Raw genomic sequence first — 115343 nt, forward strand, 5'->3', positions numbered from 1 at the left:
CCAGATGTGGAAGCCCGGTAACGGGTGAAGCTGACTGGTACTAATAGGCCGAGGGCTTGTCCTCAGTTGCTCGCGTCCACTGTGTTAGTTCTGAAATAACGAACAGCTGTGTCCATGCCAGCGTTCAAATTTCATAGTGTTTCGGTGGTCATAGCGTTAGGGAAACGCCCGGTTACATTCCGAACCCGGAAGCTAAGCCTTTCAGCGCCGATGGTACTGCAGGGGGGACCCTGTGGGAGAGTAGGACGCCGCCGAACAACCCGCCCTTTTAGCTCAGTCGGTAGAGCGTCTCCATGGTAAGGAGAAGGTCAACGGTTCGATTCCGTTAAAGGGCTCCACTGAAAAAGGCCCCCGCCAATTGGCGGGGGCCTTTTTTGTTTTCCGGCACGGACGACGTGCTCCTGCCGTACGGCCGGCAGGGCCTCCGATGGCAGGAGGGGCGGGTTCGCAGCAGAGCTGCCTACCATGGACGTGAAGCGTAGATAAGGTACGTCCGGCGGCTTCGAGGTGCCCCCACGGGCCGCTCGGCTGGCCCAGGAGGCGTGATGACCGTACCCCCCGACGCAGCGGCACCACAGCACACGCAGGGCGACCCCGAGGACGTCCTCAAGCACATCGGAAGCACGTGGCACTGGGCGCTCGGCTTCGCCCTCGCGACCCTGATCCCCGGCATCCTGGTGCTCGTCTGGCCCGACGAGACACTGCACATCCTGGCCGTCATCATCGGTCTGCAGCTCCTGGTGGCGGGCGCCTTCCGGTTCGTCACCGCCTTTTCGCACAGCAGTGAGGGCGGCAGCAGGCTGGCGGGTGTCCTGATCGCCATGCTTGCGTTCCTCGCGGGCGTCCTGGTGCTGCGTCATCCGATGCAGACGATCGGCGCGCTGTCCTTGATCATCGGAGTGTTCTGGTTGCTGTCCGGAGTACTCGCGGCGTTCACCGCGATCGCCGACCACACGCTCGTGCACCGGGGCCTGCAGTTCGGCCTGGGTGCTCTCGGCGCCGTCGCCGGAGTCGTCGTACTCTGCTTCCCGGTGGACTCCGCCGTGGCCCTGACCCGGCTGCTGGGGCTCTGGCTCGTCCTGCTGGGCGTGTTCGAGCTGGTGATGGCCTTCGCGCTGCGTTCCTCCACCCGCCGGATCACGCCGGCCCGTCCGGGGTGACCGCCGGGCGTCGATGTACGCGTACTCCTGAAACCGACCTGAACCTGGGCCCGGCGCACGCCGGGCCCAGGTTTCTTGCCGAAATACGCGCCGGCTCTTCGCCTATTCGCCCGTGCGCTGTTCCGGGACGCGGAAGGCGAGGATCGCCATGTCGTCCGACGCGGGTTCTGCGGCGAAGCGTTCCACCGCGCGCAGAACGCGGGAGGCGACCGCGCCCGCGGTGAGGCCCGTACAGGTGGTGAGGACCTCGGCGAGGCCGTCGTCGCCCAGCATGCGGGTGCCCTCGCGGCGTTCGGTCACGCCGTCGGTGACGCAGAGCAGCACATCGCCGGGGTCGAGGGTGAGGGTCTGTTCGTAGAGGTCCAGGTCCTCGATCACGCCCAGCAGCGGCTGCGGGTCCGCGGCCGCGTCGACCTGGCCGTTCGGGCGGAGGCGCAGCGGGAGCGGGTGGCCCGCGCAGACCACCTTCATCAGGGCGCCGCCGTCGGGCTGGGGGTGGAGCTCGCCGTAGAGGAGGGTGAGGAAGCGGCTGCGGGCGCCCTCGTCGAGGATGGCCGCGTTGAGGCGTTCGAGGACCGCCGGGCCGCCGAGGCCCTCGCGGGCCAGCAGGCGCAGCGCGTGCCGGGCGAGGCCCGTGACGGCGGCAGCCTCCGGGCCCGTTCCGCAGACGTCGCCGATGGCGAAGCCGTACGCGCCGTCGCGGATCGGGAAGACGTCGTAGAAGTCGCCGCCGACCTCGTTGCCCTCGCCGGCCGCGCGGTAGATCACCTCGACCTCCATGCCGGGGATCGCGGGGGAGCCGGGCGGCAGCAGGCTGCGCTGGAGGGAGCGGCTGATCGCGGTGCGCTCCGAGTACAGACGGGCGTTGTCGAGGGCCAGGGCGGCGCGGCGGGAGAGGTCCTCGGCGAGTTCGAGGATCTCCTGGCGGAAGTGTTCCTCGCGCGGCTTGCCGAGGGTCAGCATGCCGATCACGCGGTTGCGGGCCAGGAGGGGGAGGACCACGGTCTCGCCGCCGACCGCGAGGGTCGCCTCGGCCCAGGGGCGGGCGCCGGCCTCGCGGACCGGTTCGGGCGGACTGACCCGGGAGAGCAGGTCCTTGAGGCCGTCGATGCGTTCCTCGTCCTCGTGGAGGACGTAGGAGAGGTACGGGTCGGAGGACTGGTCGGCGATCGTGTAGACGGCGCACCAGGTGGCCAGGGTCGGGACGGTCATCTGGGCCATCAGGGCCAGGGTCTGGTCCCGGTCGAGGGTGCCGGCCAGCAGGTCGGAGGCCTCGACGAGGAAGGAGAGGGAGCCGCGGCGCAGGCGTTCCAGTTCGCCGAGGCGGGCGGATTCGACGGCGAGGGCGATGCGGTCGGCGGCGAACTGGAGGTGCAGGGCCTCTTCGTTGGAGTAGCGGCCGGGGGTTTCGGCGGCGACGCCGAGTGAGCCGGTGAGGCGGCCTTCCACCTTGAGGGGGACGGTGACGGCGGAGCGCATGCCGGTTGCCTCCAGGAGCGGCACGGCTCCGGGGGAGGCGATGAGGTCGTCGTGGACGGCGGGCATGCGGGCGGAGCCGTAGCGGTTGGTGCCGGCCTCGACGGGGACGCGGGCGAAGCGCTGGCGGGTGGAGGGCAGACCGGTGGTGGCGCGGACCTCCAGCTCGGTCTCGTCGTCGGTGGCGAGCAGCAGGAAGGCGGCGTCGGCGTCGAGGAGGTCGCGGGCGCGCTCCACGGTGCGCTGGAGGAGCCCGTCGAGGTCGTCGGGGGCGGGGGAGCCGATGAAGACCTCGAACGGGTCCGTGGGGCGGGGGTCGGTGAAGTGGCCGCTGTCGGAGGTGGGTACCCGCACCGGGGTCTGGAGCAGGGCGCGCTCGTCGTCGTGGACGAGGAGGCAGACGATGGACGGTTCGCCGTGGGCGTCGCGGACCCGCAGGTGTGAGGCGAAGACCGGGATGACGCGGCCGTCGGCGCCGCGGACGCCGTAGCTGCCCTCCCAGCGGGACAGGCGCAGGGCCTCGGCGATGCCGGTTCCGGTGCCGGGGGTCTGGGGCCAGGCGGCGAGCTCGGCGAGCGGGCGGCCGAGCGCCTTCTCGGCGGGGTGGCCGAAGATGTGCTCCGCGTCCTCGTTCCAGGCGGAGATGGAGTCGGCCGAGTCGATCTGGAGGACGGCGACGCGGACCCGGCTGTCGGCCAGGGGCAGCAGCTGGTCGGGGACGACGGGGCCCGCGGAGCGGGTACCGACCGGCCGGTCTGGCAGGTCCAGGCGGAACCACACGTGCTTGTGGGTGGCGGTGTACTCGACGCCCCAGCGGGTGGCGAGGGCGGCGCACAGCATCAGGCCGCGGCCGTTCTCGCGGTCGGGGTCGGCGTAGGGGCGCTCGCCGGGGTGCTGGAGCGGGAGCTCGCGCTCCGGATACCGGTCGGCGACCTCGACCCGTACGCCGCCTTCGGCGCGCAGGCACAGGACCTCGGCCCGGGTGCCGGCGTGGACCACGGCATTGGTGACGAGCTCGCTGGTGAGGACCACCGCGTCGTCGACGATGTCCGCGAAGCCCCAGCCGTGCAGGGTGTCGCGGACGAACCCGCGGGCGGCGGCGACCGAGCGCCCGAGGGGATCGAAGCTGGCAGCCGCCCGTGCCGTGATCACGAGTCTCCTTCGACGCGGTTGGACATCGGGTGCCAGGTTACTTACCTTCGCGGTCGGCATGGTGCCGTCGTCGGGGATTCCACCCGCAGGGTACGGCGGGTGTGCGATGGTGCCGAAGTGTTATGGCCGGGTTCGGCCAGGGTGAAACACTGGGCAGGCTTGCAGAGCCGGCTTGTGACGAGTCAGGCGTCCGGTGGAAAAGTGGTCGACCCTTTCGGGAGGGACACGGTGGAGTCTGGCGCAGCGGTACGGCGTACGGGAACGCGGCCGAAGGGCGGACGTTCCCGGCGCAGTGGTACGACGGAGGTCGATACCGCCGCACTGAACCGGCTGCTCACGGCCCTGGTGTCGATGCGGGACGGGAATTTCCGCAAGCGGCTGACGGTGTCCGGCGAGGGCGTGATGGCGGAGATCGCCGCCGTCTACAACGAGGTCGCCGACCGTAATCTCCACCTGACCGGGGAGCTGTCCCGGGTGCGGCGGATGGTGGGCCGCGAGGGCAAGCTGAGCGAACGGCTGGAAACGGGTGCCTGTGAGGGCTCCTGGGCGGCCGCGATCGACGCCTCGAACCAGCTGGTGGACGATCTGGCCCGGCCGGTGTCCGAGGTGGGCCGGGTGCTGTCGGCGGTGGCCGAGGGCGATCTGGACCAGCGGATGGATCTGCGGACCCAGGCGGCCGAGGGGGCCGGGCATCCGCTGCGCGGGGAGTTCCTGAAGGTCGGGCGCACGGTCAACAACCTGGTCGACCAGCTGTCCGCGTTCACCGACGAGGTGACGCGTGTCGCGCTGGAGGTGGGTACCGAGGGCAAGCTCGGTGGTCAGGCCCAGGTGCGCGGGATGTCGGGTTCCTGGAAGGATCTGACCGACTCCGTCAACACGATGGCGTACCGGCTCACCGCTCAGGTGCGTGACATCGCTCTCGTCACGACGGCGGTCGCCAAGGGCGATCTGTCGCGCAAGGTCACGGTGCACGTGGCCGGCGAGATGCTCCAGCTGAAGAACACCGTGAACACGATGGTGGACCAGCTGTCGTCCTTCTCCTCCGAGGTGACCCGCGTCGCCCGCGAGGTGGGTACGGAGGGCGAGCTGGGCGGCCAGGCGAAGGTGCCCGGGGTCGCAGGTGTGTGGAAGGACCTGACCGACTCGGTCAACACCATGGCCGGGAACCTGACGGCCCAGGTGCGCGGGATCGCGCAGGTGACCACGGCGGTCGCGAACGGCGACCTGTCTCAGAAGGTACGGGTCAGCGCGCGCGGCGAGGTGGCGCAGCTGGCCGAAACGATCAATCAGATGACCGAGACGCTACGGACCTTCGCGGACGAGGTCACGCGTGTGGCCAGCGAGGTCGGGGCCAAGGGTCTGCTCGGCGGCCAGGCGCAGGTGCCGGGGGCGGCGGGGACGTGGAAGGACCTCACCGACTCGGTGAACACGGTCTTCCGCAACCTCACGACGCAGGTGCGGGACATCGCGCAGGTGACGACGGCGGTGGCGAACGGCGACCTGTCGCAGAAGGTCACGGTCGACGTGGCCGGCGAGATGCTGGAGTTGAAGAACACCGTCAACACGATGGTGGACCAGCTGTCTTCCTTCGGCGCGGAAGTGACGCGTGTGGCCCGTGAGGTCGGCGTCGAGGGTGAACTGGGCGGCCAGGCGCAGGTGCCGGGGGCGGCGGGGACGTGGAAGGACCTCACCGACTCGGTGAACACCGCCTTCCGCAACCTCACCGGGCAGGTGCGCAACATCGCGCAGGTGACGACGGCGGTGGCCAACGGTGACCTGTCGCAGAAGGTCACCGTGGACGTCTCCGGCGAGATGCTCCAGCTGAAGAACACCGTGAACACGATGGTGGACCAGCTGTCCTCCTTCGCCGACCAGGTCACGCGGATGGCGCGGGACGTGGGTACGGAGGGCCGGCTCGGCGGCCAGGCCCGGGTGGAGGGGGTGTCCGGCACCTGGAAGGAGCTCACCGACTCCGTCAACTTCATGGCCGGGAACCTGACCTCGCAGGTGCGCCAGATCGCCCAGGTGACGACGGCGGTGGCGCGGGGCGACCTGTCGCAGAAGATCGATGTGGACGCCCGGGGTGAGATCCTGGAGCTGAAGAACACCATCAACACGATGGTCGACCAGCTCTCGGCCTTCGCCGAGCAGGTGACCCGGGTGGCCCGCGACGTGGGTACCGAGGGCCGGCTGGGCGGTCAGGCGCAGGTGCCCGGGGTGGCCGGCGTATGGCGTGACCTGACGGACTCCGTGAACGGCATGGCCGGGAACCTGACCTCGCAGGTGCGCAACATCGCCCAGGTCGCGACGGCGGTGGCCCGCGGTGACCTGTCGCAGAAGATCGATGTGGACGCCCGGGGTGAGATCCTGGAACTGAAGAACACCCTCAACACGATGGTCGACCAGCTCTCGAACTTCGCGGAGCAGGTGACGCGCGTGGCGCGCGAGGTGGGCACCGAGGGCATCCTCGGCGGCCAGGCGGAGGTGAAGGGGGTCTCCGGTACCTGGAAGGACCTCACCCAGTCCGTCAACTTCATGGCGAACAACCTGACGTCCCAGGTGCGCAACATCGCCGAGGTGACCACGGCCGTGGCCATGGGCGATCTCTCCAAGAAGATCACCGTCGATGCCAAGGGCGAGATCCTCGAACTGGTCACCACCGTCAACACGATGGTGGACCAGCTGTCATCCTTCGCGGAGCAGGTGACGCGGGTGGCGCGTGAGGTGGGCTCCGAGGGCATCCTGGGCGGCCAGGCCCGGGTGCGCGGGGTGACGGGCATCTGGAAGGACCTGACCGACAACGTCAACCTGATGGCCAACAACCTGACCTCGCAGGTGCGCAACATCTCGCAGGTCTCGGCGGCGGTCGCCAACGGCGATCTGACGAAGAAGGTCACGGTCGAGGCGCGCGGCGAGGTCGCGCAGCTCGCCGACACCGTCAACACGATGGTGAAGACCCTGTCCTCGTTCGCGGACGAGGTGACCCGGGTGGCCCGCGAGGTGGGTACGGAGGGCCGCCTGGGCGGCCAGGCGCACGTGCCGGGCGTCTCGGGGACGTGGAAGGACCTCACCGACTCGGTGAACTTCATGGCCTCCAACCTCACCGGTCAGGTGCGGCAGATCGCCATGGTCACGACCGCCATCGCCAAGGGCGACATGACCAAGAAGATCGACATCGATGCGCGCGGCGAGATCCTGGAGCTCAAGACCACCATCAACACGATGGTCGACCAGCTGTCCTCCTTCGCCGACCAGGTGACGCGGGTGGCCCGTGAGGTGGGCACCGAGGGCATCCTGGGCGGTCAGGCCCGGGTCCGGGACGTCGACGGCACCTGGCGGGACCTGACCGAGTCCGTGAACGAGATGGCCGGGAACCTCACCAGGCAGGTGCGCGCGATCGCGGCCGTGGCCACCGCGGTGACCCGCGGCGATCTCAACCTGAAGATCGACGTGGACGCGGCGGGCGAGATCCAGGTCCTCCAGGACAACATCAACACGATGATCGCGAACCTGCGCGACACCACCTTGGCCAACAAGGAGCAGGACTGGCTCAAGGGCAACCTCGCCCGGATCTCCGCCCTGATGCAGGGCCGCCGGGAGCTCGACGACGTGGCCTCGCTGATCATGAGCGAGCTGACCCCGGTGGTCTCCGCGCAGCACGGCGCCTTCTTCCTGGCGCTGCCCGCCGGCGGTACCACCGAGATCGGGACGGAGGGGGGCGCGGACGGCTCGTACGAGCTGCGGATGCGCGGGAGTTACGCGTACGCGGGCGGTCAGATGCCCATCTCCTTCCGGCCGGGGGAGGGGCTGATCGGGGCGGTCGCCGAGGAGAAGCGGATGATCCTCGTCGAGAACACCCCGCCCGGCTACCTGAAGATCTCCTCGGGCCTGGGCGAGGCGCCGCCGGCGCACGTGATCGTGCTGCCGGTGCTCTTCGAGGGGAAGGTGCTCGGCGTCATCGAACTGGCCTCCTTCACGCCCTTCACCCAGATCCAGAAGGACTTCCTCAGCCAGATCGCCGAGATGATCGGTACGAGCGTCAACACCATCAGCGTCAACTCCAAGACGGAGATGCTGCTGAAGCAGTCGCAGGAGATGACCGAGCAGCTGCGCGAGCGCTCCGACGAGCTGGAGAACCGGCAGAAGGCCCTGCAGGCCGCCAACGCGGAGCTGGAGGAGAAGGCCGAGCTGCTGGCCCAGCAGAACCGGGACATCGAGGTGAAGAACACCGAGATCGAGGAGGCCCGGCAGGTCCTGGAGGAGCGTGCCGAGCAGCTCGCGGTCTCGATGCGCTACAAGTCCGAGTTCCTGGCGAACATGTCGCACGAGCTGCGGACCCCGCTCAACTCGCTGCTGATCCTGGCCAAGCTGCTCGCCGACAACGCGGAGGGGAACCTCTCGCCGAAGCAGGTGGAGTTCGCCGAGACCATCCACGGCGCGGGTTCGGACCTGCTGCAGCTGATCAACGACATCCTCGACCTGTCGAAGGTCGAGGCCGGGAAGATGGACGTCTCGCCGACCCGGATCGCGCTGGTCCAGCTCGTGGACTACGTGGAGGCGACCTTCCGGCCGCTGACGGCGGAGAAGGGCCTGGACTTCTCGGTACGGGTCTCCCCGGAGCTGCCCGCCACGCTGCACACCGACGAGCAGCGGCTGCTCCAGGTGCTGCGCAACCTGCTGTCCAACGCGGTGAAGTTCACCGACACCGGGGCGGTGGAGCTGGTGATCCGGCCGGCCGGCGCCGATGTGCCCAGCGCGATCCGCGAGCAGCTGCTGGAGGCCGGTTCGCTGCGGGAGGCGGACGCGGACCTGATCGCCTTCTCGGTCACCGACACCGGGATCGGGATCGCCGCGAGCAAGATGCTGGTGATCTTCGAGGCGTTCAAGCAGGCGGACGGGACGACGAGCCGCAAGTACGGCGGCACCGGGCTGGGGCTGTCCATCAGCCGGGAGATCGCCCGGCTGCTGGGCGGGGAGATCCACGCGGCCAGCGAGCCCGGCCGCGGGTCCACCTTCACGCTGTACCTGCCGCTGCACCCGAGCGAGCTGCCTCCGCAGGGGTACGCGCCGCCGACCCCCGGTGGCGCCCGTGGCGAGCTGTACCGCAGGTCGCCGGCCGCGGGCCGGCCGGTGCTGCCGGGCGCCCAGGCAGGGCCGGCGGCCATGCCGTCGGTGCAGGCGCAGCCGGTGCGGCCGGCGCTGTCGGCGGCCGAGCCGGCCGGGCAGGGGCAGGGCGGCGGGGCCGCGCTGTTCCGGCGGCGGCGCAAGGCGGCGAGCGATCTGGAGCCGCGTACGGCGGTGCCGGGCCAGCCGAACGTGGTGGGGGCCGAGGACGGCTGGGGCAGCGCGGACGAGGAACTTCCGGTGGTGCCCCGGACGTACGACTTCCACGGCGAGAAGGTGCTCATCGTCGACGACGACGTACGCAACGTCTTCGCGCTCACCAGCGTGCTGGAGCAGCACGGACTGGCCGTGCTGTACGCGGAGAACGGGCGGGAGGGCATCGAAGTCCTGGAGCAGCACGACGATGTGACAGTCGTACTGATGGACATCATGATGCCCGAGATGGACGGGTACGCGACGACCTCGGCGATCCGGCGGATGCCGCAGTTCGCCGGGCTGCCGATCATCGCGCTGACGGCGAAGGCGATGAAGGGGGACCGGGAGAAGGCGATCGACTCCGGTGCTTCCGACTACGTCACGAAGCCGGTCGATCCCGACTACCTGCTGTCGGTGATGGAGCAGTGGATGCGCGGCAAGTGATCGCCGGGAGAGCGGAAGGACACAGATCTCCGATCCACTGCGCCCGGGGCGGTGTGAGAGGGCCGTGAACGGGGAACCTTCTGCTCTCCCACCGCGTTTCCGCTTCGTGCACAGTGACATCTCGGTGACAGGGTGTGGCGATCTCGGGACTGGGGCTACGATGACCGGCACAAGGACGGACGGCGCAAGGATGCCGTCCTCTGGGGCGGGGCCCGGCGCACAGGCCGGAGCCCGGAGCCGGGGAGGCCCCATGCCGGGGCGAGGAGGACAGGGCATGGTGCAGAAGGCCAAGATCCTCCTGGTCGACGACCGGCCGGAGAATCTGCTGGCGCTGGAGGCCATCCTCTCCGCGCTCGATCAGACACTGGTCCGGGCGTCGTCGGGGGAGGAAGCGCTCAAAGCGCTGCTGACGGACGATTTCGCGGTCATCCTGCTGGATGTCCAGATGCCGGGCATGGACGGATTCGAAACGGCCGCGCACATCAAGCGGCGGGAACGGACCCGGGACATCCCGATCATCTTCCTCACCGCGATCAACCATGGTCCGCACCACACGTTCCGCGGCTACGCGGCGGGTGCGGTCGACTACATCTCCAAGCCTTTCGACCCGTGGGTGCTGCGGGCCAAGGTCTCGGTCTTCGTGGAGCTGTACACGAAGAACTGCCAACTGCGGGAGCAGGCGGCCCTGCTGCGGCTCCAGCTGGAGGGCGGCAGCTCCAACGGCGTGGACGCGGGCAAGGAGACGGCCGGACTGCTGGCCGAGCTCTCCGCCCGGCTCGCGGCGGTCGAGGAGCAGGCCGAGGCGCTGACCAAGCAGCTCGGCGAGGACTCGGCCGACGCCGGCGTGGTGGCGACCGCGGCCCACCTGGAGCGCAAACTCACCGGGCTGCGGAGGGCACTCGACGCGCTGGAGCCCGGGACCGCCGGAGGGGCTTCGGTCCTGCCCGCGCAGAACTGACCGTGCGCGGGTCGGTACTGGCGGTGTGTCAAAGCGGCTACGGAGCTGACGACACGAACGGGTGAAGGGGTGGGCACGCGTGTCCACCGGCGCGCGCACCGGTAACCTCGGGCCCATGGCCTCACGTACGTCCGGTAAGGGTTCCCAGAGCACTGCGGGCACCGCGAAGGGCCGCACCGGCCGTACGACGGCGCCGGCGAAGAAGGCCGCGCCCGCGCGCAAGCCCCCGGCCAAGAAGGCCGCTGCCGCCAAGCGCGCCCCGGTCAAGAAGGTCGCGGCCAAGCCCGCGCCCTCCCCGACCGGGGGTGTGGTGCGGCTGGTGCGCGCCGTCTGGCTGGGCTGCGCGCACGCGGTCGGCGCTGTCTTCCGCGGGATCGGCCAGGGGGCCAAGAACCTCGACCCCGCGCACCGCAAGGACGGCGTGGCGCTGCTGCTGCTCGCCCTCGCGCTGATCGTCGCCGCCGGTACCTGGTCGAATCTGAGCGGTCCCGTCGGGGATCTGGTCACGATGCTGATCACCGGTCTCTTCGGACGGCTGGATCTGCTCGTGCCGATCCTGCTCGGCGTCATGGCGGTGCGTTTCATCCGCCATCCCGAGCAGCCCGATGCCAACGGCCGCATCGGCATCGGGCTGTCCGCCCTCGTCATCGGCGTCCTGGGCCTGGTCCACATCGCCTGCGGGGCGCCCGGCCGGGACGAGGGCACCACCGCGATGCAGAACGCGGGCGGGCTCATCGGCTGGGGCGCCTCCAAGCCGCTGATCTTCACCATGGGCGCGCCGCTGGCCGTGCCCATGCTGGTGCTGCTCACGATCTTCGGGCTGCTCGTGGTCACGGCGACCCCGGTCAACGCGATCCCGCAGCGGCTGCGCAGGCTGGGCATCCGGCTCGGGATCATCGCCCCGAACGAGTACGACGAGGGCTACGGCGAGGCCGGGGGCGCCGCCGGCGAGCGGCACGACCCGGAGCAGTGGCGGGCCCGTGGCGGAGCCGGTGAGGGCTCCGGCGACCCCGCGGACGAGGCCGAGGAGGAGGCGCTCGCCCGGCGGCGCAGGCCCCGCAGGACCGCGGCCCGGCCCGCCATGGAGCGGGGGATGGACGCCGTCGACGTGGCCGCGGCGGCCGCCGCCGCGCTGGACGGGGTGGTCTACGGCGGAATGCCGCCCTCCCCGCTCGTCGCCGACCTCACGCAGGGGATCACCGCCGAGCGGGAGGGTGCGGAGCCCACCGCTCCGGTGCCGACCGCCCGCGCGGAGCGTCCCGTACCGGACACCACCCCCGCGGGCGCCCCCGAGCGCGCCTCCGAACCCGCCGCCGGGCAGCCGCACGCCACCACCGCCGCGGCCTCCGGGACGCTGTCGGTGCCCGACCTGACCAAGGCCCCGCCGCAGACCCAGGCGCTGCCGCCGCGCGCCGAGCAGCTCCAGCTGCGCGGGGACATCACGTACGCGCTGCCCTCGCTCGACCTGCTGGAGAAGGGCGGGCCGGGCAAGACCCGCAGCGCCGCCAACGACGCGGTGGTCGCCTCGCTGCGCAACGTGTTCACCGAGTTCAAGGTCGACGCGGACGTCACCGGCTTCACCCGGGGCCCGACCGTCACCCGGTACGAGGTCACCCTGGGCGCCGCGGTCAAGGTCGAGCGGATCACCGCGCTGACCAAGAACATCGCGTATGCCGTGGCCTCGCCGGACGTCCGGATCATCAGCCCGATCCCGGGCAAGTCCGCGGTCGGTATCGAGATCCCGAACACCGACCGCGAGATGGTCAACCTCGGTGACGTGCTGCGCCTCGCGGACGCGGCCGAGGACGACCACCCGATGCTGGTCGCGCTCGGCAAGGACGTCGAGGGCGGCTACGTCATGGCCAACCTCGCCAAGATGCCGCACGTGCTGGTCGCCGGGGCCACCGGTTCCGGCAAGTCCTCCTGCATCAACTGCCTGATCACCTCGGTCATGGTCCGGGCCACCCCGGAGGAGGTCCGGATGGTCCTCGTGGACCCCAAGCGGGTCGAGCTGACGGCGTACGAGGGCATCCCGCACCTGATCACGCCGATCATCACCAACCCCAAGCGGGCCGCCGAGGCGCTCCAGTGGGTCGTGCGCGAGATGGACCTGCGCTACGACGACCTGGCCGCCTTCGGCTACCGGCACATCGACGACTTCAACCAGGCCATCCGGGACGGCAAGATCAAACTGCCGCCGGGCAGCGAGCGGGAGCTCAGCCCGTACCCGTACCTGCTGGTGATCGTCGACGAGCTCGCCGACCTGATGATGGTGGCCCCGCGTGACGTCGAGGACTCGATCGTCCGCATCACCCAGCTGGCCCGCGCCGCCGGCATCCACCTGGTGCTCGCCACCCAGCGGCCCTCGGTGGACGTGGTCACCGGCCTGATCAAGGCGAACGTGCCCTCGCGGCTGGCCTTCGCCACCTCCTCGCTCGCCGACAGCCGGGTCATCCTCGACCAGCCGGGCGCCGAGAAGCTGATCGGCAAGGGCGACGGGCTGTTCCTGCCGATGGGCGCGAACAAGCCGGTCCGCCTGCAGGGCGCCTTCGTCACCGAGGACGAGATCGCCGGGATCGTCCAGCACTGCAAGGACCAGATGGCGCCCGTCTTCCGGGACGACGTCACCGTCGGGCAGAAGCAGAAGAAGGAGATCGACGAGGACATCGGTGACGACCTGGACCTGCTGTGCCAGGCGGCGGAGCTGGTGGTCTCCACGCAGTTCGGGTCCACCTCGATGCTCCAGCGCAAACTGCGGGTGGGTTTCGCGAAGGCCGGGCGGCTCATGGACCTCATGGAGTCGCGGGGAATCGTCGGCCCGAGCGAGGGTTCGAAGGCGCGCGACGTCCTGCTGAAGGCCGATGACCTGGACGGAGTGCTCGCCGTCATCCGCGGTGAGGCCCATCCGTAATCAAATCCCGGGCAACCGTTTCCCTTGGGCCCGCGTCAAGTTGAAGAGAGGTGGCGGTAGGCGCACGAGATCGCTCACAGCGCCGGGCCGCCGCACCCGAGCATGACCTCCCTTCGCCATTCGGATGGCGTAGGGAGTGCACCCTCCGGTTGCTCCACCCTTTCGTCACCCCCCTAGACTGGACTTCCAGCAGGTGGCTACACGCTCGAAAGGCGCCCACGTGTCCATCGGCAACTCCAACTCCCCCGAAGAAGAGCGGCCTTCGACCGACGACCGGTCCGAGGACCGCATCGTCGAACGTCCCGTCGAAGGACCGTCCATCGGGACGGCCCTCAAGAAGGCCCGGATCGCCGCCGGGCTCACAGTCGACGAGGTCAGTTCCACCACCCGCGTGCGCATCCCGATCGTGCACGCGATCGAAGAGGACGACTTCACGCGGTGCGGCGGCGACGTCTACGCCCGCGGTCACATCCGTACGCTCGCCCGCGCCGTCAACCTCGATCCGGCACCCCTGGTCGAGAGCTACGACGCGGCCCACGGCGGCCGGCCGGCACCCACGCCCGCCGCGCCGATGTTCGAAGCCGAGCGGATCCGCCCCGAGCGGCAGCGGCCCAACTGGACCGCGGCCATGGTCGCCGCCATCGTCGCCGTGATCGGCTTCGTGGGCTTCACCGCCTTCAGCGGTGGCGACGAGAAGGACAAGCGCCCCGTGGCGGAAGGTTCCGCCTCCCCCAAGCCCGCACCCAAGCAGACCGGCGCCAAGCCGGCCGCCCAGCCCCCGCAGACCCCGGCGGCGCCCAAGCCGGAGCCCTCGGACAGTGCGATCGCCGCCGCGCCCAAGGACCTCGTCACCGTGGTCCTGACGGCCGACACGGGCGAGAGCTGGATCTCCGCGAAGGACTCCACCGGCCGGCTGCTCTTCGACGGCACCCTCGCGCAGGGTGAGTCCAAGACCTTCACGGACAAGGAGTCCGTCGACCTCGTGCTCGGCGACGCCGGGGCCGTGAAGCTCTTCGTGAACGGCAAGGAGATCAAGGACGACTTCCAGCCGGGTCAGGTGGAGCGTCTGAAATACACGAAGGCCGACCCTGCCCAGGACCAGCCCCAGGCGGGCTGACGCGGGACCGCCCTAGGGCGGAAGGCTTGAATCCGGATCCCCGGGGTGCTGCGCCGCACCCCGGGGATCTTGCTGTACGGGGACTTGCGGCAGGGGCCGACGCCGGGACGAAGTAGTCTTGAGTCCATGCCCGAACGCCGTACCGTCGCCCTTGTCACTCTTGGCTGCGCCCGTAACGAGGTGGACTCGGAGGAGCTCGCAGGCCGCTTGGCGGCGGATGGCTGGGAGCTCGTCGAGGACGCCGCCGATGCGGACGTAGCCGTCGTCAACACCTGCGGCTTCGTCGAAGCCGCCAAAAAGGACTCCGTAGACGCCCTGCTGGAAGCCAACGATCTCAAGGATCACGGCAAGACCCAGGCCGTCGTCGCCGTCGGCTGTATGGCCGAGCGCTACGGCAAGGAACTCGCCGAAGCGCTCCCCGAGGCCGACGGAGTCCTCGGTTTCGACGACTACGCCGACATCTCCGACCGCCTCCAGACCATCCTCAACGGCGGCATCCACGCCTCCCACACCCCGCGCGACCGGCGCAAGCTGCTGCCGATCAGCCCGGCCGAGCGCCAGGCCGCCGAGGTCTCCCTCCCGGGACACGCCCAGGAGCCCGCCGAGGCCCCCGCCGACCTGCCGGACGGGCTCGCGCCCGCCTCGGGTCCGCGCGCGCCCCTGCGCCGCCGCCTGGACAAGAGCCCGGTCGCCTCGGTCAAGCTGGCCTCCGGCTGCGACCGGCGCTGCTCCTTCTGCGCCATCCCGTCCTTCCGCGGCTCCTTCATCTCCCGCCGCCCCAGCGATGTGCTGGGCGAGACCCGCTGGCTCGCCGAGCAGGGCGTCAAGGAGATCATGCTGGTCTCCGAGAACAACACCTCGTACGGCAAGGACCTCGGCGACATCCGGCTGCTGGAGACCCTGCTGCCGGAGCTGGCCGAGGTGGACGGCATCGAGCGCGTGCGCGTCAGCTACCTCCAGCCCGCCGAGATGCGGCCCGGCCTGATCGACGTACTCACCTCGACCCCCAAGGTCGTGCCGTACTTCGACCTGTCCTTCCAGCACTCGGCCCCCGACGTGCTGCGCGCCATGCGCCGCTTCGGTGACACCGACCGCTTCCTGGAGCTGCTGGACACCATCCGCTCCAAGGCCCCGACGGCCGGCGTCCGCTCCAACTTCATCGTCGGCTTCCCCGGCGAGAGGGAATCGGACTTCGCCGAGCTGGAGCGTTTCCTCACCCACGCGCGCCTCGACGCCATCGGCGTCTTCGGCTACTCCGACGAGGACGGCACCGAGGCCGTCACCTACGAGAACAAGCTGGACGAGGACACGATCGCCGAGCGGCTCGCGCACATGCAGCGGCTCGCCGAGGAGCTCACCTCGCAGCGTGCCGAGGAGCGCATCGGGGAGACCCTCGAAGTGCTCGTCGAGACCGTGGAAGCGGTCGACGAGGACGGCGAGGGCGCCTACGGGCGCGCCGCGCACCAGGCGCCCGAAACGGACGGCCAGGTGGTCTTCACCGACAGCACGGGCCTGGTCCCCGGGCGTATCGTCACGGCAAAGGTGGTCGGCACCCTGGGCGTGGACCTGGTGGCCGAGCCCCTCGGCATGGATCTTGAGGAGGCGGCCGGATGACCGGAGTCCCGGCATCTGCGGCGGGCGGGACCGGCCGCCGGCCCGTACCCGGCGCGAAGCTGGGGGCCGCGGCGGTCAATCAGGCCAGCCTGTGGAACATCGCCAACATCCTGACGATGATCCGGCTCGTGCTCGTGCCGGGCTTCGTCCTCCTGCTGCTCGCCGACGGCGGCTACGACCCGGCCTGGCGGGCCTGGGCCTGGGCGGCGTTCGCCGTGGCCATGATCACGGACATCTTCGACGGGCACCTGGCCCGGACGTACAACCTGGTCACGGACTTCGGCAAGATCGCCGACCCCATCGCCGACAAGGCGATCATGGGGTCGGCGCTGATCTGTCTCTCCTGGCTCGGTGACCTCCCCTGGTGGGTGACCGGGGTGATCCTCGGACGCGAGCTCGGGATCACCCTGCTCCGCTTCTGGGTCATCCGCTACGGAGTGATTCCGGCCAGCCGGGGCGGAAAGCTGAAGACCCTGGCCCAGGGAACGGCCGTGGGCATGTACGTACTCGCGTTGACCGGGGCGCTGGCGACCATGCGCTTCTGGGTGATGGCGATCGCCGTCGTGCTGACCGTCGTCACCGGTTTGGACTACATCCGGGAGGCGGTCGTGCTGCGCCGCCAGGGTCTCGCCGAGGAGCGGGCTGCGGAGCGGGCCGCGCGGTGACCCACGCGGCGGGGGATTTTCCGGCGGCGGAAGCCGCTTCGGGAGCGGTGGGTGCGGCCGGAGTGGCAGCGGATGCGCTGCACCTGCTTGCGGAGAGTGACCAGACCCTTGCTGTGGCGGAATCGCTGACCGGCGGCATGGTGGCCGCCGAGCTCACGGCCGTCCCCGGAGCCTCCCGGTCCTTCCGCGGCTCGGTCACGGCGTACGCGACGGAGATCAAGCACCTGGTCCTCGGGGTGGACGCGGGACTGCTCGAAGCCGAAGGCGCGGTGAACGCGCAGGTCGCGGCGGAGATGGCGGCGGGCGTGCGGCGCGTGATGGGCGCTTCGTGGGGGATCTCGACCACCGGAGTGGCCGGCCCGGAGCCGCAGGACGGGCAGCCGGTGGGCACCGTTTTCGTCGCGGTGGACGGTCCAGGGGGCAGGAAAACGGTCCGTCTGAGGTTGAAAGGCTCCCGCGCGGAAATCCGTAGGGAGAGTGCACGCACAGTGCTCAGGCTTCTCTCGGACCAACTCCGCGAGAATGCGCGGAGGCAGGATACGGAACAGAACGGGGGGATTTGATGTTTGCAGCCCTGAGTGAACACGACATCGCTCCCCGCACGGCCGCGGCGCGAGGCGGTACGGTGGGGCGTGAAGGATGCGGCTACACGGTCAGAGGAGGGAGCCACCGATGATTCTGCTCCGTCGCCTGCTGGGTGACGTGCTGCGTCGGCAGCGCCAGCGCCAGGGCCGTACTCTGCGCGAAGTCTCCTCGTCGGCCCGAGTTTCTCTCGGCTATCTCTCCGAGGTGGAGCGGGGGCAGAAGGAGGCATCCTCCGAGCTGCTCTCCGCGATCTGCGACGCGTTGGACGTACGGATGTCCGAGCTGATGCGCGAAGTCAGTGATGAACTGTCGCTGGCCGAGCTGGCACAGTCGGCCGCGGCAAGCGAACCGGTGAGTGTGCCGGTCCGCCCGATGCTCAATTCGGTCTCCATGGCTTCGGTCACGGGTGGGCCGGAGCGGGTGACCATCAAGGCGCCTGCGGAAGCGGTGAATGTCGTAGCCGCGTGAGCGAGCACGTGCGTGTTTGAGCGTGGCCGGAGCCCCGGCCGGTGCCTGGTGCACCGGCCGGGGCTCCCGGCCGTTCTGGGTGCGGGGGCGCGGGGGGTGCGGGAGGATGGGGCCGTCCGGGTTCCGGCCCCTGGGAGGCAGTCGTGCGGCGGTTGCTGCGCATACCCGCGGTGTCGGTCCTCGCGTTGACGGTGGGGGCGCTGTGGTGGTGGGCCGTGCTGCGGCTGGTCCTGGCGCCCGCCGAGTCCGGGGCCGTGGAGGGCGCGGTGGCGGTGGGCGGCTGGGGGCTGGGCCTGCTGCCGGTGCACTGTGTGCCGGGCCCGGTGCGGAAGGCGCGGCGGAAGGCGCTGCGGGCGGCCGACGGGGCTACCAGGGCATGGACACCCCACCGTTCGGGCGAAGGATCTGACCCGTCATGAAGGACGAGGCGTCCGAGGCCAGGTAGAGCACCGCCCGGGCGATGTCCTCGGGCTCGCCGACCCGGCGCAGCGGGGACATGCGGACCATCGCCGCCTCGGTCTGCTGCTGGACCTCGGGGCTGTGGCGGCCGGTCATGGGGGTGCGGATCCAGCCCGGGGCGACGGCGTTGACCCGTATGCCGTGGGGGCCGGCCTCGGTGGCGAGGGTCTTGGTCAGCTGGACGACGGCGGCCTTGGCGGCGCTGTAGCAGAGCAGGCCGGGCTGGGCGGCGTCCACGGCTCCGGAGGCCATGGTGATGAGGGAGCCGGGGCGGCCCGACGCGATCATGGAACGGGCGGCCTCCTGGCAGGTGCGCAGGACCCCCTTGAAATTGATGTCCAGGATCCGGTCGAGGTCCTCGTCGGTCGTCTCCAGGACGCTGCTCGTGTGCATGACTCCGGCGATGGCGGCCGTGACGTCGAGCGGGCCCGCCGCGGTGACGGCCGCCCGGAGCGCGGCCCGGTCGGTGACGTCGAGGGGGTGGACGGTGGCGGCGCCGCCGGCTTTGGCTACGAGGGCGGCCGTCTCGGCGAGGCCCTGCTCGTCGCGGTCCGCGCAGTGCACGTGCGCGCCCGCCTCGGCGAGCAGGACGGCGGTGGCGCGGCCGATGCCGCTGGCGGCGCCGGTGACCAGGGCGGTGCGGCCGGTGAGGCCGTACGGGGCTGTGGGTGTGGGCATGACCGGACCGTACGACCGTATCTGACGGACCGTCAATCGGTGTGCTCCGTCGGGTCCGGGACTTCGGAGACAGGGCCTGCGGGAGCGCCCTCAGGGTGTCGGGCCCTGCTGGCAGCGGGGGCACCAGTAGGTGGGGCGGCCGTCCTGGGGGGCCTCGCGGACGGGGGTGCCGCAGCGCAGACAGGGGCGGTGCGTGCGGCCGTAGACGAAGAGGTCCTGGCCGGGGCGGCGGCTGCCGGTCGTGTTGCGCGGGCCCGGCCGCTCGCCGGTGTTCGCGGACAGCAGCCGGTGGGCGGCGGCGGCCAGCCGGGGGAGAACGGACTCGGGGAGCTCGCCGACCGGGGTCCACGGGGTGACCTGGGCCAGGAAGCAGAGCTCGGCCTTGTAGATGTTGCCGATCCCGGCGAGGTTGCGCTGATCGAGCAGGGCCTCGCCGAGGGCGCGCTCGGGGGCGCCGAGGAGGTGGGCGGCGGCGAGGGCCGGATCCCAGTCGGGGCCGAGGAGGTCGGGGCCGAGGTGGCCCACGGCCCGGTCCTCCTCGGCGGTGCGGATCAGCTCCAGGACGGGGAGGCGGTAGCCGACGGCGGTGTGGTCGGCCGTGCCGAGGACGGCCCGGATCTCGTGGGCGGGGCCACCGCGCCACTTCTCGCCGGAGGCGAAGACGTGCCAGGCGCCGTCCATCCGGAGGTGACTGTGCAGGGTGAGGCCGCCCTCGAAGCGGGCGAGGAGGTGCTTGCCGCGGGGGGTGACGTCGAGGGTGACGCGACCGGTGAGGTCGGCGGTGGCGAGGCGGGGGACGCGCAGGTCGCTGCGGGTGAGTGCGCGGCCTGCGAGGGCGGTGTGGAGCCGGGTCGCCACGCGCCGGATGCTGTCGCCTTCGGGCATGGATTCATTGTGCCGCCGCCCGCCCCCTGCGGCGGCGCTCCGCGCGGGGTCGGCAGGGGCCCGGCCCCGGACCGGGCGCCCGGGGCCGGGTGCGGCACTGCCGCGGTCCGCCGGGGTCGCTCCGCACCGGGTGAAGCTGCCGACCCGGGTCCGGGCGGGGACGTGGTTCCGCCCCTAGGGGGTGTCTGTGCGGATCCGTGGGCCGGTTGCGGCGGCCGCTCCCCGCCGGGCGCGCTCCGCACCGGGTGAAGCTGCCAGCCCGGGTCCGGGCGTGGACGTGGCCCCGGCTCTCGGTGGGCGCCTGTGGTCGGCTGCGGCGGCCCCGTCCCCGGATCGGGTGCCCGGGGACGGGTGTGGCGGAGTGCGTGGACTGTTCTCCGGGCGCCATGGGCCCGGGGCTGGCGTTCGTGCCGGGGCCTGCCGGCCGGGCGGAGCCCGGCGGTGGGGCTACTTCCAGGTGATGCCCTTGCCGTTGCTCATGGCGTTGTACGGGTTGCCCCAGTACTCGGCGCCGGCGACCTTCACCTGGGCCGACGGGGCCAGGGCTATCGCGCAACTGGTCTGGGTCTGGCCGTTGGCGAAGCCCTTCGGCATGGACTCTTCCCTGCACTTCTCGAACTTGCCGATGACCGCGAGGCTCTGGGCCTCGGTGCCGTCCCCGAGCAGGCCCCTGACGTGGCCGACCGAGGCGTACGACATGTCCGTGGTGCCGATGTTCTTGACCGTGTAGCGGATGTAGTACGGGACCTTGCCGTTCGCCTTGTCGCCGAGGTTCAGTCCCTCCAGGTCGGCGGGCGTGCCCTGCTCGATCGCGGTGACGGTGAGGGCGAGCCGGCTGCCCTTGAAGTCTCCGTAGTCGTAGGGGATCTCCGCGGCCTCGCCGATCTTGAAGACCTGGCCCGGCTTCGCCGTGCCCGGGGCGCCGGCGGGGGCCGCGCTCCCGCCGGCGGAAGGGCTGGCCGAGGCGCCGGGCGTGGGCGAGGTGCCGCCGGGGCTGGACGTGGCCGGCTGTGCCGGGAGCTCTTCGTCGCCGTTCTTGCAGCCGGTCAGGACCAGGCTGCCGACGACGGCCAGACCGACCGCGCCGAGGGCGGTGTTGCGCATGCTGATGGTGCTCACTCTTCTCGTCCCCCATGACTGTGCATTGCCAGTGCAACGCCTGTGATCATCTTGATAAAGGATCAATAAGCAGATCGGCCAGCCGGGAAGCCGCCAGCGACGGCTTTGTGACATGTTCAGGACGTGAGTGGCACAGTCGGGACCGTTTGCGGCTGTCAGGAGCGCAGGCGCAACCCCCTCGGCGTGGCGTGGAACCCGGCCGCCTCCAGGGCCGGGCCCAGAGGAGAGGTCAGGGCCGCCGCTGCGTTGATCCGTTCCACCGTGAGGGCCGGGAGCGTGCCCGCGCGGGAGGCGCCCGCCAGGGCGGCCGTGGCCGCCGTGAGCCGGGGGTCCTCCGGGGCGGGCCAGGCCAGCAGGGTCTTGCCGCCGCGCTCCAGGTACAGGATGAGCTCCCCGTCCACCAGGACCACCAGGGAGCCCGCCTTGCGGCCCGGCTTGTGGGTGGCCCCGGCCGGGGGCTCGGGCCAGGGCAGGGCCGCGCCGTACGCGTTCGCCGGATCGGCGGCCGCCAGCACCACCGCCGCCAGCGGGGGCGGGGTCCGCTCGGCGGCCCGGAGCCGGTCCACCGCGCCGTCCATCGCGAACTGGGCCGCGCCCAGCCCCTCGACCACATAGCCCCGGCGTGCCTGGCCGCTGTCCTCGAAGGCCGACAGGACGCGGTAGACCGCGCTGAAGCCGCCCTCCACCCCTTCCGCGGCGACCGCCCCGCGGGTCACCACGCCGTGCCGGTCCAGCAGGGTGCGGGCCAGGGCATGGGCCCGGTGCGTCGGGTCGGGGGCCACGGCCGGCAGCAGGGACCAGCGCCCGGAGACCGTGGGCGGGCCGGTACGGGACACGGTCGCGCTGAGCGTGCCGTACCGGCCGCGGGGGACGGTGCGCCGGGCCCGGTGGGCCGTCGAGCCGGCCGTGCGGCCCGAACCGAGCAGCGAGCGCAACGGGGCCAGGGTGTCGTTGGTGAGTCGGCCCGACCAGGCCAGATCCCATACGGCCTCGGAGAGGGCGACGTCGGACACCTCGGGGAACTCGGCGCGGATCGACTGCGCGATCTGCCGGAAGAACAGGCCGTACCCGCCCGCCAGCGACGCCAGGACCGCCTGGTGGAGGGGGCTCTGCTCCAGCGGGTGCGGCGGGGGCAGCAGCATCGGGGCCGCCTCGGCCAGATAGAGCGAGACCCAGCCGTCCTTGCCCGGGAGGGCGCCGGCGCCCGCCCAGACCACCTCGCCCGCGGTGGTCAGTTCGTCCAGCAGGCCCGGGGAGTACCCGCTCACCCGCGACGGGAGGATCAGGCGTTCCAGCGCGGAGGCCGGGACCGGGGCGCCCTGGAGCTGTTCCACCGCCCGGGCCAGCCCGTCGAGGCCGCGCAGGGCTCCGCCCAGGTGCTGCCACTGGGGGAGGAAGGTGGCCAGCGAGGTCGGCGGCACCGGCTCCAGCTCCTGGCGGAGCGCGGCGAGGGAGCGGCGGCGGAGCCTGCGCAGCACCGTCGCGTCGCACCACTCCTGGCCGATGCCCGCCGGGTGGAACTCGCCCTGCACCACCCGGCTGGCCGCGGCCAGCCGGTGCAGGGCGCCCTCGGTCACCGCCGCGCCCAGGCCGAAGCGGGCGGCGACGGTGGCCGTGGTGAAGGGCCCGTGGGTGCGGGCGTACCGGGCCAGCAGGTCCCCGAGCGGGTCCTTGACCGGCTCGGTGAACGCCTCCGGGACACCGACGGGCAGTGCCGTGCCCAGCGCGTCCCGCAGCCGGCCCGCGTCCTCGATCGCCGCCCAGTGGTCCGCGCCCCCGATCCTGACCGGGATGGCGCGGCGGGCCGCGGCGAGCTCGCGGGCCCAGTCCGGATCCGCCCCGCGCTCGGTCAACTGGTCCTGCGTCAGCGGGCCCAGCAGGCGCAGCAGGTCGGCCACCGACTCGGGATCCTTGGCCCGCCGGTCCTCCGTGAGCCACTGGAGCTCCCGCTCCAGTTCCTCCAGCACCTGCGCGTCGAGCAGTTCGCGCAGCTCCGCCTGGCCGAGCAGCTCGGCCAGCAGCCGGGAGTCCAGCGACAGGGCGGCCGCCCGGCGCTCGGCCAGCGGCGAGTCCCCCTCGTAGAGGAACTGGGCCACGTACCCGAAGAGGAGGGAACGGGCGAACGGGGAGGGCTCCGGGGTGGTGACCTCGACCAGCCGGACGCGGCGCGCCTCGATGTCCCCCATCAGCTCGGTCAGGCCGGGCACGTCGAAGACGTCCTGGAGGCACTCCCGTACGGCTTCCAGCACGATCGGGAAGGAGCCGAACTCCGAGGCCACCTGGAGCAGCTGGGAGGCGCGCTGGCGCTGCTGCCACAGCGGGGTGCGCCGGCCGGGGCTCCGGCGCGGCAGCAGCAGGGCGCGGGCCGCGCACTCGCGGAAGCGGGAGGCGAACAGCGCGGAGCCGCCGACCTGGTCGGTGACGATCTGGTTGATGTCACCGTGGTCGAAGGCGACATCGGCCGCGCCCAGCGGGGCCTTCTCGTCGTCGAACTCGAACCCGTGCGCGGCGGCCGGGTCGTGGTCCAGGAGGTCCACGGACAGCAGGTCCGCGTCCGGCAGCCGGAGCACGATTCCGTCGTCCGCGTGCATCACCTGTGCGTCCATGCCGTACTTCTCGGCGAGGCGGGCGCCCAGCGCCAGTGCCCACGGGGCGTGCACCTGCGCGCCGAACGGGGAGTGGACCACGACCCGCCAGTCGCCCAGTTCGTCGCGGAACCGCTCGACCACGATCGTCCGGTCGTCGGGGACGTGACCGCAGGCCTCGCGCTGTTCGGCGAGGTACGCCAGCACGTTCTCGGCGGCCCAGGCGTCCAGGCCGGCGGCCAGCAGCCGCAGCCGGGCGTCCTCGTCGCTCAGGCCGCCGAGCTCCCGGAGGAACGCGCCGACCGCGCGGCCCAGTTCGAGGGGCCGGCCGAGCTGGTCGCCCTTCCAGAACGGCAGCCGGCCCGGCACCCCGGGGGCCGGGGTGACCAGGACTCGGTCGCGGGTGATGTCCTCGATCCGCCACGAGGTGGTGCCCAGGGTGAAGACGTCCCCGATGCGGGACTCGTAGACCATCTCCTCGTCGAGCTCCCCGACCCGGCCGCCGCCCTTCTTGGGGTCGGAGCCCGCGAGGAAGACACCGAAGAGACCGCGGTCGGGGATCGTGCCGCCCGAGGTGACCGCGAGGCGCTGGGCACCCGGCCGGCCCGTGACCGTCCCGGCCACCCGGTCCCAGACCACACGCGGCCGGAGCTCGGCGAACGCGTCCGACGGATAGCGCCCGGCCAGCATGTCCAGCACCGCCGTGAACGCCGACTCCGGCAGCGCCGCGAAGGGCGCCGCCCGCCGCACCAGGGCGAGCAGGTCGTCCAGTTGCCAGGTGTCCATCGCGACCATCGCGACCAGCTGCTGCGCCAGTACGTCGAGGGGGTTGGAGGGCACCCGCAGCGACTCGATCGCCCCTGTGCGCATCCGCTCGGTGACCACCGCCGCCTGCACCAGGTCGCCGCGGTACTTGGGGAAGACCACCCCGGTGGAGACCGCGCCCACCTGGTGCCCGGCCCGGCCCACCCGCTGCAGCCCGGAGGCCACCGAGGGCGGCGACTCCACCTGCACCACCAGGTCCACCGCGCCCATGTCGATGCCCAGCTCCAGGCTGGAGGTGGCGACCACGGCGGGCAGCCGGCCCGCCTTCAGGTCCTCCTCCACCAGCGCCCGCTGCTCCTTGGACACCGATCCGTGGTGCGCGCGGGCCAGCAGCGGCGGTGCGCCCAGGGCGCCGCCCGACTGGGCCATGATCTCGGCCGGCGGCTTGCCCTCCGGCAGCTTCTCGCCCAGGGCGCGTTCGTACGCGATCTCGTTGAGTCGGTTGCACAACCGCTCGGCGAGCCGACGGGAGTTGGCGAACACGATCGTCGAGCGGTGCGCCTGCACCAGGTCGGCGATCCGCTCCTCCACATGCGGCCAGATCGACGGCTTGTCCCCGCCCTCCTTGCCCTCGGTCGCGGGGGAGCCGCCCAACTCGCCCATGTCCTGCACCGGGACGACCACCGACAGGTCGAACTCCTTGGCCGACGGCGGCTGGACGATCTCCACCTTGCCGCGCGGCGCCAGGTACCGGGCCACCTCGTCCACCGGCCGGACCGTCGCCGACAGTCCGATCCGGCGCGCCGGGCGCGGCAGCAGCTCGTCCAGCCGCTCCAGGGAGAGGGCGAGATGGGCGCCGCGCTTGGTCCCCGCGACCGCGTGCACCTCGTCCAGGATCACCGTCTCGATCCCGGCCAGGGCCTCCCGGGCCGCCGAGGTCAGCATCAGGAACAGCGACTCGGGCGTGGTGATGAGGATGTCCGGCGGGCGGGTGGCCAGCGCCCGCCGTTCGGCGGGCGGGGTGTCGCCGGAGCGGATCCCGACCCGGATGTCCGGCTCGGGCAGGCCCAGGCGGACCGACTCCTGGCGGATCCCGGTCAGCGGGCTGCGCAGATTGCGCTCCACGTCGACGGCCAGCGCCTTCAGGGGCGACACGTACAGCACGCGGCAGCGCTTCTTCGACTCGGCGGGCGGCGGGGTCGACGCGAGCCGGTCGAGGGCGGCGAGGAACGCGGCCAGGGTCTTGCCGGAGCCGGTGGGAGCCACCACCAGTACGTCGGAACCCTTCCCGATGGCCCGCCACGCGCCCTCCTGCGCGTCGGTGGGCGTGACGAAGGCCCCCGTGAACCACGAGCGGGTCGCGGGGGAGAACGAGTCGAGCGCAGCGCCTGCCATGCCCCCATCGTGCACCCGGCCACTGACAACGTGTCCGGACCTGGGGAAACGTGAGTCGGCGCGGGGGCGCAGAATGGGGGGATGGGGACGGACGAGGGCGCCGGGGGCCGCCGGGAGTGGGCACGGCACTGGCAGTACGCGGAACTGCCGGGGCTGGACCTGCTGCGCGCCCACTACGTACGCCACACCTTCCCGCGCCACGCCCACGACGGGTACGTCCTCGCGGCGGTCACCGGCGGCGTCGAGGAGGTGGGGCTGCCCGGCCACGTCGTGCACGCCGGACCGGGCAGTGTGGTCCTGATCAACCCCGAGGTACCGCACACCGCGCGCGCCGGGGTGCCCGAGGGCTGGGCCTACGCCACCCTCTACCCCTCGCGCGGCCTGATCGTCGAGGTCGCCGACGAGATCGGCATCCTGCGCGGCACCCCGGGCTTCACCACCGACATGGTCACCGACCCGCAGGGAGCCCGGACGATCACCGAGATCCACCGGGCCGCCGAGACGGGGAACGCGCTGGCCGCCGACACGCTGCTGCGGGGCCTGGTGGCACGGATGCTGACCCGGCACGCCGGACCGATGCCCGCCCGTACGGTCCGTGGCGCGGGCGGCGCCGACGCGGAGGCCGCCCGGGCCGTCCTGCAGGAGCGGATGGCCGCCCCGCCGTCGTTGGAGCAGCTCGCCGCGGAGCTGGGCACGAGCCCCTTCGCCCTGCTGCGGGCCTTCCGCGAGCGGTACGGGATGCCGCCGCACACCTGGCTGACCGACGCCCGCGTCCGGCGGGCGCGCCGGCTTCTCGACGCGGGCACGGCCCCCGCGGAGGCGGCTGTCACCGTGGGCTTCACCGACCAGCCGCACCTGAACCGGCACTTCACCCGGATCGTGGGGGTGCCGCCCGGCGCGTACCGGCGGGAGCGGGCCGTCTAGGGTGCCGGTCATGGTGTCGGCCGCCGTCGAGGGGGAGCTGACCGCGCTGCTCGGGGAACCCGTGCGGCGGCGCGACTGACGCCGGGCGCGCGCAAGAACGTACAAGACCCACCCGGCGGGCACCCCGTAGCTTCGGAGCGTGCGAGAGAACCAGCTGGTCACAGAACCAGAGATATGTGAGACACCGGCGCCCGACGAGCGGCCGCGCGCCGCCGTCGTACGCGACGCGCTCGGGGTCGGCGTGGCCGTCGGACTGTCCGGGTTCGCCTTCGGCGTGACCGCCGCGGGGGCCGGCATCAGCACCCTCCAAGCCTGTGTGCTCAGCCTGCTCGTCTTCACCGGCGCCTCGCAGTTCGCCCTGGTCGGGGCGCTCGCGGCGGGCGGGAACCCGTTCACCGCCGCCGCCGGGGCCTTCTTCCTCGGGACCCGGAACGCCTTCTACGGACTGCGCCTGTCGCAGCTGCTCAAGCTGCCCCGCCCCGTGCGGCCCCTCGCCGCGCACTGGGTGATCGACGAGACCACCGCCGTCGCGCTGGCCCAGCCCGACCGGAAGTCGGCCCGGCTCGGCTTCACCGTCACCGGGCTCACCCTCTACGTGCTGTGGAACCTCACCACCCTGCTCGGCGCGCTCGGCGCCGAGGCGATCGGGGACACGAGGGCGTGGGGCCTGGACGCCGCCGGACCCGCCGTGTTCCTGGCGCTGCTGGCACCGATGCTGAAGACCTCCACCGAGCGGGCCGTCGCCGCCCTCGCGCTCGTCCTCGGGCTCGGCTTCCTGCCCGTACTGCCCGCCGGGGTGCCCGTGCTGATCGCGGCCCTGGCCGCCCCCGTCGTGCTGTGGATGAAGGGGCGCCGCTCGTGAACGTCTGGATCGCCATCGGCCTCACCGTCGTCGGCTGCTACGCCGTCAAGCTCGCCGGGCTGCTCGTCCCCGCCGGGGCCCTGGAACGGCCGCTCGTGCGCCGCCTGGCGGCCCTGCTGCCGGTCGCCCTGCTCGCCGCGCTCACCGCCCAGCAGACCTTCAGCACCGGGTCCGCCCTCGTCGTCGACGCCCGCGCCGCCGGACTCGCGGCCGCCGGGCTGGCGCTGCTGCTGCGCGCCCCGTTCCTGGTCGTGGTCGCGGCCGCCGTCGTCGTCACCGCGGGGGTACGGGCCCTGGGGGGCTGACCTCGGCGGGCAGGCGCCCGTACGCCCGCAGGGTGAGCAGGGCCTCCAGGGTGGCGATCGGCCGCCGCTCCAGCGAACTCCCCGGCGCCCAGGCCCGCCGGCGCACCGGCCAGCCGCCGTCCGGCTGCTGCTCGGAGGCCAGGAAGTCCAGTGAGCGGCGCAGCTCCGCGTCGGTGAACCAGCCGCGGGCCAGCGACTCCGGCCGCCGGGCGAAGTCGTGCGGGTACAGCCGCTCGCCCGGCGCGTAGCCGGGCGCCTCCGGGTACTCCGCCCGCCGCACCGGATCGAGCACCACGAGCTTCTGCTCGCGCACCAGCCGGCCCAGCCGGTCCGCGGCCGCCGCCGCGCGTGCCCGGTCGGGGATGCCGTCGAGGAAGGCCACCGCGCTCTGGACCTCGTACGGGTGCGAGTGGCGCAGGTTCTCGACCCGGTCCCAGCAGAAGTCCGTGGCCCGGAAGAGCCAGGCGTGCCAGACCCGGTTGCGGTGCAGTACGCCGACGACCGGGCCCGTGGTCAGCAGCTCGCCCGGCGGGTCGTCGTGCATCGGGTGGTAGGGGGCCGCGGGATAGTCGCGGGGGGCCGGGAAGACCACCGGAAGCGCGCCGTCCGCGGTGGAGACCCCGGTCAGGTGGCGGCAGAGCCGCTCGATGCGCTGCCCGGCGCAGCGGCCCAGGCTGTCGAGCACGCGCAGCGCCTGCGCGGTGTGCAGGGGCTGGCTGAGCGGACCGCGAAGATCCGGATCGAGTGCGTGACCGTAGCCTCCGTCGGCGTTGAGATACGAACCGAGGGCCGTGTCCACCGGGTCGGCGTCCCCGCCGAGGAAGTGGAACGCGAACCGCCGCTGCTCCAGCACGCGGGCCGTGAGCCAGATGAACCCCTCGGCGCGGGCCAGCGGGGTCTGCGGGGGCTGGGGGGACGGCTGGGTCTGCGAGGGGTGTGGGGTCTGCGGGGAAGCTTCGTCTCCGGGCATGCGTGCAACCTAGGACGCGGTGGTGCGGCGGGGAGGCCCGAACGCGGGCGGTGCACTCTCCCGGGGCGGGATACTGGGGGCATGCGGTTGACGATTTTCTGGGAACGGATGGCGGAGCACTTCGGTGCGGGCTATGCCGACTCCTTCGCGCGGGACCACGTCATGACGGAGCTGGGCGGACGGACCGTCCACCAGGCGCTGGACGCGGGCTGGGAGACCAAGGACGTGTGGCGCGCGGTGTGTTCGGCGATGGACGTGCCCGCGTCGCTGCGCTGACCCGGTGCGCTGTTTCGCGGTGGCGGGCGCGGGTGGGACAGACTTGGCGCCGTGGCAGCCAGCGAAGAGACGACCGACCAGTCCGCCGACGCGCGGGGAGTGACACCGCCGGTGCAGGCGGAGGAGCCGGAATCGCCGGGTCAGCCGGGTCAGCCGGGCCGGCCGGGTCCGCCCGCGCCGCCGGCTCCACCGCCGTCCGGTGCGGCCCCCGCCGCGGACGACGCGCGCATGCCGCGCTGGCTACCGCGCGCCGTGATCCTCGTACTGGCCCTCGTGGCCTGTTTCCAGCTCGGCAGCTGGGCCTTCCACCAGCTGATAGGCCTCCTCGTCAACGTCCTGATCGCGTTCTTCCTCGCGCTCGCGATCGAACCGGCGGTGGCCAGGATGGCGGCCGGCGGCATGCGCCGCGGGGTCGCCACCTTCGTGATGTTCCTCGCGGTGCTCGTCGTGACCGCCGGCTTCCTCGCGCTGCTCGGCTCGCTGCTCGCCGGGCAGATCGTCGCCATGGTCGAGGGCTTCCCGGGCTATCTCGACTCGGTGATCAAAGCGATCAACTCCACCTTCCACACCGAACTGTCCCGGCTGGAGATCCAGGAGAGCGTGCTGCGCTCCGACTGGCTGCGCAAGTACGTGCAGAACAGCGCGTCCGGCGTGCTCGACGTCTCCGCCACGGTGCTCGGCGGACTCTTCAAGCTCCTGACGATCGGACTGTTCTCCTTCTACTTCGCCGCCGACGGACCGCGGCTGCGGCGCGCGCTGTGCTCCGTACTGCCGCCCGCGAAGCAGGCCGAGGTGCTGCGCGCCTGGGAGATCGCCGTCGCCAAGACGGGCGGCTACCTCTACTCGCGCGGGCTGATGGCTCTGATCTCCGGTGTCGCGACGTACATCGTGCTGGCGGTCCTCGGGGTGCCGTACGCGCCCGCGCTCGCCGTGTGGGTGGGGCTGGTCTCGCAGTTCGTCCCCACCATCGGCACCTATCTCGCGGGCGCGCTGCCGGTCCTGCTCGCCTTCACCGTGGACCCCTGGTACGCGCTGTACGTACTGGGCTTCGTGGTGATCTACCAGCAGTTCGAGAACTACGTCCTCCAGCCGAAGCTGACCTCGAAGACCGTGGACATCCATCCGGCGGTGGCCTTCGGATCGGTCATCGCGGGCACCGCCCTGCTGGGCGCGGTCGGGGCGCTCATCGCGATCCCGGCCGTCGCCACGCTGCAGGCCTTCCTGGGTGCGTACGTCAAGCGCTACGAACTGACCCAGGACGCGGATTCCTCTACTTCTCGTCCGCGACGACGCGTACGGCTGCCAAGGCTTCGCTGACGGTCGTCTCGACGGCGGCCTTGTCCAGACCGAGGCCGCTCAGCGGGCCCTCGCCGTTCTCCAGCTCCAGGAGCGCGAGCAGGACGTGCTCCGTGCCGACGAAGTCGTGGCCCAGGCGAAGGGCCTCGCGGAAGGTGAGCTCGAGGGCCTTCTTCGCGGACGCGTCGAAGGGGATCAGGTCGGGGACCTCCGGCTGGGCCGGGGGCAGCAGGGCGGTCACGGCGGCGCGTACGTCGTCCGCCGCGACCCCTTGGGCGCGCAGGGCGTACCCGGCGAGGCCCTCGGGTTCGGCGAGCAGGCCCAGGACCAGGTGCTCGGTGCGGATCTCGGTGTTGCCGGCGGCGCGGGCCTCGTTCTGGGCGGTCATGACGATGTTGCGGGCGCGGGGGGTGAAGCGGCCGAAGCCCGCGTTCGGGTCGAGGCCGCCGGCGCCCTCCTTGTCCGCCTTGGGGACGAAGCGCTTCTGGGCCGCCTGGCGGGTGACGCCCATGCTGCGGCCGATGTCGGTCCAGGAGGCGCCGGAGCGGCGGGCCTGGTCGACGAAGTGGCCGATGAGGTGGTCCGCGACGTCCCCGAGAGCCTCTGCCGCGACGACGGCGCCGCTGAGCTGCTCCAGGGGCTCGGTGTGGACCTTGTTGATGGCCTCGATCAGGTCGTCGAGGCGTACCGGATTGGTCATGCGAACGGGTTCCACCGAAGGGTTCGTCATAAGTGCAACCGTAGGTTGACACTTCGGCGAGTGTCAACCCTGGGTTGTCACTCGGGTGGGGCGTTCGTGGGCGCGGGGCCGCGGTGCCATCCTGAGGAGGAGGGGCGAGACGCGGAGGCCGCCATGGGATTCTACGCCGAGCAGGCAGTGCCGCGGATCCTCAACGTCGCCTGCGGGGCCAGGATGGCCCGGCCGCTGCGCCGCAGGGTCTGCGCGGGGCTGGCGGGCGAGGTCGTCGAGATCGGCTTCGGCGCGGGGCACAACGCCCCCTTCTACCCGCAGGCCGTCACAGGCGTGTCGGCGGTGGAGCCGTCCGACGTCGCGTGGCGGCTGGCCGCGGAGCGCGTGCGCGGCGCCCGCGTCCCCGTCCGGCGGGCCGGCCTGGACGGCCAGTCGCTCCCCTTCGAGGACGGCGGTTTCGACTCCGCGCTGTCCACCTGGACGCTGTGCACCATCCCGGACGCCGTGGCCGCCCTGCGCGAGCTGCGCCGCGTACTCAAGCCCGGCGGGACCCTGCACTTCGTCGAACACGGGCTCGCCCCGGAAGGCGACTGGCGCGTGCGCCGCCTGCAGCGACGGCTCGAACCGCTGAACATGCGGCTCCTGGGCGGCTGCCACCTCACCCGCTCCGCCCCGGACCTGGTGGCGGCGGCGGGATTCACGATCACCGCCCTCGACGTCTTCTACGAGGAGGGCGCGCCCAAGTTCCTGTGCGCCGAATCCCTCGGGACGGCGATCTCCCTCTGACCGACGACCCGTCACGAAACCATCACGAGGTGCACGGGCCCGGAGCGTCCCTGGCAGCATCGGTCGGACCGATCCAGGGGGGTTCCAGGTTCCATGAGATTCCGTGTGCGTGTCCCCGCAGCGACCCGCGTCACCGCCGTCGTCTCCGCCGCAGCCGTCACGCTGTTGCTCGGAGGCTGTTCCCAGACCCCGGCCGAGCGGCTGGAGGAGTGGTACAGCTCGGGAGGCGAGGCCCAGATCAGGAAGCTGAACGAGGACGCCGGCCGGGTCAACGAGGTGAGCATGCGCACGATCGACGTCCAAGGGCCCGCCTGCCAGGACCTGCTGGCCCAGACCGCCAAGGCCGAGAAGCTCGACCCGATCCCGGACGAAGCCGCCCAGCGGTACTGGAAGGAGGCCCTCGGCGGATTCAGGCGGGGGGCGGGCGAATGCGCCGACGGGGCCGCGAAGAAGGACGGGGGCCAGGTCTCCCGGGGCATCACGGGGGTCCAGACGGAAGGCCTCCCCAAGCTGGTGAGCACCGTCACGATGATCAAGGCGGCCCTGGCGCACAAGTGACGGAGCCGGCGTAGCCGACAGAGCCCTTGTCGGTGGCTGCTGCTGGCTTCCGCCGGAGTGTCGGTACCGGATGCGGAGGCGGGGCTGTCGTGGGTGCGTCGGGGTGGGAGTACTGCGTTCCTTGCCAGGAGGATCTCGGAGCGGCGCTGGATGCCCTGAGACAGAGAGTCTTCGAGGAGCACGACTACCACTGGGATCCCTGGGACGAGGACGAGGACGAGGCAGGGGAGGCCAGAGGCCGGCCGTCCACGATCGGCCTGCTGGTGGGAGGACGAGCAGGTCCAGGAGGAGGGACGCACTCGATCCTGGACATGCACAGGATGGTGCGGCCGGGTGAGTCTCCCGGCCACGGCACCGTGCAGCCCGTCCAGCCTGCCGAGGCGTACCGGCTGACCGGGACCGACCGCCTCACGCGCGCACACGTGCAGCTCATGGAACCGCTTGCCGACCGGCGGTGGGTCGGCAGATGCGCGGTCCTGCACGATGCTCACGGCAGGCCGGAGGAGATCCGGTTCTGGGGCTTCTCCGGCGACTGAGGCCCCCTGCGCCGGTCCACCGCGACGTCCGGGGCCCCGGGGCCCCGGTAATCGTGTCGATCCCGGCGCGGGATGCTGCCTACCCTGCCGGCGTGGCTCATGCGAAGACCTCCTACGTCTGCCTGCCCTGCCGGGCCTCGTACAAGCAGCCCTACGACAGGGACCGGGAGCGGATCTGCCCGCGGTGTGCGGGAACCCTGGTCCATGCGGGCTCGGCCTTCGCCGTGCCCCGGCGCCGGGAGGCCGCGGCATGGCGGACGCTCGGCGTACTGCTGAACGCGGGTGTGCGTTTCCACAAGAGCTGCTGCGGCGGACCGGGTTACCGGCCGCGCACCCTGCACGAGGTGCGGGAGCGGATGGCGTACGCGAAGCGGACCGGCAGGCCCTTCGCGGAGGCGCTCGTACTGCGCGACCTGCCGTGACCGGGCAGGCCGGACAGGCCGGGCAGGCCGGGTACGGCGACACCCTGGCGCGGCTCGTGACGCCGCCGACCGTGCCCGTCGACGCCCGTGGCGACTGGAACGCCGCCGAGACGGCGGTCGGGGTACGGCTGCCCGACGACTACAAGCGGCTGGTCGCCACCTACGGATGGGGGGAGTTCTGCGACTTCCTCTACCTGCAGACACCGTTCGGCACGAGCGAGTACAACGGCATCGAGTGGCAGCGCACTCACCCGCCGGGATCGCCCGAACCGGACCGGGAGCGCTACCCGTACCCGCTGCACCCGGCGCCGGGAGGGCTGCTGATCTGGGGTACCACCATGGACGCCGATCGGCTGTGCTGGCTCACCGGCGGGGCGCCCGAGGAGTGGCCCGTCGTCGTGTGGAGCAGCGAGGGCTGGTACGAGACGCACCGCACGGGCGCGGCCGGGTTCATCGAGGGCTGGGCCGCCGGCCGCGTCCGCTCCGGCCTGCTCGGCACCATGGAGCCGGACCTGGCGCCCTGGTTCAACGCCTTCCGGCCCCGCGTCGACCGGTGCCTGCGCCTGTCCGAGGGGCCCTTGCCCCACGAAGAGCGGCTGAGGCTCCTCCGCGCGGCACTGGCCCCCACCACGGACCGGGGCACGTGGCGATCGGAGCACGACGAGACGGGGCAGGACCATTTCGCGACCGTCGACACCGACTGGCTGCTCACCTACGACGCGTCCCGCCCCCACCAGATCCGGATCGGCTTCCCGCCCGAAGACTCGGAGCACGTCCGCCGGCGGCTCTTCGCCGCTGCCGAGCTCATGGAATGCCGGGTGCTGGAGGTCCTGACCGCAGCGGGGACCCCGCTGGCGGCCTGGGACACGGTCACGGACGAGGACGAGTAGCCCGGCGCCCGTGGTGGCGGACGGTGCGGGTCACCTCACCGAGGAGGGTGCCGAGGCCGGCGGGGCGGCCCGGTGAGAGTGGCGCGCTTGACAGGAAAATCGAACATCCATTCTGATGAGTTATCCACAGCCGAAACGCTCGTGGAGGCGCATTGTCAGTGGCAGGCATTAGCGTCAGTGACGTGAAGCGATCGACTCAAGCAAACCGGGTGGAACCCATGGCAGGCACCGACCGCGAGAAGGCTCTCGACGCCGCTCTCGCACAGATTGAACGGCAATTCGGCAAGGGTGCGGTCATGCGCCTCGGCGACAAGCCGAACGACCCCATCGAGGTCATCCCCACCGGGTCGACCGCGCTGGACATCGCCCTCGGCGTCGGCGGGCTGCCCCGCGGCCGTGTGATCGAGGTGTACGGCCCGGAGTCCTCCGGTAAGACGACCCTGACCCTGCACGCCGTGGCCAACGCGCAGAAGGCCGGCGGCACCGTCGCCTTCGTGGACGCCGAGCACGCGCTCGACCCCGAGTACGCGAAGGCCCTCGGCGTCGACACCGACAACCTCATCCTGTCGCAGCCGGACACCGGCGAGCAGGCGCTGGAGATCGTGGACATGCTGGTCCGCTCCGGTGCCCTCGACCTGATCGTCATCGACTCCGTGGCGGCCCTCGTGCCGCGCGCGGAGATCGAGGGTGAGATGGGCGACTCGCACGTCGGTCTCCAGGCCCGGCTGATGAGCCAGGCACTCCGGAAGATCACCGGTGCGCTCAACCAGTCCAAGACCACCGCGATCTTCATCAACCAGCTCCGCGAGAAGATCGGTGTGATGTTCGGCTCGCCCGAGACCACCACCGGTGGTCGCGCGCTGAAGTTCTACGCCTCCGTGCGCCTCGACATCCGCCGCATCGAGACCCTCAAGGACGGCACGGACGCGGTCGGTAACCGCACCCGCGTCAAGGTCGTCAAGAACAAGGTCGCGCCCCCGTTCAAGCAGGCCGAGTTCGACATCCTCTACGGCCAGGGCATCAGCCGCGAGGGCGGCCTGATCGACATGGGCGTGGAGCACGGCTTCGTGCGCAAGGCCGGCGCCTGGTACACGTACGAGGGCGACCAGCTCGGCCAGGGCAAGGAGAACGCCCGCAACTTCCTGAAGGACAACCCCGACCTCGCCAACGAGATCGAGCGGAAGATCAAGGAGAAGCTGGGCGTGGGTGTCCGCAAGGACGCCGCCGCCGAAGCCGGTACGGACGCGGCCGACGCCGCGGCCACCGCCGTGCCCGCCCCGGCATCGAAGGCCAAGACGACGGCCAAGGCCGCCGTGGCCAAGAGCTGACCCGTGCGGGAGCAGGAAGGGGGCGGCGAGCGCCGAGGCGGCCGTGAGGGCCGTTCGGAGCTGCCGCCCCAGAGCCCCGAGGAGCAGGCGCGGGCGATCTGTCTGCGCCTGCTCACCGGGAGCCCGCGTACCCGGCGCCAGCTCGCGGACGCCCTGCACAAGCGGGGCATTCCCGAGGAGGTGTCGCAGCAGGTCCTCTCCCGGTACGAGGAGGTGGGCCTGATCGACGACGCGGCCTTCGCCGGTGCCTGGGTCGAGTCCCGGCACCGCGGCAGGGGCCTGGCCCGCCGGGCGCTGGCCCAGGAGCTCCGGACCAAGGGGGTGCACGCCACCCTCGTGGAGGAGGCCCTGGAGCTGCTGGACTCCGACCAGGAGGAGCAGACCGCCCGGGAACTCGTGGAGCGCAAGCTCCGTTCCACCCGGGGCCTGGAGCGGGACAAGCGGATCCGGCGCCTCGCCGGGATGCTCGCCCGCAAGGGATACCCGGAGGGCATGGCCCTGCGGGTGGTGCGCCGCGCCCTGGAGACGGAGGGCGAGGACGCCGACGACCTCGGGTACCCGGGGGAGTGAGCCGGTGGGCCCGGGGTGGGGGTAGCCCCCGGGACCGGACGCCTGGGTACGCCAGTGTCAGGCGCCGGGCACGGCGGCAGAGTTGGCCGCATGATGCTGCGTTACGCCCTTCAGACCGTCAGGGACCGCAAGGCCGGCTTCCTCGGCGCCTTCGTCGCACTGCTGTGCGCGGCCGCCCTCGTCACCGCCTGCGGGACGCTCCTGGAAACGGGACTCCGCGGAAAGATCGGCACCGAGCGCTACGCGGCCACGCCGATCCTCGTCTCCGCCGACCAGAACGTCCACGAGACCACGGTCAAGGAGAAGAAGGGCGGACGCACCAAGACCAAGCACAAGGCCAAGCCCGTCGCCGAGCGGGCCTGGCTCCCCGCCGCCACCGTGGACACGGTCCGCGCCGTGCCCGGCGTCGAACGGGCCGTCCCCGAGCTCACCTTCCAGGCCGTCCCCCTGGTCAAGGCCCCCGGCGGGCCGGTGCCCTCGTACGGGCACGCCTGGAGCTCCGCCGCACTGACCCCCTTCACCCTCACCGAGGGCCGTGCCCCGCAGAGCGGCGGCGAGGTCGTCGTCGACCGTGCGCTGGCCGCCCGCGCCGGGCTGAAGCCCGGCTCCGAGCTCGCCGTGCAGTCCACCGGCGAACCCAGGACGTACCGGGTCAGCGGGGTCGCGACGACGGACCGGGGCGACCTCGCCCAGCAGAGCGCGCTCTTCTTCGGCGACGACGAGGCCCAGCGGCTCGCCGCCCGCGACGGCCAGGTCAGCGCCATCGGGGTACTGCCCGCACCCGGTGTCGCCGCCACCGAGCTCGCCGCCCGGGTCGAGCGGGCGCTGCAGGGCACCACCGCACGGGTCGCCACGGGCGGCGAGCGCGGCCCCGTCGAATTCCCGGGCGCCGCCGGCGCCCGCATCACACTGGTCTCCATGGGCGGCGCGATGGGCGGCACCTCGCTGCTCGTCGCGATCCTCGTGGTCGTCGGCACCTTCGCGCTCTCCGTCCGGCAGCGCTACCGCGAACTCGCCCTGCTGCGGGCCATCGCCGCCACCCCGGGGCAGCTACGGCGCATGATCGGCCGGGAAGCGCTGCTCGTCGGCCTGGCCGCAGGCGTCGCCGGAGCGCTCGCCGGGGTGCCGCTCGCCGCCTGGCTGCACGGCCGGTTCGTCGACAGCGGGGTCGTCCCCGTCACCCTGGAGCGCACCGCCGGCATCGTCCCGATGTTCGCGGCCGTCGCCGCCGGCCTGCTCGGAGCCTGGGCCGCCGCCCGGATCACCGGCCGCCGGATTGCCCGGATCCGCCCGGCCGAGGCGCTCGCCGAAGCCGCCGTCGAGCGGGGGCGGCCCGGCTGGATCCGCAGCGTGCTCGGGGTGCTGCTGCTGGCGGGCGGGGCGGTGCTGGTCGTCGTACTCGGCTCGCTGCGCACCGAACCGGCCTCCACCCCGGTCACCTTCCTCGCCGTGGTGGTGCTGGCCGGGGCGGTCTCGCTGCTCGGCCCGCTGCTCGTACGGGGCGCCACCGGGCTGCTCGCCGGACCGCTGCGGCTGGCCGGCCCGGGCGGCCACCTGGCCACCGCCAACCTGCGCGGGAACGCCACGCGCATGGCCTCCGCCGTCACCCCGCTCGCGCTGCTGATCGGCATGACCTGCACCGTGCTCTTCATCACCCCGACGCTCGGGGACGCCGCCCGGGCCCAGGCCCGCGACGGGATCCGGGCCCAGTGGCTACTGGCCGCGCAGGGTCCCGGGTCACGCGGGAGGCCGCCGAGCGGATCCGGCGTACCCCGGGGGTCGCGGCGGCCACCGAGATCGTGCACACGTCGGTACGGGTGGGGCTGACGAAGTACGCCGCGCAGGGCGTGACCCCGGCCGGGCTGGCCCGGACCTGGGACCCCGAGGTCACCGGCGGCAGCCTGGACGGCTTCGGCGAGGCGAGCGCGGCGGTGAGCGAACTCGCCGCCGACCAGCTGGGGCTGAAGCCGGGGAGCCCGCTGAAGCTGACACTGGGGGACGGAACCCCGGTCACGCTGACGGTCTCGGCCGTGTACGCGCGGGGGCTCGGCTTCGGCGATCTGACGCTGCCGCACGGGCTGGTGGCCGCGCACGCGGACAATCCGCTGGCCGGCGGCGTGCTGGTGGCGGCGGAACCGGGTTCGGGGACCGGACGGGATCAACTGGCCGCGGCGGTGCGGTCGTTCCCGGGCGTACAGGTGCTGTCCGCGGCGGACGCCGACGAGGCACGGGCGGAGCGGCAGGACGCCGGTGCAGAGATCAACCTGCTGGCGATGGGGCTGGTGTTGGCCTTCACCGCGATCGCGGTGGTGAACACGCTCGCGATGTCGACCGCCGAGCGGTTCCGGGAGTTCGCGATGCTGCGGCTGGCCGGGGCGAAGCGCCGGCAGGTGCTGCGGATGCTGCGGACGGAGTCGCTGGCGGTGGTTCTGATCGGGACGGCGCTGGGTTCGGGGATCGCGCTGGCGGTACTGACCGCGTTCAGCGTGGGCATGACGGGGGCGGCGGCGCCCGCGGTGCTGCCGGTGGCTTACGCGGCGGTGGTGGGGGTGGCCGGGGTGCTGGCACTGGCGGCCACTGCCCTCCCGGGCCGGGTGGCGTTGCGGGTACCTCCGGTGGATGTCGCCACGGGGAGGGGGTAGCCCCCTCCCCCCGAAGCACTGCCTGTGCGGCGCCGTTGCCGGGGGCGCTGCCCCCGGACCCCCGCGCCTCAAACGCCGGCGAGGCTGAAAGAGCGCCTCGAATGCCGGCGGGGCTCGAGGCGCGGGGGGAGTGTCAGGCGGGTGTGACCGGGAGGCCGGACGACTTCCAGGCCTGGAAGCCGCCGGTCAGGTCCGTCGCGCGGCGCAGGCCCAGCGCGTGGAGCGAGGCCGCGGCGAGGCTGGACGCGTAGCCCTCGTTGCAGATCACCACCACCTGGAGGTCGTGGCTCGTGGCTTCGGGGAGGCGGTGGCTGCCCCGTGGGTCCAGGCGCCACTCCAGCTCGTTGCGCTCGACCACCAGCGCGCCCGGGATCAGCCCGTCCCGCTCGCGCAGGGCCTGGTAGCGGATGTCCACCAGGAGGGCCCCGGCGCGGGAGGCGGCGTACGCCTCCCGCGCATCCACGCGGGTGTAGCCCGCGCGGACCCGCTCCAGCAGCTCGTCGATGCCGACCGGGGCGCTCACTGCCAGTCCGCCGGACGCTCGACGTGCTCCAGGCTGAGCACCGGGCCGCTGCGGCTGTAGCGGCGGATCAGCGGGAGCGGCGGGTAGTAGGCGTGCACGGAGATGGCGTGCTCGGCCTGCGACTCGTTGAGGACCTCGTGCACGTGATGTTCCCGGAAGGCGCGCCCCGAACCCGCGGCCAGGGTGCGGCGGCGGTCGACGTCCGGGGCCAGTTCCAGGGACTTCCAGCCTTCCGAGGGCAGGCGCACGGTCAGCGAGTGCTCGACGAGGCGGCCCCGGGCGGTGGCGAACGCGCCCCGCGATTCGGCGTGGTCGTGCCAGCCGGTGCCGGTGCCCGGCGGCCAGCCGATCAGCCATGCCTCACTGCCGCCCGGCCCGTCCAGCCGGATCCAGGTGCGGCCCTCGGGATCGAGCGGCAGCGAGGCCACGACCGTGGGGTCGGCCGCCGTGCGGAGGGCGAAGTCGAGGAGCTCGGCGGCCGTGGGGCCCCCGGCCGCCGGGCCGGACTCCGGGGCGTACGCGGGTGCGGATACGGGTGCAGGCATGAAAGGGGACCGTTCCTGGGTTCGCGGAGGTGCGCGCAGGCCGGTGGACGGCACGGGGCGCGCGGAGGGAAGGGCGAATCAGCAGGAAGGGCGACACACGCAGCCCGCGTAGCGGAGCAGGTCCATATGGACCCTCCGCCACAGGCGTACGTCGTTGCCGGTCATTCCGCGAGTGAACCACGGAGTCCCGGAGACGGTCAATCGATCACCACGGTCGGTGTCGGTGTCGGTGTCGGTGTCGGTGTCGGCGTGGGTGTGGGCGCCGGTGTCGTCGTGGAGGGCGCCGGCACCCGGGACGCGGGCACCCCCGCCCGTACCGTGTCCGCCGCCTCGTACAGCTCCGCCGGGCGGACCCCCGCGAAGGTCGCCGCCAGGTGTCCGTCCGGCCGCACCAGCAGCACGGTGTGCGCCGGGGCGCCCGGGTAGCTGTCCGCGACCAGCAGGTCGGTGCGGACCGGGAGGGCGCTCACCGCCGCCGCGAGGCGGGGCATCAGCCCGGCGCCGAGCCAGTGCCGCCGGTCCCACACCCCGGTGCCGGGAGCCACCAGGACCACCAGCAGCCGGCCCTGCCCGAGCAGGTCCCGCAGGGGCACGGTCGCCCCGTCGGGCGCGGTCACCGGGACGTTCGCCACCGGACCGCCCGGCTCCGTGGCCGTCGGCACCTCACGGACGGCGACCGGCGGGGCGTACGTGGGTTCCGCGCCCAGCGGCCCGCGCCCCAGGTGGCCGTCGGTGAGCAGGGATTGGGCGGAGCGCGCGGCGCCGGGGAGGTAGGTGCGCAGGCCGCCCCCGGCCCGCAGCGACGGAATCGCCTGGTCGGCCGCGCGCAGCCGGGAGGCGACCGCGGTGCGCCGCTCGCCCTCGTAGCTGTCGAGCAGGGCCTCGGAGGCCCCCTGGTGCCAGGCCAGGGAGAGCTTCCACGCCAGGTTCTCGGCGTCCCGGAGCCCCTCCTCGACACCCTGGGTGCCGAGCGCGCCCAGCAGGTGCGCGGCGTCTCCGGCGAGGAAGGCGCGGCCGTCGCGCCAGCGGCGGGCGAGGCGGTGGTGCAGGGTGTGGACCCCGGTGTCGATGAGGTCGTACGGGGGTGTCGTGCCGCCGCACCACTCCGCGAGGGTGTCGCGGATCAGAGTCACCAGCGCGTCGGGAGTCACGAGTTCCCCGCGGGGCGGGAGCAACCAGTCCAGCCGCCACACCCCGTCGGGCAGCGGCCGCGACGTGACCTCCTGCGGCGGGCTGCGGTGCAGCAAGGCCTCGCCGGGCCACGGTAGTTCGGTGCGCAGCGCGGCCACGGCGTGCCGCTCCACGGCGGTGCGGCCCGGGAAGCGGATGCCGAGCAGCTTGCGCACGGTGGATCGGGCGCCGTCGCAGCCGACCAGGTAACTCCCGCGCCACCAGGTGGTCTCGGCGCCCCGGGTGTGCGCGGTGACGCCCCGTCCGTCCTGCTCCAGGGAGTCCACCTTGCTGTCGGTGACCAGCTGGACGAGCGGGTGGGCCACGGCGGCGTCGCGCAGTCCGCGCGCCAGCGCGTGCTGCGGCACGTGCAGCGGGGCCGGGTGGTCCTCGAAGGTGATCCGCCGGTCGGGCCGGCGCCGGTGCATCGTGCGCCAGGCGGCGAAGTGCGCCCCCTCGTCGCGCAGCGTCGTACAGCCCAGCCGGTGCGCCATGGCCGCCGTTTCGGCGTGCAGGACGACGGTACGGGCCGGGCGGACCTCTTCCTTGCCGGGCCCTTCGTCGAGCACGACGGAGGGCACGCCCGCACCCGCCAGGGCGAGCGACAGGGACAGCCCGACGGGTCCCGCGCCGACGACGATCACCGGGTCCATGGCGCGGCTCCCGATGTCCGGTATGTGATCACAGAACGTATGCAACCCACTGTAGGTGCCTGCGTCAAGTGACACCGGTCGGCAGAGCGGTAACTGGAAGCGCAAATTCCGAAGTGGCCGCCCGTTCCACCGGGACCGGCACCGCCGCGGACCGCCCGGCCGCGGAACGGCCCGGCTGTTCCGCGGGGTCGGATCGTGCCTTCATCGCGGGCGTCGCCGCCCGAAAGCCCGATTATCGACACCGCGCGGCCTGAATTCACCCCTTCGTGATTCGGCCAGTTTTTCGGAATTCCTCCCCCTGTTTTTCTTCAGGGTGGGCTGATCAGCATTTTTCCCCGCTCCTTTCCGTGGCCGGGAAATGTGATGCTCAAGTAACCCTCAGGAGTTCCCTTTTCCGGTTGCCCGGTTCCGGCGGGCGTGGAACCGTCAAGGCCGTGCGGGGGAGCGGAGGAGTCATTCATGCGCAGCCGGGGGAGCGCGTCGCTCGAATCGAATGCGGCGGACTCCTCGCGGCGGCTGCCTCCCGCCCCTGGGAATATCCGGATCGACCGAGAAAAGGATGGGCGACAATGAAGAAGCGGTACACGGCACTGCTCGCCGGTGCGGCGATGGCACTCCTCGGACTTCAAGGCGCGGCGACCGCGGCCCCTACGGGCTGGCCGACCGGGTGCACCAACCACAAGTCCTGGACCGGTGGGGGCTGGTTAGCCACATGCAGTCACAGCAATGGCGGACACTACAAGGCGGCCGTCATCTGCACGCGTGACGATGGCGGCCCCGACGTCACCGTCCATTCGGTGACGTGGAAGGACGACGGTGATTTTTCCTTCATCGCCTGCCCGCCGCTCACTTCGGTAAAGGGCGGCGGCATCATCACAAGGTCCTACTGACGGACCGGATCGCTCGGCACTCCTCAGGCCCGGTCACCGCCGAAGCCGGAAGCCGTATCGGTCGGTACAACGCAGTGTGGTGCGGCGGATGAGTTCCGCCGCACCACACGGGCTACGCACTATGACTGACCGTACATCGGCCCTCGAAGGGCCTGAACCCGAACCGGGAGGGCGGTCAGATTCCGCCCGAGTTCGCCCCGGTGGCCATGTCGTTGACATCGTTGACGCCGACCACCGCGCCGGTGCTCTTCTTCGACTTCCGCAGTCGTCCCTCCAGCACGGAGGCACACGTGGTGAGGCCGAAGTTCACGACGATGTAGATCAGCGCGATCACGAAGAGGGTCGGAATGGTGTTGCTGTAGTTGGCCGAGATCTGCCGGTTCGTGGAGAGCAGTTCCGCGAAGCCCAGCAGGGCGCCGCCGATCGCGGTGTCCTTGAGGATCACCACGAGCTGGCTGACCAGGGCCGGCAGCATCGCCGTCACGGCCTGCGGGATCAGCACGTAGAACATCGTCTGGCCCTTGCGCATGCCGATCGCCTTGGCGGCGTCGCTCTGGCCGTGGGGCAGGGAGAGCACGCCCGCCCGGACGATCTCGGCGATGACGGCCGAGTTGTAGAGGACCAGGCCCGTGACCACGGCCCAGAAGGGCCGGGTGTCGGAGGGCACGTCCAAGAACTGCGGCGCCATCAGCGCGTTGCCGAACAGCATCAGCATCAGCACCGGGATGGCACGGAAGAACTCGACCCACGTGCCGACCGCACTCCGCACCCACGCGTGGTCCGACAGCCGGCCGATGCCCAGCAGCGCGCCGAACGGGAGGGCGATCACCATGGCGAGCGCGCCCGCCTTGAGGGTCTCCAGCAGGCCGGGGATCAGATACGTGGTCCAGACCCGGCTGTCGGTGACGAAGGGGGACCACTTGTCGGCGTCGAGCTGGCCCTTCTCGCCCATGAGGGACAGCGCCCACCACAGGACGAGGCCGAACAGCACGACGAAGATCCCGCTGTAGATCCAGTTGCGCGCCTTGGCCTTGGGGCCAGGGGTGTCGTACAGCACGGAACTCATCGCTTCACCGCCACTCGCTTGGCGACCCAGCCCAGGAGAAGACCGGTGGGCAGGGTCAGCAGGACGAAACCGAGGGCGAAGACCGCGAAGACCGCGAAGACCGCCTGCGCCTCGTTCTCGAGCATTTCCTTCATCAGCAGGGCCGCCTCGGCCACGCCGATGGTCGCCGCCACCGTGGTGTTCTTGGTGAGTGCGATCAGTACGTTGGCGAGCGGTGCGACGACCGCCCGGAAAGCCTGGGGGAGCACGATCAGGGTGAGCACCTGGAAGAAGCTCAGCCCCAGCGCGCGGGCCGCCTCGGCCTGGCCGACGGGCACGGTGTTGATGCCGGAGCGCAGGGCCTCGCAGACGAAGGTTCCCGTGTAGGCGATCAGTCCGAGGACCGCGAGCCGGAAGCCGGTCTCCTTGAACGTGTCGCCGCCCAGAGCGATGCCGAGGGTCTGGTTGAGTCCCAGCGAGCAGCCGATGATCAGCAAGGTCAGCGGGGTGTTGCGGACCAGGTTGACGTAAGCGGTGCCGAAGCCCCGCAGCAGCGGGACCGGGCTGACCCGCATCCCGGCCAGGGCGGTGCCCCAGATCAGGGATCCGGCCGCCGAGTAGAGGGTGAGCTGAACCGTCACCCAGAAGGCTCCGAGCACGTCGTACTGCCCGGAATCAAGAAAATCGAACACGATGCCCTGCGCTCTCCCCAGGATGGCCGGTGAGGCGCGCCGCCGCCCGCGGCAGGCGGGCGGCGACGCTCCTCACCGATGAATCAGCTGCCTTCGGTGATCTGCGGGGCAGGCTCGCTCTTGAAGTTGGCCGGACCGAGGTTCTTGTCCACGGCCTTCTGCCAGCTGCCGTCCTCGACCATCTTCTTGAGCGCGGCGTTGATCTTGGTCTGGAGCTCCTTGTCGCCCTTCTTCAGACCGATGCCGTAGTTCTCGTTGCTCAGGCTCAGCCCGACCAGCTTGAACTTGCCCTTGTTCTTCTCCTGCGCCGCGTAGCCCGCCAGGATCGAGTTGTCCGTGGTCAGGGCGTCGACGGCCTTGTTCTCCAGGCCGGTGAGGCACTCGGAGTAGCCACCCTGCTCCAGCAGGTCGGCCTCGGGGGCCAGCTTGGTCTTGACGTTCTGCGCCGAGGTGGAGCCGGTGACCGAGCAGAGCTTCTTCTTGTTCAGGTCCTCGGCCTTGGTGATGCTCGTGTCGTCGGCGCGGACCAGCAGGTCCTGGTGCGCGAGGAAGTACGGGCCGGCGAAGTCGACCTTCTCCTTGCGCTTGTCGTTGATCGAGTAGGTCGCGACGACGAACTTGACGTCGCCGTTCGCGATCAGGTTCTCGCGCTCGGCGCTGACGGCCTGCTTGAACTCGATCTGGTCCGGCTGGTAGCCGAGCTCCTTGGCGACGTAGGTCGCGACGTCGACGTCGAAGCCCGTGAACTTGCCGTCCGGGGTCTTCAGGCCCAGGCCGGGCTGGTCGTACTTGATGCCGACGACGACCTTGTCCTTCTTGGCGCCACCGGAGGCACCGCCGTCACTGGCGGCATCCTGCTTGCTGCCGCCACACGCGGTCGCGGTCAGGGCAAGGGCGACGGCGACGGCCGCGGCCGCAGCGGCCTTGGAGATCTTCATGGTGAACTTCCCTCGGATGAGACGTTGTTGAACGACGGGCGACGCATACGGCGCACGCACGGCCGACAGGAACGATCCGGCGGTGATCCGCATACGGATGACTACCAGACGGAAACCTCAGTGGTGCAGGATCTTCGACAGGAAGTCCTTCGCCCGATCGCTGCGCGGGTTGCTGAAGAACTGCTCGGGAGTCGCCTCTTCGACGATCTTTCCGTCGGCCATGAAGACGACACGGTTGGCGGCGGAGCGCGCGAATCCCATCTCGTGCGTCACGACCACCATGGTCATGCCCTCCCGGGCAAGCTGCTGCATGACCTCCAGCACCTCGTTGATCATCTCCGGGTCCAGGGCCGAGGTCGGCTCGTCGAAGAGCATCACCTTCGGCTCCATGGCCAGCGCCCGGGCGATCGCCACGCGCTGCTGCTGGCCACCGGAGAGCTGCGCCGGGTACTTGTCGGCCTGCGAGCCGACACCCACCCGCTCCAGCAGGGACAGCGCCTTCGCGTGGGCCGCGGCCTGGTCGGTCTTGCGGACCTTGAGCTGGCCCAGCATGACGTTCTGCAGGACCGTCTTGTGCGCGAAGAGGTTGAACGACTGGAACACCATGCCGACGTCGGCGCGCAGCCGGGCGAGTTGCTTGCCCTCGGAGGGCAGCTCCTTGCCGTCGAGCGTGATGGTGCCCGAGTCGATGGTCTCCAGACGGTTGATGGTCCGGCACAGCGTGGACTTGCCCGATCCCGAGGGACCGATCACCACGACTACCTCACAGCGGGCAATGCTCAGATCGATGTCCTGAAGCACGTGCAGCGCGCCGAAGTGCTTGTTGACGTTGCTCAGTACGACCAGGTCGTCTGCGGCACCGGCCGCGTCCTGCACGTCCTTGGTCACTGATACTCCGCTCATCGGCTTCTTGCTCCGTCCTCCTCGGTTGGGAGGACAGTAGTGACGTGACGCGCACAACGTCATCACATCTGAGGGAGAATTGAGGATAACGATCCGGCCTCTTCCGGATACGCTCCGTGCGCACCACCGATGTGATCGATCATGGCCGCGTACCGGGTGCATAACGGAAGGCGCGCCGGGGCGGGACCCCCTTGACGTGGGACTCCGCATCGGCGTGGATGCATGGTGGCCCTACGTGCGGCCCTGCGTGTGACCATGCGTGGTGAAGCCCGAGTGAGAGAAGAGGAGAGGGGGACGGCATGAGACTGCTGCTCGTCGAGGACGACGATCACGTCGCGGCAGCCCTGTCCGCGATCCTCGCCCGCCACGGCTTCCAGGTCACCCACGCCCGCAGCGGTGAGGAGGCCCTGCAGGCGCTCCTGCTCGCCAGTGCCCCGGCCTGCCCCCAGCCCTACGGTGTGATCCTGCTCGACCTCGGTCTGCCCGACCAGGACGGCTACGAGGTGTGCGGCAAGATCCGCAAGCGCACCGCCACACCCGTGATCATGGTGACCGCGCGGGCCGACGTACGCTCCCGCATCCACGGCCTGAACATGGGCGCCGACGACTACGTGGTCAAGCCCTACGACACCGGCGAGCTCCTCGCCCGGATCCACGCCGTCGCCCGGCGCACCGGCGCAGCCGAAGAGGCCTCCGCCCCCGGCACCGGTACGCCCGCGACCGTCCGCCTCGGCTCCGTCAGCATCGAGCTGCCCAACCGCCGGGTCAGCGTGGACGGCGCCGACGTACCCCTCACCCGCAAGGAGTTCGACCTGCTGGCCTTGCTCGCGCAGCGGCCCGGCGTCGTCTTCCGCCGCGAGCAGATCATCAGCGAGGTGTGGCGCACCAGCTGGGAGGGGACCGGGCGCACCCTGGAGGTCCACGTCGCCTCGCTGCGCTCCAAGCTGCGCATGCCCGCCCTCATCGAGACCGTCCGAGGGGTGGGCTACCGGCTCGTCGCCCCGGCCGCTCCCTAGGGGCCCTCTGCCGTGCGTGCCCGTCTGCTCCCGCTGCTCGTCATCCTGATGGCGGGCACGCTGCTCGCCCTCGGCTTCCCGCTCGCGGTGAGCCTGGCCGCCGGCCAGCAGCAGCGGGTGGTGGTCGACCGGATCGACGACAGCGCCCGCTTCGCCGCCCTCGCGCAGTTCTTCATCGATGCCGAGGGCTCGGGATCCACCGGAGCCGAAGAGCGCCGCGATGCCCTCGGGCTCGAACTCGCCCGCTATCAGACCCTGTACGGAATCCGCGTCGGCATCTTCCACCGCAACTACAACGCCCTGGCCCGGTCCCCGGGCTGGTGGCAGCTCCCGGAATCGACCGAGGGCCGCCGGGCCTTCGCGGAGGCGCTGGCCGGCCGGCGCAGTCATGATCCCCCGCAGGTGTGGCCCTGGCAGACCGACGGCAAACTGCTCGTCATCTCCCCGGTCGTCCTCGACGGCGACGTGGTCGCGGTCGTCGCCACCGAATCACCGACCGACCAGATGCGCGCCCGCATCCTGAAGGGCTGGCTGCTGATCGCGGGCGGGCTCGCCGCCGCCATGCTGGTCGCCTTCGGCGCCGCCCTCAAGCTCACCAGCTGGGTGCTCAAGCCCGTGCAGACCCTGGACGCGGCCGCTCACGGCATCGCCACCGGACGGATGAACTCCCGCGTCGCGGCCGCCGGCGGGCCCCCGGAACTCCAACGCCTGGCCCACTCGTTCAACGAGATGGCCGACAACGTCGAAGAGGTCCTGGAACAGCAGCGGGCGTTCGTCGCCGACGCCTCCCACCAGCTGCGCAACCCGCTCGCGGCGCTGCTCCTGCGGATTGAGCTGCTCGCCCTCGAGCTCCCCGAGGGGAACGAGGAGATCGCCTCCGTGCGCACCGAGGGCAAGCGCCTGACCCAGGTCCTGGACGATCTGCTGGACCTGGCGCTGGCCGAGCACGCCTCCGCCGAGATCAGCCTCACCGACGTCGGTGCCCTGACGGCCGAGCGGGTCGCCGCGTGGCGCCCGTACGCCGAGGAGAAGGGCGTAGAGCTCACCGAGACGGGCCGGACCGCCATCACCGGCTGGGCCGACCCCATCGCCCTGTCCAGCGCGCTCGACGCGGTCATCGACAACGCCCTCAAATTCACCCCCACGGGTGAGGAGGTCGAAGTCTCCGTCTCCAGGGAGGGGCGCTCCGTCCGTGTGGTCGTCGCCGACCACGGCCCCGGCCTCACCGAGGACGAGCTGCTCCGCGTCGGCGACCGGTTCTGGCGCAGCGGCCGCCACCAGAACGTCAAGGGCTCCGGGCTCGGCCTGTCGATCTCCCGTGCCCTGCTCGCCGCGGGCGGCGGGACCCTCTCCTACGAGAAGAACCCGCCGCACGGGCTGCGGGTGACGGTGGCCGTCCCGCGCACCGACCCCCAGGGCGGCTGAACCTCAGGTCTTGCGGGTCCGGCTACCAGACGAGGGTGGTGCGGGCCGCCTCCGACACCGCGTACAGCTCGTCGACGGCCCGGACCTCGAAGGCCGCCGCCCGCTCCCGCCCGGCGCGCGGGACGGCGGGCAGGTACAGGGCGGTGCCGCAGGTGCCCCCGAGGAAGCGCCGGGTGCCGTCGGGGAGGACCCGCCACACCTCGTAGTGGCGCGGCCGCCCGCCGGGACCGGCCGCCGCCCGCCAGGACAGGCGCAGCCAGGCCCGGCCGTCCTGCCGGGACGAGGCGTCCACGACCGGTGCGGTGGGCGGGGCCGGACGCCGGGTGCGGGTCTCGTCGCGCACCGACACCGCGCCGATCCGCCACACCACCGGCTTCTTCCCGAGCGCGGTGATCCGTACCGCCAGGCCGTACGCGGTTCTGCCCGCCAGTGACGCCATCCCGGCCCGCGTCGTGCGCCAGCCCTGCTCGCCGTCCCGGGTCCCGGCGGGCAGCCACGTGTACGGGACCGGCTCGCCGGGGCCGGACGGCTCGCGGACGGCCACGCCGACCTCCACCGCGATCTCCGCCGGGATCTCCGCCGGGATCTCCGCCGGGATCTCCGGCGAGTCTTCCGCCGGGACCGGCTCCGGCCCGGTGGTGTGCACCAGCTCCAGGACCGACCCGCGGGTCAGCGGCAGCCGTGTGGAGTGAAGCCCGATGACCACGGGCGCGGTCAGCGCGCCTTCGACGAGCAGGCTGGAGCCGCCGCGCCAGGCGTCCGCGAAGTCCAGGGTGACCGAGGGGCGCGCCCCGGCGGTGTCCACCGCCCAGCGGCGGCCGGGGAGCCGGTCCTGGAGCCCGAGGTGGTTCCAGGGCGCGTCCGAGACGACCCTGCCGCCGTCGTACCAGCGCAGCCCGTGCCCGGTGTTGAAGGAGCAGGCGAAGGGGAGCCCGGTGACGGTGGACCGGTCGGCGACGACCGTCGCGGGGGCCCGCCAGCGGGACGGGGACCTGGACCCGGACTCGGACCCGGACCCGGACTCGGACTCGGGCGCGGACTCGGGCGCGGGCGCGGGTCGGGCCGGGTCCAGGGACTCGCCCGTCCAGAACCGGTCGTCGGCGCGGTGGAAGGCCCCGGGGGAGCGGTCGGTGAGGTGGTTGCGGGTCCACTCGGGCCGGTAGAAGCCGTAGCTGACGACGTGGTCCCGCCCGCGCGGGACGATCGCGTCCCAGTCGACGACGGAGTCCCAGCCGCGGGACTCTGTGTCCACGGCGGCCCACAGTTCGTGCCGGGAGCGGCCGAGGCGGTCGGCGAGCGTGCCCGAGGCGGCCAGGGTGTCCGCGGTCCAGCGGAAGTCCACGAACATCGTGTCCGAGACCTTCCCGGCCCGGTCCTCGAAGAACTCCTGGTTGAGCGCGTTGAGGGCACCCTGCCAGCCCACCCGGCCGGTGCTGTTCATGGCGTCGTACCAGGTGATGCGCAGTCCGTGGGGCTCGCCGGCCGCCCGCAGGGCGCGCAGGAACTCCCGCATCCGGGTGGCGAGCGCACTGTCCCCGCCGTCGGTCTCGGCGTTCACGAACCAGCCGTCGAAGCCGTAGGTCCGTGCCACCCGGACGAGCTTGTCGGCGATCGGGAAGCGGCCGAGGGAGTCCCGCCGCACCAGGTCGCGGGTCCACCGGAGGTCGCCGCCGTAGGCGACGGGCGGCAGGAACACGTTGCCCAGCACCCGGACCCCGTTGCGGTGCGCGGCGTCGATCACGGGCGCGTTCGGCGCGAGCACGATGCCCTCGCCGGCGGAGCCGCCCCAGAAGACCAGCTCGTCGATGTACGCCCAGTGCGTGAGCGCGTAGTGGTCGGCCGTCGGGGAGCCCTGGGACGGGTTCCCGGCCGTGGGCCCGAAGGAGACCAGGGAGGAGATACGGGCCTGGCCGGCGCGGGCTTCCCGGTTCGCCGGGACCGGGGTGAACCGTTCCGCCAGGGGCACGGTCGAGGTGTTGTGGGCCAGATCGGGGTCGCTCCCGGGGGTCCACCGGCTGAGCGAACGCCACACGATCCCGGGGCCGGGGGTCCCCGACGGGAGGGAGTCCGGGAACCAGTACGAGGCGTACGGGGCCAGGTCGGCCGGGGCCGCTGCCGCGGCGGGCGCTCCCACCGGTAAGGGCGCGGGCGTGGCGGCGGCCCGGGCGCGGCCCGCCAGGCCCAGCAGCGCGGCGGCCCCGGCCCCGGTGACCAGCACCCTGCGCCGGGTCGGCCGTACCGCGGCGGGCGGCGTGCGGGGATCGACGCCGTTGTCGGTCTCGGGCATGCGGGGCTCCTCACGAGGTGATCGGTGGATCGAAGGATCGGGGGATCGCTCGATCGGGTCAGGGCAGGTCGGGTCGGGTCGGGTCAGGGCAGGGCAGGGCAGGTCGGGTCGGGTCAGGTCACGTCACGTCGCGCACGCGCAGCACCTCGGTGATGCCGCGCGCGGCCAGATGGGCGGGGTCCGCGGCGCGCTCCGCCAGGACCACCGCGGGGCGCACCCCCTGGGCCGTCAGCGAGGCCCAGGCTTCGAAGAAGGCACCGCCGGGGGCGCACACCGAGCGCCCCGGAGCCCCCGCCGCCCCGCCGGCGTCAGCGCCCACGGCCTCGCCCGCATCCCCGCCGACGTCCACGGCGAGCGCGGTGGACCGCGGGGCCGGGCGGTGCGCGCGGCCCCGCCACCGCGCGGCGATCCGGGAGACGGCGGCGCCGGCCGGCTTGGTCCGGCGGTCGTTGGTGAGCAGGCCGAGGCCGTACTCCAGCTCCGGGAAGTCCGCGAGCTGCCGGGACACGTCGTGCGAGCACCACCAGGTCACGCCCCACAGGTCCGGGCAGTCCAGCGCGTTCGCGACGGTGGCCTCGGTGAACCGCGCCGCGTGCTCGGGCGGGATCAGCGGCGCCGGGGCACCGACCTCCTGGAGCCACACCGGGCGGTGCGGGTCCAGGGCCCAGGCCTTGGAGAGCTCGATCAGGTAGGCGGCATGGTGCTCGGTCGCCGTCCCGCTCCGGCCGTGGCGCTGCGCGGTGCCGTTGAACACCCAGGAGTGCACGGCGGTGGCCCCGCCCAGCCGGGCCGCCTGGGCCGCGGTGAAGGGGTGCCCGTCCCGGTACCAGGCCGCGTCGTACTCGGCATGCAGATGCAGCCGCCCCGGGGCGCCCTCCTCGCACGCGGCGAGCATCCGCTCCAGCCAGCGGGCGGCCTGGTCCGGGGTGATCCGGTCGGGGTCGGGGTGCGGGGCGCCGGAGAACTGGTTGATCTCGTTGCCGACCGTCATGCCCAGGAAGTTCGGCCGGTCGGCGAGGGCCGCCGCCAGCGTGTGCAGGTACTCCTCCTGCCCGGCGACCACGTCAGGGTCGGTGAAGATGCTGCGCCGGTGCCAGGTCCGGGTCCATGCGGGCAGGAAGTCGAAGCTCGACAAGTGCCCCTGCAGGCCGTCCACGTTGACGTCGAGCCCGTGCTCGGCGGCCGCGTCGGCGAGCGCGACGAGCTGCTCGACGGCGCGCGGCCGGATCAGCGTCCGGTTCGGCTGGAAGACCGGCCACAGCGGGAAGACGCGGATGTGGTCCAGCCCGAGCGCGGCGATCGAGTCGAGGTCGGCCCGCACCTCGTCGAGGTCGAAGTCCAGCCAGTGGTGGAACCAGCCGCGGGCCGGCGTGTAGTTGGCGCCGAAGCGGAGCGCGTCATCGGGCACAGGGCGTCCTGGAGTTCTGGAGTACGCGAGTACTGGAGGAATTCACCGGATGCGGCACAACCTGCCGCTGCGGGTGAGGAAAGTCAACAGGGCCCCCGCTCGTTTACTTATGCGCTTCAGCCCAGTTGACACAAGGGTTCCGTGCAGAAGAGCCTGAGGAAACTAATGCGCTTTAGTTGTGGCTGGCCGCAAGGAAGTGCGCGGAAATGGACAGTGGTATCAGCGGTATTTCGGTCACGGCGGCCGGGCGCGAAGCTCCGTGCGCGCAGCGGACCGCCGGGGCGTCCCGTGGCGCACGGGTCCGGGGATCCGGCGGAACGGGAGCCGCAGCGGCCCGTGTCCAGATGCTCCTGGCTGCACGGCGCGGGGGCCGCCCCGCGGGAGGTCGGCCTACGCCGCTTCCCCGTACGGGACTTGGCCGGTGATCGCCCCGTGGCCCGGCCCTCGCGGCCCGGTGCCTGCGCCTTCCGGCGCCTGCGCGTTCCGGCGGACGGGGCGGGGCCGAGGTGGAGTTCGAGCCGCGGCCGCCGCTCCACACCCGTCCCCGGAGACCAATGGATCGTCATAAAAGCGGCCTGTCAGGGCAGGATCGCGTACGGTCCGGCCATTGCCGTCCGTATTCCGCCACGTGTGACGCACCCGAAGGACGAATGAGGCAGGCCATGGCCCGCAGACCCACGATCAAGGACATCGCCCGGCAGGCCGGTGTGTCGGAGAGCGCCGTCTCCTTCGCGCTCAACGACCGGCCGGGCGTCTCGCAGGACACCCGGGCCCGGATCCGGCGTGTCGCCGAGGAACTCGGCTGGCAGCCCAACAGCGCGGCCCGGGCCCTGTCCGGCGAACGCTCCGGCGCCGTCGGCCTGGTCCTCGCCCGGCCCGCGCACACGCTCGGCGTCGAGTCCTTCTTCCTCCAGCTCGTCTCCGGCATCCAGGAGGTCCTCTCCGCCGCCCGGACCGCCCTGCTGTTCCAGGTCGTCGAGGACATCGACGCCGAATGCGCGGTCTACCGCCGCTGGTGGGCCGAGCGACGGGTCGACGGCGTCCTCGTCGTCGACCCGCGTACGAGCGACCCGCGGCCGGCGCTCCTGGAAGGACTGGCCCTGCCCGCGGTCACCATCGGCGAGGCGCTGTCCCCGGGCGACGGCGCGGCCGACGGCCTCGGTGACGGGGGCGGGGGCGGTGACGGCGGTGGTGACGGGGCCGGGAGGGGTCCCTCCTCGGCTCCTTCCCCGGCTCCCTCCGCGACCCTGTCCTCGGTCCGGGCCGACGACGCCGGCGCCATGGCCCAGGTCCTGGAGCACCTGTACGGGCTGGGCCACCGCCGGATCGTGCACGTCGCCGGGCTCCCCGGCCTCGCCCACACGGTCCGCCGGATGGAGTCCCTGCGGACCGAGGCCGCACATCGCGGCCTCGGCCCGGACCGGGTGCGCTCGGTGGTCACCGACTACTCCGACGCCGAGGGCGCGGCGGCCACCCGACGGGTCCTCGCCGAGCCGAATCCGCCCACGGCACTCGTCTACGACAACGACGTGATGGCTGTCGCCGGGAGCGCGGTCGCCGCCGAGCTGGGCATCCCCGTCCCGGGCCGGCTGTCGGTCGTGGCCTGGGACGACTCCGCGCTCTGCCGGGTCACCCATCCCCGGCTCACCGCTCTCGTACGGGACACCGCCGGCTTCGGCCGACTGGCCGCCGAGGAGCTCCTGGCCGTCCTCGCGGGCAGCCCGCCCGGGGTGCGGATCAGCGAGCGGCCGAGGCTGGAGCCTCGCGAGAGCACGGCGCCGCCTCCGGCGCATACTTAAACCTGAAACCTTCCTGGAGCCGCCACCGTGATCATTCCCAGTGCCCCGTTCCCCGCACCGCGGGCCGCCGCAGCGGCCTCCGGACCGACGGTGGCGATCGACATCGGCGGTACGAAGATCGCCGGTGCGCTGGTGCACCCCGACGGCACGATGACGGCCACCACCCGCCGCCCGACCCCGCGCGGGGCGGACGCCGACGGTGTCATGGCGGCGGTCGCCGAGGTCGTCGCCGACCTCTCCGCGTCGCCGCTGTGGGCCTCGGCGGTCCGCTGCGGGATCGGCAGCGCCGGCCCGGTGGACACCTCCCGGGGCACGGTCAGCCCGGTCAACATCGGGGCCTGGCGGGAGTTCCCGGTCCAGGAGCGGGTCGTGGCGGAGCTCGCGGCGCGCGGGGCCGACCTGCCGACCGTGCTCGCCGGTGACGGGGTGGCGATGACCGCCGCCGAGCACTGGCTGGGCGCGGCCCGGGGCCACGCGAACGCCCTGTGCATGGTGGTCTCCACGGGCGTGGGCGGCGGCCTGATCCTGAACAACCAGCTCCACCCCGGCCCCACGGGCAACGCGGGACACATCGGCCACATCAGCGTGGCCTTCGACGGCGAACTGTGCGCGTGCGGCGGCCACGGGTGCGTCGAGTCGATCGCCTCCGGTACGGCGATCGCCCGCTGGGCCCTGGACCAGGGCTGGACGCCGCCGGGCAGGGCGGGGGCCGGCCCAGGCGTGAACGGCGCGCGCGGCGGGGGCGATGCCTCGGCGGCCGGCGTGGCCGCTGCCGCCGCCGAGGGTGACCCGATCGCCCTGGCCGCCTTCGACCGGGCGGGCCGCGCCCTGGCCGCCGCCATCGCGGCCACCGCGACCCTCGTGGAGACGGACATCGCGGTCATCGGCGGTGGAGTGGCAGCCGCCGGCGACACCCTCTTCGCCCCGATCCGCAGCCACCTCGCGGCCTACGCCACGCTCTCGTTCGTCAAGGACATCCAGGTGGTGCCGGCGATGCTGGGCACCCATGCGGGGCTGATCGGCGCGGCCGCGGCTGCGACCATGCTGCTGCCTTCGCCGCCGTCCTCTTCGTGAACCTCAGGGCTTTCAGGACCCTCAGGGCCCTCACGACCCTCAGGGCTTGACGGACCGGTAGTACCGGCGCGCGCCCTCGTGCAGGTCCAGCGGGTCGGTGTAGATCGCCGTCCGCAAGTCCACGAGCTGCGCCGCATGCACCTGGCGCCCGACGAGGTCGCGGCTGAGGATCACCGTCCGCGTCAGCTGCTCGGTGAGCTGGGGGTCGGTCCTCTCGGTGGTCACCAGCAGGTTCGGCACGGCCACGGTCGACACCGCGCTCGTGTTGCGCGCCCGCGCGTAGGCGTCCTGCGGCATCACGGCCGTCCGGTAGTAGCGCGCCGGGCTGCCGCTCTCCTGCAGCTGTTCCACCAGGTCGCCGAGTTGCACGAGCCGGATGTCGAAGCGCTCCGACAGCTCGCGCACGGCGTTCGTCGGCAGGCCGCCGGACCAGAAGAACGCGTCGATCCGGCCGGCCTCCAGCTCGGCCGGCATGGTGTCGATGCCGATGTACACCGACGTGATGTCCAGCACCGGGTCGATCTTGGCCGCCCTCAGCAGCCGCTCCGAGACCAGCCGCACGCCGGACCCCGGCTGGCCGATCGCGACCCGCTTGCCGCGCAGGTCACGGGCCGACTGCACCGGGGAGCCGGCCGGGACCACCAGCTGCACGTAGTCGTCGTAGAGCCGTGCGACCCCGCGCAGCCGGTCCGCGCCGGGCTTCTTGTCGAGCTGGTACTTGGCGACCGCGTCCGCGGTCGCCACCGTGAAGTCCGCCTCGCCGGTGGCCAGCCGCTTCAGGTTCTCCTGCGAGCCCTCACTGGTCTCCAGCCGTACGTCCATCCCGGGCATGTCCCGGCCGAGCGCCTGCTCCAGGAGCTGCCCGTACCGGTGGTAGACCCCGGTCCGCGCGCCCGTGCTGAAGGTCAGCTCGCCCTGCAGTTCCGGCTGCCCGAAGGGCTTCAGCCACCACGTCAGGACCCCGAGCACGGCGAGTACGGCCACCAGGACCCGCAGGGCGTGGCGCCTGCTGATCCGGGGCGGTACGAGAGGCATGGCCGCGATCCTGCCACCCGTCCGCCGTCCTGTCACGGCGCGGGCCGTCCGGGGGCTCCCGAGCGGAGCCTTCCCAGCAGCTTGTGCGCGGCCGGCCCGGGCGGTCCGTCCGTGCGCCAGGCCAGCGCGACCCTCCCGGTCAGCCCCGGCTCGGTGATCCGCAGCGCGCACAGTCTGCCGCTGCCGCTGCCGCTGCCGCTGCCGCTGCCGCTGCCGCTGCCGCTGGCGGTGCCGCTGCCGCTGCCGCTGGCGGTGCCGACGCCGGTGCCGACGCCGGTGCCGGTGCCGGCCCGTGGGCCCGCTCCCGACTCCGCCCCGGACGGCACCACCGCCACCCCCAGGCCCCGCGCGGCCAGCCGGACCAGCACGGCGGGCGCCGCCGCCTCGAAGTCCACCCGCGGTGCGAAGCCCGCCTGCGCGCACGCCCGCTCCAGCACCCCGCGCAGCCCGGTCCCCCGCGGCAGGCTGATCAGGGCCCGCCCGCGCAGGGCGGTCAGCGGGATCCCGCCGTCCACGGCGGCCGCCACCAGCGGATCGTCCGCCCGCACCGCCGCGACCAGGGGTTCGTCGAGCACCACCTGGCAGGAGACGCCCGGCGGCGGCTCCCCCGCGAGGCCGACCACCGCCAGGTCCAGCTCCCCGCGCAGCAGCGCGGCCAGCATCCGCTCCGAGGTGTCCTCCGAGAGCGCGATCTCCACCCCGGGGTGCTCGTCGTGGAAGGCCCCGAGCACCTCCACCACGTCGAACCCGTCCACCGCCGCCCCGGCCGCCCCCGGGATCAGCCCCAGGGCCACCCGCCCGCGCAGCAGGCCGGAGAACTCCTCGGCCGTCCGCCGCACGCCCTCCACCGCCGCCAGCGCGGCCCGCGCGTACGAGAGCACCGCCCGGCCCGCCTCCGTCGGGGTCACCCGCCGCCCGGACCGGTCGAGCAGCCGCTGCCCGAGCTCGCGTTCCAGGTGCGCGACCTGAGCGCTCACCCCGGGCTGTGACACGTGCAGCCGCGCCCCGGCCCGCGTGAAGCCGCCCTCTTCCACCACGGCCACGAAATAGCGCAGCTGAGCCAGTTCCATAAGCGCGGATTCTAGATCGCAGAAGGACCCGCTCTTGGACTTATGCCCGGTGCCCCCTCGACCCTGAATCCATGAGCCGATCAGCGCCCGGACCCACGCCCGGACCCACGCCCCGACCGACGTCCCGACCCGCGTCCCGCTCCGCCTCCCCCGCCTCCCCCGCCTCCGTGCGCCGCCGTACGATCGCCGCCGCCGTCGCCGCCGAACGCCGCGAGCTGGCCGACGTACTGGACGCCCTCACCCCGGACCGGTGGGACGCCCCGTCCCTCTGCGCCGGCTGGCGCGTCCGCGAGGTCGCCGCCCACCTGTCGCTCGGCTTCCGCACCACCCTCCCCGGCTTCGCCGCCGAACTGCTGCAGGCCCGCGGCAGCCTGCACCGGATGACCGACCGCACGGCCCGCCGCGACGCCGCCGCCTTCACCGCGCGCGAGCTCGCCGCGCTGCTCCGCGAGAACGCCGGCCACCCCTGGAAACCGCCCGCCGCCGGCCCCACCGGAGCCCTCGCCCACGACGTGGTCCACGGCCTCGACATCACCGTCGCCCTCGGCCACCCGCGCCGCGTCCCCGAGGACCGGCTGCGGCTCCTCCTCGACGCGGTCACCCCCCGGTCCCTGCGCTTCTTCGGCGCGGACCTGACCGGCGTCCAGCTGCGCGCGCAGGACCTGGACTGGTCCCACGGCGAGGGAACTCCGGTGTACGGGGAAGCCCAGGACCTGCTGCTCGTCCTCTTCGGCCGCCGCCTTCCCCCGGGTCGGCTGAACGGGGGACCGGAGGGCCACCGGGTACCGCCTACCCTTGTTGCATGACCAGCAGCGACCGGAGCCAGGCAGTGGACGTGAAGCGAAGCTACGAGGTGCGCACCTACGGGTGCCAGATGAACGTGCACGACTCGGAGCGGCTCTCCGGTCTGCTGGAGGACGCCGGCTACGTCCGGGCGCCCGAGGGCGCCGACGGCGACGCCGACGTCGTGGTCTTCAACACCTGCGCGGTCCGCGAGAACGCCGACAACAAGCTGTACGGCAACCTCGGGCGACTGGCCCCGATGAAGACGAAGCGCCCCGGCATGCAGATCGCCGTCGGCGGCTGCCTCGCGCAGAAGGACCGCGACACGATCGTCAAGCGGGCCCCCTGGGTCGACGTCGTCTTCGGTACGCACAACATCGGCAAGCTGCCCGTGCTGCTGGAGCGCGCCCGCATCCAGGAGGAGGCGCAGGTCGAGATCGCCGAGTCGCTGGAGGCCTTCCCCTCCACGCTCCCGACCCGCCGCGAGTCCGCGTACGCCGCCTGGGTCTCGATCTCCGTCGGCTGCAACAACACGTGCACCTTCTGCATCGTCCCGGCCCTGCGCGGCAAGGAGGAGGACCGCCGGCCCGGCGACATCCTCGCCGAGGTGGAGGCCCTGGTCGCCGAGGGCGTCTCGGAGATCACCCTGCTCGGCCAGAACGTGAACGCGTACGGCTCGGACCTGGGCGACCGCGAGGCCTTCAGCAAGCTGCTGCGCGCCTGCGGCCAGATCGAGGGCCTGGAGCGGGTCCGGTTCACCTCCCCACACCCGCGCGACTTCACGGACGACGTGATCGCGGCGATGGCCGAGACCCCGAACGTGATGCCGCAGCTGCACATGCCGATGCAGTCAGGATCGGACACGATCCTGAAGGCGATGCGCCGCTCGTACCGCCAGGAGCGGTTCCTCGGGATCATCGAGAAGGTCCGCGCCGCGATCCCGCACGCCGCGATCTCCACCGACATCATCGTGGGCTTCCCCGGTGAGACGGAGGAGGACTTCCAGCAGACGATGCACGCGGTGCGCGAGGCCCGTTTCGCGAACGCCTTCACCTTCCAGTACTCCAAGCGGCCCGGCACCCCCGCCGCCGACATGGACGGGCAGATCCCCAAGGAGGTGGTCCAGGAGCGGTACATGCGCCTGGTCGCCCTCCAGGAGGAGATCTCCTGGGACGAGAACAAGAAGCAGGTCGGCCGCACCCTGGAGGTCATGGTCGCGGAGGGCGAGGGCCGCAAGGACGGCGCCACGCACCGCCTCTCCGGCCGCGCGCCCGACAACCGCCTGGTCCACTTCACGAAGCCGGAGGCGGAGGTCCGCCCGGGTGACGTGGTCACCGTGGACATCACCTACGCGGCCCCGCACCACCTGCTGGCCGAGGGCCCGACGCTGACCGTGCGCCGGACGCGCGCCGGCGACGCCTGGGAGAAGCGCAACGCCGCCCCCGCCCAGCCGGCGGGCGTCATGCTCGGGATCCCGAAGCTGGGCGTCCCGTCGCCGCTGCCGGCCGTCACCTCCGGCTGCTCGGTGCCCGCCTCCTCCTGAACGACACGGGTCCCGCGCCTGCGGCTAGGCTGCGGATCATGCTCGTAGCCGCTGCCGTCTGTCCCGCCCCGCCGCTGCTCGTGCCGGAGGTCGCCGCGGGGGCCGCCGGCGAACTCGGCGACGCCCGCACCGCCTGCTCCGACGCGCTGGCGGTGCTCGCCGCGTCCCGGCCCGACCTGCTGGTCGTGGTCGGGGCCGCCGCCGAGGGCGGCGCGTACGACCAGGGCACCCCCGGCGGCTTCGCCGGGTTCGGGGTGGACCTGACCGTCACCCTGGGCCCCGACCTGGGCGAACCGCCGAGCGGCCACGCCACCGGGACCATCCTCCCGGCCTCCCTCGCGGTGGCCGGCTGGCTGCTCGGCCAGGCCCGCTGGGCGGCCGCCCCGGTCGCCGGAGTGGCCGTCGCCGCGGACCTCGCCCCGAGCGGCTGCGGCCTCCTCGGCGCGGACCTGGGCGGTTCCGCCGAACGCGTGGCCATGCTGGTCCTCGGGGACGGGAGCGCCTGCCGCACTATCAAGGCCCCCGGCTACCTCGACGAGCGGGCCGCCGCCTTCGACGCTGCCGCCGCCCGCGCGCTGGGCGCCGCCGACGTGGCCGCGCTGGCCGGGATCGACGCCGCTCTCGCGGCCGAGCTCCAGGCCGCCGGACGGGCCCCCTGGCAGGTGCTGGCCGGCGCCGCCGAGGGCGCGGAGCTGGAAGGGCGCCTGCTGTACGAGGACGCACCGTACGGCGTGGGGTACTTCGTCGCCGCCTGGTCGTAGCCGCGCGGCGGCCGCAGAGCCGACAGGGGCGGCCGTAGGGCTCCTGGAACGGCCGTAAGGCTCCTGGAACGTGGAACGGCGAAAGGGGCGCGGGGGGGGGGGGGGGGGGGGGCCCGGCCCGCGCCGCCCGCCCCGGGGGGGGGGGGGGGGGGGGGGGGGGGGGGCGGCCGGGGGGGGGGGGGCCCGGGCCCCCCCCCCCCCCGCGCCCCTTTCCCTGACCGCGTCAGGAGGCGGCCGGCGGCGTCGGCCCGCCGGGAGCGTCCTTGTGCGCGATCTTTCCCAGGGCGTCCTTCGCCTTGCCCGTCCCGCTCGTGATCTGGCCGCTGTACTTGCCCTTGGTCTTGGAGTCCATGGCCTTGGCCACCTTGTCCAGACTCTCACCGATCTTGCCCTCGTGCTGCAGGGCGAGATCGCCTACCTTGTCCTTCGCCGGACCGAGCTTGGCCTTCAGATTGTCCAGCAGGCCCATGGGTCACCTTCCGTCGGCGGTCGCTACGTGCGGGCGCCCTCGCCGGTCTCGCTGTCCGCGGCCACCGGGGCCGCCAGCTGCTTCGGAATCTCCACGACTCCCGCCTCCGGAGACTTCTCTGCAACAGGCTCGGCCTCCTCGGCCGCACCGGACTCCGCCGTCAGGTCCTCCGCCGCGACCGCCTCGGTCACGACCTCGTCCTTACGACGAAAAAACCGATCAAAAACGCCCATGTCTACTCCCGTAACGTTACTCGTGTGAGTGAAGTTCCGCGTCGAACCGGACCGGCCTGCGCCGGGCGTACGCAGGGCGCATGCCCGGCCGGAACCTCGCCAGGGCAACGACCCCGACCTCACCCCGTCACGTAACTCGATCGGGTACATGCTGTGGGGTTTGCGAGACTGGGGCGGTGAGGAAAGCAGCCCCCGCCCCGCGGGTCATCGCCGTCGTAGGTCCCACCGCGGCAGGAAAGTCCGACCTGGGCGTAGCCCTGGCACGCCATTTCGACGGCGAAGTCGTCAACGCCGACTCCATGCAGCTGTACCGGGGGATGGACATCGGCACTGCCAAGCTGACGACCGGGGAACGCGGCGGTGTCCCGCACCACCTCCTCGACATCTGGGACGTCACCGACACCGCCAACGTCGCCGACTACCAGCGGCTGGCTCGCCTGGAGATCGACAAACTGCTCGCCGAGGGCCGCACCCCCGTCCTCGTCGGCGGATCCGGCCTGTACGTCCGCGGGGCCCTGGACGTCATGGAGTTCCCCGGCACCGACCCCGAGGTGCGGGCCCGCCTGGAGGAAGAGGTCACGCTCCGTGGCCCCGGCGCCCTGCACGCCCGCCTCGCCGCCGCCGACCCGGCCGCCGCGCAGGCCATCCTGCCCAGCAACGGCCGCCGCATCGTCCGCGCACTCGAAGTGATCGAGATCACCGGCCGCCCCTTCACCGCCAACCTGCCCGGCCACGACTCCGTCTACGACACCGTGCAGATCGGCGTCGACGTGGCCCGCCCGGAGCTCGACGAACGGATCGCCCTGCGGGTCGACCGGATGTGGGAGGCCGGGCTGGTGGACGAGGTCCGCGCGCTGGAGGCCCTCGGGCTGCGCGACGGAATCACCGCCTCCAGGGCGCTCGGCTACCAGCAGGTGCTGGCCGCGCTCGCCGGTGAGTGCACCGAGGACGAGGCCCGGGCCGAGACCGTCCGGGCGACCAAGCGGTTCGCCCGCCGCCAGGACTCCTGGTTCCGCCGCGACCCGCGCGTGCACTGGCTCAGCGGGGCCGTCGCCGACCGGGGGGAACTCCCCGGACTCGCGCAGTCGTTGGTCGAACGAGCGGTCACAGCCTGATCACGTGATGGCATCGGGACGCCTCACGCGCCAGAAGTGGGGCCGGGGGCGTGCCATCATCAAACCCCAGCGGGTGCGATCACCTGCGATGAACGGCGGCGTACTGAGTCCGAGTGGGGAGGGCGCGTGGCGATGGAGGCCGGCCCTCGTGACACCGGGCAGGACGACACCCGGAGGGAAGCGGATCCGATGCTTCTGGACGGGACGGACGGGACGGACGGGCCCACAGGGCTCGGGCTGCCCGCCGATCCGGCGCGACTGACCCCGGACGGCCCGGACACCCCGGACTCCGCCGAGGCGGAGGCCGCCGCCGGACCCGAGTTCGAGGTCGAACTGCGCCCGCAGCGCCGCCTGCGCCTGTGGCAGATCGCCCCCATCGCGATGCTCGCCGCCACCGGTTCGCTGATGTTCGCCTTCCCGCTCGCCTTCGAGTTCGGCGACGGCGGCGCGGTGGTCGCCATGCTCGGCTTCCTGATCAGCTGCTGCGCCGGAGGCTGGGGAATGATGGCCGCCCGACGGGTCGGCTACACGTGGCCCGGTCTCCCGGCCCGGGGGAGCGGCCGCCGCCCGGACTGGCGCATGGCCGCGCTGTACGCCGTCGTCGCACTGGCCGTCGTAGGTCTCGCCGTGTACCGGGTCGCCCGGCTCCGCTGACCGCCCCCGGCCGGTTCCGCGTCCCGGCTCCGCCTCCCGGCCGGTTCCGCCCCTCGGACGGTCCGGCACCTCTGAGCTGGGGCTCGGTACCATGGGCGGGTGACGCAGACCACCCTCTCCTTCCTCAAGGGCCACGGCACCGAGAACGACTTCGTGATCGTCCCGGACCCGGACAACGCCATCGAGCTGCCCGCGTCCGCCGTCGCGAAGCTGTGCGACCGGCGCGCCGGGATCGGCGCGGACGGCGTCCTGCACGTCGTCCGGTCCGCCGCGCACCCCGAGGCCGCGCACCTGGCCGACGAGGCGGAGTGGTTCATGGACTACCGCAACAGCGACGGCTCCATCGCCGAGATGTGCGGCAACGGCGTGCGCGTCTTCGCCCGCTACCTTCAGTACGCCGGACACGTCGAGCCCGGTGACCTCGCCGTCGCCACCCGTGGCGGCGTCAAGCGGGTGCACCTCGACAAGGGGGGCGACGTCACCGTCTCCATGGGCCGCGCCGAGCTCCCCGAGGGCGAGGTCACGGTCAGCGTCGACGCCCGCAGCTGGACCGCGCGGAACGTGAACATGGGGAACCCGCACGCGGTGGCCTTCGTCGAGAGCCTCGACCACGCCGGGAACCTCTTCGCCGCCCCCGCGTTCAGCCCGGCGTCCGCCTACCCCACCGGGGTCAACGTCGAGTTCGTCGTCGACCGCGGCCCCCGGCACGTCGCCATGCGCGTCCACGAGCGCGGCTCCGGCGAGACCCGCTCCTGCGGCACCGGCGCCTGCGCCGTCGCCGTGGCCGCCATCCGCCGCGACGGCGCAGACCCGGCCGCCACCGGCGAGCCGGTCGCGTACACCGTCGACCTCCCCGGCGGAACCCTGATCATCACCGAGCACCCCGACGGCCAGATCGACATGACCGGACCGGCCGTGATCGTGGCTGCGGGGGAGTTCGACGGGGCCTGGCTCACCGAAACGGCTTTCGGCTGAAGCTTCCCTCTAACGGGTGATCCGTTTCACGCTGAGCGAGAGGTGGACTGCGCCACGTGGTGGGGTCGGTAACATCAGGCACCGGCCCTGAGGGCTCACCCCATGCCCACCACCGCCGGTCGAAGCCGCCGGAGGTGCCCATGAGTGCAGAGGCCACGAACCCCGAAGCACACCCCGAAGCGCGCCCTGAGCTCCGCAGACGGGGGCGGACCAGGCTCGATCTGCGCCGGCTCGGGCGCGCGGCCCTGCTCGGGCCGACGTCACGAGACCGGCTTCCGGACGCGATCGGCCACGTGGCCGAGGCGCATCGCGCCCACCACCCGGACGCCGATTTGTCCATTCTGCGCCGCGCGTATCTTCTCGCGGAGACCTCGCACCGCGGTCAGATGCGAAAAAGTGGTGAGCCGTACATCACACATCCGCTCGCCGTCACCCTGATCCTCGCCGAACTCGGCGCCGAGACCACCACCTTGACGGCCTCTCTGCTCCACGACACCGTCGAGGACACCGACGTGACCCTCGATCAGGTCCGGGCGGAGTTCGGCGACGAGGTGTGCTTCATCGTCGACGGCGTCACCAAGGTGGAGAAGATCGACTACGGCGCCGCCGCCGAACCCGAGACCTTCCGCAAGATGCTCGTCGCCACCGGCAACGACGTCCGCGTCATGTCCATCAAACTCGCCGACCGACTGCACAACATGCGCACCCTGGGCGTGATGCGCCCCGAGAAGCAGGCCCGCATCGCCAAGGTCACCCGCGACGTCCTCATCCCGCTGGCCGAACGGCTCGGCGTGCAGGCCCTCAAGACCGAGCTGGAAGACCTCGTCTTCGCGATCCTGCACCCCGAGGAGTACGAGAGCACCCGCGCGCTCATCGCCGCCCACGCCGGGGAACGCGACCCGCTGCCCGCCATCGCCGACTCCGTGCGCGGCGTCCTGCGCGACGCCGGCATCGCCGCCGAAGTACAGGTCCGGCCGCGGCACTTCGTCTCCGTGCACCGCATCGCCCGCACCCGCGGCGAACTGCGCGGCTCCGACTTCGGCCGCATCCTCGTCCTCGTCGGTGAGAACGCCGACTGCTACGCCGTGCTCGGCGAGATGCACACCTGCTTCACGCCGGTCATCTCGGAGTTCAAGGACTTCATCGCCACCCCGAAGTTCAACCTCTACCAGTCGCTCCACACCGCCGTCGCCACCCCCGAGGGCTACGTGGCCGAGGTCATCGTGCGGACCCGGCAGATGCACCGCGTCGCCGAGGCCGGCGTGGTCGCCCTGGGCAATCCGTACGCCACCGCGACGCCCGACGCCGCCGCCACCGACCCGGACGAGGAACGCGTGGACCCCACGCGGCCCGGCTGGCTGTCCCGGCTGCTCGACTGGCAGCAGTCCGCGCCCGACCCCGACACCTTCTGGACCGTGCTCCGGGCGGAGCTGGCCCAGGACCGGGAGATCACCGTGTTCCGGGACGACGGCAGCGCCACCGGCACGATCAGTCTGCCGGCCGGGGCCAGCTGTATCGACGCCGCCTACGCGCAGCACGGCGAGGCGGCCCACGGCTGTATCGGCGCCCGCGTCAACGGGCGCCTCACCTCCCTGTCCTCCCCGCTGTCCGACGGGGACACCGTCCAGCTGCTGCTCGCGCAGGACGCCTCCTCCGGACCCGCCGCCGAGTGGCTGGACCACGCGCGGACCCCCGCGGCCCGGATCGCCATCAGCAGCTGGCTCGAAGCCCACCCCGACCGGGCCATGGCCACGACCTCGGCCGCCCGGGCGCCGCTGTCCGTGGTCGGGGCCCGCGGCGGCGGGGGCAACGCGGTCGCCGATCTGCCGGACGCCACCGTACGACTGGCAGGGTGCTGCACCCCGGTGCCGCCGGACGCCGTCGCCGGCTTCCTGGTCCGCGGCGGGGCCGTGACCGTGCACCGCATCCACTGCGCGGCGGTGGCGCAGATGCGGGCCGTGGGGCGCACCTCCGTCGCGGTGCACTGGCGGGCCACGGCGGACTGCCGGGTCACTCTGCTCGCTGAATCGTTCGGCCGCCCGCATCTGCTGGCCGATCTGACCGAGGCCATCGCCCGCGAGGGGGTCGAGGTGGTCTCCGCGACCGTGGAACCGCCGGTCGAGCAGCGGGTCCGGCACAGCTACACCCTGCAGCTGCCCGACGCGGCCGGGCTGCCCGCGCTGATGCGGGCGATGCGGGACGTGCCGGGCGTGTACGACGTCAGCCGGGTGTAGACGCCGGCCGGGCGCGGGTGCGGACGTAGGACGGTGCAGACGTAGGCCGGTGCGAACGTAGGCCGGAACGACTCCGGAAGGCCCCGTTCGGGTGGACCTGTCGCGCGCCGTACGCGGCCGTGTGGCGGGCGCTGGTAAGCGGTGGTGGATGCAGCTCTCCTCCCCGCGCCTGCGCGCCACCCTGCTCGCCGCGGCCTCCCTCACCCTCGTCGCCGCCGTCCTGCCCCCGCCGAAGCCGCTGGGCATCGGCGACCGGCTCTTCCCGGAGCTCGGGAACCCCGGGTACGACGTACTCTCGTACGACCTGTCCTTCGACTACAAGGACAACCTGAGCCCGCTCGACGCGGTCACCGTCATCGACGCCCGCGCCCTGGAGCGGCTGGAGCGCATCAACCTGGACTTCACGCACGGCAAGGTGGCGTCCGCCGAGATCAACGGGGAGCCGGCGCGGTTCGAGAGCGTGGCGGAGGACCTCGTCCTCACGCCCGCGCGCCCGGTGGCGGACAAGATGCCGCTGCACATCACCATCCGGCACACCAGCGATCCGCGCGGCCGCGGCGACGGCGGCTGGGTGCCCACGGAGGACGGCCTGGCCATGGCCAACCAGGCGGACGCCGCGCACCGCGTCTTCCCCTGCAACGACCACCCCGCCGACAAGGCGTTCTTCACCTTCCGGATCACCGCCCCGGCCGGCCTCACGGCCGTCGCCAACGGGGAGCCGGTGGCCCCCGCCGTACGGCTCGGCCCCACGACGACCTGGACGTACCGGACCCGGCACCCGATGGCCACCGAGCTGGCCCAGGTCTCGGTGGGCCGCTCCGAGGTCGTGCACGGCACCGGACCGCACGGGCTGCCGCTGCGCGACGTGGTGCCCGCCCAGGACCGGCAGCGGCTGGACCCCTGGCTCAAGAAGACCGCGGGCCACATCGAGTGGATGGAGGAGAGGGTCGGCCGCTACCCCTTCGAGAACTACGGGGTGCTGATCGCGCGGGCCACGACCGGCTTCGAGCTGGAGACGCAGACGCTGTCGCTCTTCGAGAGCAATCTGTTCGCGGGCGAGGGCTACCCCGACTGGTACGTCGAGTCCGTGATGGTCCACGAGCTCGCCCACCAGTGGTTCGGCGACAGCGTCACCCCGCGGACCTGGTCCGACCTGTGGCTCAACGAGGGACACGCCACCTGGTACGAGGCCCTGTACGCGGACGGCCTCGGCAAGTACTCCCTGGAGCGGCGCATGCGCGAGGCGTACCAGCGCTCCGACCAGTGGCGGGCGGCGGGCGGCCCGCCGGCCGCCCCGAAGGCCGCCGCGCCCGGCGAGAAGATCGGGCTGTTCCGGCCGGTGGTCTACGACGGGTCCGCACTGATCCTCTACGCCCTGCGGCAGGAGATCGGCACCGAGGCCTTCGAGCGGATCGAGCGGCGCTGGGTCACGGAGAACCGGGACGGGATCGCGGGGACGGCCGACTTCGTAGGCCTGGCCTCGCAGGAGGCGGGCCGCGACCTCACGGCCTTCCTGGAGCCCTGGCTGTACGGGGCCACGACCCCGCCGATGCCGGGGCACCCGGAGTGGAGCGGCAAGGCGGCCTCCGGCAGGGCCGCGGCGGACCCGGCCTCCGGCAGGGCCGCGGCGGACGGGAGCGCCCAATAAAGGGTGTGACCGGTGAGGAACGGGCATGTCACCATCGACGGGGCCGCGCGGGGAATCCCCCGGCGGTGTGACACGTTGGACGTGACAGTTAACGTGACACTGCTATTCGAATCGACGTAAGGATCCAATGACCTCCTCTTCTTCCCCTTCCCAGGACGCGCGGGACGCACAGGACGTGCGGGACCCGCAGAGCTTCACCGAGAGCCTTCGGGCCGATGCCCTGATGGAAGAGGACGTCGCCTGGAGCCACGAGGTCGACGGAGACCGGGACGGCGAGCAGTTCGAACGCTCCGAGCGCGCGGCCCTGCGCCGCGTGGCCGGCCTCTCCACCGAGCTCGAAGACGTCACCGAGGTCGAGTACCGGCAGCTGCGCCTGGAGCGCGTCGTACTGGTCGGTGTCTGGACCTCCGGCACGGTGAACGACGCGGAGAACTCCCTCGCGGAGCTCGCCGCCCTCGCGGAGACGGCGGGTGCCCTCGTACTCGACGGTGTGATCCAGCGCCGTGACAAGCCGGACCCCGCCACCTTCATCGGCTCGGGCAAGGCGCGCGAGCTGCGTGACATCGTCATGGAGAGCGGCGCCGACACCGTCGTGTGCGACGGTGAGCTCAGCCCCGGCCAGCTCATCGCCCTCGAAGACGTCGTCAAGGTGAAGGTGGTCGACCGGACCGCGCTGATCCTCGACATCTTCGCCCAGCACGCCAAGTCCCGAGAGGGCAAGGCGCAGGTCGCACTCGCGCAGATGCAGTACATGCTGCCGCGACTGCGCGGCTGGGGTGCCTCGCTGTCCCGCCAGATGGGTGGCGGCGGCGGTGGCGGCATGGCCACCCGAGGCCCCGGTGAGACCAAGATCGAGACCGACCGGCGACGGATCCGCGAGAAGATGGCGAAGATGCGCCGGGAGATCGCGGAGATGAAGACCGGCCGTGACATCAAGCGGCAGGAACGGCGTCGCAACAAGGTGCCCTCGGTCGCCATCGCCGGTTACACCAACGCGGGCAAGTCCTCGCTGCTCAACCGCCTCACGGGCGCGGGCGTGCTGGTGGAGAACGCACTGTTCGCCACCCTCGACCCGACCGTGCGCCGGGCCGAGACGCCGAGCGGCCGGGTCTACACCCTGGCCGACACGGTCGGCTTCGTCCGGCACCTGCCCCACCACCTGGTCGAGGCGTTCCGCTCCACGATGGAGGAGGTCGGGGATTCCGACCTGATCCTGCACATCGTGGACGGTTCGCACCCGGCGCCGGAGGAGCAGCTGGCGGCGGTGCGCGAGGTGATCCGCGAGGTCGGCGCGGTGAACGTGCCCGAGATCGTCGTGATCAACAAGGCGGACGCCGCGGATCCGCTCGTCCTGCAGCGGCTGCTGCGCATCGAGCGGCACTCCATCGCCGTTTCGGCGCGGACGGGCATGGGCATCGAGGAACTCCTCGCGCTCATCGACTCCGAGCTGCCGCGGCCCGAGGTCGAGGTGGAGGCCATGGTGCCGTACACGCGCGGCTCGCTGGTCGCCAAGGCGCACGCCGAGGGCGAGGTGATCTCCGAGGAGCACACCCCGGACGGCACCCTGCTCAAGGCACGGGTCCACCAGGAACTGGCGGCGGACCTGGCGCCGTACGCGCTGGCGAAGCGCTGAGCGTGCTTGACGGCTTGACGGCTTGAGGGCTTGACGGCTGAGGCCCCCCTGCGGTGCAGGGGGGCCTCAGCCGTTCGGTCACGCTCAGGGTCCGGGGCTACTCGAACCGCTCGGACTACTTGAACTTGGCGCTGACGGCGTCGAAGATGCCCTTCGCCTCCGGCCCCAGCCGGGGTCCGGCCAGCCAGCCCGCCTTGGCCGGGCCGATCGAGGTGTTCGACACCAGCGCCGGCCTGCCGTCGGAGCCCGCCGTGACCCAGCCGCCACCGGAGGCACCGCCGGTCATGGTGCAGCCGATGCGGTACATCACCGGGTCGTTCGCGCTCAGGGACAGCCGGCCCGGCCTGTCCGTGCACTGGAAGGCGCGCTGGCCGTCGAAGGGAGCCGCCGCCGGGTAGCCCGTCGCCGTGATGCTCGCGACCTTCGGCACGGCCTGCGCGTTGAACTCCACCGGGAGCGCCGAACCGACCGTCTCCTCCAGGGACTTCTTGCTGCCCTTCTCGGGCGCCACGTGCAGCACCGCGAAGTCGTACGGGGCACCCGCGCCGCCGGTCGGACCGCCGCTCGCGATCCACTGGTCGGAGGTCTGAGCCCAGTCGCTCCACCAGACGCCGAACGGGGCCACCGTCTCGCGGGGCGCGCCCTTGAGCTGCGCCGCCGGCTTGCCCGCGTTGTTGTAGGACGGGACGAAGGCGATGTTGCGGTACCAGCCGCCGGCCTTGCCCGCGTGGACGCAGTGGCCCGCGGTCCAGACCATGTTGGACTTGCCGGGGTGGGCCGGGTCCTTGATCACGGTCGCCGAGCAGACCATCGAGCCCTCGGGGCCGTCGAAGAACACCTTGCCGGACGCCGGAACGCTCGTGTGGTAGGGCGGGGTGGCCTGCTTGGCCGCCACCGGGGCCGGGGTGGGGTCGGTGACGCCCTGGTCCTTGCCCGCGTCGGGGTCGACGGCCGGACGCTGCGGCTGCTCGGCATCACGCATGCGGTCCGGGTCCCACAGGCCCTCGATGACCGGGTTGATGTAGTCGCCCGCCTCGCGGAGCCAGTCCTCCTGCTTCCAGTTCTTCCACTCACCCCCCTTCCACTTCTCCAGGTCTATTCCGTGCTCCTTGAGCTTGTCCTTGAGCTGGTCCGGGATCTTGATCCCGTCCTGGCCCGGCAGGCTCGCAGCCACGGTCGGCTTGGCGTCGCCGCCGGCCTCCCCGTCGCCGGGGCCGCAGGCAGCCGCGGTCAGCGCGAGCGTGGCCGCGCACAGAATCGCGGTGACCGGTCGGTTCGGTCGCATGTCGTTCGTCCCCCTGGGAGTTCGAGGAGTGGAGTAGCCCCCCACTATGCCGCTGTCGCCGAGGACGACACAGGCCGGGGCCGCGGTTCCTGGCGCTCTCCCCTTGCGGGACAAGGATCTTGAGTCAACCCGTGATCCCTCGCCGTCACCGTCGTTGGTACGTACGGGGGATGGGGGAGCAGCGTTCATGTTCGAGACGCAATCCGGAAGAGCAATCAGTGCGGGAGGACCGACACTCGTGGCTGTCACCGAGCCGGCCGCGGCGGCGGCCACGACAGAGATCCCGCCTCAAGTGCCGCCGCAGGGAAGCCGGGGACCGGGGTTGGACGCTCCGGATGCCCCGGGCGGTCCGGGCGTGAGCGGTGGGCCGGGGGGTTCCGCCGCTCCCGAAGGCATCCTGCGCAGACAGGCGCAGCGGGAGTCCGCCGCCCGGACGTACGCGCGCGCGCTGCCCATCGTCCCGGTGCGGGCCCGCGGGCTCACCATCGAGGGCGCCGACGGGCGGCGTTACCTCGACTGCCTCTCCGGCGCCGGCTCGCTCGCCCTCGGGCACAACCACCCGGTGGTGCTCGAAGCCATCCGCGGCGTCCTCGACTCGGGTGCCCCGCTGCACGTGCTGGACCTCGCGACCCCCGTCAAGGACGCCTTCACCACCGAGCTGTTCGCCAACCTGCCGCCTGCGCTGGCAGCCGACGCGCGCATCCAGTTCTGCGGTCCGGCCGGTACGGACGCCGTCGAGGCCGCCCTCAAACTCGTGCGCACCGCGACCGGACGTCCCGGGCTGCTCGCCTTCACCGGGGCCTACCACGGCATGACCGCCGGGGCCCTGGACGCGTCGGGTGGCGCCCCCGGGGTACGGGTGACCCGGCTGCCGTACCCGCAGGACCTCCGCTGCCCGTTCGGCGTCGGCGGCCCCGAGGGCGCCGAACTCTCCGCGCGCTGGACGGAGAACCTGCTGGACGACCCGAAGGGCGGCGTGCCCGCCCCGGCCGGCATGATCGTCGAACCCGTGCAGGGCGAGGGCGGGGTGATCCCCGCCCCGGACGGCTGGCTGCGCCGGATGCGCGAGATCACCGCGGCGCGGGGGATCCCGCTGATCGCCGACGAGGTGCAGACGGGTGTCGGCCGGACCGGCGCCTTCTGGGGAGTCGACCACGCCGGGGTCGTGCCCGACGTCATGGTCCTCTCCAAGGCGATCGGCGGCAGCCTGCCGCTCGCGGTGATCGTGTACAGGGCCGGCCTGGACGTCTGGGCCCCCGGCGAGCACGCGGGCACCTTCCGCGGCAACCAGCTCGCCATGGCCGCCGGTACCGCCACGCTCGCCTTCGTCCGCGAGAACCGGCTCGCCGAGCGCGCCGCCGTCCTGGGGGAACGGATGCTGGCGGCCCTGCACGGCCTGGCCTGCGGCCATACCTGCATCGGCGAGGTACGGGGCCGGGGCCTGATGATCGGCGTCGAACTCGTCGACCCCGACACCGGGGCCGCGGCACCGTCCCTCGCCGCCGCCGTCCGCCAGGAGTGCCTGGACCGCGGCCTGATCGTCGAGCTCGGCGGCCGCCACGGCGCCGTGGTGCGCCTCCTTCCCCCGCTGACCCTGACCGACGAGCAGGCCGCGGCGGTCCTCGACCGCCTGGCCGACGCCATCCCGGCCGCCGCCCGCCGGACCCACTGACCCGCACCCCGAGGACCCGCGATGCCAGACCCGCACCAGTCCACCCCCATCACGGAGACCCAGCCGCTGTCTTCCGACCGGCCCGCCCCACCGCCGGGAGCGGCCCAGGCGCAGCCGCGGCCGCTCCCGGACCACGAGGCGGCCGCTGCCGCCCAGGGGCAGCCGTCACTGCCGCCCGGCACCGCGGTGCCGCTACGGGAGGCGGCCGCGGAACCGCCGTCCCCAACACCCCGGCTCGACGTGCCCGATGTGCAGGGCTCGGGTTCCACGGTCAGCCCGCCGGCCCGGCCCGTACCGGCCGAGGACGCACCGGCCCCACCCCCGGCCGGCACGCCGCCCCACGCCGACGGGGCCACGGCCGAGCAGCCGCAGCCGGGCCCGGCGGGCGCACCCGGAACACCGGCCGAGCAGCTCCCCCCGGCAGCCGCGGCCGCCACCGGGACCGGCGCCGGACCCGGAGCAACGGCCACGGTGCCGCGGCAGAAGGACGGCACACCCCGGCCCCGTTTCGGATGGACGAGCCCCCTCCGGCTGGAGCCGACCACCCTGCCCGACCTCCTCAACCACCCCGACCCGGCCGTCGCCGCCGAGGCCGCGGCGGTGGAGAACCTGCTCCGCTGCTGGGTCCGCGAATCCGGTCTCGGCCGCCCCGACGGCCCCGCCGGAACCCCCCTGCGTATCCCCCTTCCCGCTTCCGGCACCGCCCTGCTCGTCCCTGTCCGCCACTGGTCCCACGCCGGCTGGCACCGATTCGGTGCGGTCCGGCTCGAAGGCACGACCGCTGCCGCGCCCTCCCTCGACGCCGTCACCATCGCCGCGCTCATCGCCCGTGAGGGCACGAGCGGTGGCCGAGGCGCCGCCGACCTCGTCGGCCGGGTCGCCGACTCGGTGCGCCGTACCGCCGAATTCATCGCCGACCGACGGGAACGCCCCACCGCCCCGGCCCCCGTCGGCGGGGACCGTTTCCTCACCGCCGAACAGGCGCTCCTGCTCGGTCACCCCCTCCAGCCGGACCCGAAGAGCCGCGAAGGACTCTCCGAGGCCGAGGTGCGCCGCTACTCACCCGAACTCCACGGCTCCTTCCCCCTGCACTGGTTCGCCGTCGAACCCGCGGCTCTCGCGAGCGAATCGGCCTGGACCGAGAGCGGCCGCCCCGTCTCCGCCCCACAGCTCCTCGGCCGACTCGCCCCCGGGCTCCCGCTGCCCAACGGCACCACCCCCCTTCCCCTGCACCCCTGGCAGGCCCGCGACCTGCTCCAGCGCCCCGCCGTCACCGCCCTCCGTGACGCGGGACTTCTGCACGACCTGGGCCCGCACGGCGAGCCCTGGTACCCCACCTCCTCCGTCCGCACCGTCCACCGCCCGGGCGCCCCCGCGATGCTCAAGCTCTCCCTGGGCCTGCGCATCACCAACTCCCGCCGCGAGAACCTCCGCAAGGAACTCCACCGCGGCGTCGAGGTGCACCGGCTGCTCCGCACCGGCCTCGCCGAGCAGTGGCAGGCGTCCCACCCCGCCTTCGACATCGTCCGCGACCCCGCCTGGGTCGCCGTGGACGCCCCGGACGGAACCCCCGTGCCCGGACTCGACGCCCTGCTGCGCCACAACCCCTTCCGTTCGGGCGACGATCCCGTCTGCATCGCCGCACTCACCGCTCCCCGCCCATGGCCCGGCCGGACCACCATGAGCTCCCGCCTCGCCGAGCTCGTCACCGGGCTGGCCACCGCCACCGGCCACACCACGTCCGCCGTCGCCGCCGAGTGGTTCCTGCGCTACCTCGACCACGTGGTGCTGCCGGTCCTCGCCTTCGACGCGCTCGCCGGTATCGCCCTCGAAGCGCACCAGCAGAACACCCTGGTGCTCCTCGACCCGGCTGGCTGGCCGATCGGCGGCCGCTTCCGCGACAACCAGGGCTACTACTTCCGCGAATCCCGCCGCGCGGAACTGGAGCACCGGCTCCCCGGCATCGGAAGCGCCAGTGACACCTTCGTCTCCGACGCCGTCACCGACGAACGCTTCGCCTACTACCTCGGCATCAACAACGTGCTCGGCCTCATCGGCGCCTTCGGATCCCAGCGGCTAGCGGACGAACGGGTCCTCCTCGCCGCCTTCCGCCGCTTCCTCGCCAAGGCGGCGGGCCTCGGCCCGCTGCCCGCACGGCTGCTCGACTCACCCACCCTGCGCTGCAAGGCGAACCTACTCACCCGCCTGGGCGGTCTCGACGAGCTGGTCGGCCCCGTCGACACCCAGTCCGTCTACGTCACCATCACCAACCCCCTTCACGATTGACGCGTCGGCGCCGACGCGGAGAAGAGCCCCCGATGCCCTCCACCGACACCTCAGCCCCAGCTCCAGCCGCCGGATCCGCCCACGACACCCGCACCGCCACCGGCGTCGTCAAAGTCGCCGGCGTAAGGCGCGAACAACGCCTGAACGCCGGACTGCTGCCTCTGCTCGCCGAGGCCGACCTGCTCGATTCCCCCGCCATCTGGGGCAGCGTCACCACACCCGCCGGAGCCTTCCGCCTCGAACCCGTGCGGCCCGGCCGCGACCTGGAGCTCCTCACCGGCTGGATGAACGATCCCGAGGTGGCCGCCTACTGGGAGCTCGCGGGCCCCGCCGCGGTCACCGCCGACCACCTGCGGGCCCAGCTCGACGGCGACGGCCGCAGCATCCCCTGCCTCGGCCTCCTCGACGGCACGCCGATGAGTTACTGGGAGATCTACCGGGCCGACCTCGACCCGCTCTCCGGGCACTACCCGGCGCGCCCCCACGACACGGGTATCCACCTGCTCATCGGAGACGGCACGAACCGCGGCCGCGGACTGGGAACAGCTCTGCTGCGCGCCGTCGCCGACCTGGTCCTCGGCAACCGCCCCCGCTGCACACGCGTCGTCGCGGAACCGGACATCCGCAACACCCCCTCCGTATCAGCCTTCCTGAACTCCGGTTTCCGCTGCTCCGCGGAAATCGACCTTCCCGAGAAGCGGGCCGCCCTGATGGTCCGGGAGCGGGTGCTGCGCAATCTCCTCTGAGTGCCGCCCCGCAAACCCCGACCGTCGTCGGCAGCTTCGCACCTCTCCCTTCGATAACTCTGCGTAGCGAAGCAGAGTTCCCGACCTCCGAGGAGTCACGTGCCGAACTTCCCCGCAGCCCCCGACGCGGCCGAACCCGCCGTGCCACCGTCGCCCCAGCACCCCTGCACGCCGCCCGAACTCAACCGCACGACCTGGGACTTCGCTGCCCGCCGGCTGCTCGCCAAGATGCTCGGAGAGTTCGCCTACGAGGAGATCATCCGCCCCGTCCCCGCACCGGCCGCCGCCGGGGACGCCTGGGCCCTGACCCTCGACGACGGCAGCAGCCTCGGCTTCCGCGCCCGCCGACGCTCGTACGGCAGCTGGCAGGTCACCCCGGACACGATCACCCTGACCCCGCCGGCGCCCGAGCCGACCTCACCGCCCTCACCGACCGTTCCGGGAGACCTCGGGAGCCCGACCGCCTTCGGGGACCCGTACGCCTTCCTCATCCGGGCCCGCACCCTTCTCGGCCTCGACGGACCCACCCTCGGTCACCTCGTCCGCGAGCTCAGCGCCACCCTCACCGCCGACGCCCGGCTCGACCACACCGCACTCACCGCCGACGTCCTCGCCGACCTCGACTACGCCGCCCTCGAAGGCCACCAGACCGGCCACCCCTGGCTCGTCCCCAACAAGGGCCGCATCGGACTCTCCGCCTCCGACACCGCCGCCTGGGCCCCCGAGGCCCGCACCCGCCAGCGGCTGCCCTGGCTGGCCGCCCACACCTCGCTCGCCGCCTACCGCGGCACCGCCGGCCTGGAGGACCCCGCCCGGCTCTACACCGCCGAGCTCGGCCCCGTCACCCGGGCCGCCTTCGACCGGTTCCTGCGCGACCGTGGCCTCGACCCGCTCCACTACCTCTACCTCCCGGTCCACCCCTGGCAGTGGGACGAGGTCGTCCTCCCCCTCTTCGCCCCGGCGCTCGCCTCCGGCGCCCTGGTACCGCTCCCCGCCGATCCCGACGTGCGTCTTCCGCAGCAGTCCGTCCGCACCTTCCCCAACCTCAGCCGGCCCGACCGGCACAGCGTCAAGCTCCCGCTCTCCGTCTTCAACACCATGGTCTGGCGCGGACTGCCCAGCGACCTCGCGCTCGCGGCCCCCGCCGTCACCGCCTGGATCCACTCCCTCCGTGACGGCGACCCCTTCCTCCGCGACGAGTGCCGGGTCGTGCTGCTCGGCGAGGTCGCCTCCGTCACCGTCCGCCACCCCGTCTACGACGAGCTCCCCGAGGTTCCGTACCAGTACAAGGAGCTCCTCGGCACGATCTGGCGCGAGCCCCTGACCGGCCTGCTGGCACCCGGCGAGCGCGCCCGCACGCTCGCCTCCCTCCTCCACACCGACCCGCGCGGCAGGTCCTTCACCGCCGAGCTCGTCGCCCGGTCCGGGCTGACCCCCACCGTCTGGCTGGAGCGCCTCTTCGCCGCCCTCCTGCCCCCGCTGCTCCACTTCCTCTACCGCTACGGCACCGTGTTCTCCCCGCACGGCGAGAACGCCATCGTGATCTTCGACGAGCAGGACGTCCCGGTCCGGCTCGCGGTCAAGGACTTCGTGGACGACGTCAACATCACCGACGAGCCGCTGCCCGAGCTGGAGTCCCTGCCCGACGAGGTCCGAGCGGTCCTGATCACCGAGCCCGCCGACTTCCTGCCCCAGTTCATCCACTCCGGGCTGTTCGTCGGCGTCTTCCGCTACCTCTCGGCCCTGTGCGAGGACGGCGTCGGCGTCCCGGAGCGCGAGTTCTGGTCCCTCGTACGGGCGGAGATCCTGCGCCACCAGGCCCGCTTCCCGGAGCTCAAGGACCGCTACGAGCTCTTCGACCTGCTCGGCGAACGCATCGGACGGCTCTGCCTCAACCGGAACCGGCTGTACGAGGACGGCTACCGCGACCGCCCCGACCGCCCGCACGCCGTGCAGCACGGCACCGTACCCAACCCCCTGTACCGGCCATGATTGCTCGCCGGTGCGCCCGCTGTCACTGCGGCCCCGTAGGGTTGGCAGTGCTATGACGAAGCCCTCCCTCCCCGACCTGCTGCACGCCGCCGTCTCCGCCGTCGGCGGCACGGAGCGCCCCGGCCAGGTGGCCATGGCCGAAGCCGTCGCCGAAGCGATCGACGACAACTCCCACCGGCTGATCCAGGCCGGTACCGGTACCGGTAAGTCCCTCGGCTACCTGGTGCCGGCCCTCGCACACGGCGAGCGCGTGGTCGTCGCCACGGCGACCCTCGCCCTCCAGCGGCAGCTCGTCGAACGCGATCTGCCACGGACGGTGGAGGCACTGCACCCGCAGCTGCGCCGCCGCCCTCAGTTCGCCATGCTCAAGGGCCGGTCCAACTACCTGTGCCTGCACCGCCTGCACGAGGGCGCTCCGCAGGACGAGGAGGACGGGCTCTTCGACCAGTTCGAGGCGGCCGCGCCCACCAGCAAACTCGGCCAGGACCTGCTGCGCATGCGCGACTGGGCGGACGAGACCGAGACCGGCGACCGCGACGACCTGACCCCGGGTGTTTCGGACAAGGCCTGGTCGCAGATCTCCGTCTCCTCCCGCGAGTGCCTGGGCGCGACGAAGTGCGCGTACGGCGCCGAGTGCTTCGCGGAGGCCGCCCGGGAGCGGGCCAAGCTCGCGGACGTGGTCGTCACCAACCACGCTCTCCTCGCCATCGACGCCATCGAGGGCGCCCCCGTGCTGCCGCAGCACGAGGTGCTGATCGTCGACGAGGCCCACGAGCTGGTCTCCCGGGTGACCGGGGTCGCCACCGGCGAGCTCACCCCGGGCCAGGTCAACCGGGCCGTGAAGCGCGCCGCCAAGCTGGTCGACGAGAAGACCGCGGACTCCCTGCAGACCGCCTCCGAAACCTTCGAGCGGGTCATGGAGCTGGCGCTCCCGGGCCGGCTGGAGCAGATCCCCGAGGACCTCGGCTACGCGCTGATGTCCCTGCGGGACTCCGCGCGCAATGTGATCTCGGCGATCGGCGCGACCCGGGACAAGTCCGTCCACGACGAGGACGCGGTGCGCAAACAGGCACTGGCCGCGGTGGAGAGCATCCACGGGGTGGCGGAGCGGATCACCAACGGCTCCGAGTACGACGTGGTCTGGTACGAGCGCCACGACCGCTTCGGCGCCACCCTCAGGGTCGCGCCCCTGTCGGTGTCCGGCCTGCTGCGCGAGAAGCTGTTCGAGGACCGCTCCGTGGTCCTGACCTCCGCCACCCTCAAGCTGGGCGGCGACTTCAACGGGGTCGCGGCCTCCCTGGGCCTGTCCCCCGAGGGGGTCGAGGGCGACGACGTACCCGTCTGGCGCGGCCTCGACGTCGGCTCGCCCTTCGACTACCCCAAGCAGGGCATCCTCTACGTCGCCAAGCACCTGGCCACGCCGGGCCGCGAGGGGACCCGCGGCGACATGATGGACGAGCTCGCCGAGCTGATCGAGGCGGCCGGCGGCCGTACCCTCGGTCTCTTCTCCTCCATGCGCGGCGCCAAGGCGGCCGCCGAAGAGCTGCGCGGCCGGCTCGACAACCCGATCCTGCTCCAGGGCGAGGAAACCCTCGGCGAGCTGATCAAGTCCTTCGCCGCCGACCCGAAGACCTGCCTGTTCGGGACACTGTCGCTCTGGCAGGGCGTGGACGTGCCCGGTCCCAGCTGCCAGCTCGTGGTCATGGACCGGATCCCCTTCCCGCGCCCCGACGATCCGCTGATGAGCGCCCGCCAGAAGTCGGTCGAGGAACACGGCGGCAACGGCTTCATGGCGGTTGCGGCCACGCATGCCGCGCTGCTGATGGCGCAGGGCGCGGGCCGTCTCGTACGGGCCTCGGGTGACCGGGGTGTCGTCGCGGTCCTGGACCCCCGGCTGGCGACGGCCCGGTACGGGAGCTTCCTGCGGGCCACGCTGCCGGACTTCTGGTACACCACGGACCGCAATCAGGTCCGGCGTTCCCTGGCGGCGATCGACGCTGCCGCTCACGCTGACGGCAAGTAGTTCTCGGGAGCACGAGCGACGACCATCAATGGGGCAACCCAAGCGGCGAGCAACGACATCCGCGAGAGCGGCGGCGGTTTAGCCGCAAAGAACAGAACAACCCCCGGAACCGGCGCAGTGGGTCCCGGGGGCTGTATGGGGGCGGCGGGGTCAGACCCGACGCAGTACCGCGACGACCTTGCCGAGGATCGTCGCCTCGTCGCCGGGAATCGGCTGGTAGGCGGCGTTGTGCGGGAGGAGCCAGACGTGGCCGTCCTCGCGCTTGAAGCGCTTGACCGTGGCCTCGCCGTCGAGCATCGCGGCGACGATGTCACCGTTCTCCGCGACCGGCTGGCGACGGACCGTGACCCAGTCGCCGTCACAGATGGCGGCCTCGATCATCGAGTCGCCGACGACCTTGAGCACGAACAGCTCGCCGTCGCCGACCAGCTGGCGGGGGAGCGGGAAGACGTCCTCGACCGACTCCTCGGCGAGGATCGGGCCGCCGGCCGCGATCCGGCCGACCAGGGGAACGTAGGAGGCGGCGGGCTTGCCGGTGGTGTCCGTGGGCTGCGAGCTCGGCTGGTCGGAGCCGCGCACCTCGTAGGCCCGGGGGCGGTGCGGGTCACGGCGCAGGAAGCCCTTGCGCTCCAGGGCCATCAGCTGGTGTGCGACCGACGAGGTGCTGGACAGACCGACCGCCTGGCCGATCTCCCGCATCGACGGCGGGTAACCCCGTCGCTGCACGGAGTCGCGAATGACTTCGATGACCCTCCGCTGCCGGTCCGTGAGCCCGGAGCTGTCGGCGCGGATGCCTGGAGGTCGACCTGGCAGCGAGCGTGCGGGGCGTACTACGGGTTCCGCATCCGGGTTCGGGTTTGCGTCGTTCATGGCATGCACCGGCTCGAGTCGGCTCTGGGAGCGGTTCTGGGCAGTGATGGCGGCACTGTCTGCGGTGGTGGTCACGTCGGCCCCTCTCGAAATGTTCTCCCTAGCTGGACAACGGTAGTAGCTTTCGAAAGGTTGCGCCAAACACACGTTCGAGTGAAAAATCGCAGATCGTCCTGTGTGGACATATCGAGGGGTGTATGGACGATCGGTTCGCCGAACGCGGGTTCGGCCCGGCATCCGCCGCTTACGGTACCCTTCCCGGTCGGATCGCCGCCTTTCGGGCGTGCGCCCAGTGTGGCACCGGCAGGCCCCGTGTCCGCCCATCGGACGCCGCGACACGCGGAGCCGTCTGAATCCGCCACAACCCAAGATCTAGTGGTTGGATGAGCGCTGCCACCCAGAGGTTGTGGTCCTCAGGTCTTCCGGGGGCCCCGTCATCGCATATGCTGGTGGCTGCTTCACGAGCCCCCGACGGAGTCCGCCTCCGTCGTTCAGGGGCTCCGTGAGGTGATTCGGTCGTGCCAAAAGGGAGGGTGAGGGAACCATGCACTGCCCCTTCTGTAGGCACCCCGACAGCCGTGTCGTCGACAGTCGCACCACGGACGACGGCACGTCGATCCGCAGGCGCCGTCAGTGCCCCGACTGCTCCCGTCGCTTCACGACGGTGGAGACGGCCTCGCTGATGGTGATCAAGCGCAGCGGAGTGACGGAACCCTTCAGTCGTACCAAGGTCATCTCCGGCGTGCGCAAGGCGTGCCAGGGGCGGCCGGTCACCGAGGACGCCCTCGCCAAGCTCGGCCAGCGGGTCGAGGAGGCGCTGCGCGCCACCGGGAGTGCCGAGCTGACCACCCACGACGTGGGTCTGGCCATACTCGGCCCGTTGCAGGAGCTCGACCTGGTCGCGTACCTGCGCTTCGCCTCCGTTTACAAAGCTTTCGACACCCTTGAAGACTTCGAGACCGCCATCGCGGAACTCCGCGTGTCGCGGCCTCATCCTGAAGAGTGCGAGCTCGGTGGGACCGCCCAGGTCCCCGTGCCCGCCTCCGCCGCCGACTGACCGGACCACCCGTGCCGGGGCGCTCACGCGCCGTGACACGGCCGGTCGGCCAGGCGAAGAGACGTAGATACAAGACACAGCACCGTGCCGCGGAATATCGATGGCACTTTAGGGCGTTTTTGCCCGCATATGGGAGGAAGCGGCATGACAGAGACGGCGAGCAGCTCGGCACGTGGTTCCCGCGCCAAGGGGACCAAGGCTGCCAAGGGCGGCCTGCGTATCGAGCGCATCCACACCACCCCGGGCGTGCACCCCTACGACGAGGTGAGCTGGGAGCGCCGTGACGTCGTCATGACCAACTGGCGCGACGGCTCGGTCAACTTCGAGCAGCGTGGTGTCGAGTTCCCCGACTTCTGGTCGGTGAACGCGGTCAACATCGTCACCAGCAAGTACTTCCGCGGCGCGGTCGGCACCCCGCAGCGCGAGACCGGTCTGAAGCAGCTGATCGACCGGATCGTGAAGACGTACACGAAGGCCGGCGAGGACTTCGACTACTTCTCGTCGCCCGCCGACGCGGAGATCTTCGAACACGAGCTGACCTACGCCCTCCTGCACCAGATCTTCAGCTTCAACTCCCCGGTGTGGTTCAACGTCGGTACGCCCCAGCCGCAGCAGGTCTCCGCCTGCTTCATCCTGGCCGTCGACGACTCCATGGAGTCGATCCTCGACTGGTACAAGGAAGAGGGCATGATCTTCAAGGGCGGCTCCGGCGCCGGCCTGAACCTCTCCCGCATCCGCTCCTCCAAGGAGCTCCTCTCCTCCGGTGGCAACGCCTCCGGTCCGGTCTCCTTCATGCGCGGCGCCGACGCGTCCGCAGGCACGATCAAGTCGGGCGGCGCCACCCGCCGCGCGGCCAAGATGGTCGTCCTGGACGTGGACCACCCGGACGTCGAGGCCTTCATCGAGACCAAGGTGAAGGAGGAGGAGAAGATCCGCGCCCTGCGCGACGCGGGCTTCGACATGGACCTGGGCGGCGACGACATCACGTCCGTGCAGTACCAGAACGCCAACAACTCCGTCCGCGTGAACGACGAGTTCATGACGGCCGTCGAGAACGGCACCGAGTTCGGCCTGCGTGCCCGTATGACCGGTGAGGTCATCGAGAAGGTCGACGCCAAGGCGCTCTTCCGCAAGCTCGCCGAGGCCGCGTGGGCCTGTGCCGATCCGGGCATCCAGTACGACGGCGTGATCAACAACTGGCACACCTGCCCCGAGTCCGGCCGCATCACCGCGTCCAACCCGTGCAGCGAGTACATGCACCTGGACAACACGTCCTGCAACCTCGCCTCGCTCAACCTGATGAAGTTCCTGAACGACGACGGCAAGGGCAACCAGTCCTTCGACGCCGAGCGCTTCGCCAAGGTCGTCGAGCTCGTCATCACCGCGATGGACATCTCCATCTGCTTCGCGGACTTCCCGACGCAGAAGATCGGCGACAACACGCGCGCCTTCCGCCAGCTGGGCATCGGCTACGCCAACCTCGGCGCCCTGCTGATGGCCACCGGCCACGCGTACGACTCCGACGGCGGCCGCACCCTCGCCGCGTCGATCACCTCGCTGATGACCGGTACCGCGTACAAGCGCTCCGCCGAGCTGGCCGCCATCGTCGGCCCGTACGACGGCTACGCCCGCAACGCCGAGTCCCACAAGCGCGTCATGAAGCAGCACGCCGACGCCAACGCCGTCGCGCCGCGCACCGAGGACCTGGACAACAGCATCTGGGCCGCGGCCACCGAGGCCTGGCAGGACGTCCTGCGCCTCGGCGAGAAGAACGGCTTCCGCAACTCCCAGGCCTCCGTCCTCGCGCCGACCGGCACCATCGGTCTCGCGATGTCCTGCGACACCACCGGGGTCGAGCCGGACCTGGCCCTGGTCAAGTTCAAGAAGCTCGTCGGCGGCGGCTCGATGCAGATCGTCAACGGCACCGTCCCGCAGGCCCTGCGCCGCCTGGGTTACCAGGAGGAGCAGATCGAGGCGATCGTCTCCCACATCGCCGAGCACGGTGTGGTCGTCGACGCCCCGGGCCTGAAGACCGAGCACTACTCGGTGTTCGACTGCGCCATGGGCGAGCGCTCCATCTCCGCGATGGGCCACGTCCGCATGATGGCCGCGATCCAGCCCTGGATCTCCGGCGCGATCTCGAAGACGGTCAACATGCCGGAGACGGCGACCGTCGAGGAGATCGAGGAGATCTACTTCGAGGCGTGGAAGATGGGCGTCAAGGCGCTCGCGATCTACCGCGACAACTGCAAGGTCGGCCAGCCCCTCTCCGCCAAGAAGAAGGAGGCGGAGAAGGAAGAGGTCACCGTCAAGGCGGAGGAGACCATCCGCGCCGCCGTCGAGAAGGTCATCGAGTACCGCCCCGTCCGCAAGCGCCTCCCCAAGGGCCGCCCGGGCATCACCACCTCCTTCACGGTCGGTGGCGCCGAGGGCTACATGACGGCGAACTCCTACCCGGACGACGGCTTGGGCGAGGTCTTCCTGAAGATGTCCAAGCAGGGCTCGACCCTCGCGGGCATGATGGACGCCTTCTCGATCGCCGTCTCGGTCGGTCTGCAGTACGGCGTTCCGCTGGAGACCTACGTCTCGAAGTTCACCAACATGCGCTTCGAGCCGGCCGGCATGACGGACGACCCGGACGTGCGGATGGCGCAGTCGATCGTCGACTACATCTTCCGCCGCCTGGCGCTGGACTTCGTGCCCTTCGAGACCCGCTCGGCCCTCGGCATCCACACCGCCGAGGAGCGCCAGCGTCACCTGGACACCGGCTCCTACGAGCCGCTCGAGGACGAGCTGGACACCGAGTCCCTGATGCAGGCGACCCCGCTGGCCGCGGTCCCGTCGGCGCCGAAGCCGGTCGCGGCCGTCCCCGTCCCGGCCCCGAAGACGGCGCACAGCAACGCCGAACTGGTCGAGATGCAGCTCGGCGTCTCCGCCGACGCCCCGCTCTGCTTCTCCTGCGGTACGAAGATGCAGCGCGCCGGCTCCTGCTACATCTGCGAGGGCTGCGGCTCGACGAGCGGCTGCAGCTGATCATGACGCCCTGCCGGGCGTGAGGTAGCTGTTCAGGTGGGGTGTTCGCGGTGACGCGGACACCGCACCGCGCGTTTCACCGATGCCGCGGTTGCACCGGGTGCGCATGCGGCCGAGCCGGCCGAGCCGGCCGTGCGGCTACTCGGCGTGTTCGGCTGCCGCGATGGCCTGCCGCAGAGTCCGGCGGGCCTGTGCCGAGTCCTCCGCGCGCCGGTCGGGGTGGGTGAGCTGTGTGCGCAGCTTGTCCAGCACTCCCGGACACGGGCGCAGCGAGCCGTCCGCGAGGGCGCAGGGCAGCACCTGCCGGATCAGGCTGGTGGACAGCCCGGCCGCCGGCAGGGCGCGGATCTGACCGACCGTCCGCTCGGCAGCATCGTCGTAGTCGCGGTATCCGTTGGCCCGATGCTGGACGAGGCAGGAGTGCACCGCGCGGTGCTCTTCAGTGCTCTGCCGCATCCCGAGCGGGCCACCGATCTGGCTTCCTTCCGGCGCGAGATGAGTGTGCCGGACGAGACGGTCAGCGGACGTGCCAGCGGTCCGGACAGCCACCGGGCCGCGGGGAGGAACTCGCGGCGGCGTGCGCGGCGTACCCCGATCGCTTCATCGGCTTCGGCAAGGTCCGACTGGATCAGCCGGCCGAGCGGATCGAGCTGGCAGTCGAGCGGGAGGCCATCGGCCGGGGCTTCCGGGGTATCGGTGAGCTGACCCCGCCGCACCCGTCCGTCCCCCTGGTGATCAGCCAACTCGGCGGGCCGAACTGGCTGACGGCCATCGAGCCGGCCCAGGAGACCCCGAACCTGTACCTGGAACTGTCGACGGACGGCGTCATCTTCGCGGTGCGGCTGGCGATCGACGAGGTGCCCGACCGTACTTTGTTCGGCTCGGACGCGCCGTACAGCGATCCGTTCCTCGCTCGGGCCACCGTAGAACGCGTGACCAGGCCGGGCACGGTGCGCGATCGCGTTCTGGGTGGCACCCTCGCGGAACCGCTCGGTCTTCGACCACCGGCACGGGTCAGTGGGGGATGCGGCGGGACGGACGGGTGACCAGCTCCTCGCGGAACTCGGCGATCCGGGAATGCACCTGGCGCATCAGGTGGGTGTCCTCGATGCGGTCCAGGTAGAGGCAGCGCGCGGCGAGCCCCGGCAGGTCGAAGGCGAAGCACAACGACATCAGCGGGTTCACGAAGAGCTCGCTGCCCCGTGTGCGGCTGGTGAACTGCACGTCGCCGAAGGAGCCCCGGACGGCCGCGGCGATCGAGCCGTTCACGATGCTGGGCCGGTCCGGGGTCTGCTCCTGGGCATGGGCCACCGCGTCCAGGAAGAGAGCGCCCTCCCTGGTGGCGCGCGGTATGGAGAACGCGCCGAGGTAGGCGCCCGCGCGCTCCAGCGCCGCGATGTTCTCCAGCACCAGGCCGTGACTGACGCCGTGGTACGCGTCCACACCGAAGCCCACCGACACGACGAGGCGCTCGGGTACGTCCTCCAGGGCGGCGAGTGCCGCGACGCTGGTGAGGTCCTCCTCGGGGGTGCCGAGGCCCGCTTCGTCGCCCCGCATCAGGATGTCCGTGCCGCCGTCGACCAGGACGATCGCGTCGATGCGGTGCAGGTCGACCAGCTCGCGGTAGGCGGCGCGCAGCGGCTGCACCCCGGTCTGGGGGAAGGCGTACACGGTGGCCGGGTAGCCGTGCGCCTCCAGCCACTGGGCCAGGGTCCGCTCGGGGAAATAGGACAGGTGGGGCGCCGAGTCAGGGGTGACGGCGGCCAGGTCGGGGGCCACCCACGCCTCGGTGGGCAGTCCGGCGAGCGCGCTGAAGGAGAGGTTCGCGAGGTGGACCCGCTTGCCCTGGTTCATGAGGGACAGGGCCACGGGGAGGCCGGCGTAGATGTCGAAGCCACCGCCCGCCCCGGTGACCAGGATGCTTTCGGCGTCGGTGAGGCGGTCGAAAAGCGGGTTGGAGTGCAGGGCCGTCATGCTGATCATTGTGCGGGGCGCGTGTGACAGCGCGCCTCCGGATTTCACGGCAGTGCGATGGCCGACGAGGCGGGGGAACAGGGAGGTGGTCATTCATGTGGAGCGGTGACGAGCTGGACCTGGACGCGTATCTGGACCGGATCGGATATCAGGGGGACCGGGAGCCGTCCGGGGAACTCCGGCCGGACCTCGGCACGTTGTACGCAGTGCACCGCGCCCACACCGCCGCCATCACCTTCGAGAGCCTTGACGTCCTGCTCGGCCGCCCCGTCGCGCTGGACCTCAAGTCGATCGAGGACAAGCTCGTGCACGGCCGCCGCGGCGGCTACTGCTACGAGCAGAACTCGCTGCTGGCCGCCGCCCTGGAGCGGATCGGCTTCGAGGTCTCCGGGCGCGGTGCCCGCAACCGCACCCGCGGGGACTCCGTCCTCGCGGTGACGCACGCCGTCCTCGTCGTCACCGTCGAGGGTGAACCGTGGCTGTGCGATGCCGGGTTCGGGTTCCAGGGGCCTCGGGAGCCGGTGCCGCTGGGCCGGCCGGGCGCCGAGGTGCGGCAGGGCGAGTGGACGTACCGCGTCCGCGAGGAGGAGGACGGCGTCCTCGCGCTGTGCCTGCTGCGCGGCGACACCTGGCGGGACCTGTACGCCTTCTCCCCGCAGCGATACCACCCCGTCGACTACGTCGTACTCAACCACTACAGCTCCAGCCACCCCACCTCCTCCTTCGTCGGGCGGCTGATCGTCCAGCGCCCGGGCGACGGCGTCCGCCAGGCGCTCGTCGGGCGGGAACTCACCCGGCTGCACCCCGACGGCCGGGCCGAGCAGGAGATCGTCGGCCCGGACGGGCTGCTTGCCGTGCTCGACCGGGAGTTCGGGCTTCGGCTGCCCAATCGGGACGCGGCGGAACTGGTGCGGATCCACCGCGCCGAGGACTGACCGGGGCCGCGCCTGGCCCGTACGATGGCGCCGTGCTGGTCAAGTGGATTCGCTGCACGGTGACGGACCGACGCGGGTTCGAGCGCGGGCAGCGAAAATGGGCGGGGCTGCCGGGTGAGCCGGGATTCCGGGGGCAGGGCGGCGGCTGGAGCCGGGGCCGGCAGGGGGTCGCGCATGTCTTCGCGTTCTGGGAGAGCCGGTCCTTCTACGACTCCTTCATGGCCCGCTCGCACGACCGGCTGGCCGCCTCCCAGAACGGCACCTACACCGATCTGCGGGTCACCCTCTTCGACCACCGCTTCGACGTGAAGACCGGCTTCGAGCCGCGCTTCACCGATGCCGACGTCGTACGGGTCGCGCACACGCGGGTCCGGGAGGGCCGGGTCGACCACTTCGCCCTCATGCAGGAGAAGGTGTGGAACCCGGCGATGGCGGGCTCGCCCGGGATGGTCCGCGGCCTCTTCGGGGAGGCCCCGGGCCGGGAGTTCCTGGTGCTCTCGATGTGGCACGCCGCCGCCGAGCACGGCAAGTACCGGCAGGAGCGGGTCGAGCGGCTCTCCCTGCGCGCCCAGATCCAGGCCGATGTCGAGGCCCTCACCGGCGATGTCGTCGACCTCGAACCCTCCTGGACGGTATGACCGTACGATGACCGCCGGGGATCGGTCGGCGTGCCCGGTCGGCGGGCTGCCCGGTTGCCGAATAGGCTCGTGGAATGGTTCGACCACGGCGCATCGTCCTTGTCCGACACGGGGAATCGGAGGGGAACGCCGACGACTCCGTGTACGAACGGGAGCCCGATCACGCCCTGCGGCTGACCCCTGCCGGGCGCGAGCAGGCGTCGGCGGCAGGCGTCCGGCTGCGCGAGCTCTTCGGCACCGAGACGATCAGCGCGTACGTCTCCCCGTACCGCCGCACCCTGCAGACCTTCCGGGAGCTCCGGCTGGACCCGACGCGGGTGCGGATGCGCGAGGAGCCCCGCCTGCGCGAGCAGGACTGGGGCAACTGGCAGGACCAGAACGACGTACGGCTGCAGAAGGCGTACCGGGACGCGTACGGCCACTTCTTCTACCGGTTCGCGCAGGGCGAGTCGGGGGCCGATGTGTACGACAGGGTCGGGTCCTTCCTGGAAAGCCTCTACCGCAGCTTCGAGGCCCCCGACCATCCCGAGAACGTGCTGCTGGTGACGCACGGGCTGACGATGCGGCTGTTCTGCATGCGCTGGTTCCACTGGTCCGTGGCCGAATTCGAGGCCCTGTCCAATCCGGGCAACGGCGAATTCCGGATGCTCCTGCTCGGCCCGGACGGCCGGTACCGGTTGGACCGCCCGTTTGAGCGGTGGACCACACCCGAGCCTTATGACCTGGACGGCTAGAGTGGCCCGCGATGACGCCTGATTCCACTCCCGAACGGCGCTACGCGCGCGCCATGGCCAGCCTTCGAGGGCTGGCGCTGGGTGACGCCCTGGGCTCCCAGTACTTCGTCCCCGTGAACTACCCCCTGCTCAAGCGGCGCGAGCTGCCCACCGGCGCCCAGGCGTGGCAGTGGACCGACGACACCGAGATGGCCTGCTCGGTGGTGGCCGTGCTGGCCGGGCACGGGCGGATCGACCAGGACGCGCTGGCGAGTTCCTTCGCCCACCACCACGACTTCGACCGTGGGTACGGGCCTGCGGTGAACCGGATGCTGCGTCTGGTGCGGGAGGGGCAGGACTGGCGCACGCTGGCTGCCGAACTGTTCAACGGGCAGGGCTCGTGGGGCAACGGCGCCGCGATGCGCATCGCGCCGCTCGGTGCCTGGTACGCCGACGACCCGGAGCAGGCCACCCACCAGGCGGAGATCTCCGCCTACACCACCCACCAGCACCGCGAGGCCGTGTGCGGGGCGATGGCCGTCGCCGCGGCGGCGGCACTGGCCGCGGGCTCCGACGGCCCGCCGAAGGCCTCCGACCTGCTGGACGGGGTGATCGCACTGGTGCCGCGCAGCGCGGTGGGCGCGGGGCTGCGGCGCGCGCGGGACATGCTGGACTACGGCGACGCCACCACGGTTGCGGCGGTCCTGGGCTGCGGGCGGCGTACGAGCGCGCACGACACCGTGCCGTTCGCCCTATGGTCGGCGGCGCGGGCGCTGGACGACTACGAGCGGGCGTTCTGGACCACCGCGCAGGTGGGCGGGGACGTCGACACGACCTGCGCGATCGTCGGCGGGGTGCTGGGCGCGCGCGGTGACGCCGTGCTGCCGGCCGCCTGGCTGGCGCGTACCGAGGCACTGCCGGCCTGGCTGCCGGAGGTCGCGGCGGGCTGACGCCCGTGGACCGATCCGACGGGACGCCGGGGAGCCGGTGCGGCTCGGCGCATGTCGGTGTCCCAGCCGTGTGCGGAGTGTTCGAGGCGCCCGGCGCCTCGGGCGCGTCCGCGCGCGGTGAAATATCCCACTCCGATTGTCACGGTCCTGCCACAGCACTCTTTTGATCCTGTTCAAAACTGCATGGCACCGGCCTACCCTGTCCGCATCGCCGCCCCAACCTGAACTCCGGGGCGGCCGAATGGGGAGGGAACCCGATGTCAGAGAACACCGGCGGGGCGGACGAAGCCCGGACGGACGACGTGGTCAACGCAGAGGCCACGGCCGGGGATTCGCCCGCGAGGCCGGATCCGGCCGACGGCAGACAGACCGGCGCGGCCGGCCCACCGCCGGGGGCGCAGGCCGGCCCTCGGCCGGGGGTGCAGACCGGCGCAGCGCCGGGGAACCCCTGGCAGGTGCAGCAACGCTCGGCCGCGCCCTCCTGGGCCACACTGGTGCGCCCCGCCGAGGCCGCCCCCATCCGGACCGCGACCCTCGTCGCCGTCCTCGCCTCCGGTCTCGCCACCGCGCTGCTGCTCGGCGACGGCATGGGCCCCGGCCTGCTGCTCGCGGTGGTGCCCGCCGTCGTCGCGGCGTACGTCGCCGCCCGCGCGGCCCGCCGCAGCGCCCGCCCCTGGACCGTGGCCTGGGTGATCGGCTGTCTCGCCCTGCTCGCCGTACCGGCCCTGCGTGACTCCGCCTGGCCGGCCACGCTGGCGATCCTGTCCGCCGTCCTGCTGGGCGCGCTGGCCCTGCACGGCAGCCGCACCTGGCCGGGCGTCCTGCTCAGCCCGCTCGGCTTCCTCGACGCCGCCGTGTCCGGGATCGGCTGGCTGGTGACGGGGCTGCGCCCACGTGGCGGGGTCAGCAAGGACCGCTGGCTGCCTGTCGCCAAGGCGACCGGTGTGGCCGTCGTCCTGCTGCTGCTCTTCGGCGGGCTGTTCGCCTCCGCCGACGCGGCCTTCGCCGATCTGCTGGGCGACCTGCTGCCCGACGTGTCGGTCGAGGACGGGCCCGTCCGGTTCATGCTCTTCCTCCTCGGCACCGTCCTCGCGCTCGCCGCGGCCCGCACCGCCGCGGCCCCGCTGCGCTGGGACCGGATCAAGGTGGCCCCGGGCAAGCCGCGCTCCCGCGTCGAATGGGCCCTTCCGCTCATCGTGCTCAACCTGCTCTTCGCCGGCTTCAACGCCGTCCAGCTGGCCGTCCTGTTCGGCGGCTACGACAAGGTCCTGGAGAGCACCGGCCTCACCTACGCCGAGTACGCCCGCCAGGGCTTCTGGCAGCTGCTCTGGGCCACCCTGCTCACCCTCGCCGTGATCGCGCTCGCCCTGCGCTGGGCCCCGCGATCCGGAGCGGGCGACCGCCGCTTCGTCCGGGTCGTCCTCGGGGTGCTGTGCGCGCTGACGCTGGTCGTCGTCGCCGCCGCGCTGCGCCGGATGGACCTCTACGTGGAGGCGTACGGGCTGACCAGGCTGCGTGTGTCGGTGGCCGCGATGGAGCTGTGGCTCGGGCTGGTCATCGTCCTGATCATGGCGGCCGGGCTGTTCGGCGGACGCTGGCTGGCGCGCGCGTTCGCGGCCAGCGCGGCCGCGGCCGTCCTGGCCTTCGGCCTGCTCTCCCCGGACGGGATGGTCGCCGAGCGGAACGTGGCCCGCTTCGAGGCCGACGCGAAGATCGACCTCTCCTACTTCCAGTCCCTGTCGGCGGACGCCGTTCCCGCCCTCGACCGGCTGCCCGAGCCGCAGCGGTCCTGCGCCCTGCGCGGGATCAACGACGAGATGGCCAAGGCCGGGGACGTCCCCTGGTACGCGATGAGCCTGGGCGAGTACCAGGCCCGGCAGATCCTGCGCGAGCGTCCGGTGACCGTCTCGTACGAGGTCTGCTCGCGCCTGGGCGCCTTCGGCAGCCGCGTCGAGTACTAGGAGGCCCCTGCGGGAGGTTCCGGGAAGGACACCTACGGGGCCGGGCGCGGGGATCGTTCCCCGCGCCCGGCCCCGGCCCCGTACGGAGGGCCTCGCTCAGGCGGCCGGACCTGCCTTCGCGGCGGCGCCGGCCAGGGCCTCCAGGTCGCTCTTGCGCACCCGGATCACCAGCAGGGCGGTGGCCAGGGCCAGGCCCGCCATGGCGACGGCGGCGTAGAACGCAGTGGAGATGCCGTGGGCGAGGACGAGGTCGCCCCACGGGTCGGGCAGGAAACCGGTCTCCTTGAAGGCGGCGATCTGTTCGGGGTCCGCCTGCGCCATGAAGGAGGGGACCTGCTTCGCGGCCTCGTCACGACTGGCCGTGCCGAAGACGGTGACCAGGATGGACAGGCCGAGCGAGCCTCCGACCTGCTGGCTGGCGTTGAGCAGCCCGGAGGCCGCGCCCGCCTCCTTCGGCGCCACGCCGGAGACGGCGGTGAGGGTGAGGGTCACGAAGTTGAGGCCCATGCCGAAGCCGAACAGCAGCATCGGCCCGAGCACTCCGGAGACGTAGGAGCTGTCGGTCCGGATGAAGGTCAGCCAGGCCAGCCCGGTTCCGGTGAGCGCGGATCCGAGGACCATGAAGGGCTTGGGCCCGAAGCGGGGCAGGAAGCGCTGCGAGAGGCCGGCGGCGGTGATGATGGCAACCGTCACGGGCAGGAAGCCGAGTCCGGACTGGATCGGGGAGAAGCCCAGTACGTTCTGCACGAACTGGACGATGAAGAAGAACATGCCGAACATCGCGGCGGCCAGGCCGAGCATGATCACGTAGGTGCCGGTGCGGTTGCGGTCGGCGAACATGCGCAGCGGGACGATCGGCTCGCGGGCCTGCGACTCGATGACGACGAAGAGTGCGAGCAGGACCAGGGCCGCGGCGAACGAGCCGAGGGTGATCGCGTCGCGCCAGCCCTTCTCCGCGGCGCTGATGAACCCGTACACGAGCGAGGCCATGCCGCCGGTGGAGGTGAGGGCTCCGGCGATGTCGAAGCGGCCGGGGTGGCGCTCGGACTCGGTGATGTAGAGCGGGGTGAGGACCGCGATCAGCACGCCGATCGGCACGTTGACGAAGAGGACCCAGCGCCAGTCGAGCCACTCGGTCAGCATGCCGCCGGCCAGCAGGCCGATCGCGCCGCCTCCCGCGGAGACGGCGGCGAACACCCCGAACGCCCGGTTCCGCTCGGGGCCTTCCGGGAAGGTCGTGGTGATCAGGGCGAGCGAGGTCGGCGAGGCGATCGCGCCGCCGACCCCCTGCAGGGCGCGGGCCGCGAGCAGCTGCCAGGGCTCCTGGGCGAAGCCGCCGAGGAGGGAGGCCAGGGTGAAGAGCAGGATTCCGGCCAGGAACACGCGGCGTCGGCCCAGGATGTCGCCCGCCCGGCCGCCGAGCAGCAGCAGGCCGCCGAAGGTGAGGGTATAGGCGCTGAGCACCCACGAGAGGTCGGTGGTGGTGAAGTCGAGGGCGCTCTGGATGTGCGGGAGCGCGATGTTCACGATCGTCGCGTCGAGGACGACCATGAGCTGGCACGCGGCGATGACGGCGAGCGCCACTCCGGGGCGCCCCTCCCGGCGTGCCGCGCCCGGTATCCGGGGCGTGGCGAGTTGAGAGCTTGTCACTGAGGATCCCCCCCAAAGTGAAATAGTGAACGCATTCGTTCACTGCGGGTCCACGGTAGGAGTCGCGCCTTAGTGAACGCAAGCGTTCACTAAGGCTGAAAATATGTGCGCCGAACGCACAAGCCGGTCGGAGGCGGGGAGATGGTGGGTTCGCGCTGGTCAGCGGCGACGCCGGGGCGACGGCGGGGTCCGGAGCTCGAACGGGCGATTCTCGACGCCGCGTTGGAGCAGCTGAGCACGGTCGGCTGGAACGCGCTCACCATGGAGGGTGTCGCGTCCGGCGCGCAGACCGGCAAGGCCGCGCTCTACCGCCGCTGGCCGTCGAAGGCGGACCTGGTGGCCGATGCGCTGCGCAGCGGCCTGCCGCGGATCGGTGACATTCCCGACTGCGGTTCGATCCGCGAGGACCTCTACCTGCTGTGTGTGGGCACGCGGGACGTGATGCACTCGCGCGCCGGGCAGGCTCTGCGGTCAGTGCTTCACGAATGCGATCACATGCATGCCGATCGGTTTCACGGAGTCATCTGGTCCGGTCTGCACGAGCCGGCCCAGCGCCTGATCAGGGAGCTTGTGGGGCGCGGAATCGGGCGGGGCGACGTGCGGCCGGACGCGACTGGTCCGTTTGTCGTGGATGTCATTCCGGCGATGCTGATGTACCGCGCCAAGGTGTGCGGAAGCGAATGGGAGGACGCGGACATCGCGGCGCTGATCGACGAGGTGATGGTGCCGCTGCTCAGGGTGTGAGACGCGGCGGGGGTGGCGCGGGGCGCGCGGAGCGGGGTGCGCGTCCGATCTCGGGCGGGTCGGACCGGGGCGGGGGTGTGAAGTCGGCTCGGGGCGGCGTAACCTTGCTGGCGCCATGCCGTACGAAGCACCCACCCACACCGTCGAACGCTCCCTCCGTGCAACCACCGGCGCCAAGGTCATCGCCGGGGTCGACGAAGTCGGACGAGGGGCCTGGGCCGGACCCGTCACCGTGTGTGCGGCGATCACCGGCCTGCGCCGGCCGCCCGCCGGGCTCACCGACTCCAAACTGCTCACCCCCAAGAGGCGCGACGCCCTGCACGACGTCCTGGAGGGCTGGGTCACCGCGTACGCGCTCGGGCACTCCTCGCCCGAGGAGATCGACGACCTGGGGATGACGGCCGCCCTCCGACTGGCGGCGGAGCGCGCGCTGGAGGCACTGCCGGTGCGGCCCGACGCGGTGATACTCGACGGTAAGCACGACTATCTCGGCCCGCCCTGGCGGGTCCGTACGGTGATCAAGGGCGACCAGTCCTGCATCGCCGTCGCCGCGGCCTCGGTCATCGCCAAGGTCCGCCGCGACCGCATGATGGCCGAACTCGGGGAACGGGGCGGTGGAATCGAGGACTTCGCCTTCGCCGCCAACGCCGGATACCCCTCGCCCGTACACCGGGCGGCGCTGGAGGAGCTGGGGCCCACCCCCTACCACCGGCTCTCGTGGTCGTACCTCGACGCGCTGCCCAGGTGGCGCCATCTCAAGAAGGTGCGCCGCAGCGAGGAGTCGATGGAGCTGGAAAACGGAGGCCAACTCGGCTTCGATTTCTGATCGCACGTGTGTGCCACCGACCGGTACGTTTCGTACCGGTGTTTGATAGATATCAACTCATGCCTCTCACCCCCGCCATCGAGGAGCCTCAGATTCACGAGAGTGCCCAGGGTCCCCGCGTCACGCCGGCCGCGAGCCGCACCGCGCAGACCCCCCGCCCTGTACCTGGTCCGCGTCCCGCCGCCGTACCGCGGCCCGGCCGCCCCGGTCCCGCCAGGCCCGCACCGCCCGCGCAGCGTGCGCCGCAGGCCACCCCCGGACCCGTTCCCGCAGCCCCTGCCGCTGCCCACACCGCACCGTCCGTCTCCGCGGCGGTGCCGCAGATCCAGCTGATCCCGGCCTCCGCCGAGGGCGCGCTGGACGCGGCCGAAGAGGCCGTCGACCTGCTGCTCGACACCGGGCGCGCGCCCGGCGACATCCTGGTGCTCACCAGTGGCGACCCGCACCCGTGGGCCGCGCACGAGCTGTCCTTCGGCGAGGCCGCGTACTGGGCCCTGCACGACGCCGGGGACGACGTCTTCTACGCGGACGCGGCGCAGGCCCAGCGCGCCGCCGGCCGTCCCGTCGTGGTCTTCGCGGCCAACGGCGGAGCGGTCGACACCGTCGCGGGAGCCCTGCCGGTCGCGCTCACCCGGGCGGGTGCGCTGCTGATCGTGTGCGGCGACCCGCAGCAGATCAACTCCGTGCTGGGTGCGGGCGTCTGACGCCCTGTACCCCGGCACGGGCGAGGGGCGGGGCGGGCCATGGGCCGGCCCCGCTGAAGCCCGCGCCGGGGTCCGAGTCGGAGCCTGAGGCCTGAGCCGCCGTACGCCCGTTCCCGGGTGTACGGCCGTGAGGCATGCCCGCACGCAAGGCGGCGACCGTGCCGTTGTACGAGTGACAGCCGCACGCGTGGCAGCCCCGCGGTGCAGCTGCGAGGTGGCAGCAGCGCGGGCGCGGGCCGTACCCGTGGGGTTGTACCCGGGGGCCCTGCGGGGGTCAGCGTGCGGCGGTCCGCCGCAGTGCCTCGACCGCGCCGCCCCCGGTGTGCAGGGCCAGCGGAGAGAACTCGGCCACGGCGTCGCCCAGGCGCTGCGGCCGCGAGTCGGAGCTCGGGCGCCGGCCGCCACGGCCCTCGCCCAGCACCTGCCAGCCGCCGTGGGTCAGCGTGATGTACGCGCCGCAGCGCAGGCCGTGCAGGGTGCAGGCGTCCCGCAGCCCCCACATCCACGCGCCGTCCTCCTCGGTCCACCGCTCGTCGCCCTCGCGGCAGTAGAGCAGCACCGCCGTCCGCACGGGGGTCCGTCTGCGCAGGTCGTGCGGGAGGACCCGGCGCAGCCGGGACAGCAGGGCGTTGCGGTACTCCCAGCCGTCGGCCGAGGCCGACCGCTGCACGAAGGAGGCGCTCGCCACGAGCTGCTCCTCCGGCCCGAGGACGGCGATGACCGCCGTCGAGGGCACGGGGCTGTGCCGGGAGTGCAGCCCGCTGACGACCTCGCGCGGATTGCGGAGCAGTGGAATGCCCGCCGCCGTCCATTCCGCGGGTTCCAGCAGTCTGCCGTGCCGGCTTGTGCCGCCGGTGGCTGTTGCCAGGAACGAGCTCGGGGGCGGCGCGAATCCGAAGGTCACGGTCCTCCCTTCGGGTACACGCCCGCGAACGGGCACGGTGGAGTCAGGGCGCGGCCCAGGAGGGTGCCGAGGAGCCGAGCGGGAGCACCCCAATTCTCGCGTGGCTTCTGAGCGTGCGGCAACGAGCAATTGACGCCGCCGACCGGAATTCGCCGGTATGCCGTTCATATCCTTGCCCCGCCACGCCGAAGATGACGCATTCGGCTAGCCCTGAAGCGCCAGCACCAGCGGGAACACCTCTTTCGCGCCTGCCCGCCGCAGCAGCCGGGCGGCCACAGCGACGGTCCAGCCGCTCTCCGTGCGGTCGTCGACGAGCAGCACCGGGCCCGCGGACTGCGCCAGCGCATCGGCCAGCTCCGGGGGCACGGTGAGGGCTTGGTGGAGCCCCCGTACCCGCTGTGCGCTGTTCGAGGACACCGATCCGAACTCCGGGGCCTGGTCCGTGTAGGCGAGCGCGCCGAGCAACGGCATCCGCCCGATCTCCGCGATCCGCGCGGCCAGCGAACCGATCAGCTGGGGGTGGCTGCGTGAGGGCAGGGCAACCACGCCCACCGGCCGGCCCGGTGCGTCCGGCGCCCCCGAGGCCCAGCCGCCGGGGCCCCGGGCCCAGTCCGCGAGCACCGCGACCACGGCCTGCGCGACGTCGTCCGGAACCGGCTGGTCCGGAGCTTGCGGGGCCAGCATCGGGCGCAGCCGGTTGCCCCATCCGATGTCGGACAGCCGGCCCAGCGCCCGGCCCGTCGAGGCCTGCTCCCCGGCGGGGATGCGCCCCTTGAGGTCGACGCCGACCGCCGCGAGCCCGGTCGGCCACATCTTGCGGGGCTCCAGCTCCACGCCCGGGCGGCCGAGTTCACCGCGCGCGGTGTCCAGCGCGGTGGTGGAGACCTCCGCGGTGAACCGGGCGCCGGCGCAGTTGTCACAGCGGCCGCAGGGCGCCGCCTCCTCGTCGTCGAGCTGGCGGCGCAGGAACTCCATCCGGCATCCGGTGGCCGCGGCGTAGTCGCGCATGGCCTGCTGTTCCGTGGCCCGCTGGCGGGCGACCCACGCGTAGCGCTCGGCGTCGTAGGCCCAGGGCTCGCCCGTCGAGGTCCAGCCGCCCTTGACGCGGTGCACGGCGCCGTCGACGTCGAGCACCTTGAGCATGGTCTCCAGCCGGGTGCGGCGCAGATCGACCAGCGGCTCCATGGCGGGCAGCGACAGCGGCCGGCCTGCCTGGGCCAGGACGTCGAGCGTGCGGCGCACCTGCTCCTCCGGAGGGAAGGCCACCGAGGCGAAGTACTGCCAGATCGCCTCGTCCTCCCGGCCGGGGAGCAGCAGGACCTCCGCGTGCTCCACGCCACGGCCCGCGCGGCCGACCTGCTGGTAGTAGGCGATGGGGGAGGAGGGCGAGCCGAGGTGCACCACGAAGCCCAGGTCGGGCTTGTCGAAGCCCATCCCGAGGGCGGAGGTGGCCACGAGCGCCTTGACCCGGTTCGCCTGGAGGTCGTCCTCGGCCTGCTGCCGGTCGGCGTTCTCCGTCTTGCCGGTGTACGAGGCCACGGTGTGCCCCCGGTGGCGCAGGTAGGCGGTGACCTCCTCGGCGGCCGCCACGGTCAGCGTGTAGATGATCCCGGAGCCGGGCAGGTCCCCGAGGTGGTCGGCGAGCCAGGCCAGCCGGTGCGCCGCGTCCGGCAGGGTCAGCACCGCCAGGCTCAGGCTCTCGCGGTCCAGCGGGCCGCGCAGCACCAGAGCGTCCGTACCGGCCCCGGTGCCGAGCTGTTCGGCGACGTCGGCGGTCACGCGGGCGTTGGCCGTGGCGGTCGTGGCGAGCACCGGGACACCCGGCGGCAGGTCGGCCAGCATGGTGCGCAGCCGGCGGTAGTCGGGGCGGAAGTCGTGACCCCAGTCGGAGATGCAGTGCGCCTCGTCGACCACGAGCAGCCCGGTGGCGGCGGAGAGCTTGGGGAGGACCTGGTCGCGGAAATCAGGGTTGTTGAGCCGCTCCGGACTCACCAGCAGGACATCGACCTCGCCCGCCGCCACCTCGGCCTGGATGCCCTCCCACTCCTCGGGGTTGGCGGAGTTGATGGTGCGGGCACGGATCCCGGCCCGGGCCGCGGCCTCGACCTGATTGCGCATCAGCGCGAGGAGCGGGGAGACGATCACGGTGGGGCCGGCGCCGTTCGCCCGCAGCAGCGAGGTGGCGACGAAGTACACCGCCGACTTGCCCCAGCCGGTGCGCTGTACCACCAGCGCCCGCCGCTTGTGCGCCACGAGGGCCTCGATCGCCCGCCACTGGTCCTCGCGCAGCCTGGCGGCGCCCGTGGGGTCGCCCACGAGACGGGCTAGTACGGAGTCGGCCGAGGACCTCAGGTCTGCGTTCATGCCCCCATGCAACCTGATGCCTCCGACATCGCGCCAATGCCGCTCCGGGCCTGTGGACGGCGGCGGCGGGAGTTATCCACAGGGCTTTCGGGATCGGATCATGCGCGGGACCTTCGTGGCATGACGAACAACCACGAATCACGCACCCCGTCCGACCGGCCTTCCATCAGCCCGGCCGGAGCCCCCACCGGACCCCAGATCACCCTGCGCAGCCCGGCCGAACTGGCCGACGCGCTGCCCTACATGCTCGGGTTCCACCCGACCGACTCCCTCGTCATGGTCGCCGTGCACGGCGAGGGCGGGCGCTTCGGCGGCCGGCTGCGGGTCGGTATCCCCAGCTCGCCCGCGGAATGGGAGGACACGGCCCGACAGGTCGCCGAGTGCCTGATCAGGGGCAGCGAACGGCGCGGCGGCAAGCCCGACGGCATCGTCGTCTACCTCTGCCAGGAGCCGGGCGGGGAGGAGAGCGGCCGGCGGGTGATGGCCCGGCTGCGGCCGCTCGCCCAGGGGATCCGGCTGGCCTGCGGCGCGCTGGACGTGCCCGTACTGGAGGCCCTGTGCCTGTCCGCGGGACGGTTCTGGTCCTACGTGTGCCCCGACGAGCGGTGCTGCCCGGCCGAGGGCAGCCGGCTGGCCGCCGTCGGTACCTCGGTGCTGGCCGCGACGGCCACCTTCGCTGGACTCCAGGTCAGGGGCTCCCTCAAGGAGATCGAGGGCAGGATGGCACCGCTGCGCGGGGCCGTGGCCGAGGAGGCGGAACGGGCTCTTGACCGGGCCGCCGCCGCCCTGATGCCCCGGATCCTCGACGGGGCCACCCGCGAGGAGGTAGGCGCCGAGACCATCGCCCTGGCGCGGACCCTGATGCGGCGCCTGACGCTGGCCCCGCCCGTCGAGGGCGGCGCCCACGCCGACGACTGGGACGACGCGCTGCTCGGCCACGACGAGGCCGCCTCACTGATCCTGGGCCTCCAGGACCGCGAGATCCGGGACATCGCGGCGGAATGGATGGAGGACGAGGACGCGGCTCCGGCCCTGCGGCTGTGGCGGGCCCTGTCCCGGCGCTGCGTCGGGGCCTACGGCGAGCACGCCGCCGCCCCGCTCACCCTCGCCGGATGGGTCTCGTGGTCCACGGGGGACGAGCCGACCGCCCGGATCGCCTTCGGCCTGGCCCTGCGGGCGGACGCCGAGTACCGCTTCGCCCAGCTGCTCCACCACGCATGCAACGAAGGGATCGACCCCGAGGGGCTGCGGCAGTGCCTGCGGGAGGAGCGGCGCCGCCGGGAGCCCCGGCGCGGGCGCTCCTCGGCCGGTACCCGTCCTCCCGGCCGACGGGGCCGGACGGCCCCCCGCCGCGGGTCCCGCCGTACCGCGGGGAGCGAACAGTGAACGCGTACCGGTTCACCTCGTCCGGCGGTCCGGTACGACCGCTCCGGCACGCCCGGGGCCTGCCCCGGCGGCGCGGCCTTCACCCCGGGCACGCCCGGACGGCGCCCGGGCCCGTGACCCGGGCGGGGGTGGGGGCGTTCAGCTGGGGGGTGGTGGGGGCCCGGCCGCGCCGCCGCCCAGCTGAACCGACCGGAGCGCAGACAAGGCGACACATGTCTCACCCCGCACCTCCCCGCCCGCCCGGCGTGCCCGCCGCCCGCAGGTCCGAACTGCCGCCCGTGCACGGCGCCGTCATCTGCGTCGCCGCGCCCTGTCTGGTCATCTCCCCGGAGCACGGCCAGCTGACCGGTCAGGGGATCGACGGGATCTACCGATCCGGGCGCCGCCTGCTCTCCCGCTGTGTGCTGCGCGTCGGCGGCCGTGACCCGGTCGCCGTGCAGGGGCGCAGCCTCGCTGCCGACCGGGCCGTCTTCACCGCCACCGTGCGCACCGGCGCCGAGCCCGGCCCCGACCCCGACATCGGTGTGGAAAGGGTCCGCCACGCGGACGGCACCGAGCGGATCACCCTGCGCAGTTTCACGGCCCGGCCGGTACGCCTGCCCGTGGAGGTGCTGCTCGGCACCGATCTGGCGGAGCTGGCCGCCGTGGCCTCCGGCCGGGCCGGGCCGGAGCTGCCCGCCGGGGTGCACGCCGCCGGGCTGCGCTGGAGCACCGGCGAGGCGCAGGCCGTGACCGCCGCCGACCCGCCGCCCGACGACGCGCTGGCTTCGGCGGGGCTGCTGCGCTGGCAGCTCGAACTGGCTCCCGGCGAATCCCGCACCATCGAGCTGCGGACCACGCAGCACCGGGTGGGGCGGGCCCCCGCCGGGCAGGTGGCGAACCCGCTGGCCGATGCCCGGGCCGAAGGGGACGATCCGAGGGCCGAGGCATGGTTCCGGACCAGCGTCGAGGACCTGGGCGCGCTGCTCCTGCGGGACCCCGAGGAGCCGGGCGACGCCTTCGCCGCGGCGGGAGCGCCCTGGCGGCTGGGCCTGGCCCCGGCGGAATCGCTCTGGGCCGCCCGGATGGCACTGCCGCTCGGGACCGGTCTCGCCGGGGCCACCCTGCGCATTCTTGCCCGGACCCAGACCGAGGAGCGGGGGCCCGACCTCGGGAAGATCCCGGGCCCGCTGCGCGGAGCGGGCGCGCAGCTTCCGCCGGGGTGCACCGGCACCGAGGCGACCCTGGCCTTCCCCGCGGTGCTGGCGGAGGCCCGGCTCTGGGGCATGCCCGAAGAGGAGGTGGCCCGGCTGCTCCCGGCCGCCGAGCGGTGCCTGCACTGGCTGCGCGGTGTGCTGGGGGACGACGGCTTCCTGGCCGATCCCGACCCGGGTCCGCGGCGCTGCGAGACCCAGGCCCACGCCCATCGGGCCGCCGTGCTCGGCGCCGACCTGCTCGCCGCGTGCGGACGGCCCGGAGCCGAGGAGTGGCGGGAGCGGGCGGCCGGGCTCCGGGAGCGGTTCCGGGCCGGATTCTGGATCGACGGCCCGGACGGCGGCCGGCCCGCTTCGGCCCTGCACCCCGACGGGAGACCGCTGCCACGGCTGACGGGGGCCGCCGCCCACCTGCTCGACACCGGACTGCTCAGCGGCGGCCGGCTGGCCCCGGGACTCCTGGACCGCACCCGCGCCGAGCAACTGGCCCGGCTGCTCGGGGCCCCCGCCATGGATTCCGGATGGGGGCTGCGGAGCATGGCCGTCAAGGAGCCGGGCCACAACCCGTTCGGCCACCGCTCGGGGGCCGTGCGGGCGTACGAGAGCGCGGTGGCCGTGGCCGGCCTGGCCCAGGCCGGCTTCGAGAAGGAGGCAGCGGGCCTGCTCGGAGGCCTGCTGGACGCGGCGGAAGCCTTCGGGTACCGGCTACCGGAGATGTTCGCGGCCGAGCAGCGCACCGCGGGCAGCGCCCCCGTGCCGCACCCGGCGGCCTGCCGGCCGGCCGCCGTGGCCGCGGCGGCCGGGATCCACGCGCTGACCGCCCTCGCCGGAATCCGCCCCGACGTCCCCGCCGGCACGGTCGCCCTCGCGCCCCTCCCCGGAGCCCCCCTGGGCGGGCTCAGACTCTCGGGTCTGCGGGTGGCGGGGGAGCCCTTCGCCGTCCGGATCAGCCGGCTCGGCCTCGGTATGGTGGAGGAGGCGGCCGATGCGCTCCAGTTGGGTGGCTGAGCAGCCTCACCCCGGTGAGGCCGGACCGACCGATCGAAGGCCCCCGCCTTCGGGGCACTGCCTTCAAGGTCACCAAAGCGCTGTTTATCGTCAGGCAGACGACTATGATCGCGTCATGTCGCCCTACGACCCGTCGGCCTATCCGCCCTTCGCCGTCACCGTCGACCTGGTCGTGCTCACCGTGCGGCGCCACGCGCTCTGCGCGCTGGTCGTCCGGAGAGGTGAGCAGCCGTTCCAGGGGCGCTGGGCGCTGCCCGGAGGATTCGTCCGCGGGGACGAGGACCTGGCGGGGGCCGCCGCCAGGGAGCTCTCCGAGGAGACCGGCCTGTGCGCGCACGACCCCGCCCTGCCCGGCGCGGGCAACGGGGCACACCTCGAACAGCTGGCCACCTACGGTGATCCGAAGCGGGATCCGCGGATGCGTGTCGTCAGCGTGGCGCACCTGGTGCTGGCTCCGGACCTGCCTGCGCCCCGGGCCGGGGGCGATGCCAACAGCGCGCGCTGGGCTCAGGTCGACGAGGTGCTCGCCGACAGCGACGAGGCCTCCACCGGGCTGGCCTTCGACCACGCCCGGATCCTCGCCGACGGTGTCGAGCGGGCCCGCTCGAAGATTGAGTACTCCTCGCTGGCCACCGCCTTCTGCCCGCCGGAGTTCACCGTCGGCGAGCTGCGCCGGGTCTACGAGGCGGTCTGGGGCGTGTCCCTCGACCCGCGCAACTTCCACCGCAAGGTCACCGGCACCCCGGGATTCCTGGTGCCGGCCGGAGGCACGACGACCCGTCAGGGCGGGCGTCCGGCCCAGTTGTTCCGGGCGGGCGGGGCCACCCTCCTCAACCCGCCGATGCTGCGTCCGGAAGTCTGACACCGCGGCGTACGAGGCGCCGCCGGCTGCGGCGGGAGCACCGTGCCCGATCCCGTGCCCGATCCCCGGACCGATCCCCGGACCGGGTCCGGCACCGGGTCCGGCACCGGGTCCGGCACCGGGTCCGGCACCGGGTCCGGCACCGGGTCCGGCACCGGGTCCGGCACCGGGTCCGGCACCGGGTCCGGCACCGGGACCGGACTCGCCGTCCGTGCGGGGCCCGGCGGCAGTATCGGCATTCCATCGGACCGGTTGCGCTGAATATCGGACATATCGCGTTATCTTGCTTGCGGTACCCACCCTGCCGCTGAGCGGTCTCACCCCCCGCGAGAGAAGCGATGCTCCAGGCCATCGGACTCACCAGCAAGCCCCGCCCCGACGCCCCGCCCCTCGTGGACGACCTCACCTTCGAGGCCCGCCCGGGGCATGTGACCGCCCTGCTCGGCGAGCCGGGATCGGGCAAGACCACCGCACTGCGGCTCATGCTCGAACTTGAACCGGGCCGCGGCGTCACCTACTTCCGCGGCCGCGCGCTGCACCGGATCCCGCACCCCGGCCGTGAGGTCGGAGTGCTCCTCGGCGACGTTCCCGGCAACCCCGCACGGACCGTCCGCAACCAGCTGCGGATGCTCTGCGCCGCGGCCGGGGTGCCGGCCTCCCGGGCCGACACCACGCTGGAGGTCGTCGGCATCGCGGGACTGCGGGACCAACGCCTCGGCTCGCTGTCGCTCGGCATGGAGCGCCGGGTCGCCCTGGCCTCGGCACTGCTCGCCGATCCGTGCACCCTGCTGCTCGACGAACCCGGTGCCGGACTCTCCCCCCGCGAACGCGGCTGGCTCCACGGACTGCTGCGCGGCCACGCCTCCCTCGGCGGCGCGGTGCTCTTCACCACCGACGACGCCAAGGAGGCCGCCCGCAGCGCCGACCGCGTCGTCAGCATCGACGCGGGCCGGCTCGTCGCCGACCAGGACGCGGCCGAGTTCGCCCGGACCAGGCTGCGGCCGCGGGTCGCCGTGCGCACCCCGCACGCGGCCCGGCTGGCCGACGTACTGGGCCGCGAGGCCCGGGCCGCGAGGCGCTCGGTGGAGATCGTCGCCGAGAGCGGCAACCGCCTGTCGGTGTACGGCAGCAACTGCGCCGAGGTCGGCGAGGCGGCGTTCCGGCACGGCGTGCTGGTCCACCAGCTCGCCGACGAGACGGGCGACGCCGGTGCGCCGACGGCGCCCGTCCCGGCCGCGCGCACCGCGGCCGGACCGCCACCGGAGCCCGGCGCGGCCCGCACCGAAGCCATCGCCGAGTCTGTCGCGGAGGCCTCCGGCGAGCACCCCCGGCAGATCCGCCCCGGGCGCCCGGCCTCGGCCGTGCGCCGCGTGGGCGGCCCGCTGCGTCCCCTGCGCTACGAGTTGCTCCGGGTCTTCGGGACCGCCACCCCCATCCTCACCGCCACCCTCGTCGTCGCCGTCTCCGTCCTCACCGCCCTGGTGCTGGCCCGGGCCGGGCAGACCCCCCAGAACCGGCTGCTCGCCGCCTGGCCCGAACTGCTGCCGCTGCCGCCCGCCGCCCTGGGCGCGGGCCTGCTCGGCGCGCTGGCCTTCGGCGAGGAGTACCGCTACCCCGCACTCGCCGCCGACCGGGGCACCGTGCCCCGCCGAATGGGACTGCTCATCGCCAAGCTGGGCATCTGCGCCGCCCTCGCGCTGCTGCTGGGCGCCCTGACGGTGGCCGCCGACGCCGCCGCCCTCGCGTTGGTCTTCGACAGCGGCCCGCTGCGCACCCCGGTGGAGTGGCTCTCCCCGGCCGTGAGCTGGGCCGGGCTGCTCATCGGCTGCGCCTGGTCCGGCGTACTGGCCTCCGGTGTCTTCCGGTCCGCCACCGCAGGACTGGCCGCGGTGCTCGCCGTACCGGTGATGGTGGTTCCGCTGGTGCGCAAGGTGCTGGAGGGCTCGTCCGCGTACCCGTCGACCGGGCTCGGGTCCCGCCTGCGCGGCCTGACCTGGGGGCAGTGGCCGCCGGAGGTCGACCGCCTGCTGGCGGGGGCCCTCCGGGTGATGGCCCAACCCGTCGGGACCGCCCTGGTGTTGTCGCTGATGGTCCTGTTGTGCGCCTATGGGTTCACCGGACTGCGCAGCCGGGTCCGTTGGTGATCGTTCCGGTTCGGGAGAAGTCGCGGACGGGACCGTTGCCGTCCGTGTCGCGTCAAGCGGACCGCAACTCCCCGCAAAAGGTCTGGTTCTTTACGATAAGTCGTCAATTGCGTAGGTGGCACCGATCACCCTTTCGTGTGCTTTTCACCAAAGACCTCAAGGGTCGTGGAGGCACGGCCGACAAAGGATTCGTGAGTACCCTTGCGCACACCATGATGACCGCCGCCCGCCACGCCGACTCCGGCCTCGCCGGCCCGGGCGAACTCGACCGCTACCCCTACGCGGAGACCCCCGGGTCCGACCGCGTCGGAGCACCCCACTGGGACGGTGCCGACGTCGAGTTGAGCCGAGTGGGCCGCCGAGCGGCAGGCAGCCGCGGACGCGGACTGCACGGCCAACTCGTCCAGCAGCTCGGCCAGATGATCGTTTCCGGCGACCTCGGTGCGGACCGCCCGCTGGTCCCCGAGGAGATCGGCCAGCGGTTCGAGGTCTCCCGCACGGTCGTCCGCGAATCGCTGCGGGTCCTGGAGGCCAAGGGCCTCGTCAGCGCCCGCCCCAACGTCGGCACCCGGGTCCGCCCCGTCGCCGACTGGAACCTGCTCGACCCCGACATCATCGAATGGCGCGCCTTCGGTCCGCAGCGCGACGACCAGCGCCGCGAGCTCGGTGAGCTCCGCTGGACCATCGAGCCGCTCGCCGCCCGCCTCGCCGCCGGCCACGGCCGGCCGGACATCCAGCAGCGCCTCGCGGACATGGTCGAGATCATGGGCCACGCCCTCGGCCAGGGCGACGCGATCACCTTCGCGCGCGCCGACAACGAATTCCACGCGCTCCTCATCCAGGTCGCCGGAAACCGCATGCTGGAGCACCTCTCCGGCATCGTCTCCGCCGCCCTCCAGGTCTCCGGCAGCCCGATCACCGCCTGCGACCGCCCGAGTGAGACCTGCGTCGCGCACCACGCGCGGATGGTCGAGGCCCTCGCCGCGGGTGACGCGACGGGCGCCGAGAACGCCATGCGCCAGCTCCTGACGGTTCATCCGGAGGTCGAGCGCGTGGTCCCCGCCCCGCGCGAGCACTGACGGGCGGACGCGCGGGGGCGCGGGGGTGCAGAACGTGTCGCCGGGCCCGGTCGGGTCCGGCGACACCGGCGTGAGGCCCCCTTTCGTGGCGGTTCGGGATGCGCGGAACACCGGGTTCGACCACAGGAGCGGCACTCGTGCGTACGGGGTGTGACTCGGGCCACGAAGATTGGGCGTAACGCTCTGCGAGGTCACGCGATGACGTAAGAGGTGATGGCCGACGGAGGGAAGACAGCAGCCCTTGGGGGTGCTGTGCAGCTCCCCGGCCCCTGCCCGCGCCGCCGGCCCATCCCCGGTCGGTGGTCGTCGGCTCCGGTCCAGCACCACCAGGCCCGGGGTCGGAAGCCGTTCCCATCGTTCCGAGAGGTTGTTCGTGTCGGCCAGCACATCCCGTACGCTCCCGCCGGAGATCGCCGATTCCGAGTCTGTGATGGCGCTCATCGAGCGGGGCAAGGCCGAGGGGCAGATCGCCGGCGATGACGTGCGTCGGGCCTTCGAGGCTGACCAGATTCCTGCGACCCAGTGGAAGAATGTTCTGCGCAGCCTCAACCAGATCCTCGAGGAAGAGGGTGTGACGCTGATGGTCAGTGCCGCGGAGTCGCCCAAGCGCACCACCCGCAAGAGCGTCGCAGCCAAGAGCCCGGCCAAGCGGACGGCCACCGAGCCCGTCAAGAAGACGGCGGCCAGGACGACGGCGGCGCAGCCCGCGGCCACCCCCGTCCCGGCGGACGCGGAGATCGCGGAAGCTCTCGCGGGAGAGCCCGGAACGGAGCCCGCCGCCAAGAAGGCGGCGGCGAAGAAGACGGCGGCGAAGAAGGCCGCGCCCGCCAAGAGGGCCGCTGCCAAGAAGACCGCGACGAAGAAGACCGCCTCCAAGAAGGACGCGGACGAGGCGGGCGAGGACGAGACCGCGGACGAGGGTCCCGACGCCGCCAAGGCCGAGGCCGAGGAAGAGGAGGAGGGCGGGGAGAACAAGGGCTTCGTCATCTCCGACGACGAGGACGACGCCCCCGCCCAGCAGGTCGTGGTCGCCGGTGCCACCGCCGACCCGGTCAAGGACTACCTCAAGCAGATCGGCAAGGTCCCCCTCCTCAACGCCGAGCAGGAGGTGGAGCTCGCCAAGCGCATCGAGGCGGGTCTGTTCGCCGAGGACAAGCTGGCGAACTCCGACAAGCTGGCGCCCAAGCTCAAGCGCGAGCTGGAGATCATCGCCGAGGACGGCCGCCGCGCGAAGAACCACCTGCTGGAGGCCAACCTCCGCCTCGTGGTCTCCCTCGCCAAGCGCTACACGGGCCGCGGCATGCTCTTCCTGGACCTGATCCAGGAGGGCAACCTGGGTCTGATCCGCGCGGTCGAGAAGTTCGACTACACCAAGGGCTACAAGTTCTCGACCTATGCCACGTGGTGGATCCGCCAGGCGATCACGCGCGCCATGGCCGACCAGGCACGCACCATCCGCATCCCGGTGCACATGGTCGAGGTCATCAACAAGCTCGCCCGCGTGCAGCGCCAGATGCTCCAGGACCTGGGCCGCGAGCCCACCCCGGAGGAGCTGGCCAAGGAACTCGACATGACCCCCGAGAAGGTCATCGAGGTCCAGAAGTACGGCCGTGAGCCGATCTCCCTGCACACCCCCCTGGGTGAGGACGGCGACAGCGAGTTCGGCGACCTCATCGAGGACTCCGAGGCGGTCGTCCCGGCCGATGCCGTGAGCTTCACGCTGCTGCAGGAGCAGCTGCACTCGGTGCTCGACACCCTGAGCGAGCGCGAGGCCGGCGTGGTCTCGATGCGCTTCGGCCTCACGGACGGCCAGCCCAAGACCCTCGACGAGATCGGCAAGGTCTACGGGGTCACGCGTGAGCGGATCCGCCAGATCGAGTCGAAGACGATGTCGAAGCTCCGGCACCCGTCCCGCTCCCAGGTGCTGCGCGACTACCTGGACTGACCGGGCGGCTTTCGGCGGCGCCGGCCGCCGCCGAAAGCCGATGGGGACGACAGGGCGACGGGGCCGCGCGGGTGCGCTCGGCCACCGGGCGACCCACTCTGGGTGGAGTCATGCACACTCGGAGTCAGGAGGCCTCATGCGTCGTCCCTTTGCCCGTGCTCTGGCGGGAGCGCTGACCCTGGCGGCGGGAGCGGCCGCGGCGCCGTTCGCCCAGGTGCCGCAGGCGGCCGCGGACAGCGTGGTGATCGGCGGGAAGCCGGTGAAGGTGGCCGACAGCCCCTGGGTCGTCGCCCTCGCCAGCCGTGACCGGTTCGGGGGTACGCGGGGCGGGCAGTTCTGCGGAGGCGTGGTCGTGTCCCCGACCAGGGTGCTGACGGCGGCGCACTGCCTGGGCAGCCAGGTGCTGGGCGGCCCGGTCGAATCCGTGGCCGACTTCCGGGTGATCGCCGGGCGTACGGAGCTCCGGGCGGCCGAGGGCCGGGAGATCGCGGTGCGCGGGGCGAAGGTGAACCCGGCCTACGACCCGGCGAGCAACGCCGGGGACCTCGCCGTTCTGGAGCTGGCCGAGTCGGTACCGGCCCACTACGTGCTGCCCATGGCGGGGGCGGGGCACCCCGCCTACGCCGCGGGGACCGAGGCGGCGGTGTACGGCTGGGGCGACACGAGCGGCTTTGGTGACTACGCGTACGGGCTGCGTGCCGCTGGGGTGACGGTGCTGGCGGACGAGGTCTGCGGGCGCGCCTACCCCGGGGACGCGGACGGGCAGTACCGCGCGGAGTCCATGGTGTGTGCGGGGGACAGCGGCGGCGGCAAGGATGCCTGCCAGGGAGACAGCGGCGGGCCGCTGGTGGCCCAGGGGCGGCTCATCGGGCTGGTCTCGTGGGGCCGGGGCTGCGGGCGCGCCGACAGCCCCGGGGTCTACACGCGTATCGCCCCGTTGGCCGACTTCGTGCTGGCCCCGGAGACGGGCGCGGAGCCCGGGGAGGTCCAGGGCATTGGGCGGGGCGCCCGCGGGGCTTCTGGGCCGTACGCAGGGCCCGTACAGGGGCATCGCACGCCCTAGCCGAAGGGTTGCGGACGTGAGGACGGGCGGCGCCCCTGGGTCTCAGGGGTGCCGCCCGTCGACCGGCCTGGCCGGTCCTGGCTCGTCGGATGCGAGGTGCAGGCCTGTGTCAGCGGTCCTCGGGTTCGGCATTGGCAGCCGGAGCGGACGTGAGCCGCTCGGTCTCATCCTGTATTTCCGCGGCGATCTTCTTGAGTTCCGGCTCGAACTTGCGCCCGTGGTGGGCGCAGAAGAGCAGTTCACCGCCGCTCAGCAGGACGACGCGCAGATATGCCTGGGCGCCGCAACGGTCGCATCGGTCAGCGGCCGTCAGCGGGGTCGCGGGTGTCAGAACAGTAGTCACGTCGCCTCTTCTCTAGCTCGACGAGCTGTCGTACCAGGGTCAACATCCAACCAGGCCGAAAACGTTCCCGCTCGCGGCTTTTCCTCGAAACTTCCTTCCGAAGCTGGCCGGCTGCTGCCGGTTGGCGGCGAAGGAGCCGTATTGCGTTGCTTTACGGTTTCGCGTTGTCAGTCGTGCGCTTGTTGCAGTTCCATCCTCCCCCGGCGTGAGTGCCAGGTTGTTCATGAGGACGTGCCCGAACCCTAAATGGTTCATGCGCGGAAGGGAACGTGATGTTTCCTTCACCCGCGTGGGGGATCGAACATCCGTACGGATCTGGACTAGGCTGAGGAATGCGCGAGGGTGGCGTTGCATCGGCTCTACCTGGCCTCGGTACCCTTCGAGCGGCATCCGAGCCACCCCTGCGCCCGACCGGGCCAGAAAAGAAATTCAGCGAGGAGCGAACTGCGTGACCGCCGACACGTCCGTGCCTTCCAGCGCGCTGCTGTCCGGAGCAGACCGGGACGGTTCCAACTACACCGCGCGGCACCTGCTCGTCCTCGAAGGGCTGGAGGCCGTCCGCAAGCGCCCCGGCATGTATATCGGCTCCACCGACAGCCGGGGCCTCATGCACTGCCTGTGGGAGATCATCGACAATTCCGTCGACGAGGCCCTGGGCGGCTACTGCGACCACATCGAGGTGATCCTCCACGAGGACGCCTCCGTCGAGGTCCGGGACAACGGCCGCGGCATCCCCGTGGACGTCGAGCCCAAGACCGGCCTGTCCGGCATCGAGGTCGTCATGACCAAGCTGCACGCCGGCGGCAAGTTCGGCGGTGGCTCGTACGCGGCCTCCGGCGGCCTGCACGGCGTCGGTGCCTCCGTGGTCAACGCCCTCTCCGCCCGCCTCGACGTCGAGGTCGACCGCAACAGCGCGACCCACGCCATCAGCTTCCGCCGCGGCGTCCCCGGGATGTTCACGGAGCAGGGCCCCGACAGCCCCTTCGACCCCGCCAACGGCCTGCGTAAGGTCAAGCGGGTCACCAAGGGCAAGACCGGCACCCGGGTCCGCTACTGGGCCGACCGGCAGATCTTCCTCAAGGACGCCCGGCTCAACCTGGAGACGCTCTACCAGCGCGCCCGCCAGACGGCCTTCCTCGTCCCGGGCCTGACCCTGGTCGTCCGCGACGAGCGCGGCACCGACGGCGCCGGCAAGACCGAGGAGACCTTCCGCTTCGACGGCGGCATCAGCGAATTCTGCGAGTACCTCGCCCAGGACAAGGCCGCCTGCGACGTGCTGCGCCTGAGCGGCACGGGCACCTTCAAGGAGACCGTCCCGGTCCTCGACGACCGCGGCCACATGACCCCCACCGAGGTCACCCGCGAGCTCGGCGTCGACATCGCCCTGCGCTGGGGCACGGGGTACGAGACCAACGTCAAGTCCTTCGTGAACATCATCGCCACCCCCAAGGGCGGCACCCACATCTCCGGCTTCGAGCGCTCGGTCACCAAGACCGTGAACGAGGTGCTGCGCTCCGCCAAGCTGCTGCGGGTCGCCGAGGACGACGTGGTCAAGGACGACGCGATGGAGGGCATGACGGCCGTCGTCACCGTCCGCCTCGCCGAGCCGCAGTTCGAGGGCCAGACCAAGGAGGTCCTCGGCACCTCGGCTGCGACCCGGATCGTCGCCGCCGTGGTCGCCAAGGAGCTCAAGGCCTTCCTGACCTCCACCAAGCGCGACGACAAGCAGCAGGCCCGCGCCGTGATGGAGAAGATCGTCGCGGCCGCCCGGACCCGTATCGCGGCCCGTCAGCACAAGGAGGCGCAGCGCCGCAAGACCGCGCTGGAGACCTCCTCGCTGCCCGCGAAGCTGGCCGACTGCCGCAGCGACGACGTCGAGCGCAGCGAGCTCTTCATCGTCGAGGGCGACTCCGCCCTCGGCACCGCGAAGCTCGCCCGGAACTCGGAGTTCCAGGCGCTCCTGCCCATCCGCGGCAAGATCCTCAATGTCCAGAAGTCCTCGATCTCGGACATGCTCAAGAACGCCGAGTGCGGGGCGATCATCCAGGTCATAGGAGCCGGCTCGGGCCGGACCTTCGACATCGACGCCGCCCGGTACGGCAAGATCGTGCTGCTCGTGGACGCCGACGTCGACGGCGCGCACATCCGCTGCCTGCTGCTCACGCTCTTCCAGCGGTACATGCGGCCGATGGTCGAGGCCGGCCGGGTCTTCGCGGCCGTGCCTCCGCTGCACCGGATCGAGCTGGTCCAGCCGAAGAAGGGCCAGGAGAAGTACGTCTACACGTACTCGGACAACGAGCTGCGCCAGACCCTGCTGGAGTACCAGCGCAAGAACATCCGGTACAAGGACTCGATCCAGCGCTACAAGGGCCTCGGCGAGATGGACGCGGACCAGCTGGCGGAGACCACCATGGACCCCCGCTTCCGCACCCTGCGCCGGATCAACATCGGCGACCTGGACTCGGCCGAGCAGGTCTTCGACCTGCTCATGGGCAATGAGGTGGCCCCGCGCAAGGAGTTCATCACGAGCTCCGCGGCGACCCTGGACCGCTCGCGCATCGACGCCTGATCCGGGTGCCGCCGGAGCCCGGCACCGAAGGCTCCACGGCATACCGGTGCTTTTCGCTCCATCACCTGTTGGAGTGAAGAGCACCGGTACACCAGTCCGGAAAGCGCCCATTCCGCACATCCTTGTGGGCACGCGGCCAATGCGGCAGCGGACAAGGAGAGTTCGGTGGACAAGCACGAAGGTCGTGATACCGGAACGATCCGGCTCGACGACCCCTGGTACGACGCGCTGGCCGTCGGATGGGGCGAGGGCGAGGAAACGTCCCAGCCGGTCCCGGTCCCCGGTGGCGGGCGCCCCGCGCCCAGCGCATCCGACATCTACCTCGAAGTGCAGCGCAGCGCCGCCTTCCAGGAGGTTCGCACCCGCTACCGCAGGTTCGTCGTCCCCGCCACCGCCGGGTTCTTCCTCTGGTACGTCGCCTACGTGGTCGCCGCCACCGCCGCGCCCGGCCTGATGGCCCGGCCCGTGGTGGGCGCGGTCAACGTGGCCATGCTGGCGGGGCTCGGCCAGTTCCTCAGCACCTTCCTGCTGACCTGGGCGTACGCCCGGCACGCACGGCTGCGCCGGGACCGGGCCGCGCTCGATCTGCGCTGGACCGTCTTCGAGCAGGAACGCGGCCAGGAGCGGACCCGGGCGAGGAGGGCCGGCCGGTGACCACCGAGCACCAGACCCTCGCGCTGATCCTGTTCAGCGTCTTCATCGCGGTGACCCTCGGCATCACCACCTGGGTCAGCCGGAACCGGCACGGGTCGGCCGAGGAGTTCTACGCGGGCGGGCGATTGTTCTCCCCGATGGAGAACGGTTTCGCCATCGCGGGCGACTACATGTCCGCGGCCTCGTTCCTCGGCATCTCCGGCCTGATCGCCCTCTTCGGCTACGACGGGCTGCTGTATTCGGTGGGCTTCCTCGTCGCCTGGCTCGTGGTGCTGTTCCTCGTCGCCGAACTGGTCCGCAACTGCGGGCGCTTCACCCTCGCCGACGTGGTCGCCGCCCGGATGAGCGAACGTCCCGTGCGGATCGCGGCCGGCACCTCCTCGGTCGTCGTCTCCGTCCTCTACCTGATCGCGCAGATGGTCGGCGCGGGCAGTCTGGTCGGCCTGCTGCTCGGGAGTTCGGGCCCCGCCGCCCGGACCCTCGCCGTGGTGGGGGTCGGGGCGTTGATGGTGGTCTACGTCTCCTTCGGCGGGATGCGGGCCACCACCTGGATCCAGATCGTGAAGGCCGTGCTGCTGATGGGCGGCGCGATCACCCTGACCGTGCTCGTGCTGCTGCGCTTCCACGGGAACTTCGACCAGTTGCTCACCAGCGCCGCCGACCGCAGCGGGCACGGCCGGGCCTTCCTGAGTCCCGGCCTCAAGTACGGCGGGGACTGGACCGCCCGCGTCGACTTCATGAGCCTCGGTCTCGCGCTGGTCCTCGGGACCGCCGGGCTGCCGCACATCCTGTCGCGGTTCTACACCGTGCCCACCGCGCGGTCGGCCCGCCGCTCGGTGGTGTGGGCGATCGCGCTGATCGGCGGGTTCTACCTGATGACCATCGTGCTCGGCTTCGGGGCGGCCGCGCTGGTGGGACCGGACGAGGTACGGGCCTCCAACGCCTCCGGGAACACGGCCGTTCCGCTGCTGGCGGCCTTCCTCGGCGGGGGCGCCGGCTCCACCGGGGGCGCGGTGCTGTTCGCCTTCGTCGCCGCCATCGCCTTCGCCACCATCCTGGCCGTGGTCGCCGGCATCACCCTGGCCTCCTCGGCCTCAGTGGCACACGACCTGTACGCCTCGCTCAAGCGCCGGCACGCCCGGCAGCGCAGCGAGGTCGCGGTGGCCCGGGTCGCGGCCGTCGGCATCGGGGCGGTCGCGATCGCCCTCGGGCTGCTCGCCCAGGACCTCAACGTGGCGTTCCTGGTGGGGCTGGCCTTCGCGGTGGCGGCTTCGGCCAATCTGCCGGTGCTGCTGTACTCGCTCTTCTGGCGCGGCTTCACCACGCGCGGAGCCGTCTGGTCGGTGTACGGCGGCCTGATTCCGGCGGTGCTGCTGGTGCTGGTCTCGCCGGTGGTGTCGGGCAGTGCCGAATCCCTCTTCCCCGGAGTGGACTTCCAGTACTTCCCGCTCCAGAACCCGGGGATCGTCTCGATCCCGCTGGGCTTCCTGGCGGGCTGGCTGGGCACGGTCACCTCGGGCGAGGAGGCGGACGAGGCGAAGCACGCGGAGACGGAGGTCCGCTCCCTGACCGGAGCCGGAGCTGTCTGAGCGTTCTGAGCGTTCTGAGCGGTGGAGCGGCAGCGCGGCGGCCGGTCGGCCGGGGCGGTTGGCCGGGGCGGTTGGCCGGCCGGGCGCCGTCAGGCCGGCCCCTCCGACGGGAGCCAGGTGTAGCGGTGCTCCGGGCGGCCGGTCTCGCCGTAGCGCAGGGCGAGGCTGACCCGGGCGGTGCGTTCGAGGAGCTTGACGTAGCGCTGGGCGGTCTGCCGGCTGATGCCCGCGCGGTCGGCGATCTGCTGGGTTGACAAGGGGCCTTCGGCGGACCGCAGCACCTGGCGGACGAGCTCCGCGGTGCTGGCGGAGTGGCCCTTGGGGAGCTCGTTCGGGGATCCCGCGGCGGCGAGGGCGCCGAAGATCCGGTCCACCTCGGCCTGTTCGGCCTCACCGCCCGTGTCCAGGGTGCGGCGCAGGGCCCCGTACGCCTCCAGCCGGCTGCGCAGCCCGCCGAAGGTGAAGGGTTTGACCAGGTACTGCAAGGCGCCGAGGCGCATGGCGGCCTGCACGGTGGCGAGGTCGCGGGCGGCGGTGACCATGATCACATCGGTGCGGTGGCCGAGCTGGCGCAGGCGCCGGACGAGGTCCAGGCCGTTCTCGTCGGGGAGGTAGTGGTCCAGGAGGACGAGGTCCACCGGATGTGAGGTGAGGAACTCCAGGGCCTCGGCGGCCGAATGGGCCTGCGCCGTCACCAGGAATCCGGGAACCTTCGTCACGTACGCCGCGTTGATACGGGCAACACGCATGTCGTCGTCGACGACCAATACGTGGATCGGGGTCTCGTTCACCGCAGGGCCTCCGGGAGTACGACGGAGAATTCCGCCCCTCCGTCCGCTGCTTCACCGG

At 72.3% G+C, this 115343-nt stretch carries 92 protein-coding genes, 1 tRNA gene, 1 rRNA gene and 1 pseudogene (1 of these 95 running past the window's edge); 64 read left to right on the forward strand and 31 right to left on the reverse strand.

The annotated features are described in order from the left end of the window. Window positions 1-140: 140 nt before the first annotated feature. The 3 genes from rrf (at window position 141) to ACFY04_RS26430 (ending at window position 1160) form a co-directional block, all read left to right on the forward strand. Window positions 141-257 (forward strand): 5S ribosomal RNA (rrf, locus tag ACFY04_RS26420). A 5-nt stretch (window positions 258-262) separates the two neighbouring features. Then, window positions 263-338, forward strand: a tRNA-Thr gene (locus ACFY04_RS26425). 207 nt (window positions 339-545) lie between these two features. Next, entirely contained in the window at window positions 546-1160 is a 615-nt protein-coding gene (locus tag ACFY04_RS26430; protein ID WP_389120221.1) for an HdeD family acid-resistance protein, read from the forward strand. A 102-nt stretch (window positions 1161-1262) separates the two neighbouring features. On the opposite strand, the gene ACFY04_RS26435 is transcribed toward ACFY04_RS26430, so the two are convergent. Then, window positions 1263-3848, reverse strand: coding sequence for a SpoIIE family protein phosphatase (locus ACFY04_RS26435; RefSeq protein WP_389120223.1), 2586 nt, complete (start codon window positions 3846-3848; stop codon window positions 1263-1265). Between the two features lie 168 nt (window positions 3849-4016). On the opposite strand from ACFY04_RS26435, the gene ACFY04_RS26440 reads away from it, so the two are divergent. The 8 genes from ACFY04_RS26440 to ACFY04_RS26475 all read left to right on the forward strand — a co-directional run bounded on the left by ACFY04_RS26440 (window position 4017) and on the right by ACFY04_RS26475 (window position 17869). Then, window positions 4017-9551 (forward strand): HAMP domain-containing protein, encoded by a 5535-nt coding sequence (locus ACFY04_RS26440; RefSeq protein WP_389120225.1) that lies wholly within the window; start codon window positions 4017-4019, stop codon window positions 9549-9551. A gap of 274 nt (window positions 9552-9825) precedes the next feature. Continuing rightward, window positions 9826-10509 (forward strand): two-component system response regulator, encoded by a 684-nt coding sequence (locus ACFY04_RS26445; RefSeq protein ID WP_189738679.1) that lies wholly within the window; start codon window positions 9826-9828, stop codon window positions 10507-10509. Window positions 10510-10624: 115 nt separating this feature from the next. Then, on the forward strand, window positions 10625-13420 hold the full coding sequence (locus ACFY04_RS26450; protein ID WP_389120228.1) for a DNA translocase FtsK: 2796 nt from the start codon (window positions 10625-10627) through the stop codon (window positions 13418-13420). Between the two features lie 220 nt (window positions 13421-13640). Beyond that, window positions 13641-14537, forward strand: coding sequence for a RodZ domain-containing protein (locus ACFY04_RS26455; RefSeq protein WP_389120231.1), 897 nt, complete (start codon window positions 13641-13643; stop codon window positions 14535-14537). Between the two features lie 126 nt (window positions 14538-14663). Beyond that, window positions 14664-16151 (forward strand): 30S ribosomal protein S12 methylthiotransferase RimO, encoded by a 1488-nt coding sequence (gene rimO, locus ACFY04_RS26460; RefSeq protein WP_389120234.1) that lies wholly within the window; start codon window positions 14664-14666, stop codon window positions 16149-16151. Next, on the forward strand, window positions 16148-16816 hold the full coding sequence (gene pgsA, locus ACFY04_RS26465; RefSeq protein ID WP_389120235.1) for a CDP-diacylglycerol--glycerol-3-phosphate 3-phosphatidyltransferase: 669 nt from the start codon (window positions 16148-16150) through the stop codon (window positions 16814-16816). Before rimO ends, pgsA begins: the two co-directional genes overlap by 4 nt. 47 nt (window positions 16817-16863) lie before the next feature. Further along, complete coding sequence (locus ACFY04_RS26470; protein WP_389120513.1) at window positions 16864-17379, forward strand: CinA family protein; 516 nt, start codon at window positions 16864-16866, stop codon at window positions 17377-17379. Window positions 17380-17488: 109 nt separating this feature from the next. Beyond that, a complete protein-coding gene (locus tag ACFY04_RS26475) occupies window positions 17489-17869 on the forward strand; it encodes a helix-turn-helix domain-containing protein (protein ID WP_030012484.1) in 381 nt (126 codons plus the stop codon). A gap of 366 nt (window positions 17870-18235) precedes the next feature. On the opposite strand, the gene ACFY04_RS26480 is transcribed toward ACFY04_RS26475, so the two are convergent. From ACFY04_RS26480 to ACFY04_RS26495, 4 genes are all read right to left on the reverse strand, one after another. Further along, window positions 18236-19006, reverse strand: a complete 771-nt coding sequence (locus ACFY04_RS26480; RefSeq protein ID WP_389120237.1) for an SDR family NAD(P)-dependent oxidoreductase — start codon at window positions 19004-19006, stop codon at window positions 18236-18238. A gap of 90 nt (window positions 19007-19096) precedes the next feature. Beyond that, a complete protein-coding gene (locus tag ACFY04_RS26485) occupies window positions 19097-19891 on the reverse strand; it encodes an Fpg/Nei family DNA glycosylase (RefSeq protein WP_389120238.1) in 795 nt (264 codons plus the stop codon). A 447-nt stretch (window positions 19892-20338) separates the two neighbouring features. Next, complete coding sequence (locus tag ACFY04_RS26490) at window positions 20339-21010, reverse strand: hypothetical protein (protein WP_389120240.1); 672 nt, start codon at window positions 21008-21010, stop codon at window positions 20339-20341. Between the two features lie 155 nt (window positions 21011-21165). Continuing rightward, window positions 21166-25755, reverse strand: a complete 4590-nt coding sequence (locus tag ACFY04_RS26495; protein WP_389120242.1) for an ATP-dependent helicase — start codon at window positions 25753-25755, stop codon at window positions 21166-21168. A gap of 81 nt (window positions 25756-25836) precedes the next feature. Between ACFY04_RS26495 and ACFY04_RS26500 the strand changes: the two genes are divergently transcribed. The 3 genes from ACFY04_RS26500 to ACFY04_RS26510 all read left to right on the forward strand — a co-directional run bounded on the left by ACFY04_RS26500 (window position 25837) and on the right by ACFY04_RS26510 (window position 27846). Continuing rightward, window positions 25837-26679, forward strand: a complete 843-nt coding sequence (locus ACFY04_RS26500; RefSeq protein ID WP_389120244.1) for an AraC family transcriptional regulator — start codon at window positions 25837-25839, stop codon at window positions 26677-26679. A 172-nt stretch (window positions 26680-26851) separates the two neighbouring features. Beyond that, the gene (locus tag ACFY04_RS26505) at window positions 26852-27541 is read left to right on the forward strand and encodes an AzlC family ABC transporter permease (protein WP_389120516.1); all 690 of its coding nucleotides are present in this window, start codon (window positions 26852-26854) and stop codon (window positions 27539-27541) included. Continuing rightward, window positions 27538-27846, forward strand: coding sequence for an AzlD domain-containing protein (locus tag ACFY04_RS26510; protein ID WP_030010743.1), 309 nt, complete (start codon window positions 27538-27540; stop codon window positions 27844-27846). Before ACFY04_RS26505 ends, ACFY04_RS26510 begins: the two co-directional genes overlap by 4 nt. On the opposite strand, the gene ACFY04_RS26515 is transcribed toward ACFY04_RS26510, so the two are convergent. Then, on the reverse strand, window positions 27815-28816 hold the full coding sequence (locus ACFY04_RS26515) for a hypothetical protein (protein ID WP_389120245.1): 1002 nt from the start codon (window positions 28814-28816) through the stop codon (window positions 27815-27817). The two genes, ACFY04_RS26510 and ACFY04_RS26515, sit on opposite strands and share 32 nt — an antisense overlap. 81 nt (window positions 28817-28897) lie before the next feature. Here ACFY04_RS26515 and ACFY04_RS26520 point away from each other — a divergent pair, with 81 nt between their 5' ends. After that, complete coding sequence (locus ACFY04_RS26520) at window positions 28898-29092, forward strand: DUF3046 domain-containing protein (protein ID WP_033217375.1); 195 nt, start codon at window positions 28898-28900, stop codon at window positions 29090-29092. A 111-nt stretch (window positions 29093-29203) separates the two neighbouring features. Then, the gene (locus ACFY04_RS26525; RefSeq protein ID WP_389120519.1) at window positions 29204-30409 is read left to right on the forward strand and encodes an AI-2E family transporter; all 1206 of its coding nucleotides are present in this window, start codon (window positions 29204-29206) and stop codon (window positions 30407-30409) included. Here ACFY04_RS26525 and ACFY04_RS26530 read toward each other — a convergent pair. Beyond that, window positions 30363-31118: a Clp protease N-terminal domain-containing protein gene (locus ACFY04_RS26530; protein WP_389120247.1), complete on the reverse strand. Its 756-nt coding sequence runs from the start codon at window positions 31116-31118 to the stop codon at window positions 30363-30365. The genes ACFY04_RS26525 and ACFY04_RS26530 overlap by 47 nt on opposite strands. Window positions 31119-31241: 123 nt before the next feature. Between ACFY04_RS26530 and ACFY04_RS26535 the strand changes: the two genes are divergently transcribed. From ACFY04_RS26535 to ACFY04_RS26570, 8 genes and pseudogenes are all read left to right on the forward strand, one after another. After that, a complete protein-coding gene (locus tag ACFY04_RS26535; protein WP_389120248.1) occupies window positions 31242-31865 on the forward strand; it encodes a class I SAM-dependent methyltransferase in 624 nt (207 codons plus the stop codon). A 105-nt stretch (window positions 31866-31970) separates the two neighbouring features. After that, a complete protein-coding gene (locus ACFY04_RS26540) occupies window positions 31971-32423 on the forward strand; it encodes a hypothetical protein (RefSeq protein WP_389120251.1) in 453 nt (150 codons plus the stop codon). Between the two features lie 89 nt (window positions 32424-32512). After that, window positions 32513-32959 carry a hypothetical protein gene (locus ACFY04_RS26545; RefSeq protein ID WP_389120253.1) on the forward strand — a complete coding sequence of 149 codons (447 nt, stop codon included), beginning with the start codon at window positions 32513-32515 and terminating at the stop codon, window positions 32957-32959. 92 nt (window positions 32960-33051) lie between these two features. Continuing rightward, on the forward strand, window positions 33052-33381 hold the full coding sequence (locus ACFY04_RS26550; protein WP_389120256.1) for a deoxyxylulose-5-phosphate synthase: 330 nt from the start codon (window positions 33052-33054) through the stop codon (window positions 33379-33381). Continuing rightward, entirely contained in the window at window positions 33378-34271 is an 894-nt protein-coding gene (locus ACFY04_RS26555) for an SMI1/KNR4 family protein (protein WP_389120259.1), read from the forward strand. The genes ACFY04_RS26550 and ACFY04_RS26555 overlap by 4 nt, the downstream gene beginning before the upstream one ends. A gap of 218 nt (window positions 34272-34489) precedes the next feature. Beyond that, complete coding sequence (gene recA, locus ACFY04_RS26560; protein ID WP_301366006.1) at window positions 34490-35599, forward strand: recombinase RecA; 1110 nt, start codon at window positions 34490-34492, stop codon at window positions 35597-35599. 3 nt (window positions 35600-35602) lie between these two features. Then, on the forward strand, window positions 35603-36169 hold the full coding sequence (gene recX, locus ACFY04_RS26565; protein ID WP_301366004.1) for a recombination regulator RecX: 567 nt from the start codon (window positions 35603-35605) through the stop codon (window positions 36167-36169). A 90-nt stretch (window positions 36170-36259) separates the two neighbouring features. After that, window positions 36260-38811, forward strand: a pseudogene (locus ACFY04_RS26570) (FtsX-like permease family protein). Between the two features lie 133 nt (window positions 38812-38944). On the opposite strand, the gene ACFY04_RS26575 reads toward ACFY04_RS26570, so the two are convergent. From ACFY04_RS26575 to ACFY04_RS26590, 4 genes are all read right to left on the reverse strand, one after another. Beyond that, a complete protein-coding gene (locus tag ACFY04_RS26575) occupies window positions 38945-39334 on the reverse strand; it encodes a rhodanese-like domain-containing protein (protein ID WP_389120262.1) in 390 nt (129 codons plus the stop codon). Beyond that, entirely contained in the window at window positions 39331-39879 is a 549-nt protein-coding gene (locus ACFY04_RS26580) for a cysteine dioxygenase (protein WP_389120264.1), read from the reverse strand. The genes ACFY04_RS26575 and ACFY04_RS26580 overlap by 4 nt, the downstream gene beginning before the upstream one ends. A gap of 78 nt (window positions 39880-39957) precedes the next feature. Beyond that, window positions 39958-40044: a putative leader peptide gene (locus ACFY04_RS26585; RefSeq protein WP_311318651.1), complete on the reverse strand. Its 87-nt coding sequence runs from the start codon at window positions 40042-40044 to the stop codon at window positions 39958-39960. 32 nt (window positions 40045-40076) lie between these two features. After that, window positions 40077-41702 (reverse strand): FAD-dependent monooxygenase, encoded by a 1626-nt coding sequence (locus ACFY04_RS26590; RefSeq protein WP_389120266.1) that lies wholly within the window; start codon window positions 41700-41702, stop codon window positions 40077-40079. A gap of 569 nt (window positions 41703-42271) precedes the next feature. Between ACFY04_RS26590 and ACFY04_RS26595 the strand changes: the two genes are divergently transcribed. Beyond that, window positions 42272-42592, forward strand: a complete 321-nt coding sequence (locus ACFY04_RS26595; RefSeq protein WP_389120268.1) for a hypothetical protein — start codon at window positions 42272-42274, stop codon at window positions 42590-42592. A gap of 175 nt (window positions 42593-42767) precedes the next feature. On the opposite strand, the gene ACFY04_RS26600 is transcribed toward ACFY04_RS26595, so the two are convergent. The 4 genes from ACFY04_RS26600 to ACFY04_RS26615 form a co-directional block, all read right to left on the reverse strand. Continuing rightward, the gene (locus tag ACFY04_RS26600; RefSeq protein ID WP_389120270.1) at window positions 42768-43658 is read right to left on the reverse strand and encodes an amino acid ABC transporter permease; all 891 of its coding nucleotides are present in this window, start codon (window positions 43656-43658) and stop codon (window positions 42768-42770) included. After that, window positions 43655-44329 carry an amino acid ABC transporter permease gene (locus tag ACFY04_RS26605; protein WP_266378953.1) on the reverse strand — a complete coding sequence of 225 codons (675 nt, stop codon included), beginning with the start codon at window positions 44327-44329 and terminating at the stop codon, window positions 43655-43657. The genes ACFY04_RS26600 and ACFY04_RS26605 overlap by 4 nt, the downstream gene beginning before the upstream one ends. A gap of 83 nt (window positions 44330-44412) precedes the next feature. After that, a complete protein-coding gene (locus tag ACFY04_RS26610; RefSeq protein ID WP_389120272.1) occupies window positions 44413-45267 on the reverse strand; it encodes a glutamate ABC transporter substrate-binding protein in 855 nt (284 codons plus the stop codon). 117 nt (window positions 45268-45384) lie between these two features. Then, complete coding sequence (locus ACFY04_RS26615; protein WP_389120274.1) at window positions 45385-46170, reverse strand: amino acid ABC transporter ATP-binding protein; 786 nt, start codon at window positions 46168-46170, stop codon at window positions 45385-45387. A 299-nt stretch (window positions 46171-46469) separates the two neighbouring features. On the opposite strand from ACFY04_RS26615, the gene ACFY04_RS26620 reads away from it, so the two are divergent. After that, on the forward strand, window positions 46470-47186 hold the full coding sequence (locus ACFY04_RS26620) for a response regulator transcription factor (protein ID WP_389120276.1): 717 nt from the start codon (window positions 46470-46472) through the stop codon (window positions 47184-47186). 12 nt (window positions 47187-47198) lie between these two features. Then, window positions 47199-48611: an ATP-binding protein gene (locus ACFY04_RS26625; RefSeq protein ID WP_389120278.1), complete on the forward strand. Its 1413-nt coding sequence runs from the start codon at window positions 47199-47201 to the stop codon at window positions 48609-48611. 22 nt (window positions 48612-48633) lie between these two features. On the opposite strand, the gene ACFY04_RS26630 is transcribed toward ACFY04_RS26625, so the two are convergent. Next, window positions 48634-50898, reverse strand: coding sequence for an endo-beta-N-acetylglucosaminidase (locus ACFY04_RS26630; protein ID WP_389120279.1), 2265 nt, complete (start codon window positions 50896-50898; stop codon window positions 48634-48636). A gap of 118 nt (window positions 50899-51016) precedes the next feature. Next, window positions 51017-52306, reverse strand: coding sequence for a glycosyl hydrolase (locus ACFY04_RS26635; protein WP_389120282.1), 1290 nt, complete (start codon window positions 52304-52306; stop codon window positions 51017-51019). A 662-nt stretch (window positions 52307-52968) separates the two neighbouring features. Here ACFY04_RS26635 and ACFY04_RS26640 point away from each other — a divergent pair. Next, window positions 52969-54105, forward strand: a complete 1137-nt coding sequence (locus ACFY04_RS26640) for a LacI family DNA-binding transcriptional regulator (protein WP_389120284.1) — start codon at window positions 52969-52971, stop codon at window positions 54103-54105. Window positions 54106-54138: 33 nt separating this feature from the next. Further along, complete coding sequence (locus tag ACFY04_RS26645; RefSeq protein ID WP_389120520.1) at window positions 54139-55179, forward strand: ROK family protein; 1041 nt, start codon at window positions 54139-54141, stop codon at window positions 55177-55179. 39 nt (window positions 55180-55218) lie between these two features. Here the strand turns inward: ACFY04_RS26645 and ACFY04_RS26650 are convergent, their stop codons facing one another. Both ACFY04_RS26650 and ACFY04_RS26655 read right to left on the reverse strand, forming a co-directional pair. Next, window positions 55219-56214: a TAXI family TRAP transporter solute-binding subunit gene (locus tag ACFY04_RS26650; protein WP_389120286.1), complete on the reverse strand. Its 996-nt coding sequence runs from the start codon at window positions 56212-56214 to the stop codon at window positions 55219-55221. Window positions 56215-56246: 32 nt separating this feature from the next. Continuing rightward, on the reverse strand, window positions 56247-57284 hold the full coding sequence (locus tag ACFY04_RS26655; protein ID WP_389120289.1) for a LysR family transcriptional regulator: 1038 nt from the start codon (window positions 57282-57284) through the stop codon (window positions 56247-56249). 167 nt (window positions 57285-57451) lie between these two features. Between ACFY04_RS26655 and ACFY04_RS26660 the strand changes: the two genes are divergently transcribed. Genes ACFY04_RS26660 through ACFY04_RS26670 form a run of 3 tightly spaced genes read left to right on the forward strand, consistent with a single transcriptional unit; the run spans window position 57452 to window position 60371 of the window. Beyond that, the gene (locus ACFY04_RS26660) at window positions 57452-58090 is read left to right on the forward strand and encodes a maleylpyruvate isomerase family mycothiol-dependent enzyme (RefSeq protein ID WP_389120291.1); all 639 of its coding nucleotides are present in this window, start codon (window positions 57452-57454) and stop codon (window positions 58088-58090) included. After that, window positions 58087-59610, forward strand: a complete 1524-nt coding sequence (miaB, locus tag ACFY04_RS26665) for a tRNA (N6-isopentenyl adenosine(37)-C2)-methylthiotransferase MiaB (protein WP_389120292.1) — start codon at window positions 58087-58089, stop codon at window positions 59608-59610. The genes ACFY04_RS26660 and miaB overlap by 4 nt, the downstream gene beginning before the upstream one ends. 38 nt (window positions 59611-59648) lie before the next feature. After that, the gene (locus ACFY04_RS26670) at window positions 59649-60371 is read left to right on the forward strand and encodes a hypothetical protein (protein ID WP_389120294.1); all 723 of its coding nucleotides are present in this window, start codon (window positions 59649-59651) and stop codon (window positions 60369-60371) included. Between the two features lie 223 nt (window positions 60372-60594). Here ACFY04_RS26670 and ACFY04_RS26675 read toward each other — a convergent pair whose 3' ends face one another. Together ACFY04_RS26675 and ACFY04_RS26680 are read right to left on the reverse strand one after the other, a co-directional pair. Next, window positions 60595-60840 (reverse strand): antitoxin, encoded by a 246-nt coding sequence (locus tag ACFY04_RS26675; protein WP_389120296.1) that lies wholly within the window; start codon window positions 60838-60840, stop codon window positions 60595-60597. Window positions 60841-60863: 23 nt separating this feature from the next. Beyond that, window positions 60864-61031, reverse strand: coding sequence for a gliding motility protein (locus tag ACFY04_RS26680; RefSeq protein ID WP_229875451.1), 168 nt, complete (start codon window positions 61029-61031; stop codon window positions 60864-60866). A gap of 218 nt (window positions 61032-61249) precedes the next feature. Between ACFY04_RS26680 and miaA the strand changes: the two genes are divergently transcribed. The 6 genes from miaA (at window position 61250) to hflX (ending at window position 69332) form a co-directional block, all read left to right on the forward strand. Further along, the gene (miaA, locus tag ACFY04_RS26685; RefSeq protein WP_389120298.1) at window positions 61250-62188 is read left to right on the forward strand and encodes a tRNA (adenosine(37)-N6)-dimethylallyltransferase MiaA; all 939 of its coding nucleotides are present in this window, start codon (window positions 61250-61252) and stop codon (window positions 62186-62188) included. A 132-nt stretch (window positions 62189-62320) separates the two neighbouring features. Further along, the gene (locus tag ACFY04_RS26690; protein ID WP_301374443.1) at window positions 62321-62842 is read left to right on the forward strand and encodes a hypothetical protein; all 522 of its coding nucleotides are present in this window, start codon (window positions 62321-62323) and stop codon (window positions 62840-62842) included. A 99-nt stretch (window positions 62843-62941) separates the two neighbouring features. Further along, window positions 62942-63817 carry a diaminopimelate epimerase gene (gene dapF, locus ACFY04_RS26695; RefSeq protein WP_389120300.1) on the forward strand — a complete coding sequence of 292 codons (876 nt, stop codon included), beginning with the start codon at window positions 62942-62944 and terminating at the stop codon, window positions 63815-63817. Between the two features lie 140 nt (window positions 63818-63957). Then, window positions 63958-66051 carry a RelA/SpoT family protein gene (locus ACFY04_RS26700; protein WP_389120302.1) on the forward strand — a complete coding sequence of 698 codons (2094 nt, stop codon included), beginning with the start codon at window positions 63958-63960 and terminating at the stop codon, window positions 66049-66051. A 148-nt stretch (window positions 66052-66199) separates the two neighbouring features. After that, entirely contained in the window at window positions 66200-67699 is a 1500-nt protein-coding gene (locus tag ACFY04_RS26705) for a M1 family metallopeptidase (protein ID WP_389120522.1), read from the forward strand. Between the two features lie 127 nt (window positions 67700-67826). After that, a complete protein-coding gene (gene hflX, locus ACFY04_RS26710; protein ID WP_389120304.1) occupies window positions 67827-69332 on the forward strand; it encodes a GTPase HflX in 1506 nt (501 codons plus the stop codon). Window positions 69333-69447: 115 nt separating this feature from the next. On the opposite strand, the gene ACFY04_RS26715 is transcribed toward hflX, so the two are convergent. Next, complete coding sequence (locus ACFY04_RS26715; RefSeq protein ID WP_373038599.1) at window positions 69448-70617, reverse strand: serine protease; 1170 nt, start codon at window positions 70615-70617, stop codon at window positions 69448-69450. 187 nt (window positions 70618-70804) lie between these two features. Here ACFY04_RS26715 and ACFY04_RS26720 point away from each other — a divergent pair, with 187 nt between their 5' ends. The 5 genes from ACFY04_RS26720 to ACFY04_RS26740 all read left to right on the forward strand — a co-directional run bounded on the left by ACFY04_RS26720 (window position 70805) and on the right by ACFY04_RS26740 (window position 79336). After that, the gene (locus ACFY04_RS26720; protein ID WP_389120306.1) at window positions 70805-72289 is read left to right on the forward strand and encodes a diaminobutyrate--2-oxoglutarate transaminase family protein; all 1485 of its coding nucleotides are present in this window, start codon (window positions 70805-70807) and stop codon (window positions 72287-72289) included. A 21-nt stretch (window positions 72290-72310) separates the two neighbouring features. Further along, window positions 72311-74575 carry an IucA/IucC family protein gene (locus ACFY04_RS26725; RefSeq protein ID WP_389120309.1) on the forward strand — a complete coding sequence of 755 codons (2265 nt, stop codon included), beginning with the start codon at window positions 72311-72313 and terminating at the stop codon, window positions 74573-74575. A gap of 32 nt (window positions 74576-74607) precedes the next feature. Next, complete coding sequence (locus ACFY04_RS26730; protein ID WP_389120310.1) at window positions 74608-75321, forward strand: GNAT family N-acetyltransferase; 714 nt, start codon at window positions 74608-74610, stop codon at window positions 75319-75321. A gap of 99 nt (window positions 75322-75420) precedes the next feature. After that, window positions 75421-77313 (forward strand): IucA/IucC family protein, encoded by a 1893-nt coding sequence (locus ACFY04_RS26735; protein WP_389120312.1) that lies wholly within the window; start codon window positions 75421-75423, stop codon window positions 77311-77313. 52 nt (window positions 77314-77365) lie between these two features. After that, on the forward strand, window positions 77366-79336 hold the full coding sequence (locus ACFY04_RS26740) for an ATP-dependent DNA helicase (RefSeq protein ID WP_389120314.1): 1971 nt from the start codon (window positions 77366-77368) through the stop codon (window positions 79334-79336). Window positions 79337-79486: 150 nt separating this feature from the next. On the opposite strand, the gene lexA is transcribed toward ACFY04_RS26740, so the two are convergent. After that, a complete protein-coding gene (lexA, locus tag ACFY04_RS26745) occupies window positions 79487-80281 on the reverse strand; it encodes a transcriptional repressor LexA (protein ID WP_389120315.1) in 795 nt (264 codons plus the stop codon). A gap of 469 nt (window positions 80282-80750) precedes the next feature. Here lexA and nrdR point away from each other — a divergent pair, with 469 nt between their 5' ends. Next, window positions 80751-81263: a transcriptional regulator NrdR gene (gene nrdR, locus ACFY04_RS26750; protein ID WP_389120317.1), complete on the forward strand. Its 513-nt coding sequence runs from the start codon at window positions 80751-80753 to the stop codon at window positions 81261-81263. A 144-nt stretch (window positions 81264-81407) separates the two neighbouring features. Beyond that, window positions 81408-84296, forward strand: a complete 2889-nt coding sequence (locus tag ACFY04_RS26755; RefSeq protein ID WP_389120318.1) for a vitamin B12-dependent ribonucleotide reductase — start codon at window positions 81408-81410, stop codon at window positions 84294-84296. Between the two features lie 138 nt (window positions 84297-84434). Here the strand turns inward: ACFY04_RS26755 and ACFY04_RS26760 are convergent, their stop codons facing one another. Continuing rightward, entirely contained in the window at window positions 84435-84752 is a 318-nt protein-coding gene (locus ACFY04_RS26760) for a MerR family transcriptional regulator (RefSeq protein ID WP_389120321.1), read from the reverse strand. 275 nt (window positions 84753-85027) lie between these two features. Here ACFY04_RS26760 and ACFY04_RS26765 point away from each other — a divergent pair, with 275 nt between their 5' ends. Beyond that, on the forward strand, window positions 85028-85342 hold the full coding sequence (locus ACFY04_RS26765; protein WP_389120322.1) for an amidohydrolase family protein: 315 nt from the start codon (window positions 85028-85030) through the stop codon (window positions 85340-85342). On the opposite strand, the gene ACFY04_RS26770 is transcribed toward ACFY04_RS26765, so the two are convergent. Beyond that, window positions 85311-86270 (reverse strand): DUF1152 domain-containing protein, encoded by a 960-nt coding sequence (locus tag ACFY04_RS26770; protein WP_389120325.1) that lies wholly within the window; start codon window positions 86268-86270, stop codon window positions 85311-85313. The genes ACFY04_RS26765 and ACFY04_RS26770 overlap by 32 nt on opposite strands. A 95-nt stretch (window positions 86271-86365) precedes the next feature. Between ACFY04_RS26770 and ACFY04_RS26775 the strand changes: the two genes are divergently transcribed. From ACFY04_RS26775 to ACFY04_RS26795, 5 genes are all read left to right on the forward strand, one after another. Then, entirely contained in the window at window positions 86366-87205 is an 840-nt protein-coding gene (locus ACFY04_RS26775; protein ID WP_389120327.1) for an arylamine N-acetyltransferase, read from the forward strand. Between the two features lie 32 nt (window positions 87206-87237). Next, window positions 87238-87843 carry a YdbC family protein gene (locus ACFY04_RS26780; protein WP_030008846.1) on the forward strand — a complete coding sequence of 202 codons (606 nt, stop codon included), beginning with the start codon at window positions 87238-87240 and terminating at the stop codon, window positions 87841-87843. 74 nt (window positions 87844-87917) lie between these two features. Beyond that, window positions 87918-88577 (forward strand): histidine phosphatase family protein, encoded by a 660-nt coding sequence (locus ACFY04_RS26785; RefSeq protein WP_389120329.1) that lies wholly within the window; start codon window positions 87918-87920, stop codon window positions 88575-88577. A gap of 11 nt (window positions 88578-88588) precedes the next feature. Further along, the gene (locus ACFY04_RS26790) at window positions 88589-89506 is read left to right on the forward strand and encodes an ADP-ribosylglycohydrolase family protein (RefSeq protein ID WP_389120330.1); all 918 of its coding nucleotides are present in this window, start codon (window positions 88589-88591) and stop codon (window positions 89504-89506) included. 257 nt (window positions 89507-89763) lie between these two features. After that, window positions 89764-91467 carry a DUF4153 domain-containing protein gene (locus ACFY04_RS26795; protein WP_389120333.1) on the forward strand — a complete coding sequence of 568 codons (1704 nt, stop codon included), beginning with the start codon at window positions 89764-89766 and terminating at the stop codon, window positions 91465-91467. Between the two features lie 96 nt (window positions 91468-91563). On the opposite strand, the gene ACFY04_RS26800 is transcribed toward ACFY04_RS26795, so the two are convergent. Continuing rightward, window positions 91564-93117, reverse strand: a complete 1554-nt coding sequence (locus ACFY04_RS26800) for an MFS transporter (RefSeq protein ID WP_389120335.1) — start codon at window positions 93115-93117, stop codon at window positions 91564-91566. Between the two features lie 141 nt (window positions 93118-93258). Here ACFY04_RS26800 and ACFY04_RS26805 point away from each other — a divergent pair, with 141 nt between their 5' ends. The 3 genes from ACFY04_RS26805 (at window position 93259) to ACFY04_RS26815 (ending at window position 95391) form a co-directional block, all read left to right on the forward strand. Beyond that, window positions 93259-93861 (forward strand): TetR/AcrR family transcriptional regulator, encoded by a 603-nt coding sequence (locus ACFY04_RS26805; RefSeq protein ID WP_389120336.1) that lies wholly within the window; start codon window positions 93259-93261, stop codon window positions 93859-93861. A 115-nt stretch (window positions 93862-93976) separates the two neighbouring features. Next, window positions 93977-94687: a ribonuclease HII gene (locus tag ACFY04_RS26810; protein ID WP_389120338.1), complete on the forward strand. Its 711-nt coding sequence runs from the start codon at window positions 93977-93979 to the stop codon at window positions 94685-94687. 59 nt (window positions 94688-94746) lie between these two features. Next, window positions 94747-95391 carry a hypothetical protein gene (locus tag ACFY04_RS26815; protein ID WP_389120339.1) on the forward strand — a complete coding sequence of 215 codons (645 nt, stop codon included), beginning with the start codon at window positions 94747-94749 and terminating at the stop codon, window positions 95389-95391. Between the two features lie 274 nt (window positions 95392-95665). On the opposite strand, the gene ACFY04_RS26820 is transcribed toward ACFY04_RS26815, so the two are convergent. Continuing rightward, window positions 95666-96295: a hypothetical protein gene (locus tag ACFY04_RS26820; protein ID WP_389120340.1), complete on the reverse strand. Its 630-nt coding sequence runs from the start codon at window positions 96293-96295 to the stop codon at window positions 95666-95668. Window positions 96296-96499: 204 nt separating this feature from the next. Further along, window positions 96500-98659 (reverse strand): RecQ family ATP-dependent DNA helicase, encoded by a 2160-nt coding sequence (locus ACFY04_RS26825; RefSeq protein WP_389120343.1) that lies wholly within the window; start codon window positions 98657-98659, stop codon window positions 96500-96502. Between the two features lie 120 nt (window positions 98660-98779). Here ACFY04_RS26825 and ACFY04_RS26830 point away from each other — a divergent pair, with 120 nt between their 5' ends. The 7 genes from ACFY04_RS26830 (at window position 98780) to ACFY04_RS26860 (ending at window position 109339) form a co-directional block, all read left to right on the forward strand. Continuing rightward, window positions 98780-100045, forward strand: a complete 1266-nt coding sequence (locus ACFY04_RS26830; protein WP_389120344.1) for a DUF4192 domain-containing protein — start codon at window positions 98780-98782, stop codon at window positions 100043-100045. Window positions 100046-100257: 212 nt separating this feature from the next. After that, window positions 100258-102246, forward strand: a complete 1989-nt coding sequence (locus ACFY04_RS26835; protein WP_389120347.1) for a glycogen debranching N-terminal domain-containing protein — start codon at window positions 100258-100260, stop codon at window positions 102244-102246. A gap of 115 nt (window positions 102247-102361) precedes the next feature. Then, complete coding sequence (locus tag ACFY04_RS26840; RefSeq protein ID WP_389120349.1) at window positions 102362-103108, forward strand: NUDIX domain-containing protein; 747 nt, start codon at window positions 102362-102364, stop codon at window positions 103106-103108. A 338-nt stretch (window positions 103109-103446) separates the two neighbouring features. Further along, complete coding sequence (locus ACFY04_RS26845; RefSeq protein WP_389120352.1) at window positions 103447-105252, forward strand: ATP-binding cassette domain-containing protein; 1806 nt, start codon at window positions 103447-103449, stop codon at window positions 105250-105252. A 191-nt stretch (window positions 105253-105443) separates the two neighbouring features. After that, window positions 105444-106331 (forward strand): FadR/GntR family transcriptional regulator, encoded by an 888-nt coding sequence (locus ACFY04_RS26850; RefSeq protein ID WP_314248682.1) that lies wholly within the window; start codon window positions 105444-105446, stop codon window positions 106329-106331. A 367-nt stretch (window positions 106332-106698) separates the two neighbouring features. Continuing rightward, window positions 106699-108276: an RNA polymerase sigma factor gene (locus ACFY04_RS26855; RefSeq protein ID WP_389120355.1), complete on the forward strand. Its 1578-nt coding sequence runs from the start codon at window positions 106699-106701 to the stop codon at window positions 108274-108276. Window positions 108277-108412: 136 nt separating this feature from the next. Continuing rightward, window positions 108413-109339, forward strand: coding sequence for a serine protease (locus ACFY04_RS26860; protein WP_389120357.1), 927 nt, complete (start codon window positions 108413-108415; stop codon window positions 109337-109339). Window positions 109340-109448: 109 nt separating this feature from the next. On the opposite strand, the gene ACFY04_RS26865 is transcribed toward ACFY04_RS26860, so the two are convergent. After that, entirely contained in the window at window positions 109449-109682 is a 234-nt protein-coding gene (locus ACFY04_RS26865; protein WP_030016583.1) for a hypothetical protein, read from the reverse strand. 448 nt (window positions 109683-110130) lie between these two features. Here ACFY04_RS26865 and ACFY04_RS26870 point away from each other — a divergent pair, with 448 nt between their 5' ends. From ACFY04_RS26870 to ACFY04_RS26880, 3 genes are all read left to right on the forward strand, one after another. Then, entirely contained in the window at window positions 110131-112251 is a 2121-nt protein-coding gene (locus ACFY04_RS26870) for a type IIA DNA topoisomerase subunit B (protein WP_389120359.1), read from the forward strand. A gap of 165 nt (window positions 112252-112416) precedes the next feature. Then, window positions 112417-112905, forward strand: coding sequence for a DUF485 domain-containing protein (locus tag ACFY04_RS26875; protein WP_389120360.1), 489 nt, complete (start codon window positions 112417-112419; stop codon window positions 112903-112905). After that, complete coding sequence (locus ACFY04_RS26880) at window positions 112902-114494, forward strand: cation acetate symporter (RefSeq protein ID WP_373038570.1); 1593 nt, start codon at window positions 112902-112904, stop codon at window positions 114492-114494. The genes ACFY04_RS26875 and ACFY04_RS26880 overlap by 4 nt, the downstream gene beginning before the upstream one ends. 89 nt (window positions 114495-114583) lie before the next feature. On the opposite strand, the gene ACFY04_RS26885 is transcribed toward ACFY04_RS26880, so the two are convergent. Beyond that, a complete protein-coding gene (locus ACFY04_RS26885) occupies window positions 114584-115243 on the reverse strand; it encodes a response regulator (protein WP_389120525.1) in 660 nt (219 codons plus the stop codon). 38 nt (window positions 115244-115281) lie between these two features. After that, a protein-coding gene (locus tag ACFY04_RS26890) for an ATP-binding protein (protein WP_389120363.1) crosses the window boundary here: on the reverse strand, window positions 115282-115343 show its 3' portion. 1555 nt of this gene lie beyond the right edge of the window; the window shows 62 of its 1617 coding nt (coding positions 1556-1617); the start codon falls outside the window, past its right edge; it ends in the stop codon at window positions 115282-115284.

Source organism: Streptomyces sp. NPDC001549 (assembly GCF_042894025.1).
Lineage (GTDB): Bacteria > Actinomycetota > Actinomycetes > Streptomycetales > Streptomycetaceae > Streptomyces > Streptomyces kutzneri.

Excerpts from the sequence above, each read along its gene's own strand:
- ACFY04_RS26430 (WP_389120221.1), top strand. The coding sequence starts at position 546 with ATGACCGTACCCCCCGACGCAGCGGCACCACAGCACACGCAGGGCGAC.
- ACFY04_RS26435 (WP_389120223.1), bottom strand. The coding sequence starts at position 3,848 with ATGCCGACCGCGAAGGTAAGTAACCTGGCACCCGATGTCCAACCGCGT.
- ACFY04_RS26445 (WP_189738679.1), top strand. The coding sequence starts at position 9,826 with ATGGTGCAGAAGGCCAAGATCCTCCTGGTCGACGACCGGCCGGAGAAT.
- ACFY04_RS26450 (WP_389120228.1), top strand. The coding sequence starts at position 10,625 with ATGGCCTCACGTACGTCCGGTAAGGGTTCCCAGAGCACTGCGGGCACC.
- rimO (WP_389120234.1), top strand. The coding sequence starts at position 14,664 with ATGCCCGAACGCCGTACCGTCGCCCTTGTCACTCTTGGCTGCGCCCGT.
- pgsA (WP_389120235.1), top strand. The coding sequence starts at position 16,148 with ATGACCGGAGTCCCGGCATCTGCGGCGGGCGGGACCGGCCGCCGGCCC.
- ACFY04_RS26475 (WP_030012484.1), top strand. The coding sequence starts at position 17,489 with ATGATTCTGCTCCGTCGCCTGCTGGGTGACGTGCTGCGTCGGCAGCGC.
- ACFY04_RS26480 (WP_389120237.1), bottom strand. The coding sequence starts at position 19,006 with ATGCCCACACCCACAGCCCCGTACGGCCTCACCGGCCGCACCGCCCTG.
- ACFY04_RS26485 (WP_389120238.1), bottom strand. The coding sequence starts at position 19,891 with ATGCCCGAAGGCGACAGCATCCGGCGCGTGGCGACCCGGCTCCACACC.
- ACFY04_RS26495 (WP_389120242.1), bottom strand. The coding sequence starts at position 25,755 with ATGGCAGGCGCTGCGCTCGACTCGTTCTCCCCCGCGACCCGCTCGTGG.
- ACFY04_RS26500 (WP_389120244.1), top strand. The coding sequence starts at position 25,837 with ATGGGGACGGACGAGGGCGCCGGGGGCCGCCGGGAGTGGGCACGGCAC.
- ACFY04_RS26515 (WP_389120245.1), bottom strand. The coding sequence starts at position 28,816 with ATGCCCGGAGACGAAGCTTCCCCGCAGACCCCACACCCCTCGCAGACC.
- ACFY04_RS26520 (WP_033217375.1), top strand. The coding sequence starts at position 28,898 with ATGCGGTTGACGATTTTCTGGGAACGGATGGCGGAGCACTTCGGTGCG.
- ACFY04_RS26530 (WP_389120247.1), bottom strand. The coding sequence starts at position 31,118 with ATGACGAACCCTTCGGTGGAACCCGTTCGCATGACCAATCCGGTACGC.
- ACFY04_RS26535 (WP_389120248.1), top strand. The coding sequence starts at position 31,242 with ATGGGATTCTACGCCGAGCAGGCAGTGCCGCGGATCCTCAACGTCGCC.
- recA (WP_301366006.1), top strand. The coding sequence starts at position 34,490 with ATGGCAGGCACCGACCGCGAGAAGGCTCTCGACGCCGCTCTCGCACAG.
- ACFY04_RS26580 (WP_389120264.1), bottom strand. The coding sequence starts at position 39,879 with ATGCCTGCACCCGTATCCGCACCCGCGTACGCCCCGGAGTCCGGCCCG.
- ACFY04_RS26585 (WP_311318651.1), bottom strand. The coding sequence starts at position 40,044 with ATGACCGGCAACGACGTACGCCTGTGGCGGAGGGTCCATATGGACCTG.
- ACFY04_RS26590 (WP_389120266.1), bottom strand. The coding sequence starts at position 41,702 with ATGGACCCGGTGATCGTCGTCGGCGCGGGACCCGTCGGGCTGTCCCTG.
- ACFY04_RS26595 (WP_389120268.1), top strand. The coding sequence starts at position 42,272 with ATGAAGAAGCGGTACACGGCACTGCTCGCCGGTGCGGCGATGGCACTC.
- ACFY04_RS26600 (WP_389120270.1), bottom strand. The coding sequence starts at position 43,658 with ATGAGTTCCGTGCTGTACGACACCCCTGGCCCCAAGGCCAAGGCGCGC.
- ACFY04_RS26610 (WP_389120272.1), bottom strand. The coding sequence starts at position 45,267 with ATGAAGATCTCCAAGGCCGCTGCGGCCGCGGCCGTCGCCGTCGCCCTT.
- ACFY04_RS26615 (WP_389120274.1), bottom strand. The coding sequence starts at position 46,170 with ATGAGCGGAGTATCAGTGACCAAGGACGTGCAGGACGCGGCCGGTGCC.
- ACFY04_RS26620 (WP_389120276.1), top strand. The coding sequence starts at position 46,470 with ATGAGACTGCTGCTCGTCGAGGACGACGATCACGTCGCGGCAGCCCTG.
- ACFY04_RS26630 (WP_389120279.1), bottom strand. The coding sequence starts at position 50,898 with ATGCCCGAGACCGACAACGGCGTCGATCCCCGCACGCCGCCCGCCGCG.
- ACFY04_RS26640 (WP_389120284.1), top strand. The coding sequence starts at position 52,969 with ATGGCCCGCAGACCCACGATCAAGGACATCGCCCGGCAGGCCGGTGTG.
- ACFY04_RS26650 (WP_389120286.1), bottom strand. The coding sequence starts at position 56,214 with ATGCCTCTCGTACCGCCCCGGATCAGCAGGCGCCACGCCCTGCGGGTC.
- ACFY04_RS26655 (WP_389120289.1), bottom strand. The coding sequence starts at position 57,284 with ATGGAACTGGCTCAGCTGCGCTATTTCGTGGCCGTGGTGGAAGAGGGC.
- miaB (WP_389120292.1), top strand. The coding sequence starts at position 58,087 with ATGACCAGCAGCGACCGGAGCCAGGCAGTGGACGTGAAGCGAAGCTAC.
- ACFY04_RS26670 (WP_389120294.1), top strand. The coding sequence starts at position 59,649 with ATGCTCGTAGCCGCTGCCGTCTGTCCCGCCCCGCCGCTGCTCGTGCCG.
- ACFY04_RS26675 (WP_389120296.1), bottom strand. The coding sequence starts at position 60,840 with ATGGGCCTGCTGGACAATCTGAAGGCCAAGCTCGGTCCGGCGAAGGAC.
- ACFY04_RS26690 (WP_301374443.1), top strand. The coding sequence starts at position 62,321 with ATGGAGGCCGGCCCTCGTGACACCGGGCAGGACGACACCCGGAGGGAA.
- ACFY04_RS26700 (WP_389120302.1), top strand. The coding sequence starts at position 63,958 with ATGAGTGCAGAGGCCACGAACCCCGAAGCACACCCCGAAGCGCGCCCT.
- ACFY04_RS26705 (WP_389120522.1), top strand. The coding sequence starts at position 66,200 with ATGCAGCTCTCCTCCCCGCGCCTGCGCGCCACCCTGCTCGCCGCGGCC.
- hflX (WP_389120304.1), top strand. The coding sequence starts at position 67,827 with ATGACCTCCTCTTCTTCCCCTTCCCAGGACGCGCGGGACGCACAGGAC.
- ACFY04_RS26715 (WP_373038599.1), bottom strand. The coding sequence starts at position 70,617 with ATGCGACCGAACCGACCGGTCACCGCGATTCTGTGCGCGGCCACGCTC.
- ACFY04_RS26720 (WP_389120306.1), top strand. The coding sequence starts at position 70,805 with ATGTTCGAGACGCAATCCGGAAGAGCAATCAGTGCGGGAGGACCGACA.
- ACFY04_RS26725 (WP_389120309.1), top strand. The coding sequence starts at position 72,311 with ATGCCAGACCCGCACCAGTCCACCCCCATCACGGAGACCCAGCCGCTG.
- ACFY04_RS26730 (WP_389120310.1), top strand. The coding sequence starts at position 74,608 with ATGCCCTCCACCGACACCTCAGCCCCAGCTCCAGCCGCCGGATCCGCC.
- ACFY04_RS26740 (WP_389120314.1), top strand. The coding sequence starts at position 77,366 with ATGACGAAGCCCTCCCTCCCCGACCTGCTGCACGCCGCCGTCTCCGCC.
- nrdR (WP_389120317.1), top strand. The coding sequence starts at position 80,751 with ATGCACTGCCCCTTCTGTAGGCACCCCGACAGCCGTGTCGTCGACAGT.
- ACFY04_RS26755 (WP_389120318.1), top strand. The coding sequence starts at position 81,408 with ATGACAGAGACGGCGAGCAGCTCGGCACGTGGTTCCCGCGCCAAGGGG.
- ACFY04_RS26760 (WP_389120321.1), bottom strand. The coding sequence starts at position 84,752 with ATGCGGCAGAGCACTGAAGAGCACCGCGCGGTGCACTCCTGCCTCGTC.
- ACFY04_RS26770 (WP_389120325.1), bottom strand. The coding sequence starts at position 86,270 with ATGACGGCCCTGCACTCCAACCCGCTTTTCGACCGCCTCACCGACGCC.
- ACFY04_RS26775 (WP_389120327.1), top strand. The coding sequence starts at position 86,366 with ATGTGGAGCGGTGACGAGCTGGACCTGGACGCGTATCTGGACCGGATC.
- ACFY04_RS26785 (WP_389120329.1), top strand. The coding sequence starts at position 87,918 with ATGGTTCGACCACGGCGCATCGTCCTTGTCCGACACGGGGAATCGGAG.
- ACFY04_RS26790 (WP_389120330.1), top strand. The coding sequence starts at position 88,589 with ATGACGCCTGATTCCACTCCCGAACGGCGCTACGCGCGCGCCATGGCC.
- ACFY04_RS26795 (WP_389120333.1), top strand. The coding sequence starts at position 89,764 with ATGTCAGAGAACACCGGCGGGGCGGACGAAGCCCGGACGGACGACGTG.
- ACFY04_RS26805 (WP_389120336.1), top strand. The coding sequence starts at position 93,259 with ATGGTGGGTTCGCGCTGGTCAGCGGCGACGCCGGGGCGACGGCGGGGT.
- ACFY04_RS26810 (WP_389120338.1), top strand. The coding sequence starts at position 93,977 with ATGCCGTACGAAGCACCCACCCACACCGTCGAACGCTCCCTCCGTGCA.
- ACFY04_RS26815 (WP_389120339.1), top strand. The coding sequence starts at position 94,747 with ATGCCTCTCACCCCCGCCATCGAGGAGCCTCAGATTCACGAGAGTGCC.
- ACFY04_RS26825 (WP_389120343.1), bottom strand. The coding sequence starts at position 98,659 with ATGAACGCAGACCTGAGGTCCTCGGCCGACTCCGTACTAGCCCGTCTC.
- ACFY04_RS26830 (WP_389120344.1), top strand. The coding sequence starts at position 98,780 with ATGACGAACAACCACGAATCACGCACCCCGTCCGACCGGCCTTCCATC.
- ACFY04_RS26835 (WP_389120347.1), top strand. The coding sequence starts at position 100,258 with ATGTCTCACCCCGCACCTCCCCGCCCGCCCGGCGTGCCCGCCGCCCGC.
- ACFY04_RS26840 (WP_389120349.1), top strand. The coding sequence starts at position 102,362 with ATGTCGCCCTACGACCCGTCGGCCTATCCGCCCTTCGCCGTCACCGTC.
- ACFY04_RS26845 (WP_389120352.1), top strand. The coding sequence starts at position 103,447 with ATGCTCCAGGCCATCGGACTCACCAGCAAGCCCCGCCCCGACGCCCCG.
- ACFY04_RS26860 (WP_389120357.1), top strand. The coding sequence starts at position 108,413 with ATGCGTCGTCCCTTTGCCCGTGCTCTGGCGGGAGCGCTGACCCTGGCG.
- ACFY04_RS26885 (WP_389120525.1), bottom strand. The coding sequence starts at position 115,243 with ATGCGTGTTGCCCGTATCAACGCGGCGTACGTGACGAAGGTTCCCGGA.